The 115,343-nt window shown below is 54.7% G+C and carries 87 protein-coding genes and 1 pseudogene (1 of these 88 running past the window's edge); 64 read left to right on the top strand and 24 right to left on the bottom strand.

Annotated features, from left to right (window positions below):
- Together KK078_RS08400 and KK078_RS08395 are read right to left on the bottom strand one after the other, a co-directional pair.
- Positions 1 to 30 carry the 5' end (the start) of a M23 family metallopeptidase gene (locus tag KK078_RS08400; protein ID WP_254089810.1) on the bottom strand. The gene continues 936 nt to the left of window position 1, outside the view, so the window shows 30 of its 966 coding nt (coding positions 1-30); its start codon is at positions 28 to 30; its stop codon lies beyond the left edge, outside the window.
- Positions 30 to 1,004 carry a M23 family metallopeptidase gene (locus KK078_RS08395; protein WP_254089809.1) on the bottom strand — a complete coding sequence of 325 codons (975 nt, stop codon included), beginning with the start codon at positions 1,002 to 1,004 and terminating at the stop codon, positions 30 to 32. The genes KK078_RS08400 and KK078_RS08395 overlap by 1 nt, the downstream gene beginning before the upstream one ends.
- 180 nt (positions 1,005 to 1,184) lie before the next feature.
- On the opposite strand from KK078_RS08395, the gene alaS reads away from it, so the two are divergent.
- The 4 genes from alaS to KK078_RS08375 are packed head-to-tail and all read left to right on the top strand — an operon-like array spanning position 1,185 to position 7,302.
- Entirely contained in the window at positions 1,185 to 3,800 is a 2,616-nt protein-coding gene (gene alaS / locus KK078_RS08390) for an alanine--tRNA ligase (protein ID WP_254089808.1), read from the top strand.
- Between the two features lie 49 nt (positions 3,801 to 3,849).
- On the top strand, positions 3,850 to 5,310 hold the full coding sequence (gene gatB / locus KK078_RS08385) for an Asp-tRNA(Asn)/Glu-tRNA(Gln) amidotransferase subunit GatB (protein WP_254089807.1): 1,461 nt from the start codon (positions 3,850 to 3,852) through the stop codon (positions 5,308 to 5,310).
- The gene (locus KK078_RS08380; RefSeq protein WP_254089806.1) at positions 5,307 to 6,521 is read left to right on the top strand and encodes a peroxiredoxin family protein; all 1,215 of its coding nucleotides are present in this window, start codon (positions 5,307 to 5,309) and stop codon (positions 6,519 to 6,521) included. Before gatB ends, KK078_RS08380 begins: the two co-directional genes overlap by 4 nt.
- Before the next feature lie 7 nt (positions 6,522 to 6,528).
- Complete coding sequence (locus KK078_RS08375) at positions 6,529 to 7,302, top strand: DUF3298 and DUF4163 domain-containing protein (RefSeq protein WP_254089805.1); 774 nt, start codon at positions 6,529 to 6,531, stop codon at positions 7,300 to 7,302.
- Here KK078_RS08375 and KK078_RS30635 read toward each other — a convergent pair.
- A complete protein-coding gene (locus tag KK078_RS30635) occupies positions 7,283 to 8,806 on the bottom strand; it encodes an FG-GAP-like repeat-containing protein (RefSeq protein ID WP_254089804.1) in 1,524 nt (507 codons plus the stop codon). The two genes, KK078_RS08375 and KK078_RS30635, sit on opposite strands and share 20 nt — an antisense overlap.
- Positions 8,806 to 9,480 (bottom strand): DUF4159 domain-containing protein, encoded by a 675-nt coding sequence (locus KK078_RS08365; RefSeq protein WP_254089803.1) that lies wholly within the window; start codon positions 9,478 to 9,480, stop codon positions 8,806 to 8,808. The genes KK078_RS30635 and KK078_RS08365 overlap by 1 nt, the downstream gene beginning before the upstream one ends.
- A 74-nt stretch (positions 9,481 to 9,554) precedes the next feature.
- On the opposite strand from KK078_RS08365, the gene KK078_RS08360 reads away from it, so the two are divergent.
- The 14 genes from KK078_RS08360 (at position 9,555) to KK078_RS08300 (ending at position 32,335) form a co-directional block, all read left to right on the top strand.
- Positions 9,555 to 10,433, top strand: coding sequence for a hypothetical protein (locus tag KK078_RS08360; RefSeq protein WP_254089802.1), 879 nt, complete (start codon positions 9,555 to 9,557; stop codon positions 10,431 to 10,433).
- 508 nt (positions 10,434 to 10,941) lie between these two features.
- Positions 10,942 to 11,736, top strand: coding sequence for a thymidylate synthase (gene thyA / locus KK078_RS08355; protein WP_254089801.1), 795 nt, complete (start codon positions 10,942 to 10,944; stop codon positions 11,734 to 11,736).
- A 102-nt stretch (positions 11,737 to 11,838) separates the two neighbouring features.
- The gene (locus tag KK078_RS08350; RefSeq protein WP_254089800.1) at positions 11,839 to 12,300 is read left to right on the top strand and encodes a hypothetical protein; all 462 of its coding nucleotides are present in this window, start codon (positions 11,839 to 11,841) and stop codon (positions 12,298 to 12,300) included.
- 99 nt (positions 12,301 to 12,399) lie between these two features.
- Positions 12,400 to 14,904, top strand: coding sequence for a PIG-L family deacetylase (locus KK078_RS08345; RefSeq protein ID WP_254089799.1), 2,505 nt, complete (start codon positions 12,400 to 12,402; stop codon positions 14,902 to 14,904).
- Between the two features lie 12 nt (positions 14,905 to 14,916).
- Complete coding sequence (locus KK078_RS30410) at positions 14,917 to 15,042, top strand: hypothetical protein (RefSeq protein ID WP_262898624.1); 126 nt, start codon at positions 14,917 to 14,919, stop codon at positions 15,040 to 15,042.
- Positions 15,039 to 16,739, top strand: coding sequence for a sodium:solute symporter (locus KK078_RS08340; RefSeq protein ID WP_254089798.1), 1,701 nt, complete (start codon positions 15,039 to 15,041; stop codon positions 16,737 to 16,739). The genes KK078_RS30410 and KK078_RS08340 overlap by 4 nt, the downstream gene beginning before the upstream one ends.
- Positions 16,740 to 17,095: 356 nt before the next feature.
- The gene (locus KK078_RS08335; RefSeq protein WP_254089797.1) at positions 17,096 to 25,054 is read left to right on the top strand and encodes an Ig-like domain-containing protein; all 7,959 of its coding nucleotides are present in this window, start codon (positions 17,096 to 17,098) and stop codon (positions 25,052 to 25,054) included.
- 171 nt (positions 25,055 to 25,225) lie between these two features.
- On the top strand, positions 25,226 to 26,173 hold the full coding sequence (locus tag KK078_RS08330) for an acetyl-CoA carboxylase carboxyltransferase subunit alpha (protein ID WP_254089796.1): 948 nt from the start codon (positions 25,226 to 25,228) through the stop codon (positions 26,171 to 26,173).
- 6 nt (positions 26,174 to 26,179) lie between these two features.
- Positions 26,180 to 27,013: an MBL fold metallo-hydrolase gene (locus KK078_RS08325; protein ID WP_254089795.1), complete on the top strand. Its 834-nt coding sequence runs from the start codon at positions 26,180 to 26,182 to the stop codon at positions 27,011 to 27,013.
- Between the two features lie 12 nt (positions 27,014 to 27,025).
- The gene (locus KK078_RS08320; protein WP_254089794.1) at positions 27,026 to 27,793 is read left to right on the top strand and encodes a patatin-like phospholipase family protein; all 768 of its coding nucleotides are present in this window, start codon (positions 27,026 to 27,028) and stop codon (positions 27,791 to 27,793) included.
- The gene (locus KK078_RS08315) at positions 27,790 to 29,796 is read left to right on the top strand and encodes a urocanate hydratase (RefSeq protein WP_254089793.1); all 2,007 of its coding nucleotides are present in this window, start codon (positions 27,790 to 27,792) and stop codon (positions 29,794 to 29,796) included. Before KK078_RS08320 ends, KK078_RS08315 begins: the two co-directional genes overlap by 4 nt.
- Before the next feature lie 479 nt (positions 29,797 to 30,275).
- A complete protein-coding gene (locus KK078_RS08310; protein ID WP_254089792.1) occupies positions 30,276 to 30,890 on the top strand; it encodes an outer membrane beta-barrel protein in 615 nt (204 codons plus the stop codon).
- 99 nt (positions 30,891 to 30,989) lie between these two features.
- On the top strand, positions 30,990 to 31,568 hold the full coding sequence (locus tag KK078_RS08305) for a porin family protein (protein ID WP_254089791.1): 579 nt from the start codon (positions 30,990 to 30,992) through the stop codon (positions 31,566 to 31,568).
- Positions 31,569 to 31,744: 176 nt separating this feature from the next.
- A complete protein-coding gene (locus KK078_RS08300) occupies positions 31,745 to 32,335 on the top strand; it encodes a porin family protein (RefSeq protein WP_254089790.1) in 591 nt (196 codons plus the stop codon).
- Positions 32,336 to 32,422: 87 nt separating this feature from the next.
- On the opposite strand, the gene tyrS is transcribed toward KK078_RS08300, so the two are convergent.
- From tyrS to KK078_RS08280, 4 genes are all read right to left on the bottom strand, one after another.
- The gene (gene tyrS, locus KK078_RS08295; RefSeq protein WP_254089789.1) at positions 32,423 to 33,712 is read right to left on the bottom strand and encodes a tyrosine--tRNA ligase; all 1,290 of its coding nucleotides are present in this window, start codon (positions 33,710 to 33,712) and stop codon (positions 32,423 to 32,425) included.
- Between the two features lie 89 nt (positions 33,713 to 33,801).
- Positions 33,802 to 35,370, bottom strand: a complete 1,569-nt coding sequence (locus KK078_RS08290) for a SulP family inorganic anion transporter (protein ID WP_254089788.1) — start codon at positions 35,368 to 35,370, stop codon at positions 33,802 to 33,804.
- 37 nt (positions 35,371 to 35,407) lie between these two features.
- Positions 35,408 to 36,055, bottom strand: coding sequence for a carbonic anhydrase (locus tag KK078_RS08285; protein WP_254089787.1), 648 nt, complete (start codon positions 36,053 to 36,055; stop codon positions 35,408 to 35,410).
- 179 nt (positions 36,056 to 36,234) lie between these two features.
- The gene (locus KK078_RS08280) at positions 36,235 to 36,597 is read right to left on the bottom strand and encodes a hypothetical protein (protein WP_254089786.1); all 363 of its coding nucleotides are present in this window, start codon (positions 36,595 to 36,597) and stop codon (positions 36,235 to 36,237) included.
- Between the two features lie 95 nt (positions 36,598 to 36,692).
- Here KK078_RS08280 and KK078_RS08275 point away from each other — a divergent pair, with 95 nt between their 5' ends.
- Positions 36,693 to 37,169 (top strand): nucleoside triphosphate pyrophosphohydrolase family protein, encoded by a 477-nt coding sequence (locus KK078_RS08275; protein ID WP_254089785.1) that lies wholly within the window; start codon positions 36,693 to 36,695, stop codon positions 37,167 to 37,169.
- Here the strand turns inward: KK078_RS08275 and KK078_RS08270 are convergent.
- Together KK078_RS08270 and KK078_RS08265 are read right to left on the bottom strand one after the other, a co-directional pair.
- Entirely contained in the window at positions 37,160 to 37,387 is a 228-nt protein-coding gene (locus KK078_RS08270) for a hypothetical protein (RefSeq protein WP_254089784.1), read from the bottom strand. The two genes, KK078_RS08275 and KK078_RS08270, sit on opposite strands and share 10 nt — an antisense overlap.
- A gap of 12 nt (positions 37,388 to 37,399) precedes the next feature.
- Complete coding sequence (locus KK078_RS08265) at positions 37,400 to 37,642, bottom strand: hypothetical protein (RefSeq protein ID WP_254089783.1); 243 nt, start codon at positions 37,640 to 37,642, stop codon at positions 37,400 to 37,402.
- A gap of 347 nt (positions 37,643 to 37,989) precedes the next feature.
- On the opposite strand from KK078_RS08265, the gene KK078_RS08260 reads away from it, so the two are divergent.
- The 9 genes from KK078_RS08260 (at position 37,990) to KK078_RS08220 (ending at position 50,223) form a co-directional block, all read left to right on the top strand.
- Positions 37,990 to 38,883, top strand: coding sequence for a hypothetical protein (locus KK078_RS08260; RefSeq protein ID WP_254089782.1), 894 nt, complete (start codon positions 37,990 to 37,992; stop codon positions 38,881 to 38,883).
- A gap of 71 nt (positions 38,884 to 38,954) precedes the next feature.
- Positions 38,955 to 40,994, top strand: coding sequence for a carboxy terminal-processing peptidase (locus tag KK078_RS08255; RefSeq protein WP_254089781.1), 2,040 nt, complete (start codon positions 38,955 to 38,957; stop codon positions 40,992 to 40,994).
- 121 nt (positions 40,995 to 41,115) lie between these two features.
- Positions 41,116 to 44,205, top strand: a complete 3,090-nt coding sequence (locus KK078_RS08250) for an ATP-binding cassette domain-containing protein (protein ID WP_254089780.1) — start codon at positions 41,116 to 41,118, stop codon at positions 44,203 to 44,205.
- A 12-nt stretch (positions 44,206 to 44,217) separates the two neighbouring features.
- Complete coding sequence (locus tag KK078_RS08245) at positions 44,218 to 44,661, top strand: hypothetical protein (RefSeq protein WP_254089779.1); 444 nt, start codon at positions 44,218 to 44,220, stop codon at positions 44,659 to 44,661.
- A 265-nt stretch (positions 44,662 to 44,926) separates the two neighbouring features.
- Positions 44,927 to 45,604, top strand: coding sequence for an L-serine ammonia-lyase, iron-sulfur-dependent subunit beta (gene sdaAB / locus KK078_RS08240; RefSeq protein WP_254089778.1), 678 nt, complete (start codon positions 44,927 to 44,929; stop codon positions 45,602 to 45,604).
- Between the two features lie 7 nt (positions 45,605 to 45,611).
- Entirely contained in the window at positions 45,612 to 47,099 is a 1,488-nt protein-coding gene (locus KK078_RS08235; protein WP_254089777.1) for a TolC family protein, read from the top strand.
- Positions 47,100 to 47,112: 13 nt separating this feature from the next.
- Entirely contained in the window at positions 47,113 to 48,483 is a 1,371-nt protein-coding gene (locus tag KK078_RS08230; protein ID WP_254089776.1) for an efflux RND transporter periplasmic adaptor subunit, read from the top strand.
- Between the two features lie 79 nt (positions 48,484 to 48,562).
- Entirely contained in the window at positions 48,563 to 49,102 is a 540-nt protein-coding gene (locus KK078_RS08225; RefSeq protein ID WP_254089775.1) for an inorganic diphosphatase, read from the top strand.
- Positions 49,102 to 50,223, top strand: coding sequence for a glycosyltransferase family 4 protein (locus KK078_RS08220; RefSeq protein ID WP_254089774.1), 1,122 nt, complete (start codon positions 49,102 to 49,104; stop codon positions 50,221 to 50,223). Before KK078_RS08225 ends, KK078_RS08220 begins: the two co-directional genes overlap by 1 nt.
- 172 nt (positions 50,224 to 50,395) lie before the next feature.
- Here KK078_RS08220 and KK078_RS08215 read toward each other — a convergent pair whose 3' ends face one another.
- The 5 genes from KK078_RS08215 to accC are packed head-to-tail and all read right to left on the bottom strand — an operon-like array spanning position 50,396 to position 55,701.
- Positions 50,396 to 51,523, bottom strand: coding sequence for a glycosyltransferase family 4 protein (locus tag KK078_RS08215; RefSeq protein ID WP_254089773.1), 1,128 nt, complete (start codon positions 51,521 to 51,523; stop codon positions 50,396 to 50,398).
- Positions 51,524 to 51,532: 9 nt separating this feature from the next.
- Positions 51,533 to 52,297: a glycosyltransferase family 2 protein gene (locus KK078_RS08210; protein WP_254089772.1), complete on the bottom strand. Its 765-nt coding sequence runs from the start codon at positions 52,295 to 52,297 to the stop codon at positions 51,533 to 51,535.
- A gap of 11 nt (positions 52,298 to 52,308) precedes the next feature.
- Positions 52,309 to 52,881: a Maf family nucleotide pyrophosphatase gene (locus KK078_RS08205; protein WP_254089771.1), complete on the bottom strand. Its 573-nt coding sequence runs from the start codon at positions 52,879 to 52,881 to the stop codon at positions 52,309 to 52,311.
- An 8-nt stretch (positions 52,882 to 52,889) separates the two neighbouring features.
- Positions 52,890 to 54,185 carry a DUF1015 domain-containing protein gene (locus KK078_RS08200; protein WP_254089770.1) on the bottom strand — a complete coding sequence of 432 codons (1,296 nt, stop codon included), beginning with the start codon at positions 54,183 to 54,185 and terminating at the stop codon, positions 52,890 to 52,892.
- Between the two features lie 16 nt (positions 54,186 to 54,201).
- Positions 54,202 to 55,701, bottom strand: coding sequence for an acetyl-CoA carboxylase biotin carboxylase subunit (gene accC, locus KK078_RS08195; RefSeq protein ID WP_254089769.1), 1,500 nt, complete (start codon positions 55,699 to 55,701; stop codon positions 54,202 to 54,204).
- 112 nt (positions 55,702 to 55,813) lie between these two features.
- Here accC and KK078_RS08190 point away from each other — a divergent pair, with 112 nt between their 5' ends.
- Together KK078_RS08190 and KK078_RS08185 are read left to right on the top strand one after the other, a co-directional pair.
- Positions 55,814 to 57,070: an aminotransferase class I/II-fold pyridoxal phosphate-dependent enzyme gene (locus tag KK078_RS08190; protein WP_254089768.1), complete on the top strand. Its 1,257-nt coding sequence runs from the start codon at positions 55,814 to 55,816 to the stop codon at positions 57,068 to 57,070.
- Positions 57,071 to 57,156: 86 nt separating this feature from the next.
- On the top strand, positions 57,157 to 57,333 hold the full coding sequence (locus tag KK078_RS08185; RefSeq protein ID WP_254089767.1) for a histone H1: 177 nt from the start codon (positions 57,157 to 57,159) through the stop codon (positions 57,331 to 57,333).
- An 83-nt stretch (positions 57,334 to 57,416) separates the two neighbouring features.
- Here KK078_RS08185 and bcp read toward each other — a convergent pair whose 3' ends face one another.
- Genes bcp through KK078_RS08170 form a run of 3 tightly spaced genes read right to left on the bottom strand, consistent with a single transcriptional unit; the run spans position 57,417 to position 60,720 of the window.
- On the bottom strand, positions 57,417 to 58,211 hold the full coding sequence (gene bcp, locus KK078_RS08180; RefSeq protein WP_254089766.1) for a thioredoxin-dependent thiol peroxidase: 795 nt from the start codon (positions 58,209 to 58,211) through the stop codon (positions 57,417 to 57,419).
- Between the two features lie 12 nt (positions 58,212 to 58,223).
- Complete coding sequence (locus KK078_RS08175) at positions 58,224 to 60,140, bottom strand: M23 family metallopeptidase (RefSeq protein ID WP_254089765.1); 1,917 nt, start codon at positions 60,138 to 60,140, stop codon at positions 58,224 to 58,226.
- A complete protein-coding gene (locus KK078_RS08170; RefSeq protein ID WP_254089764.1) occupies positions 60,109 to 60,720 on the bottom strand; it encodes a fumarylacetoacetate hydrolase family protein in 612 nt (203 codons plus the stop codon). The genes KK078_RS08175 and KK078_RS08170 overlap by 32 nt, the downstream gene beginning before the upstream one ends.
- A 155-nt stretch (positions 60,721 to 60,875) precedes the next feature.
- Between KK078_RS08170 and KK078_RS08165 the strand changes: the two genes are divergently transcribed.
- Entirely contained in the window at positions 60,876 to 61,676 is an 801-nt protein-coding gene (locus KK078_RS08165) for a M48 family metallopeptidase (protein WP_254089763.1), read from the top strand.
- 98 nt (positions 61,677 to 61,774) lie between these two features.
- Here the strand turns inward: KK078_RS08165 and KK078_RS08160 are convergent, their stop codons facing one another.
- Both KK078_RS08160 and KK078_RS08155 read right to left on the bottom strand, forming a co-directional pair.
- On the bottom strand, positions 61,775 to 62,578 hold the full coding sequence (locus tag KK078_RS08160; RefSeq protein WP_254089762.1) for a 3'-5' exonuclease: 804 nt from the start codon (positions 62,576 to 62,578) through the stop codon (positions 61,775 to 61,777).
- A gap of 49 nt (positions 62,579 to 62,627) precedes the next feature.
- The gene (locus KK078_RS08155) at positions 62,628 to 64,001 is read right to left on the bottom strand and encodes a UDP-N-acetylmuramate--L-alanine ligase (RefSeq protein ID WP_254089761.1); all 1,374 of its coding nucleotides are present in this window, start codon (positions 63,999 to 64,001) and stop codon (positions 62,628 to 62,630) included.
- 199 nt (positions 64,002 to 64,200) lie between these two features.
- Here KK078_RS08155 and dnaB point away from each other — a divergent pair, with 199 nt between their 5' ends.
- The gene (gene dnaB, locus KK078_RS08150; protein ID WP_254089760.1) at positions 64,201 to 65,730 is read left to right on the top strand and encodes a replicative DNA helicase; all 1,530 of its coding nucleotides are present in this window, start codon (positions 64,201 to 64,203) and stop codon (positions 65,728 to 65,730) included.
- A gap of 71 nt (positions 65,731 to 65,801) precedes the next feature.
- Positions 65,802 to 66,599 carry a SprB repeat-containing protein gene (locus tag KK078_RS08145; protein WP_254089759.1) on the top strand — a complete coding sequence of 266 codons (798 nt, stop codon included), beginning with the start codon at positions 65,802 to 65,804 and terminating at the stop codon, positions 66,597 to 66,599.
- A gap of 3 nt (positions 66,600 to 66,602) precedes the next feature.
- Here KK078_RS08145 and KK078_RS08140 read toward each other — a convergent pair whose 3' ends face one another.
- Positions 66,603 to 66,914: a tetratricopeptide repeat protein gene (locus tag KK078_RS08140; protein ID WP_254089758.1), complete on the bottom strand. Its 312-nt coding sequence runs from the start codon at positions 66,912 to 66,914 to the stop codon at positions 66,603 to 66,605.
- A 174-nt stretch (positions 66,915 to 67,088) separates the two neighbouring features.
- On the opposite strand from KK078_RS08140, the gene KK078_RS08135 reads away from it, so the two are divergent.
- From KK078_RS08135 to KK078_RS08065, 15 genes are all read left to right on the top strand, one after another.
- The gene (locus KK078_RS08135) at positions 67,089 to 67,829 is read left to right on the top strand and encodes an electron transfer flavoprotein subunit beta/FixA family protein (RefSeq protein WP_254089757.1); all 741 of its coding nucleotides are present in this window, start codon (positions 67,089 to 67,091) and stop codon (positions 67,827 to 67,829) included.
- Positions 67,830 to 67,862: 33 nt separating this feature from the next.
- Positions 67,863 to 68,816, top strand: a complete 954-nt coding sequence (locus KK078_RS08130; RefSeq protein ID WP_254089756.1) for an electron transfer flavoprotein subunit alpha/FixB family protein — start codon at positions 67,863 to 67,865, stop codon at positions 68,814 to 68,816.
- 79 nt (positions 68,817 to 68,895) lie between these two features.
- Positions 68,896 to 69,492, top strand: a complete 597-nt coding sequence (locus tag KK078_RS08125; RefSeq protein ID WP_254089755.1) for a bifunctional nuclease family protein — start codon at positions 68,896 to 68,898, stop codon at positions 69,490 to 69,492.
- A 181-nt stretch (positions 69,493 to 69,673) separates the two neighbouring features.
- Positions 69,674 to 70,981, top strand: a complete 1,308-nt coding sequence (locus KK078_RS08120) for a NupC/NupG family nucleoside CNT transporter (protein ID WP_254089754.1) — start codon at positions 69,674 to 69,676, stop codon at positions 70,979 to 70,981.
- A 28-nt stretch (positions 70,982 to 71,009) separates the two neighbouring features.
- Positions 71,010 to 71,693 (top strand): TrmH family RNA methyltransferase, encoded by a 684-nt coding sequence (locus KK078_RS08115; protein WP_254089753.1) that lies wholly within the window; start codon positions 71,010 to 71,012, stop codon positions 71,691 to 71,693.
- 12 nt (positions 71,694 to 71,705) lie between these two features.
- A complete protein-coding gene (locus KK078_RS08110; protein ID WP_254089752.1) occupies positions 71,706 to 72,356 on the top strand; it encodes a SanA/YdcF family protein in 651 nt (216 codons plus the stop codon).
- A gap of 86 nt (positions 72,357 to 72,442) precedes the next feature.
- On the top strand, positions 72,443 to 74,938 hold the full coding sequence (locus KK078_RS08105; RefSeq protein ID WP_254089751.1) for a DUF5686 and carboxypeptidase-like regulatory domain-containing protein: 2,496 nt from the start codon (positions 72,443 to 72,445) through the stop codon (positions 74,936 to 74,938).
- 57 nt (positions 74,939 to 74,995) lie between these two features.
- Positions 74,996 to 76,933 carry a threonine--tRNA ligase gene (thrS, locus tag KK078_RS08100; protein WP_254089750.1) on the top strand — a complete coding sequence of 646 codons (1,938 nt, stop codon included), beginning with the start codon at positions 74,996 to 74,998 and terminating at the stop codon, positions 76,931 to 76,933.
- Between the two features lie 114 nt (positions 76,934 to 77,047).
- A complete protein-coding gene (gene infC, locus KK078_RS08095) occupies positions 77,048 to 77,584 on the top strand; it encodes a translation initiation factor IF-3 (protein WP_254089749.1) in 537 nt (178 codons plus the stop codon).
- Between the two features lie 21 nt (positions 77,585 to 77,605).
- Entirely contained in the window at positions 77,606 to 77,800 is a 195-nt protein-coding gene (gene rpmI, locus KK078_RS08090; protein ID WP_254089748.1) for a 50S ribosomal protein L35, read from the top strand.
- An 81-nt stretch (positions 77,801 to 77,881) separates the two neighbouring features.
- Entirely contained in the window at positions 77,882 to 78,226 is a 345-nt protein-coding gene (rplT, locus tag KK078_RS08085; RefSeq protein ID WP_254089747.1) for a 50S ribosomal protein L20, read from the top strand.
- Between the two features lie 198 nt (positions 78,227 to 78,424).
- A complete protein-coding gene (locus KK078_RS08080) occupies positions 78,425 to 81,574 on the top strand; it encodes an nSTAND1 domain-containing NTPase (protein ID WP_254089746.1) in 3,150 nt (1,049 codons plus the stop codon).
- A gap of 12 nt (positions 81,575 to 81,586) precedes the next feature.
- Complete coding sequence (locus tag KK078_RS08075; protein ID WP_254089745.1) at positions 81,587 to 82,738, top strand: porin family protein; 1,152 nt, start codon at positions 81,587 to 81,589, stop codon at positions 82,736 to 82,738.
- A complete protein-coding gene (locus tag KK078_RS08070) occupies positions 82,719 to 84,056 on the top strand; it encodes a hypothetical protein (RefSeq protein ID WP_254089744.1) in 1,338 nt (445 codons plus the stop codon). Before KK078_RS08075 ends, KK078_RS08070 begins: the two co-directional genes overlap by 20 nt.
- A gap of 76 nt (positions 84,057 to 84,132) precedes the next feature.
- Positions 84,133 to 95,079: a PKD-like domain-containing protein gene (locus KK078_RS08065; RefSeq protein WP_254089743.1), complete on the top strand. Its 10,947-nt coding sequence runs from the start codon at positions 84,133 to 84,135 to the stop codon at positions 95,077 to 95,079.
- Between the two features lie 67 nt (positions 95,080 to 95,146).
- On the opposite strand, the gene KK078_RS08060 is transcribed toward KK078_RS08065, so the two are convergent.
- Both KK078_RS08060 and KK078_RS08055 read right to left on the bottom strand, forming a co-directional pair.
- Positions 95,147 to 97,069, bottom strand: coding sequence for a PAS domain-containing hybrid sensor histidine kinase/response regulator (locus KK078_RS08060; protein ID WP_254089742.1), 1,923 nt, complete (start codon positions 97,067 to 97,069; stop codon positions 95,147 to 95,149).
- 1 nt (position 97,070) lies between these two features.
- On the bottom strand, positions 97,071 to 98,432 hold the full coding sequence (locus KK078_RS08055) for a sigma-54-dependent transcriptional regulator (protein WP_254089741.1): 1,362 nt from the start codon (positions 98,430 to 98,432) through the stop codon (positions 97,071 to 97,073).
- A gap of 281 nt (positions 98,433 to 98,713) precedes the next feature.
- Between KK078_RS08055 and KK078_RS08050 the strand changes: the two genes are divergently transcribed.
- The 14 genes from KK078_RS08050 to KK078_RS07985 all read left to right on the top strand — a co-directional run bounded on the left by KK078_RS08050 (position 98,714) and on the right by KK078_RS07985 (position 113,652).
- Entirely contained in the window at positions 98,714 to 99,178 is a 465-nt protein-coding gene (locus tag KK078_RS08050) for a hypothetical protein (protein ID WP_254089740.1), read from the top strand.
- Positions 99,179 to 99,264: 86 nt separating this feature from the next.
- Positions 99,265 to 99,825, top strand: a complete 561-nt coding sequence (locus KK078_RS08045) for a rhomboid family intramembrane serine protease (protein WP_254089739.1) — start codon at positions 99,265 to 99,267, stop codon at positions 99,823 to 99,825.
- Between the two features lie 220 nt (positions 99,826 to 100,045).
- On the top strand, positions 100,046 to 101,068 hold the full coding sequence (holA, locus tag KK078_RS08040; protein ID WP_254089738.1) for a DNA polymerase III subunit delta: 1,023 nt from the start codon (positions 100,046 to 100,048) through the stop codon (positions 101,066 to 101,068).
- Between the two features lie 163 nt (positions 101,069 to 101,231).
- Positions 101,232 to 104,264 (top strand): tetratricopeptide repeat protein, encoded by a 3,033-nt coding sequence (locus tag KK078_RS08035; protein ID WP_254089737.1) that lies wholly within the window; start codon positions 101,232 to 101,234, stop codon positions 104,262 to 104,264.
- Between the two features lie 22 nt (positions 104,265 to 104,286).
- The gene (locus tag KK078_RS08030; protein ID WP_254089736.1) at positions 104,287 to 105,942 is read left to right on the top strand and encodes a TonB-dependent receptor; all 1,656 of its coding nucleotides are present in this window, start codon (positions 104,287 to 104,289) and stop codon (positions 105,940 to 105,942) included.
- Between the two features lie 98 nt (positions 105,943 to 106,040).
- Positions 106,041 to 106,835: a DUF4366 domain-containing protein gene (locus KK078_RS08025; protein WP_254089735.1), complete on the top strand. Its 795-nt coding sequence runs from the start codon at positions 106,041 to 106,043 to the stop codon at positions 106,833 to 106,835.
- 24 nt (positions 106,836 to 106,859) lie between these two features.
- Positions 106,860 to 107,759 carry an energy transducer TonB gene (locus KK078_RS08020; RefSeq protein WP_254089734.1) on the top strand — a complete coding sequence of 300 codons (900 nt, stop codon included), beginning with the start codon at positions 106,860 to 106,862 and terminating at the stop codon, positions 107,757 to 107,759.
- A gap of 8 nt (positions 107,760 to 107,767) precedes the next feature.
- The gene (locus tag KK078_RS08015; RefSeq protein WP_254089733.1) at positions 107,768 to 109,066 is read left to right on the top strand and encodes a bifunctional folylpolyglutamate synthase/dihydrofolate synthase; all 1,299 of its coding nucleotides are present in this window, start codon (positions 107,768 to 107,770) and stop codon (positions 109,064 to 109,066) included.
- A gap of 21 nt (positions 109,067 to 109,087) precedes the next feature.
- Entirely contained in the window at positions 109,088 to 109,741 is a 654-nt protein-coding gene (gene trmB / locus KK078_RS08010; protein ID WP_254089732.1) for a tRNA (guanosine(46)-N7)-methyltransferase TrmB, read from the top strand.
- Positions 109,742 to 109,759: 18 nt separating this feature from the next.
- Positions 109,760 to 110,263, top strand: a complete 504-nt coding sequence (locus KK078_RS08005) for a tetratricopeptide repeat protein (RefSeq protein WP_254089731.1) — start codon at positions 109,760 to 109,762, stop codon at positions 110,261 to 110,263.
- Positions 110,264 to 110,313: 50 nt separating this feature from the next.
- The gene (locus KK078_RS08000) at positions 110,314 to 110,739 is read left to right on the top strand and encodes a PRC-barrel domain-containing protein (protein WP_254089730.1); all 426 of its coding nucleotides are present in this window, start codon (positions 110,314 to 110,316) and stop codon (positions 110,737 to 110,739) included.
- Positions 110,740 to 111,021: 282 nt separating this feature from the next.
- On the top strand, positions 111,022 to 111,882 hold the full coding sequence (locus KK078_RS07995) for a UDP-2,3-diacylglucosamine diphosphatase (RefSeq protein ID WP_254089729.1): 861 nt from the start codon (positions 111,022 to 111,024) through the stop codon (positions 111,880 to 111,882).
- Complete coding sequence (locus KK078_RS07990; RefSeq protein ID WP_254089728.1) at positions 111,879 to 112,868, top strand: glycosyltransferase family protein; 990 nt, start codon at positions 111,879 to 111,881, stop codon at positions 112,866 to 112,868. The genes KK078_RS07995 and KK078_RS07990 overlap by 4 nt, the downstream gene beginning before the upstream one ends.
- A gap of 82 nt (positions 112,869 to 112,950) precedes the next feature.
- Complete coding sequence (locus tag KK078_RS07985) at positions 112,951 to 113,652, top strand: response regulator transcription factor (protein WP_254089727.1); 702 nt, start codon at positions 112,951 to 112,953, stop codon at positions 113,650 to 113,652.
- Positions 113,653 to 113,659: 7 nt separating this feature from the next.
- On the opposite strand, the gene KK078_RS07980 is transcribed toward KK078_RS07985, so the two are convergent.
- Positions 113,660 to 114,226: a beta/alpha barrel domain-containing protein gene (locus KK078_RS07980; RefSeq protein WP_254089726.1), complete on the bottom strand. Its 567-nt coding sequence runs from the start codon at positions 114,224 to 114,226 to the stop codon at positions 113,660 to 113,662.
- Between the two features lie 81 nt (positions 114,227 to 114,307).
- Between KK078_RS07980 and KK078_RS07975 the strand changes: the two genes are divergently transcribed.
- Together KK078_RS07975 and KK078_RS07970 are read left to right on the top strand one after the other, a co-directional pair.
- Entirely contained in the window at positions 114,308 to 115,003 is a 696-nt protein-coding gene (locus KK078_RS07975; RefSeq protein ID WP_254089725.1) for a hypothetical protein, read from the top strand.
- Positions 114,987 to 115,343 (top strand): annotated as a pseudogene (locus KK078_RS07970) (hypothetical protein); the annotation flags it as partial. The gene KK078_RS07975 and the pseudogene KK078_RS07970, both read left to right, overlap by 17 nt.

Raw genomic sequence — 115,343 nt, 5'->3', positions numbered from 1 at the left:
AGCGTTGTATTGATATTGAATGCGTGCCATTAATCGAGCGACTGGTTTTGTTTCTTGCTGCGTTCAAGCAGTTGGTTATGTTGCTTGGTCGTCATGTTCTCGATAAAATATAATACCGGGTCGACGTGCTCGCCATCGCGGATCACCTCGTAATGCAGGTGCGGGGCGATCGAGCCGCCGCTATTGCCAACGGTACCGATGGTGGTGCCCTTGGAAACCTGCTGTCCGGTCTTTACATGAATTTCTTCCAGGTGAGCGTAGCGCGTGGACAGGCCGTTGCCGTGATCGATCACGATCGAGTTGCCATATCCCGCCTGCAGTTCGCTCTTGTTAATGCCGCTGACGTGCCCGCCCGCCGTAGCGCGTACTGCCGTGCCGCGCGGCGCGACCAGATCCACACCGGGGTGTAAGTATAGACCCTTGTGAAAAGGGTTGACGCGTTTGCCAAACCCCGACACCAGCGCGTCCGGATTTGCCTCGTCCAGCGGCTGAATGGAAGGCAGCGAAGTAAGCAAAGCGATATCGTCAGGCGCTACATGAATGCTCTCACCAAAAGCGCGGTTGGTCCCCGCTGACTTGGCCGACAATTCGGCCGAGCGGTCGCTGATCACCTTCAGCAACGAACGGAACCCGGAAGCATCCGCGACAAGAACGTCTTCTTTGTGCACCGACGGCAGCGCCGTACCGGTTTCCGGTGGAGGAGTATTAAAAAGCTTGGTATACAGATCCTTCTCCTGCGAGCGCAGCGTAGCGAGCGTCGCCTCGATCGTCTCCAGGTTCTCCTCCAGCTGCGGTTTGTTTTCCTTTAACGTCTTATTCTCAGCGCGTAAGGAGCGCTCATAGTCGGTCTCGACAAAGCGGTTGTGTAAAAATACGATCGCCGTAAAGAGCAGGGCAGACAACGATAAGATACTGAATACAGCCCCCAGAGCACCTTGCCACGTGACGCGCGCGCGTTCATATTGGCAGGTCTTCGGGTTGTAGATGTACTTCGGATGGTTCATGTGATTCGAGAAGAGGTGCTTATCAGCAGGTCGTGGAACGCCAGAAAAAATTCTCCGATACCTGCTTAATCTCTGTCATCTGCGGTTAATTTTGTGATTTTCCGTTCCGAACTTTGTCGGATCAACGGGCTAATATAGTAAAAAACACATAGTTGCAAGCTTAAAACAACGCATCAGGCAATGGATTCGGGTTCGATCAGACGTAAGTTTCTGGAGTTTTTTGAGAAAAAAGGCCACACAATCGTGCCTTCAGCACCCCTGGTATTGAAGAACGATCCCACACTTTTGTTTACAAATTCGGGCATGGTCCAGTTTAAGGACTACTTCCTGGGCAACGCCCAGCCGAAAAGCCGCCGCGTGGCCGATACCCAGAAGTGTCTGCGCGTCAGCGGTAAGCACAATGACCTGGAAGAAGTGGGCATTGACACCTATCACCACACCATGTTCGAGATGCTCGGCAACTGGTCGTTTGGTGACTACTTTAAAAAGGAGGCTATTGCATGGTCGTGGGAATTGCTGACGGAAGAATACAAGCTTCCCAAAGATCGCCTCTATGTCACTGTGTTTGAAGGTGATGCCAAGGAAAACCTGCCGTTCGACCAGGATGCTTACAATTTTTGGAAAGAACACATAGCCGAAGACCACATCCTGCGCGGCAATAAAAAGGACAACTTCTGGGAAATGGGCGAAACCGGTCCGTGTGGGCCGTGCTCGGAGATCCACGTAGACCTGCGTTCCGAAGAAGAGGTGCAAAAACTGCCTGGTAAAGAGCTCGTTAATCAAAGCCACCCCCAGGTGATCGAAATTTGGAACAACGTGTTCATGGAGTTCAACCGCAAAGCCGACAAGTCCTTGGAGCGGCTGCCGGCACAGCACGTCGACACCGGTATGGGCTTTGAACGCTTGTGCATGGCCATCCAGAAAAAGACATCGAACTACGACACCGACGTGTTCACACCCCTGCTGAGCTTCATTGGCCAGGCCGCGGGCGTAACCTATAAGGATAGCGAGAAGACCGATATCGCCATGCGGGTCATTGCCGACCACGTGCGAGCGGTGGCATTCGCCATTGCTGACGGGCAACTCCCCTCGAATACAGGAGCAGGATATGTCATTCGTCGCATCTTGCGTCGTGCCGTACGTTATGGCTTCACATTCCTGAATTTTAAAGAGCCGTTTATTTATAAACTGGTACCGGTGCTCGGCAACCAGTTAAAAGATGTATTCCCGGAGCTGGAATCGCAAAAAGAATACGTCGGCAAAGTGATCTTCGAAGAAGAGACATCCTTCCTGCGTACATTGGAAAAAGGTCTGAAGCGTCTCGACGCGATCCAGGCCGAGTTGAAAGGTCAGGTCATCTCCGGTCCGCTGGCGTTTGAGCTGTACGATACATTCGGTTTCCCCATCGACCTGACGTCGCTCATCGCACGCGAGCGTGGCCTGTCCGTAGACGAAGACGGTTTCAAAGCTGAGATGGAAAAACAAAAGTCACGTTCCAAAGCCGATGCGGCAAAAGAGACCGGCGACTGGATCACCGTCGGCACGGACGTAAAGCCCGAGTTTATCGGCTACGACAATCTGGAAGCAGACGTGCGCATCGTGCGTTACCGCAAGATCAAACAGAAAAATAAAGAGCTGTTCCAACTGGTGTTTGATCGCACACCGTTCTATGCCGAAAGCGGCGGCCAGGTAGGAGACACCGGCTATATTGAAAGCGTCAACGAGAAAGTATATATACACGACACCCGCAAAGAGAACGAGCTCATCGTGCACTTTGCCGAGACGCTGCCCGAAAACCTGCAGGCATCTTTCCACGCGCAGGTCGACAGGCAAAAGCGTCAGCTGAGCATGGATAACCACTCCGCTACACACTTACTACACGCCGCCCTGCGCCAGGTGCTCGGCAAGCACGTCGAGCAGAAAGGCTCGTTGGTGAACGACCGCATGCTGCGCTTCGACTTCTCGCACTTCGCTGCGATGACCGCGGAAGAAATTCAAAAGGTCGAGCAGATCGTCAACCAGAAGATCCGTGAGAACATCGCGCTGGACGAGCGACGCAACGTACCCATCGACGACGCTAAGAAGCTGGGCGCAATGGCATTGTTCGGCGAGAAGTATGGCGATTTTGTGCGCGTGATCACTTTCGATCCGAAATTCTCCGTCGAGCTTTGTGGCGGTACGCACGTACCCGCTACCGGCCAGATCGGCTTGTGTAAGATCGTATCCGAAAGCTCCGTGGCCGCCGGCGTACGACGCATCGAAGCGATCACAGCCGACGAGGCTGAGCGCTATGTAACCGAGTCGCTCGGGCTGCTCGACCAGGTACGCGAGCTGCTCAAAAATCCCAAAGACCTGTTGGCGTCGGCCAAAGGCCTGTTGGAAGAAAAGCATGCCCTGGAGAAGAAGCTCGAAGCCTTCCAGCAGGAACAGGCCAATCAGTTGAAGGACAAACTGGCGTCGCGTGCGCAGCAGGTCAACGGCTACCACCTCATTCTCGAGAAAGTTTCCGTTCCCAGCGCAGACGCCCTGAAGAATATCGCCTATGGCTTGCGTAACCAGTTCGACGATTTGTTACTGGTATTGGCGGCCGACGTCGAAGGCAAACCCCAGGTAGCCGTCATGCTCGGCGAGAAGCTCGCCGGCACCAATCGTTACCATGCCGGCAACATGGTGAAAGAACTTGCCAGGGAGATCGGCGGTGGGGGCGGCGGACAACCCTTTTTTGCTACCGCTGGCGGAAAGAACCTCGATGGGTTAGATGCCGTGCTGGAAAAAGCGCGTAAATTGATCCAGTAAGAGCCCATACGCGTAAAAAACAACATTGTCAGCTTTGAGAGATTAACACATGAACAATTCCCTTCGCGAAAAATACACCCTGGTGATCGGCCTGGAAGTACACGCCCAGCTGTTGACCAAGAGCAAAATATACAATACCGATTCGACCGAGTTCGGCGCCATGCCCAATACCAACGTGGGCGTGATCACACTGGCCCACCCGGGCACCTTGCCGCGGCTCAACAAGCGTGTGGTGGAATATGCCATGAAGATGGGCCTGGCCTGTCATTCCAGCATCACCCGGTTTAACATCTTTGACCGTAAGAACTACTTCTACCCCGACCTTCCGAAAGGTTACCAGATTACACAAGACAGAACACCCATCTGTAAAGGGGGGCACGTTACCATCACGACCAAAGATAAAGGCGATATGGATGTCCGCCTGAACCGCATCCACATCGAAGAAGATGCCGGCAAGTCCATGCACTTGGCTGCTGAGACGGACACACTCGTAGATTTTAACCGTGCCGGCGTGCCGCTGATCGAGATCGTAAGCGAGCCTGACATGCGTACTTCCGACGAAGCCTATGCATTCCTGACAGAAGTACGGAAGCTGGTGCGTTACCTCGACATCTGCGACGGCAACATGGAAGAAGGTTCGCTGCGCTGTGACGCCAACATTTCGGTGATGCTGAAAGGATCGACGGTGTTTGGTAAAAAGGTAGAAGTAAAAAACATGAACTCTATCCGCAACGTGCAGCGCGCCATTGAGCACGAATACGATCGCCAGATCGGGATGCTGGAGCGCGGCGAGACCATCATATCAGAGACGCGCACGTTCGATGCCGGCGACGGCAAGACCTACGGCATGCGTACAAAGGAAGAGCTGAACGACTATCGCTATTTCCCCGATCCGGATTTGAGCCCTATGAAAGTGTCCGACAGCTGGCTTGCTGAGATTCAGGCATCAATGCCCGCGCTGCCACGCGACCTGTATCAAAAATACGTAACGTCTTATGGATTGCCGGATTACGATGCGCAGGTATTGACCGACAGCAAAGATGTAGCGCTGTATTTTGAGGAAGTGATTAAGCTGACGAAGAACTACAAAGCCGCATCCAACTGGGTAATGGGCCCCATAAAATCTTATCTCAACGAGCTTACCCTGTCGGCCGACGAGTTTCCGTTGTCTCCGAAGATCATAGCGGAGATAATTGCGTTAATAGATGACGGGAAGATCAACTTTGCGACAGCTTCGCAACGCGTGTTCCCCGAACTCTTGAAGAATCCGGGAAAGACAGCGCTGGAGGTAGCCCAACAGCTGAACGTCATCCAGGATAGTAACCAGGATTCGATCCTGCCTATTGTTGAGCAGGTCATCAAAGAGTTTCCGTTGAAAGTAGAAGAATATAAGAACGGCAAGAAAGGTATCATCTCCATGTTTATGGGAGAGGTAATGAAGCGAAGCAAAGGCAAAGCCGACCCGAAAGTAGCGACCCAATTGTTAACCAAGAAACTGGAAGAAATATGAACGTAGCACATCGATACCTCCCGTCACGCAACCCGTTGCGCAGCTTCTGGAGCCGGCTCAATGCCCTCAGCTTTATGATGCTGGTGCTGGGCTTTTCCTGCTCGTCGACAAGCAAAGAGGAATCCGCGGCCGATGAAGCCACCGCCGAAGGCTGGACAGTCGTGGTCAGTGGCAAAGTGGGCTACCCCCAGGCAGGAGGAAAGATCACCATTCAGGAATTGAACGCGTCGGGAGCCCCCGGATGGCAGGACACCATTCAGCTCAAGAGCAACTATACATACTCGAAGACCGTCAAGCTGTCGGCACCCGGGTATTACAAGCTGACATTCTTCGACCGTCAGCAAGTGGACTTCATACTCTTTAAGAGCAACGTACAGATCAACGTAGACGGCAACGATCCGCGGGGCTTTGTGGAGATCAAAGGCTCGCCCGAGATCGACGTCATCCGTCAGGCTCAGAACATCATGGCCGAAGCTGAACGCTCACCGGTCATCGTCAAGCTGAACGAAGACTTTACCGCGGCCGTACAAGCGAAGGATGACGCGAAGATCGCGCAGATCCAAACGACCTATCAGCAGGAAATAGCCAAGACGCACGAGAAGCTGGCAGAATATCTGCGCAGCCAACCCGCGTCGCTGGGCACCATCAACCTGTTGCAGAGCAATGTGCTGGACAAGGATCAGTATATGTCGACCTACGTCGCCGTGGCGGAAAAACTGAAAAAAGAATGGCCGCAGTATACCGTGGCAAAAGACTTTGTCAGCATGGTAGACCGCATGAAGGTATTGTCGATCGGTCAGGTAGCACCCGAAATTGCACTGCCGGACACAACGGGCAAGGTAGTGAAGCTCTCATCCCTCAAAGGTAAATATGTACTCGTAGACTTCTGGGCAAAATGGTGCGGTCCTTGCCGCCAGGAAAACCCCAACGTCGTACGGGCCTTCCATAAATTTAAAGACCAGGGCTTCACCGTCTTCGGCGTGTCGCTGGACCGTAACAAGAAAGACTGGGTTCAGGCCATCAAGCAAGACGGCCTGGCGTGGACACACGTGTCCGACCTGAAGTACTGGCAGTCCGAAGCGGCGAAGACATATAACATCACCGGCATACCGTTCTCGCTGTTGCTCGATCCCGATGGCAAGATCATCGCCAAGAACTTGCGAGGCGCCGCCCTGGACAATAAACTGAACGAGATCTTTGCAAAAAAATAGCACAAGCATGGTCCGTGCGCTGCTGGCGCTGGCGACAGGTGCCATGGTCGTGGCATCGTGTACGATGCGCGAAGAGAAGAAAGAGGAGAAGGTCCCCGTCGCCTATACCATGACAACCTTCCGGCTCGAGTCGGCCGGAGGTTGCGCTACCGACTCGACGGCGTGTGCCTCCTATGAAATAGATTATCCGATGTTTACCGGATTGGACTCGACCGTGAACGCCATCATCTCTAAACGCATTCTTCAAACGGCCGACATGGGCAACCCCGAGCAACGGGGTAAGACCATGCAAGCGGTAGCCCAGGACTTTATTCAGGACTTCGAAAAGTTTATGAAAGAGTTTCCCGATCCATCCGGTGGATGGTACTACGGCGCAACCGTATCGGTCGTGTTGCTGAATGATACCCTGCTAACCCTCGCCACACAGGACGAGTACTTCACCGGCGGAGCGCACGGCGGCGGCGGTAAATATTTCATCAACGTCGACCCGCGCAACGGCCGCGACATAACACTGGATGACTTCCTGAAGCCAGGCTATGAGGCTGCGCTGACAACGCTCGGCGAGCAAGCCTTCCGCCACGCACGCGAAATGGCCGACACCACGTCGTTTCAACAGCAGGCGTTTGACTTCCCCGACAACAAATTCCAGCTGAATAAGAACTACGGATTCACACCAGACGGCATTACATTTTATTACAACAGTTACGAGGTAGCCTCCTATGCCGCCGGTCCCACAGAGATCCACATACCATACACCGCACTCACGGCCTGGCGGAAGTAGTCGCCCGGCTCGTCGAGTTCTTGAGCACCAGCAACGATGTCTTTCCGGAAGCCCATTGTTGGATCAGCGATCGCGGTACACCGGTGTCAAAATCCAGGGCACCGACCAATAGATCCTGATAGCCGTCACGGTTCAGGTCCGTTGTTTCCATCGTGATCCATCGGCCGTCGGCAGCGAGGGGAGTAGTATAGGCCTGAAAGTTGTCCCCCGTATTTTCATAATACACAAATCCCTGCTCAGGATATTTTCGGAAGTCGGGAAAGAATGAAATGGCGGCGATATCGAGGTCGCCATCCCGGTCGAAGTCTTGCGTGCTGGTTTGAAACGCTCCATGGAGCGGTAAGAAGAAAGACTCCGTAAACCGGTTCGTGCCGTCATTCAGAAACAAGCGCACACCGTGATAAGGCTTGAGAATAGGGGAGTAGTCCGCGTTGTCACCATTGCTATAGATGATGTCAGGATGTTGATCGTGGTTAAAATCGACTAACTCGAAGAAGCTGCTGCCATATACCGGCGGAAAGCGAAGCAACGTCGTGACACGAAACGTAAATTGACCGTAATTAAGCAACAAGACAACACGCTCGTCGCCCTGCGTCAGGAGCGCGGCGATGTCAAGCAGACCGTTGTGGTCGAAGTCGTACAGAATGGTTTTTCGGGCCCCCGCACCGGTCGCCAATACATGTTTTTGAAAAGTACCGTCGTCGCGGCCTTCATACGCCAGGAGTGCGCCCGTGTGGTTTCCAAACGCGCAGATCAGGTAGTCCGGGCGCCCGTCCGCATTCAGGTCGGTCTGTTGAAAGTGTACCGGGCGCTGCAGCGAATCGATCAGCCCATGTGCCGTCCCCGTGTCGGGCAGCACCCACACCTGCCCCCGGGTGGCGTCATTGGGATCCATAATGCCCATGGAGAGGAACGTACGTTGGTGGTCGCCGGCGAGCATAGCAGACGGTGGACCGGGCAAGCTCAACGTATCCTGCATCACCAGGTCTTCCGTCAGCGTATATACCTTCGATAAACGCGTGCCGACAAAAAGTTGATGGTGCGAGGTGTCCGCCAGGATCATCGTGATGAGCGGTGGCGTCGGCAGCGAATAACGCGTGGCGTCGAACTGTCGCAGCGGCTGGGTAGCCAGAGCAGGGGGCAGCGTAAGCGAGTCGGGCGCGTGCCGTTGATAGTACGCCTTGATATGATCGAACTCTTCTTCCGACAGCATCGGCTTGTCGGGCAGAATGCGCATCAGCGCGTTGCGTTCGTCCTCATCCAGTTGAACGAGCTGGTTCATGCTCTCGAACCCCATCCGCATCCCCATCGCCGGCATGATCCGCGATGCCCACAACGCTTTGGGTAACAGCTCCGGCGCGGGGTAAGCATGGCAGCTGCCGCAATACTGGCGCGCCAGGCGCTCGTCGCGGTGTTCGGTCGTTTCGCAGGCCAGCGGTAACAAACCGCAGCCGATACTGATCAATGCGGCGGGTAGGAGCCGGGTGATAAAACGCTGGGACACTAGCGGGCGCTGGTAAAACTGTAGGCAATCAGGTTGGCGCCCATCCGCAGGGCCTGTTGCCGCTTTTCTTCCGGATCGTTGTGGATCCTGCGGTCTTCCCAACCGTTGCCCAGATCACACTCGTACGAATAAAACACCACTAAGCGACCTTCGTAGATCAGGCCAAAACCCTGGGCGGGTTTCGCATCGTGCTCGTGGATCTTTGGCAGCCCGCGCGGAAAGTTGAACTTCTGATGATAGATGGCATGATCGAACGGAAGCTCGACCAGCTCGAGTTCCGGAAACACTTTTTTAAGCTCCAGCCGGATAAACTTGTCCAGGCCGTAATTGTCATCGATGTGCAGAAATCCCCCGCCGGCAAGGTACTTGCGCAGGTTGGCGGCGTCGGCTTCTGAAAACACAACGTTGCCGTGCCCGGTCATGTACACGTACGGGTACAAAAAGATATCACGGCTGCCCGCTTCTACCACGTCTTCCTCCGGAGCCAACGCAGTGCCTAATTCCTGGTTGCAGAATTTTATGAGGTTGGGCAGGGCGGTTTTATTGGCATACCAGTCACCGCCACCGGAATATTTCAGTTTGGCAATCTTTACTGCGATCTGTCCGTTACTGATCAACGGCAGCGCCAACAGGAAATACAGAAAAACACGATATCTTACACTTCGTTTTACCATGGTACGCTTTTCGTAGGCACTGATCTCAGGTTACTTTTTGCCTTTCAAGCGTTTAAAATAAGCAACTACGCGATATGACCAAAAGACCCCTCAAGATTCATCAGCTTTTTCTGGTCGGCAGCCTCCTGGTAACCGCCGGCTTGCTGGAAGCGTGTAAAGACGAGATCGTAGGCCGGGCCGACCTGGAAGCCGTACCCGAAGAAGCCCTGACCGAATCCTTCTACCAGGATCTGGACGACCTGAGCAGTGTGGCGTTGAAAGAGCCCTCAGACAAGCAATATGCCGGCGGCCGTACCGCCGTAACCATCACCGTCGACGACGACCGCTTCGATTGCGACGGTGTCGTAGTCACCGTACAGCCCGCCACCGGTTCCACCCCGCAAAACCCCAAAGGGATTATTACCGTCGACTTTGGTACAACCGGCTGCGCCGACCCGCGCGGCGTCCTCCGGCAAGGAAAACTGCATATCGCCTATACCGGTCGCCGCTTCATGCCCGATTCCGAAGTCATTATCACCCCCGAGAACTACTCCGTCAGCGGCGTAAAGATCGAAGGCGTCCGTACATCGGTGAACGTCTCCGCCAGCACGGAGGCCGCGCCCGCGTTCCACGTAACCCTGGCCAATGGCCGCGCCACATTCCCGGACGGCAGCACGATGACCCGCACATCCGACATCACCTGGACCTGGAACCGTGGCGAAAATCCCCTGAATGACGAGCGTGTCGTCTCCGCCGGCAGCACCGCCGGCGGCACTACCCGCACCGGTGTGGCCTACTCCGTATCCGTAGAAGAAGACCTCGTCTACACCCGTACCTGTCTGATCGCCGTAGAAGGCACCAAAGACTACGTAATCGACAACACCAAAGACATCTCCGTAGATTATGGCTACGAAGACTGTAACCAGGTAAGCATTACCGCCAACCGCATCACCAAAGGCGTAAAGGTCTACTAGGGCCGTTGACGATGTAGGAACGACCATCACCCACCTTTACAGCGACCTTATAGCGACCATACAGTGACCTTACAGCGACCTTATAGCGACCATACAGTGACCTTACAGCGACCTTATAGCGATATTCAGCCATAGCAAAGCCATCCATAAGCCAGGGATAAGCCGGGGCAACGTTATGGCAAACCTATAGCGACCCTTTAAAATCAAGCGCTGTGCTGACAATTTCAACGCTCTGACTTTTTGCGCCAGCAAAAAAGCTAAAGGGTAGTAGGGGCGTAGCCCCTACACACGTCAGCGCCTGGCGCGAGTCTGAGCGAAGCGGAGACTTGTGCCTACCATGGGGGCAGTCTCCCGACTGCCCAACGGTACCGTCGTAACCTGCACAACCATACAATCACCCCGGCCACATCACGCCTATGCCCATTCCAACAATACACCGAAATAGAATGTAATCCTTTCCCACCCGCACCCCCGGTCGTATATTGCGCATTCTTGACAGACAATCCCTATGAAGCAATACCTCGACCTGATGCGCGATATCCTCGAGAACGGCGCGAAGAAGACGGACAGAACCGGCACAGGCACATTATCGGTTTTCGGCCGCCAGCTGCGGTTTGATCTTTCCGAGGGATTTCCGCTGGTAACGACCAAAAAGCTTCACCTGCGCTCCATCATACACGAGCTGCTCTGGTTCCTGAAAGGTGACACCAACATCAAGTACCTGAACGACAACAAAGTAACGATCTGGGATGAGTGGGCAGACGAGAACGGCGAGCTTGGCCCCGTCTACGGCAGCCAATGGCGCAGCTGGCCGGCACCCGACGGCCGCCGCATCGACCAGATCTCACAGCTCATGCAGCAGCTCAGGCAAAAACCCGACTCGCGCCGGCACATTGTAAGCGCCTGGAATCCCGCCGAAGTCGACCAAATGGCCCTGCCGCCTTGCCACGCCCTCTTTCAGTTCTACGTGGCCGACGGCAAGCTCTCGTGCCAGCTATACCAACGCAGCGCCGACTTCTTCCTGGGTGTGCCCTTTAATATTGCTTCCTATGCATTGCTCACCGAAATGATCGCCCAGCAATGCGACCTGCAGCCCGGCGACTTTGTCTGGACCGGCGGTGACGTGCATTTGTATACCAACCACCTGGAACAGGCCCGACTGCAGCTCACACGCACCCCGCTACCGCTGCCCAGGCTCAGGATCGCCCGCAAGCCGGCCTCGATCTTCGACTACGTCTTCGAAGATTTCGAGATCGTCGACTACCAGGCACACCCCGCCATCAAAGCACCCGTGGCTGTTTAAACATAGAAACCCGGTACCTTACACCGAATGTAAATCCGGGAAATTCCACGAACCTTTTTGCGCAGATCTCACGTTATAACCGTAATCGAAAACGATTGCGGAATGAAGTGGTTATGCATTGCCTTCCTGATTTTCACACTGCCTGAGGATGTTCCCTACAGAGCCGGCGATGATTTTGAAGCCAGGTTAAAGTTTGAGCTCAAACCACGACACGCAGCACCCCTCGCGCAAAGCTATAGCAGCCTCCGGTCAGACATCCAGCAAGCACCGTCATTATTACCTTTCTTAACAGTCGATTTTAAAGTGCTCCGGCTTTATCCTGGCGAGGTACGCGTGCGGGTGGAGGACGGCATGGGCGAGACCGTAATGTCGCGCAAAGTGACCGAAGGCATGGCACTGCCGCTGACATTGGGATTTACCGACGACCTGAAAGGCCACCCCGACGGCTACGCATATTCCATCTACTTCATGACCCGGGACCGTGAGGTCACCAGCCGGGTAGTGATCTTCTTTGAAGAGAATGGTATTTTCCGGATCAACGGCGAACCCCGGGGCAAAATATAACCGCTTCTATAAATAACATTTCATTAACAACGCTTCCGCGTGGATCGTAGCATCTTGCTTTCGTATTTTTGAGCCTTTGGTCCAATCATATTCCACCGAATGAAGCGACTTATAGTTATCTTTTTCCTTTTACCGGTCTCCGTCTTTTCCCAACAGCAACCCGATGCGTCCCGCATACACCAGCGTTTAAAAAAGCTGGGCGTGCTGACCTCGGTATTGTATATGGCGGCGCACCCCGACGATGAGAACACACGCGTGATCACCTACTTCGCCAACGACCGCCTGGCCACCACGGCATACCTGTCATTAACACGCGGCGACGGCGGCCAGAACCTGATCGGTTCCGAGATACGCGACCAGTTAGGCGTGCTGCGCACGCAGGAATTACTCGCCGCACGCCGCATTGACGGCGGGCAGCAGTTCTTTTCCCGTGCCAACGACTTCGGCTTTTCCAAATCGCCCAAAGAGACCTTCAAGATCTGGGGCGAAGAAGAGATCCTTTCCGACGTCGTGACGATCGTCCGGCAATATCAGCCCGATGTCATCATCACACGTTTCCCGCCCGACGAACGTGCCGGCCACGGTCACCATACCGCATCGGCTATACTTGCCGAGAAAGGGTTTGATGCCGCCGCCCGGGCCGATCAATATCCCGGGCAGGGACCCTGGCAGGTAAAACGTTTATATACCAATACCGGTCGCTGGTGGAATACATCCATCAACGAAAATACACCCGGCGTCATCACGCTGCCGGTAGGAGGGTATAGCCCGCTGCTCGGCATGTCGTACACCGAGATCGCCGCCATCAGTCGCAGCCAGCATCGCAGCCAGGGCTTTGGCTCGGCCGGCACCCGCGGCGATCAGCCGGAGTATCTGGAGTATGTAAAAGGCCAGCGTGCCGAAAAAGATATACTCGAAGGCATCAATACAACCTGGACCCGCCTGCCAGGCGGCGAACGCATTCAGCCATTGGTCGACAAAGCCATCGCAAGCTTCCGGCACGAAGCACCGGCGGAAAGTCTACCCGCATTACTGCAGATCCGCCAGGAGATCCTGAAGCTATCGCCCGGCGTGTGGCGCGACCGCAAGTTGGACGAAGTAGAACAGCTCGTTCAGGATTGCCTCGGGTTATATGTCGACGCGACTGCCAATACCTATCAGTCTGCTACCGGCCAGTCCGTGCGGACCACGCTCGAGCTGGTAAACCGTTCCTCGGCGGCGGTATCGGTCGTACGCATCGTCGCGCGCGGCCTCGGCCTTGACTCGACGTGCTCCATACCGTTGAAGAACAATGCGCAGGTAAATATCAAAACAACGAAGACCGTGAAAACACGCGAGTTCTCGTCGCCCTACTGGTTGTCAGAGCCACACGGCATCGGCCGTTTTACCGTGCAAGACCCGCGGTTGATCGGCCAGGCAGAAAATCCGCCCGCTGTCAGCGTCTCCGTCATGTATACTGTCGGTGGACAGGTGTTCACGATCACGCGTCCATTGAGCTATAAATGGACCGACCCTTCCCGGGGAGAATTGTCGCGGCCGTTCCAGGTGGTGCCGCCCGTGGTGGTCACGCTGAGCAACTCCGTGCTGATCTTTCCCGATACAGTATCGCGTACCGTAAACGTTACGCTGGTAGCGACCGGCAACGGCACCGTGCAGGGCGCCTTACGCCTCGAGGCCCCCGCCGGGTGGAAGATTACCCCCGGCAGCATTCCCTTTAAGCTCGCATTCCGGGGCGAAGAACAGGTAGTATCATTCCGCGTGTCGCCGTCGTCCGTCGAGGAAACGCAAACACTGAAAGCCTTTGCCGTAGTCGACAAAGCCGGCACGTTTGACCGCAGCCTGCAGAGCATCCAATACGATCATATACCGACACAAACACTGCTGCCACGCGCCGAAGCCCGGCTCGTACGCGTGGCGTTAAAGAAGAACGGATCGGTAGTAGGATACATCAAAGGCGCGGGAGATGATATCCCCACCGCGTTGCGCGTCATGGGCTACGATGTACTCGAACTGAAGCACGAAGAGATCACACCCGACAACCTGCGTCGCCTCGATGCGGTAGTATTGGGCATCCGCGCCTGGAATACACAAGAGCGTCTCAAATTCTACATGCCCGTACTCTTACAGTATGTACAACAAGGCGGAGCATTGATCACCCAATATAACACACCGGGAAACATAGATGCCAGCGTGCTCGCACCGTATCCGCTGACGATCTCCCGCGACCGGGTGACCGAAGAAGATGCCGTGGTCACCATCCTCAGACCCGACCACCGCGTCATGCAAACACCGAACAAGATCACCCAGGCCGACTTCGCCGGCTGGGTGCAGGAGCGGGGCCTGTATTTTCCCAATCCCTGGGATCAACGCTATGAGGCGATCCTGTCCATGAATGATACCGGCGAATCGTCCCCGAAGAACGGAAGCCTCCTCGTGGCGCAATATGGCAACGGGTATTTTGTATATACCGGCCTGTCGTTCTTCCGCGAGCTGCCCGAAGGCGTGCCCGGCGCATACCGCCTGTTTGCCAACCTGGTCTCCCTGGGCAAGAAGCCCGCGGCGCCGGTAGCCGGCAAAGGATCCAAACGAAAGAAACAAAAATAATCCGTTACGATCATGAGCCCCACCACGCCGGATAGACCCCCGGTATTTAAACATTGGCGCACCTGGTACTGGCTGGTACTCGGTGTACTCGCCATCCAGATCCTGGTATATTCCTGGCTAACCCGGTTGTTCCTATGAATACGCTCGACTGGTGCATCTTATTCGGCACGCTGCTATCCATCGTGCTCTACGGCACATGGAAGACCCGGGGTAATAAGAACATTGATGGATACCTGAAAGGCGACAACAGCATGCGCTGGTGGATGATGGGCGTATCCATCATGGCCACGCAAGCCAGTGCCATCACGTTCTTGTCCACACCCGGGCAAGCCATCGAAGACGGCATGCGCTTTTTGCAATTCTACTTCGGACTGCCCATCGCCATGGTCATCATTTCCATTACCATGGTGCCCATCTACTACAAGCTTAAAGTATTTACCGCCTACGAATATCTCGAAAGCCGGTTCGACCTGAAGACACGCCTGCTCGCCGCCATCCTGTTCCTGATCTTACGAGGGCTTTCGGCGGGCATTACACTGTTCGCGCCGGCGTTGGTGCTGTCGACCATTCTCGGGTGGCCCACACCGTTCACAACGATGCTGATCGGCGGTTTCGTGATTATCTATGTCACCGCCGGGGGCACAAAAGCCGTCAGCCTGACGCAGCGTCAGCAGATGGCCGTCATCATGGGCGGCATGATCCTCGCAGGCATCCTGGCCTATACCATGCTGCCCAAACAGGTCTCCTTCACCGACACCGTAAAACTGGCAGGCTCGTTGGGACGAATGAACATCATTAATACCGAGTTCAACCTCAACGATCGTTACAACATCTGGTCCGGTCTTATTGCCGGTACCTTTTTGTTCCTCTCGTATTTCGGCACAGACCAATCACAAGTATCGCGGTACCTCACGGGTACCTCCATCACCGAGAGCCGCCTCGGGCTGATCTTCAATGGACTGTTAAAGATCCCGATGCAGTTTATGATCCTCTTCATCGGAGTATTGGTCTTTGTATTTTATCTCTTTAATCAACCCCCCGTATTTCACAACGTCGTGTTGAAAGAGCGGGCCATGCAGACACCGCAGGGGCGGCAGCTGCAAGCCTACGAGCAGCAATACGATGTGCTGTACGCAGAAAAACGTCAATCGGTCGACCGCCTCGTAGAGGCCATTCATCACGACGACGACGCGCAGGTAAACGTGCTCAAAGAAGAAGTCAAAGGGCTCGAAGCCCGCGAACGCGTGCTGCGCGACTCGGTGCGGGCAACGATCGCTACGGCCGTGCCCGGCGCCAAAGTACAGGACCGCGACTATATCTTCCTGAACTTCGTGTTACAACACTTGCCGAACGGCATCATCGGCCTGCTGCTGGCCGTGATCTTTTCAGCAGCCATGTCGTCCATGGCAGGCGAATTGAACGCCCTGGCCTCTACCACGACCGTCGACATCTATAAACGCTCGTTAAAAGCAGAAGCCAGCGCAAAACACTACCTGCGCGCATCGCAGGGTTTCACCGTGTTGTGGGCACTCCTGGCCATGGTCTTTGCCATGCTGGCAACCTTCGCCGAAAACCTTATTCAGTTTGTAAACATTGTAGGCTCCTTATTCTATGGCACCATCCTGGGCATCTTCCTCACAGCATTTTATCTGAAGCGCGTACAGGCAAACGCAGTGTTCTGGGCGGCGATCATTGCCGAAGGCGTGGTGTTGTTCTGCTATTATAGCTTCCGCGAAGAAATAGCCTTTCTATTATATAATGTGATCGGCTGCGGCGTCGTGATCATTCTTTCCCTTATTTTTCAGGTATTCGCAAAACGTACACATTCGGCGTAATAGCCGGTGTGTACGTTGTGTTCTCCACGGCGCTCATTATAAATGTATAGCATACCCAATAAGGCACCTGAAAAATAAGGTTTAGACGTTGCCACTTATAAAATTTTCAAACGCATACGTGTAGAATCCAAAAATAAGTGCCGCGTTGTACGGGATATATAGTTTATTTTTTATTACTTCACACACGTGATTCGATCGTTAGAACAAACCACCAGCTGTTAATTAGATCTTCTTGAATCACAACATACCGGTCTTTTTTTTAAAGATGTGTTAGACTACGTGCGGCGAGATCAGAGAGTCCGAAGAGCCCGGTCTTGAGTAGACTTTATTGTATAACTCTAAATAACCTATCTCTGATGAAGCAAATGTACGCTTTTCATTATCGGTCTGTATGGCTATGCATGATCGTGTTAGGGTTGGTGTTCCTTTCCAACCTCACAGTTGTGGCCCAGCAAGGGGCCGCTGTCGAAGCAGGTATACTCCGTATTAAAGTCACGGAAGACCTGGCGCAGGCGCTCGAACGGGCGCAGATCCGAAAGAGCTCGGCTAACGTAGTGGTTACGGGTATCCAGTCGCTTGACCGGGCCGCCCTGCAGTTCCGGGCAACGAGTATCAAACGCGTATTCCGCCCCGCCGGTAAGTTTGAAGCCAAACACCGTCGTTATGGCCTGCACCGCTGGTATGAAATACAACTGGATAAATCCGTCTCCGTACAAACCGCGATAGCAGCATATCGCGGCGTCGAGAAGATCGAGTACGCGGAAGCCGTACGCAAGAAGCAGATCATTGGCTCCGACAAGCCTGGCTTCGGTCCCGTGCGTGTAAATCCAAACACGTTGGCGCGGGCTACACTTCCCGGTCCTTCCAACGATCCGCTGCTCGGCAGTCAGTGGCACTACAACAACACCGGCCAGGCAGGAGGCACGCCCGGTTCGGACATTAGCCTGTTCGAAGCCTGGGGAATAGAAACCGGCTCCAGCAATGTGATCGTCGCCGTGACCGACGGTGGCGCGCAGGTGAACCACCCCGACCTGGCAGCCAACATGTGGGTAAACGTAGATGAGATCCCCGGCAACGGGGTCGATGACGATAACAACGGTTACGTAGACGACATCAACGGCTACGGCTTTGGCGATGATACCGGCACGATCGCCCCGAGCGACCACGGTACCCATACCAGCGGTACGATCGCCGCCGTGACCAACAACGGTGTCGGCGTAGCCGGCGTGGCCGGTGGTAGCGGTGTCGGCGATGGCGTCCGTGTCATGAGCCTCGCCGCGTTCGGAGCAACCGCCAACGGCGGTTTTGAAGATACCTATGTATACGGTGCGGACAATGGCGCCGTGATCTCACAGAATAGCTGGGGGTACGTTGATCCCGATGCTTTTGATCAGGTCGTCCTCGACGGGATCGACTATTTTATAGCAGAAGCCGGTCGCGACGAAAACGGCAACCAGGTAGGACCGATGAACGGCGGTATCGTGATCTTTGCCGCTGGCAACGACAACCAGAACCAGAACTGGTACCCTGGATTTTATGCGCCCACACTGGCCGTATCCGGCCTGAACAACCAGGATAAAAAAGCATGGTATACAAACTTCGGCGCATGGGTAGACATAGCCGCCCCGGGCGGTGAAACATTTGTCGACAACGACCCCAAGGGCGTGTTGAGCACTGTCTCCGGCGGAGGCTATGCGTTCTTCCAGGGCACATCCATGGCCTGCCCGCACGTATCGGGCGTGGCAGCGTTGCTGATATCCAGGTTCGGCGGCCCCGGCCTTACGCCGCAGGTCGTACGTCAGCGACTTACACAGTTTGTTGACCCCATCGACCAGCTCAACCCCAACTTCGCCGGCCTGCTCGGCTCCGGTCGTCTGAACGCACTGTCTGCCCTGCAGTTCAGTGATGACGTGGCCCCCGAAGCCATCGACGACCTGGCCGTACAGTCAACCGCGATCACCAGCATAACACTAACGTGGACCGCCCCCGCAGACTCGGGCAATCATGCCGCCACGGCATATGACATCCGTTACGCCACAACGCCCATTACCGAGGCGAACTTCGAGGCGGCAACGGCCGTACCCGATCCCCCGACGCCGGCATTGACCGACAGCACCGAGGTCTTTACAGTAACAGGCCTCCAGCCGGGTACACACTATTACTTTGCCATCAAATCAAAAGACTTCTTTGGTAATACATCGCCGCTCTCCAATGTGGCCGAAGGCACAACCAATCTGCCGCCAGAGATACTCGTTGCGCCCACCGCGTTTACAGTAGACCTGCAAACAGCCGGCACAACAGAACGGACACTGGTTGTCTTTAACCAGGGCCAGGGCCCGCTGGATTTTACCATCGCTCTGCCCGATGCTCCCGGATTTGCATCCGCGGCGCCGTTAGCAGGCTCGGTAGCCCCCGGCGATAGCGCATTTGTTATTGTCGGATTCAACGCCGCGAACTTGCTGACCGGCACCTATCAGGAATCCTTACTGGTACAAAGCAACGATCCCGACGAAAGCACGGTCACGGTAGCGCTTACGCTCAATGTTACGAGCAACGGCGCGCCGATCGCAGCCGTGGAACCTGACAGCGTAGACTTCGGCCCCGTATTCGAAACAGGCTCGGCCCAGCGCACGATACAGATCAGCAACGCAGGCTCCGAACCGTTGACGATCTACGCGATCACATCAGACAACCCCGACTTTACCGTGTCGGCGATCGACACCCTGCTCATCGCACCGTTCCGGTCCAGTACGATAACGATAACCTACGAACCCAGTGGCCTCGGAGCGGCAGCCGGTCAGTTGTCTATCCTGACAAATGATTCCGCACACGCCGAGCTGACCGTATGGCTGTTCGGCGAAGGCGTGGAAGCTCCCGGCATCGCCGTATCGCCAACGTCGCTGAGCGAAACGCTCAATACCGATAAGACCTCGACACAAACGCTCACCATTACCAACACCGGTGCCAGCGACCTCATCTTCTCGGTAGAAGTGACCGGCGGAACCCCCGACACCACCCGCACCGTAAAGACCATCACGCTGCCGGCAAAGTCGGCAAGCCGGTCCGCGGCCGCGCAGAAACAGCGCGCCACCACGCCCGGTAAATATTCACAGCAGGTGATCCTGCGGTCGCGGGCCGTACAGCCGCTGGCCGTATCGAAGAGCGTGCTGATCGTTACACCCGACCTGGATGTCACAGACATGGAAACATTGTTTGACAACTTCCCGGGCGTAGAAGCCGATGTATACCCCGCAGCCGACCTGGCGTCGATCACGCTGGCCGACCTGCAAGGCTACGATGTGGTATTCACAACCAACAACACACAGTGGCTGGCGGCCGGTGGGGTAGAGCCCTCGGTCATCGGTGACCTGCTGGCCGACTATGTCGACGGTGGCGGCCACGTGATCGTAAACCAGTTTGCATACTCCTATGACGCCTGGCAGATGACGGGCCGGTTCATTACCGAAAACTACGGACCGTTCACACCGTCAACAACCGACGAAGTACTGGATGTAACGCTGGGAGACATCCCCGCGCCGGGCCATCCGCTGCTCGCCGGCGTCAGCACGCTGAACTATCTCGGCTATGTGCAGAACGTTGGCCTGACACCCGGCGCCACCGCCGTGGCCTACTGGGACAACGGCGATCTGCTGGTGGCAGCCAACGACAACGTCGTAGCCCTCAACATGCTTCCGACCTATGGTGACGGCAGCGGCATCGGCTGGTCGGGCGACCTGCCGACGCTCTATCAGAACGCCATTGCCTACCTCGTAGGCCCGACGTTCGTAGACGTAACGCCCAAACAAGGTATAGTAGCCCCGGGCGCGCAATTCAACCTGCAAGTGGAGTTCGATGCCACCGATCTGGAAGCCGGTGTATATACCGCGTCGATCAACATCCATACAAATGTACCCGGTCAGGAACTCGTAGCCGTACCGGCAACGCTGACATCTACCGGTCCGGAGTTTACCGTAGACCCGACCTCGTTGGAAGAAGAGCTGGAACGTGAGCAGACCGTTACGCGCACGCTCACGTTGAAGAATAACGGCCCCGACAATCATACCTTCCAGGTAAGCGTCTCCGCCCTGAATGCATCGGCCGAAGTGGTCATACAGAAACCCGGACAGCCCGCCGCCGCAGCGGCCAGGGCAGAAGGGCCCGGCAAAGCAGATAAGCTCAGGCAAGCGGCCATCACAAAACAAGCACCCGACCGCACCGGTACACGCGCCCTGACACTGGGCAGTGCCGTAGCCGCCCGTGCCGCCGTAGAATTGTCCGGGCAAGTATATGCGACCGACTTTGAAAGCTTCACGGTAGGCGATATACACAACCAGCAAGGCTGGCGCGCCCAGTTTGCAAACTGGACCGTCGAAGAAGCCAATCCCTTCAGCGGAGCGAAACACTTCCGCGGTCTGGCCGATGGCATGGGACAATCGTTGTCCATCAGCCCGAACGTAGGCATAGGCACCGAAGAGAAATCGACCGTCACTGCGAAAGTAAGCATCGACGGTGCCGGCACCTCGTGGCAGATCATACCGCAGTCGCCCACCGCGGCGCTGGTAAACACCCGCGTCGAGTTTAGCGCCGACGGTGCGATCTACGCCCTGACAACCAGTGGCTACGTGCAAGCGGCCGCGTCATACCCGACCGGATACTTTGACGTGACCATCGAGGTAGACCGCGACTCTGCATACTTCGATCTATACATCAACGATGCGAAGATCTTTACCGGCCAGGGCTTTACCGGCAACGTAGAAGAAGCGGCGATCCTGTCCTTCATGGAAACCGCCGGCCCCGTAATGGATGTAGATGACCTTCGGATCTTCGACGGCGTAAAAGAAGACGCGCCTACGTTTGTCACTGTATCCCCGGTATCGGGCGTAATTCCCGCGGGCGGTACAGCAACCATCAACGTAACGTTCGCATCCGACAACTTGCCCTACGGCGTACACACTGCCAACATCACGATCGCAGCCGGCGAGTCACGCCTGGTAGTACCCGCGACCCTGACGATCGTCGGTGATCCGGCCATCGAGGTCGACCCGACCGTACTGCAAGCAGTCGTAGATTACAGAGAAGACACCACGCAATACATACACATTGCCAATACCGGCGGCAACCCGCTGGAGTATGGCTTGCAGGTGATCGGCGCCGTGGTAGAAGAAGGCAAGATGCCGGCCGCGGTGAAAGCCACCCGGTTTAAAGACCACGCAACAGACAAGCGTATCGCCGACAAAGCCGCGCGCGATAAACAATCGTCACGTGTCGAAACAAAACAACAGCGGAACAACATCACGTTGCTGGCCGGCACAGCCCTGCTGGAAGAGCACTTCGAAGGTGCCAGCTTCCCGCCGTCAGGCTGGACGGTCGTAGACAATGCCGGTACGGATGTAGTCTGGAAGTTCGCCGCCGACTATGGTGAAGGCAACTATGCCGGCACCGGCGAGGCCGCTACCGTCAGCAGCGACGCCGCCGGCTTCGTGGAGTTCGATACAGAGCTGCTCACGCCGGTCATTACCGTGCCCGGCTACAAAGACATTGCCGTACAATACAATGTCAATTATCAGAACCTGCTGAACCTCGATTTCCTCGACCTGGATATACAAGTAGACGGCGGCGCTTGGACCAATATCTTACATTGGAACGAAGACCATGGCGCACTGCTCGACCTCCCGGGTGAGTTTGTAACCGTATTGCTGGAAGAGTACCTGCAAAATGCTTCTACCTTCCGCCTGCGGTGGCACTATTACGATCCGAATACCGATGACTGGGACTGGTATGCGCAGATCGACGACGTTGTCATCTTACGCGACTCCCGTCCCTGGCTGACTGTGGCACCGGCAGCAGGAACCATCCCGGTAGGAGAGTCCGTAGACGTAGCCGCACACTTTGATGGCACCGCCGCAGGACCTGGCTTCTATGTAGCCGGCATCCTGGTAACGAGCAACGCGCCGTCCGATACACTGACAGGCATCGTTGCATCGCTGACCATACGCGAACCGGCCGACATCTCCGTTACACCGGATTCGCTCTCCCAGGAATTGTATGTAGGCGAAAAAGCCACGCAGACATTGACGATCAGCAACAGCGGCGTCAGCACCCTGCGCTACGCCTTTGGCAACACCCCGCTGCCGGCGCGTACACCGGCCGCCGTGAAAGCGATCACCACAGGCAAAGAAACCTTGTCGTCCCTGGCGGCATCCGCTTCCGACCTGCGGGCGTTGTCACCGGGTGGCCCTGCCGTAAAAGCATCGGTCATTCAATACGCCACGGGCTTTGAAGGCTTCAACATCGGTACGCTGAATGGCCAGGATGGCTGGTTTACGCAACGCGACGTGTGGAATGTCGGTACAGGCAACGCCCATGAAGGCACCAACCACATCCACGCAGAGGCTGACGGCAGCGGCCAGGTATTGGCCTTCCCGCCCGAAGTCGCGATCGGCACGGACCCGATCTCGTCGACGTCGGTGCAGTTGAACTTCGACAACAGCATAGGCACGACCTGGGAAGTGATTCCGCAATCGCCCACCGCTGAATTTGTAAACACACGCTTCCGCGTATTGTCCGATGGTAGCGCCTACGCATTGGTAAGCGACGGCGCCGGCAACGGCTCGTTCCAACCCGTGGCCACCACGCTGCCGTCAGGATACTTTGAGCTGCGCATCGACATAGAACGGGCAACCAACAACTTTACCATCTACATCGACGGTACCGAGGTATTCTCCGGCCTGGGCTTCGCCGGCAACATCGAGCAGGTGGTATTGCTCTCGCTTGCCGAGACCACCGGCACAACGTGGGATGTCGACGACATCGCGATCTTCGACGGCCCCGCCGAAGCACCTTGGCTCACAACCTCACCGGCCTCGGGCACCGTGCCGCCGGGCGGCAGCGCCGTCGTAACGGTAACATTTAATGCCGAAGACGTCACCGCCGGTATCTACCGCGACAGCCTGCGGCTGACCAGCAACGACCCCGACAATTCGCCGATCTTTATCCCGGTTGAGCTGACGGTACTCCACAATGTACCGCCGGTACTGGCTCCGATCGATACCGCCGTGGTCGCCACGCTGACCTCGCAAGACGTGACCTTCACCGCCACCGACGAAGACGACTCGGTCGTAACGGTACAGCTGCTCGACGCTCCTTCCTTCGTAACATGGAAAAGCTCGGGTAACGGCACCGCCACCTATACCATCAGTCCGGCCGCCGGACAGGAGGGTGAGTATAGCCTGTGGGTACGGGCGACGGACGCCCGCGGCGCAAGCGACTCGGCCATCTTCCACTTGTCGGTCGTATCATACGGCGTGCAAAGCTTCAGCGTGATCAACACCCGCACCGGTCAGGTAGTAACGACCTTCACCGACAGCCTGTGGTTGGATGCATCGCGGCCGGAGTTTAAGCTCTATGCCCTGCGGGCCAACACCAACCCGGCCACGGTGGGCAGCGTACGCTTCTGGGACAACGATGTCACCAACCAATACAAGTTGGACAACACCGCACCGTATGACCTCTACCCGCTGATCTTCTACCTCGACGGCCAGGAGCACAGCATCAAGGCGCGCGCCTACACACGCAGCGGAGGCCGTGGTTATGCCAGCCCCGTGAAGGAAGTGTTCCTCCACCTGCACAACCCGACCAACGTGACCGACTTCGACGTGGTAAAGAACAACGGTCCCAAAGTATCCAACCTGGTTGACGGTGGCGTGATCGACATCAGCCGACCACGGTTTCAAGGGATCAACATCCGTGCAAACTTCAGCGGTCCGCTGCCGCGCAGTATCGTGTTCCGGTTGAACGGTGCGTTCTTCCGCGTAGACAATGCTGAGCCGTTCGTCATGAATGGCAACTATAATGGCAACGGTATCGACGTACCCTGGCCGGCAACACCAGGCGAGTATACGCTGACGGCAACCGCGTACACCAACTGGAATGGCCTGGGCGTAGAAGGGGAGTCTATTACGGTTCACTTCACCGTCATCAATGGTGTCGCAACGGCCAGCGCTGGTGCGCGGGGTGCATCGCCGGAAAGCGTAGCGATTGTCGAAGAGACAAGCGCCGCGGGCAAATGGTCGGTATACCCGGTACCGGTAGAAGACGTACTGCACATCAGCCTGCCTGCCGAGATCCAGGGGCCTGTTGGACTTTCGATCCTCGATCCGCGTGGAGTGGCACAGTTCCACGAGCAAGGTGCCGCGGACAAGTTCCGTGACTATAGCATCAGCACCGGCAAGCTGGGCCTGACAACAGGAGTATACTTTATACAGATCCAGTATGGTCCCGGAAAACGTGAGATCCGGAAATTCCTGAAACAATAACCGATAACCGCAATAACCGTTAGCTTCAAAAGTGGAAGCCGCTCAACCAGGAGCGCTTCCACTTTTCTTTTTCCCCCGGGATAACCCTTTTCTGATAAATCCGCACTTTTCCGGTGATTCGTTACCGATATTTCACAATCCTTTTAACTTTGTGCCGACAAAAACCACTATATGCTATTGGATTTTGAAAAGCCGATCGCTGCTTTGGAGGCGAAATTGGGGGACATGCAGAGCTTAGCCAGCGACAGCGACAAGGAAGTACAAGCAGCTGTGAAAGCACTCGAAAAAAAGATCATCGACCTGAAGAAAGAAACCTTCGAAAACTTGACAGGTTGGCAACGGGTACAGCTTTCCCGGCATCCGGATCGCCCGTACACCTTGGATTATATCTATGAGATCACATCTGATTTTATCGAAATTCACGGCGACCGCACCGTAGCCGACGACAAGGCCATGGTAGGTGGCTTCGGTACCATTGAGGGACAGGCCTTTATGCTGATCGGTCAGCAAAAAGGCCGGAATACCAAGCAACGCCAGCTGCGTAACTTCGGTATGGCAAATCCCGAAGGCTACCGCAAAGCACTCCGCCTCATGAAAATGGCCGAGAAGTTCAACAAGCCCATCGTCACCTTTATCGATACCCCCGGCGCCTTTCCCGGCCTGGAGGCAGAAGAGCGTGGTCAGGGCGAAGCGATCGCCCGCAACCTCAAAGAGATGTTTGGCCTGAAAGTGCCCGTGATCTGTATCGTCATCGGCGAAGGTGCTTCCGGGGGTGCGCTGGGCATCGGTATCGGCGACCGCGTACTGATGTTGGAAAACTCCTGGTACTCAGTGATTTCTCCCGAAAACTGCTCCACCATTCTGTGGCGCAGCTGGGACTACAAAGAGCAGGCTGCCGAGCTCCTGAAACTCACTGCCAAAGACATGTCGACGCTCAAGCTGGTAGACGGTATCATCCGCGAGCCCCTGGGCGGCGCCCATACCGACGTAAAATGGATGGCCGACGAAGTAAAACGGGTAATCCTCGAAACGACGGCCGAGCTTCAAAAGATCAGCCCCGAAGCACGCGTGGAGCAACGCATTGATAAGTTCTGTTCGATGGGGGTTGTCCGCGAATAGCCAGGCATGAGGCTCCATGTGATCAACACCGGTTTCTTTAAACTCGATGGCGGCGCCATGTTTGGCGTCGTGCCCAAGAGCCTCTGGCAAAAGACCAATCCCGCAGACGAAAACAACCTGTGTACCTGGGCCATGCGTTGCCTGTTGATCGAAGATGGCAACAAGCTGATCCTCATCGACAACGGCATCGGCACCAAGCAGGACGAAAAATTCTTTAGTCACTACCACCTGCACGGCGGCGACTCGCTCATCGGCTCGCTGCAAAAAGCAGGCTTTACAGAAAGCGACGTAACCGATATGTTCCTGACGCACCTGCACTTCGACCACTGCGGTGGCGGCGTGCGGTACGAGAATGCCAGGCTGGAGCTGACGTTCAGGAACGCAACGTATTGGTCGAACGCCGATCACTGGACGTGGGCCACCCGTCCCAATCCGCGCGAAAAAGCAAGCTTCATCCGCGAGAACATCGAGCCGATGCAGCAAAGCGGCCATCTGAAGTTTGTAGAGTCCGCAGCCACTCTTCCGCAGTTCGATATCCTGTTCGTCTCCGGCCATACCGACAAAATGATGATCCCCAGGATCCGGTATAAAGGCAAGACATTGGTGTATATGGCAGACTTGCTTCCGTCCGTCGGCCACATACCGTTGCCCTATGTCATGGGCTATGACACACGGCCGTTGCTGACGATGGAAGAAAAAGACGCGTTCTTAAACGAAGCCGCCGACCACGGCTATATACTTTTTTTAGAGCACGATCCCCTGCACGAATGTTGTACAGTAAAACGTACCGAGAAGGGCGTGCGGGTAGATCAGACATTTTCGCTGGCGGACATCCGCTAAAACAATTTCAGCATGAAGATCGGAGTAGTTCTTTCCGGGGGAGGCGCCAGAGGCATTTCTCACATCGGTGTATTGAAGGCATTGGAAGAAATGGGCGTAGAGGTCAGCTGCGTGGCCGGCACCAGCGCCGGCTCGATCGTGGGCGCGCTCTATGCCTACGGCTATTCGCCCGATAAGATCCTCGAAACCGTGTTGGCGACAAGCTTCTTTCGCTCGATACGGCCGGCCTGGACGATGACCGGGCTCCTGAACCTCGAAGGGCTGAGCACGATACTCCAGAAATTTATACCCGAAAATACCTTCGAAGCATTGAAGCTGCCGCTCGTCATCGCAGCCACCGACATCCGCCGCGGAAGCGCCGACTACTTCCGTTCCGGCGAGCTGATCCCCGCCATCCTCGCATCGTGTTGTGTACCGGCCGTATTCAACCCCGTACACATACAGGGCAAGACCTATGTCGACGGCGGGTTGGTGGATAACATGCCGGCCGCGCAGATCCGCAAGGAATGCGACCTGTTGATCGGCTCGCACTGCAATCACATCGGCACCGAGTTCGACGCAAAGAACTTCCGCAACGTGATCGAGCGCAGCTTGCTGATCGCGATCAACGGCAATACAACCGAAAGCAAAGGACTGTGTGATATACTGATCGAGCCGCCCGAAGTAGGAAAGGTGAGTGGTTTTGAGTTGGGACGGGCGCGCGAGCTGTTTACCATCGGGTACGAGTTTACCCGGGAGCATTTCACGGCAGCCGACTTCCAACAGAAAAAAGCCATATGACCACACGTTCCTTCCAGGAGCAGATACGCGAAGGCATTCCCGCGATACTGCCGCCGGCAAAAGCGTATGACCCCACCGTGAGCCATGCGCCCCGGCGGAAAGATATACTCACACCGGCCGAGAAAAAGCTGGCCGTGCAAAATGCCCTGCGGTATTTTCATCCACGGCACCACGCCGTGCTGGCGCCGGAATTTTACCAGGAGCTGATCACCTACGGACGAATTTACATGTATCGCTTTCGTCCCGACTACGACATGTATGCCCGGCCGCTGCACGAATATCCGGCGCAGTCCCGGCAGGCCGCCGCCATCATGCTCATGATCCAGAATAACCTGGACCCCGCCGTCGCCCAGCATCCGCACGAGCTGATCACCTACGGAGGCAACGGGGCGGTATTTCAGAATTGGGCCCAATACCGGCTCACGATGCAATACCTGTCGACGATCACCGACGAGCAGACGCTGCACATGTACTCCGGCCACCCCATGGGACTGTTCCCCTCGTCGCCCGAAGCACCCCGCGTAGTGATCACCAACGGCATGATGATCCCCAACTACTCCCGGCAGGATGATTGGGAGCGATTTAATGCCCTGGGCGTAACACAATACGGACAGATGACCGCCGGGTCCTATATGTACATCGGCCCGCAGGGCATTGTACACGGCACAACGATCACCATACTCAACGCCGGCCGTATGATCAGCCGGGCAGGAGAGGGGCTGGCCGGTAAGCTGTTTGTCACCTCCGGCCTCGGCGGCATGAGCGGCGCACAACCCAAAGCAGGCAACATCGCCGGATGCATCTCCGTAGTGGCGGAAGTGAACCGTAAGGCGACAGAAAAGCGCCACGCCCAAGGATGGGTAGACGAGATCATAGACAACCTTGACGCCTTATGCGCACGTGTACGCACAGCACAAGCAAAGAAAGAGGTTGTATCGATCGCCTATCAGGGTAATATCGTGGACGTATGGGAGACATTCGATCAGGAACAGCTCTACATCGATCTCGGATCGGATCAGACCTCCTTACACAACCCCTGGGCCGGTGGTTATTATCCCGCGGGCATGAGCTTCGAAGACGCCGGCAGGCTCATGACCGAAGATCCTGCGGCATTCCGCGACAGCGTGCAGGAGTCCTTGCGCCGGCATGCCCGGGCGATTCACAAACATACTACGCGCGGCACCTATTTCTTTGACTACGGCAACGCGTTTCTGCTCGAAGCCTCCCGCGCCGGGGCGGATGTCATGGCCACCGACGGTATCAATTTCCGGTATCCTTCGTATGTACAAGACATAATGGGGCCGCTGTGTTTCGACTACGGCTTTGGCCCTTTTCGCTGGGTATGCACCTCCGGCAAAGACGAAGACCTCGCCACCACCGATCGGCTGGCCGCAGAAGTGCTGGAAGCCATGCTACGCGAAGCGCCGTCCGAAATACACCCACAACTTCACGATAACATCCAGTGGATCAGGCAAGCCCAACAGAATAAACTGGTCGTGGGATCCAGGGCACGTATACTCTACGCCGACGCCGCCGGCCGCATAGCCCTGGCACTGGCCTTCAACAACGCCATTCGTGTAGGACACATCGGCCCGGTAGTGTTAGGGCGCGATCATCACGATGTGTCGGGAACGGACAGTCCCTACCGGGAAACGTCCAATATATACGATGGCTCACGCTTTACCGCCGATATGGCCGTACACAACGTGATCGGCGATTCCTTTCGCGGCGCCACCTGGGTATCCATCCACAACGGTGGCGGCGTGGGATGGGGCGAAGTGATCAACGGCGGCTTTGGCATGCTGCTCGACGGCAGTATAGAGGCAGAACGCCGGCTGCGGTCCATGTTATTCTTTGATGTCAACAATGGTATAGCCCGTCGGGCCTGGGCCGGTAATAAGCATGCAATCACGTCCATCAACCGGATAGATCAACAGGGCAATGCCTTGCAGGTAACGCTCCCGCATGCGGTGGATCCCGAATTGCTCCGCTTGTTGCAATAACGTTTTTTGGCACGGTTTTCGGTGTTAGAGCGTACATCTATACTATAGATTGACGGTCTAACCACTGAGAAAAAAATGAAAAGACTTTTACCGCTTTGCGCCTTGGCGCTGGCCGCCGGTTATGTACAAGCACAGACAAGTGCAGGTTTAACCTCGGAGCATCACTGACTCCTTACCTAGGCTTCCGCTATTGTAGGGGGCAGTAACCGGCGTCCCCATCATTATGGGGGAGGCCATTCACAACGGTGCAGGTGTGGTAAATTTTTGCTATAAATCACCGCGTTGCATAACGGTCGCCCTTGGGGTCATAAGCACACAATATTCTCGATCAACCGACGGCGAGGGGAGACGAATGGACTACGTTTGACACTTCCAGGAGGGAGATCTGAGCTAAATAAGGTACTCAACAGTAACCAATACGAATGGTTTTCGTATAGTTGGGATAATAAATTTATACATCTAAACAACAAAAAACACGTATGAAAAAACTCTTCGCGATTTGCATTTTTGCCGCAGGCATAACAGGCTATGCACAAGCACAGACAACAGCGGGTAACATGTTACTCGGCGGTGGTATCGGGTATAATTCACAAAAACAAGAGACCGGGGGCGACGATGCAACAAACAACACATTTTCGTTCACACCATCCTTCGGCTATTTCGTTGCCGATGATTTCGCCGTTGGTCTTAACCTTGAATTTTCCAGCAGCAACCGGGAGAATTGGGATGATTTCGGCGGCGAATACAAGGTGACTGAATTTTTGTTCGAACCCTTCGCGCGTTATTATATGTTCACACCGAACGAAAAGTTCGCCTTCTTCGCCGAAGGTGCGCTTGGCTTTGGCTCACAGAAAGTTGACCCGGACGGCGGCGACGAGCTGAAAGCGAGCATGTTCCGTTTCCGCGTGTCGCCCGGCTTCGCATACTTCATTAGCGACAAGTGGTCACTCGACTTCCAGTTAAGTGGAATCTCGTACACATCTTACGATCCTAATACCGATTCTGATTTTGATGACGACAAGCAATCAGAGTTCGTGTTCGGTGTTGATTCGTTCAACCCGAGCCTCGGTTTCCGCTATGTCATTGGTAACTAGTGAATTATTACGCAATAAGAAAGCCTCTCCCTCGGGAGAGGTTTTTTAGTGTATAAGGCACTATCTTTGTTGTGGAAAGACTTGTTCAACCAACTGATTATGAAAAAAATCATCATTACTTCATTCTTCCTGCTGGCAACGATGTACACTTTTGCACAGGCACAGCTGGCCATCGGTATTAAGGCCGGTCCTAACTTTGCGAAGCTCGACGGTACAAGCCCACAAGGAACATTTGAGAACCGTACCGGCTATCATTTCGGCGCCTTCGGCTTGATCAAACTGACCAAGATCGGTATCCAACCCGAGATCCTGTTTTCACAACAGGGCAGTAAGATTAAAACGAACACCGGCGATTTTGATGCGAACTTCAGCTACATCAACATTCCCGTCATTGTGAAACTGTATACCATCGCCGGTATAAACCTGCAGGCAGGTCCGCAGTTCGGCTTCTTGTCGCGCGCCGAGATCGAAGATCAGGATGTTAAAGACGCCGTAAAAAGCTCCGACGTGAGCCTCGCGTTGGGTGCCGGTTGGGACCTTCCCTTCGGCTTGACACTGGACGCGCGGTATAACCTCGGCTTAAGCAAGATCGATGACGATGATCCTAACCTGAGCAAGATCAAGAACCAGGTATGGCAAGTCTCCGTGGGCTATAAGCTTATCAAGCTGGGTAAGTAGTCTATAGAAAGTATCGACATGATAGGGCCTTTCCGTTGTACGGAGAGGCTTTTTTTGTGGACTGTGAATTTGTTGTATAAACAGGAATCGTCGATTAAATAGATGTTCAAACGTTTGCATTAATGCCCGGTTCTATGGAAATTCGACTATTATTTTTTAAACCATAAAATTCCTTTATGAAAAAACTATTCTTTACGGTTGCGGCAGTGGCATTTAGCACTGCGACACTTTTTGCTCAGCTCAGCGTAGGTGCAAAGGCAGGTGTGAACTTGTCCAATGTAAACGGTGATGTGGAAGACACGGATATGAAGGTAGGCTTTCACGTGGGTGGTTACGTAAACGTCGCATTCTCGGACGCCTTATCGCTCCAACCGGAATTGTTGTTCAATTCTGTCGGATATAAATATACCGACATGGATGGGCTGGACGAGGCAGATGTTACGACCAACTTAAATTACATCTCAATCCCCGTAAGCTTGATGTATTCTTTCGGTCCGGCCAACATACACGTAGGCCCGCAGTTGGGATTTCTGATGAGTGCCAAAACAAAGTCGGATGTAGATGAGCTCGATGGCGAAGATGTCAAGGACGGCTTGAAAAGCACCGACCTGGGTTTCAACGTCGGCGCTGGTGTGAACTTCGGCAAGTTAAATGCTACGGCACGTTACACGATCGGCCTCAGCAATATTGCTGATGATGACGACTTCGACGTTAAGAACGGTGTGATCCAACTGTCCCTGGGCTACAAGCTCTTCGGTGGCGAGTAGTAACCGCATTGTAGGAGGATTAAAAGGATTAAAATAAAAAGACCGCCTCCCGGGGCGGTCTTTCGTTTTATCAGGAGCGTGTACTTGCTACTGTACAGTAATGAGATAGTAGTTCTTCTTCCCCTTTTGCGCGATCAGGTATTTATTCTGAAGCAGATCGAACGAAGCCTTTTGATTGGGATCCGTCAATTTCACCTTGTTGATGCTCACGCCACCCGCCTGGATCATCTTGCGGGCCTCACCTTTCGATGGGAACACCAGGCTTCCCGTGGCAACCGACAGCAGATCGGTAACCGTAGCCGTGGCGTCGTAGTCCGTACGGCTGATGCTTGTCTGCGGTACACCCTCGAAGAGCGACAGCAACATGCCCTCATCCAGACCCTGTAGATCTTCCGTGGTAGAGTTACCAAACAGTACGTTAGACGCCTGAATGGCTTTTGTATACTCGGCCTCCGAGTGTACCCGGATCGTGATATCCTGCGCCAATGCTTTCTGCAGCTTACGCTCTTGTGGCGCCTGGTCGTGCTCGGCGATCAACGCCTCGATCTCCTGCCGCTCTTTCAGGGTAAAGATGCGAATGAAGTTCTTGGCATCTTCATCCGACACATTCAGCCAGTACTGGTAGAACTTGTAAGGCGAAGTCTTCGCCGGATCGAGCCACACGTTACCGCCTTCACTCTTGCCGAACTTGGTGCCGTCGGCCTTCGTGATGAGCTTGGTCGTCATGGCAAATGCGTTACCATCCGACTTACGACGGATCAGCTCCGTGCCGGTCACGATATTGCCCCACTGATCGGAGCCGCCCATCTGGATCTTGCAATTCTTATTATCGTACAGCCACAGGAAGTCATAGCCCTGCACGAGCTGGTACGTAAACTCGGTAAACGACAATCCGTTCTCGCCCTCCAGGCGTTTCTTCACGGAGTCTTTCGCCATCATGTAGTTGACGGTGATGTGCTTACCCACGTCGCGGATAAAGTCCAGGAAACGGAACTCCTTAAACCAGTCGTAGTTATTGACCATTTCGGCACCGCTGGCGCCGCCGGTAAAGTCCAGGAACTTCTCGAGCTGTTTGCGTACGCAGTCTACGTTATGACGCAGCACGTCCTCCGAAAGGAGATTGCGCTCGGCCGATTTGCCGGAAGGGTCACCCACCATGCCTGTCGCCCCGCCTACCAGGGCCACGGGTTTATGCCCGCACCGCTGAAAGTGCACCAACGTCATGATCTGCACCAGGTGCCCGATGTGGAGGGAGTCGGCCGTGGGGTCAAAGCCGATGTAGCCGGCCGTAACTTCTTTGTTGAGCTGCTCTTCCGTGCCCGGCATCACGTCGTGTACCATGCCGCGCCAGCGAAGCTCTTCTACAAAATTCTTCATCACCAGATTTTGGGGCGAAGATAGGGAAAAGAAAAGAATCCAGGGGCGGCCAGGCAGTCCAACCCCCGAATTCAACTCCAAAGTTTAGGTTAATGGCTCGATAGCGCCACATCCCGGATGCCGATGGTCTCCACCTTGATATTCCGGTTGGGTGCCGTCTGCATCTTAAAGTCCTGGATGATTTCCAGCACATCGTGGTCGATCGCCACCGAGTGAGAACCGTCAATGATCACTTTCGAATTCTCGGGCAGGTCGTCCAGGCTCAGCTGGATACTCGCCTTGTTCAGGAACGTCACCTCTTCCGACAGGCGGATCTTAATGATCTCGCCGTCGTGGTTCTTCTCCTGTGTGTAATGATAGGCGTGCTTGTAGTTCTTCCGCAGGATAAAGAAGATCGCAAAGACCATCCCGATCGCGATACCCTTCAGCAGGTCGGTAGCCAGGATGGCAACAACCGTGATGAAGAAGGGGAGGAACTGCTCCCAACCCAGTTTGTACATGGTACGGTACAGCGATACCTTGGAAAGCTTGTAACCCACCATCAGCAGGATCACCGCCAGCGAGGCCAACGGGATCAGGTTCAGGAACCGCGGTATAAAGATCGCCGACAGCAACAGAATGCCACCGTGCATCATGGCCGACAGCTTGCTCCGCCCACCCGCATTGATGTTGGCCGAGCTCCGTACGATCACCTGCGTGATCGGCAGACCTCCGATCATCGCCGAGATCATGTTACCCACGCCCTGCGCCTTCAGCTCGCGGTTGGTCGGCGTATTGCGCTTATACGGATCGAGCTTGTCGGTCGCATCGACGCACAGGAGTGTTTCGAGGCTGGCCACGATAGCCAGTGTGACCGCCGTAACATATACCTGCGGATTACTCAACGCGCCGAAGTCCGGCAATGTGAAAAAGCTCAGGAACTCGCCGGCAGTAGAGGCCACCGGTAACTGCACCAGGTGGTCGTTCCGAAGGATCCAGGCCGGGTTGATGGCCGCCATCAAGGCATTCAGGGCAATGCCCGTCAGTACGACAAATAGCGCCCCCGGCAGGAACCGGAAGAGTCCGATCTTGCGCATGAACGGCCGCTCAAAAAGGATCAACAACACAAGTGACACAATGCTGATCAGGATCGCGCCCGGACTGTTGTATTGAATGGCATAATAGATTTCGCTAAACGTGTTATGACTATCCGCTTGCGCGAAGGCAAAGTCGCCGACAAAGTCCTTGTCGTAGCCAAGGGCATGCGGGATTTCTTTCAGGATCAGGGTCAGGCCGATGGCCGCCAACATGCCCTTGATAACCGAAGAAGGAAAATAATAGGCAATGATCCCTGCCCGGAGGAAGCCCGCCAGAAGTTGGATCGCACCGGCCAGCACGCCCGCCATGAGCAGCGCTTCAAAGCTGCCCAGGGTCTTGATGGCCCCCAGCACGATCACAACAAGCCCGGCAGCAGGCCCGGAAACACCCAAGGAAGAGCCGCTAAGCCCGCCTACAATAATGCCTCCCACTATACCGGCAATAATGCCTGAAAAAACGAGATCTGTCCGGCCTGTGGAAGCCAACCCTATCCCCAGACAAAGGGGCAAGGCTACCAGGAATACCACCAGGCTGGCGGACATATCGTATTTGAGATTCTGAAAAGAAAATTCTGTCTTCATGTGTCGCAGACGTTCAAAAAAAATCGATTTATACTTCCTAACCTGTTACTACTTGACCATCCATGCGGTAGACGGGGGCATGATAGGTCTGGCCATCCATGGTGATTTCCAGGTCCTTGATCAAGCCCGTCTTCAGCTCGTACACCCAACCGTGTACGTAGGGAAGGTTTCGTTCTTTCCAGGCGTTTTGAATGATAGAGGTCTTTGCTACGTGGTTGACTTGTTCGATTACGTTCAGCTCGACAAGCCGGTTGACGCGGGCCTCCGGGTCTTTGATTTCATTTAATTGGTGGGTATGCATACCGCGCACATCCTTGATATGGCGCAGCCAGTTATCCACCAGGCCGTGTTGCTCTTCGCCCATGGCCGCCTTTACACCGCCGCAACCGTAATGGCCGCAGACGATCACGTGTTTTACTTTCAGGATATTGACCGAATAGTCCAGTACGCTCAGCATGTTCATATCCGAGTGCACCACCATGTTCGCGATGTTGCGATGAACGAAGATGTCGCCGGGTTGTGTGCGGGTGATTTCATTGGCAGGCACACGGCTGTCCGAGCATCCGATCCATAATACCTGTGGGCTTTGGCCTTGCGCCAGGCGTGTAAAGAATTCTGAGTCCGCATCGAGTTTCTCTTGTACCCACTGACGGTTGCCTTCCAATAATGACTTATATATGTCCATACGTTGATCGCTTTAAGAAAAAATAAACTGTTTATGAATACACCAGCCTGCCTTCCGTCTGCCGGCAAGGCGAAGCAAAATGCATAGCCTGCCCAGTACAGTAGACAGTAGGTTAGTACGTTGTAATAGTAAATGAATAGGATATACCGCTGGAAGCAGTACAGGTAAAAATGCCCGGGTTAGGCTTCGGGAGGTTGTATTTCGGTATCGCGTGTACCGGCGAGTGTTTTTTGGCCATGGCTGGCCATATAGGTAAGCTGTTGTGGAACAACAGAATAATCGTCGGGGGAGGTTCTGTGGTCGAGCAGGAGGTCTATTTCGGTAACACCTTTCAGGTCTTCGCTACCGTTGCCTCCAAAGACATCTTTCTCTTCTTCCGAAGCGGCCCCTGCGACAAGCTTGGCGATATTCTCCACCATCTTTTTGTTTTGGGTCAGCTTCAGGGCAGATACCTCCGCCAGAAAGAAGCTCATGTTCAGAAACACAACACCTGTAAACAGGGTTGCTAGCCTACGTACGACCTGGTTTCTGAAAACCTTCATTCCTCAAAAGTACGTGTTTTTTTCAAAATTGTTTTCCTTTCGCTTTATTGGAACATTAAATCGACATTAAAACGATCAGAACCACGCTTTTTACTATGAAACAACCTGATGCCCTGGCGCTTGTAGCAGAATTCCACAATACGTTCAAACACCCCGTGCTGGAGAAACCCGCCATTCCTTCTGAAGACCGCTGCAAACTACGTGTAGCCCTGCTGGCGGAAGAGCTGAAAGAATTGGAAGTGGCCATCCTGGAAAAAGACATTGTGGAAGTAGCCGACGCCTTGTGCGACCTGCAATACGTGTTGGCCGGTGCCATCCTCGAGTTCGGTCTCGGCGACAAATTCAAAACCCTCTTCGAGGAAGTGCAACGCTCGAACATGAGCAAGGCCTGCCGCACGGAAGACGAAGCCAAAGCCACCGTCGAACACTATAAAAAGAAAGACGGTACAGAGTGTTATTATACCGAAGAGAATGGCAAGTGGCTGGTATACCGTAAGTCGGATAACAAAACGATCAAGTCGATTTATTACAGCCCGGCCGACCTGGCAGGCATCGTAGAGTCTTACGTATAAAATTCGAACTGGAACACCATGTCCTGTCCGCTCAATTGCAGCGGGTTGATCGCGAGGATCTGCGACTCGTTGTAGGCCTTGATGAACTCCTGCCGGCTGATGCGCAGCTTGCTGAAACCCGGCTTGATGCGATGGTATTGCATCCGCCCCGAGCCGTTCGCAGTGGCACTATAGATATAGCTGTATTGCAGCGGGATCGGCGATGGAATATACCGCATAGTGCGTCATGGCTAAAGGTCTCTGAAATCAACGTGTGACATATTGTTCTGGCAGGCATTGTATTGGGCCAGCAACGTAAAAGCACCGGACGGCACATATTGAAACCGCGACTCGAGCTCATCGATCTTCAGACAAAGCTCGTGCACATAGAACCGGATCTGATCCAGGTTCCGGCAGGACGTAGGCGTTTCGAAGTTCCGCCGCGTGAACGATTCGAATTCTTGGTCGATCTGGGTACGAAGATGCTCGCTCATGGCGTTGTGCATTATTACACAATACTACGAAAAAATAGCATCTAGGGATACGTTTTGTGTGTAAAAATGCACAATCTTTTCTACACTCATAATCCTCAATGGAGGGGGATAGATCGCTTAAAATGGTGATTAAGTGTTTGATTGTTAATTAATTATGGGTTTGTGGACCGCAGAAATAGCAGGAGAGACGTGCTGCCCTGCGTTTCGTCGAAGTATATCCGTGCACGGGCGTGATGTTTATACCAGCCGTACGCGAACATGACCGCTGCCGAAATAATGACAGACAACAAACGTTTGACTGATAGCAATTCGTTTAAATCAGTATATTTAAAACACTAACGACCCCTATGGAACCTACTTCTAATCCCTTTCTTGATATTTGGCACTACTCGATGATAACGGGTGCGATACTCATGATAGCCGCCGGTATCATGATCTACCTGTTACACAAGCTGCGCGTCTCGACCATCAAGGACTACAAAGCCAAATACGATTACATCAACAAGAAAGAGATCCGGAACTACAAGAAGATGTTCGTGTGCTTTGCTGTGGCAGCCACGATGTTCATCAACCTCTACGGTATGGGCAAGCTCAACACAGTGGAGATCTGGTTCTTTGTACGGTTGTTTATGTCCATCGCCGGTGGCACGCTGGTGGCGTACGTGGCGTTTCTGGTACTGGACTACTACTATCCAACGGTGTTGAACAAAAAGCTGCGCAAGTGGCGGTACATGCCCCGCATCAGCAAAGATGGCAACACCATGCGCCTGCTGAGCGAAGAAGAGGAGGACGTACACCTGGAGGAAGGCATGCAGGCCGAGGAAAATGTGTTCTCAATTGACTACGATGTGTGGATGGATGAGAAATCAGGTGAGGTAAAAGTGGACAAGTATCCCGGTCACCTGCAAGCCCTGCGTTGCAACAGCTGTGGCTTTTATACGATGAAGATCGTGAAAGAAGAGATCACCCGTCACCCCAGCAAGGACGCTGCGGGCGAATTAATTAAGCACTTTCAGTGTTCCTACTGCAAGTCCGTGCGCGCTACAGCCTATAACATCTCCACAAAAGAAGCCGACGACTACCGCAAAGCGGGCATGCACACCTTTAAACGTAATAAGAACATCGACATGGTCCGGATCGAGATCCACTCCAGCATTTCAGGCAAGAAATTTTTTGAATTCCAGAATATGGAGCAGGCCCAAAAGTTTTTAGACGAATATGATGCTGAAAAAGGATCATAAGCCGGGCTTTTTACGTTATAGGAATCGGGGCATGGGATTTGCCTCTATGTAATACCAAAAATGACGGAGTGATGATGAAGAAAATGATTTTTGCAGGGTTGGCGAGCATAGCGTTGTTTGCAACAACCTTAGCCGCAAACGTATCTGACACAACCCGGCTGAAGCCCAAGCCCGTATATGGAAAGGAAGCTAAGGTGATCACCTACATCCTGGACAACAATCACTATCGCAAGCTGTCGCTCAACGATTCCATGTCCTCGGTCATCCTGGATGAATACGTGAAGAGCCTCGATAACAATAAAACCTATTTCACGGCGGCCGATGTGAAAAGCTTCGAGCCCTATCGCTACAAGATCGACGATCTGACGCGGGCCGAAAATGTGAACATAGCGTATGACATCTATGCCGTGTTCCGGAAACGGTTCAACACGCGTATGGACTACATTTTCAATACACTGCTCAAGCAACAATTCACCTACACGGCCGACGAATACTACGAGTCCGATCGTGACAAAGAGCCCTGGGCTAAGAATGAGCAGGAGCTTGACGAAGTGTGGCGTAAGATCGTCAAGAGCCAGGCCCTCAGCCTGAAGCTCGCCGGCAAGACGCCGGAGGACATCGAGCGGATGCTGCGCGAGCGTTACGAGCGCTTCAGCAAATCCATATTGCAATTCAACTCGGAAGACGTGTTCAGCATGTACATGAACAGCATTACCGAGTCATATGATCCCCACACCAACTACTTCTCGCCGCGTGCCGCCGACCTGTTCAAACAGCAGATGAGCCTGTCGCTGGAAGGTATCGGTGCCAAACTGCAGACCGAAAACGACTACACCAAGATCGCCGAGGTTATCCCCGGTGGCCCCGCCGATAAAAGCAAGCTCGTGCACAACAACGACCGTATCATCGGCGTAGCCCAGGGCGACGGCGACATGGTCGACGTGATCGGCTGGCGCATAGACGATGTCGTTAAGCTCATCAAGGGCCCCAAAGGCACTACGGTACGCCTGCAGATCCTGCCGGCCGAAACGGGACTGAACGGCCCACCCAGGATCATTCAGATCGTCCGCGACAAGATCAAGCTCGAAGACCAGCAGGCCAAGAAAAGCGTGATCCACTATCAGAAAGACGGAAAAGACATGAGCCTGGGCGTGATCACCCTGCCGAGCTTCTACATGGACTTTGACGCCTATCAAAAAGGAGATCCCAACTATACCAGCACCACCCGCGACGTACAGCGTCTCATCAAAGAATTGCAATCCGAAAACATCAGCGGCCTGGTACTCGACCTGCGCAACAACGGCGGTGGTTCGCTTACCGAAGCCATCGACCTGACCGGCCTGTTCATCAAAAACGGCCCGGTAGTACAGGTGCGGAACACCATCAATAAGACCGAAGTCATGACCGATAACAACCCGGCCATCGGTTACAACGGCCCGCTGGTTGTGCTCACCAACCGGTTTAGCGCCTCGGCATCCGAGATCTTTGCCGGTGCGATCCAGGACTATCACCGCGGCGTGGTAGTAGGAGAGTCCACCTTTGGAAAGGGCACCGTACAAACCGTGATCGATCTGAACCGTTTTATCAACGACCCCGCCAACCAGGTGGGCGAGCTGAAGCTCACGTTCCAGAAATTCTATCGCGTAACCGGCAGCAGCACCCAGAACAAGGGTGTAACCCCCGACGTATTGTTGCCTACCGCGCTGGACCCCGAACAGTTTGGTGAAAGCGCCAGCCCCAGTGCCATGCCCTGGGACGAGATCAACGGTACACTGTTCCAGAAGACCCCGGTCATCAACGACAAGGTGCTGACCAACCTCAATAAAGCCTACCAGGAGCGTCTGAAGACCGATAAGTCGCTGAGCCAGTTTGTGGTCGAGACCGATGAGATCCGCAAGAGCTATCGCGACACACGGGTGTCGCTGAACGAAGGCGTACGCAAGAAAGAAATGGAAGAGGCCGAACAGAAAAAGGCCACCAACACCAAAATGCAAGGCCATATTCCGAACAAGGAAGTGCCCGAGCCGAAGACCCTCGACGACCTGGATGACGAATATCTCCGCGAAGGCCTGTTTGTCCTGAGTGACCTGATCACCACCAAGATCGGCTGAGCCGGGGCATCCCGATAGAACCAGAAAGAGCGGAATTTCCGCTCTTTTTGTTTTTTGTAAGCCCTCCCAACTGCATGCATTTACATTTTAATTGCTATTTTGGACGACCTAGACTTTTTCTATGAGTGAAGAATTACTCAAGGCGATCATTCAACTTTTTGCCATTGTTGTACGCGAGCGCATTACCGAAGACGAGCGGAACAAGATAAAGGAATTCCTGGGCCTGCACCTTAACCGGGAGGCCACCAACTATTACCTCAAGCTCTTCGATGAGTTCTGCCAGGTAAACCAGATCAACGCCCGGCAGGAGCTTGACAACCTCGATGCCGACACCCAGCAGTTCGTAGACGACTGGTCTAAGATCATGCACATCATCAAGCAGGTGAACCAGGCCCTGACCATGCAGCAGAAGCTGGTGATGGTGGTCAAGATCATTGAGCTGGTCTATATCGACCGCACCGCGATCTCCGATCGTCAGGAAAACCTGATCTTCTACATAGGCCAGGCCCTGAGGATTCCCCAGCCCGACGTCCATGCGCTCCAGCAGTTTATCATCGGCCAGGACATCGACGAGCTGTTGTCCAAGCAGGTATTGGTGATCGACGAAGGCTCCGGTCACTACGATGGTCCCCGCATTATCGAAAAAGACCTGACCGGCCTCATCGCCATTCTCCGGTTGCCCGACGCCGAGACATACTTCATAAAATACCTCGGCATCACCACGCTGTACCTGAATAGCATTCTGCTCAAAAGCCGGAAGATCGACGTCTTTCCCACGGGCAGCACGATCCGCGGCGACAAGGTAGGACCGATCTATTACAGCGATATCATCGGCAAGTTTTTGACCGATGATAGCCGTACCGGCATAACCTTTACCGCCGACCACATCTTCTACCACTTTAAGAGTGGCCGCGCAGGCATTCAAAACCTGAACCTGGCCGAGCAGGGCGGCAAGCTTATCGGCATTATGGGCGCCAGTGGCTCGGGCAAGTCTACCTTGCTGAACGTCCTGAACGGCTCGGAAAAACCGTCCAGTGGCCGGGTGTTGGTCAACGGCATCGACATACACGAAAATCCGGAGAAGGTCAACGGCATCATCGGTTACGTACCGCAGGACGATCTGTTGATCGACGACCTGACGGTATTTCAAAACCTATACTATGCCGCCAAGCTGTGTTTTAATCATTATACCGACAAGCAGATCATCGACCTAGTCATGCGCACGCTCATCAACCTGGGCCTGACCGAGATCCGCGACCTGAAGGTAGGCTCGCCGTTGAATAAGACCATCAGCGGTGGCCAGCGCAAGCGCCTGAACATCGCCCTCGAGCTGCTGCGCGAGCCGACCATCCTGTTCGTGGACGAACCGACGTCGGGCCTGTCGTCGCGCGATTCGGAAAACATCATGGACTTGCTCAAGGAGCTGTCGCTGCGGGGCAAGATGGTGTTTGTGGTCATTCACCAGCCCTCGTCCGACATCTTCAAGATGTTCGACACGCTGATCATCATGGACGTCGGCGGCTTCCAGATCTACTATGGCAACCCGGTAGAGGCCGTGATCTACTTCCGCGACATCATCAATGCCGCCAATAAAATGCAGGGCGCCTGTCCGGAGTGTGGTAACATCAACCCCGAGCAGATCTTCAGCATTATCGAGACCAAGGTCGTGAACGAATACGGCCGCCTGACCAATACCCGCAAGGTATCGCCCGGGCAATGGTATCAATACTTCAAACAAAAGATCAAGATCCCGCGCCTCGAGCACTTACGCAACGAGCTGCCGGTCGTGCAGGAGATCCCCGATTGGTTCAAACAATGGAAGGTATTTATTACCCGCGACATTCTGTCGAAACTGGCCAACCGTCAGTACATGCTCATCAACGTGCTCGAAGCGCCGGTGCTGGCGTTCTTCATTGCGTTCATGGTCAAGTACTACAACGTGCTCGATGGCGAGGCAGACTATAGCTTTTACAACAACTACAACATTCCCGTATACTTCTTTATGAGTGTGGTGGTGGCGTTGTTCCTCGGCCTGACCATGAGCGCCGAGGAGATCTTCCGCGACCGTATCATCCTGAAACGCGAACAGTTTTTGCATTTGAGCCGCAGCAGCTACCTGGTGTCGAAGGTGGCCGTCATGTTTGCGTCGTCGGCGATCCAAACGCTGCTCTTTACCGTCATCGGTAATCTGATCCTGGAAATACCGCTCACCGAGATCCGTTACTGGGTGATCCTGTTCAGTTGCTCGTGTTTTGCCAACATGCTGGGCCTGAATATTTCGGCATCGTTCAACTCAGCGGTAACGATCTATATCCTGATCCCCGTGCTGGTTATTCCGCAACTGTTGCTGAGCGGTGTGGTGATCAGCTTTGATAAGTTCAACCCCCGCGTGGGCAAACCCGTAGGGGTGCCCATCATGGGAGAGACCATGGCGTCGCGCTGGGCATTTGAGGCCTATATGGTAACCCAGTTTAAAGACAATCCCTTTGAACGCCAGTTCTATGAGCTCGATAAGGTTGCGGCAGAATCGGACTACAAACGGGTATACTATATTCCCCAGCTGGAATCCCGGTTGGCCTACTGCCTGAACCACCCCAACAGCTGGCGCGTCAAACGCAACGACAATGTGGAGGCGTCGCTCAACCTGTTGCAAACCGAGATCAAAAACGAGTTGAAGTTTGTAGGCGATGCGCAGCTCCCCGAGGTCGAGCGCCTGGCCGTGGGTAAATTCGACTCGACGGTTTATCGCAAGACCGCCCGGTTCCTGAACGTACTCAAGAAGTACTACGCCCGCAAAATGGACCGCGCGGTAAAAGAGAAGGAGGGATTGATCACAGCCAGTACAAACACGCCCGAGAACGCCCGGGAGTATGAGCGTAACAAAGCCCGGTATGTAAACAAAGCCGTGACCGACGCCGTCAGGAACACGGCATCGCCCGACCGCATTGTGGAGTACGACGGAAAGCTGGTGCAAAAGATCTATCCCATCTACCAGGACGACCACCAGCCCGCCCACCCGCTGGACTTCTCCGCGAATTTGTACCAACCCACCAAGCCGTTCCTGGGCGGCCGGATCGATACATTATATTTTAACCTGGCGGTGATCTGGAGTATGACACTTGTGCTATTTTTGACCTTGTATTTCGACGCCCTGAAAGGACTCATCAAGGTGTTGGAAGGCAACCGCAAGTATAAACGAAGAGATAAATAACCACCGATCCCTATGAAACAGCGTAACCTTTTCTGCATGATGTGTGTGATCGCCACCCTAGCGCTGGCGTGTTCTGGCAAGAAGCAGGAAGCACACGAGCATGACACCGCCGCCGATGAATGGAAGGAAATGGACGACTTCCACATGCTGATGGCCGAAGCGTTCCACCCCTATAAGGACTCCGCCAACCTCGCACCCGCCAAGGAAAAAGCCGAGGCACTGGCGACCGGCGCCGAGCAGTGGAAGAATGCCCCGCTGCCCGAAAAAGTAAATAACGACGAGGTCAAAGCCGCCCTCGGCCAACTGGCCACCGATGCCACCGCCTTTGCCGCCACCGTTAAAGAAGGCGACGACAAGGCCATCGGCGAGTCCCTCAACAAGATCCACGACGAATTCCATCACATCCAGGAAATGTGGTACGGCGGGCACGGCCACGAGCACGAACACCAGCACTAAATCATCAGGGCAATGCCGGGCCAAAACCAGTGTTAAAGCACTGTTGTGGCACTGTTACAGCACTGTTGCAGCACAGATAAAGCACTATAAGGATGGCTGCTTTAACTATGCTTTATCAGTGGTCGGAAGATAGCGCATCTATGCGACCAACGTGGCTTTGACCTGGGGGCGGACCCTACTCCGTGGTAAAAACGTCATGATTAATTCCTTAAAAAATCTGTAACGTCGCCATCTTTTTGGCGACATATTGCGTATTGTAACCCATATGGCAGAAAAAAGCAGTGTTTTTGACATGATTGGGCCGGTTATGATCGGTCCTTCCAGCTCGCACACCGCCGGTGTTGTGCGCATTGCCCGAACAGCTTACAGACTGTTGGGCGGTCGTCCCGACGAAGCCGAGATCACCTTTTACAACTCCTTCGCCCGCACCTACGAGGGCCACGGCAGCGACCGCGCCATTATCGCCGGCTTGCTGGACTTTAAAACCGACGATAAACGCATTAAAGAGGCGCTGGACCTGGCCAGGGAGGCCGGATTGGAATACCGCTTTAAATCCGTCGGTAACGCGTCTACACTGCATCCCAACACCATCAAGCTGGTGCTGCGAAAAGGAGATGAGACCCTGGACGTGATTGGCGAGAGCCGCGGCGGTGGGCTGATCAACATCGCCGAGGTGAACGGCTTCAAGGCCGACTTCGGCGCCAATGCCCATACCGTCATCATCACGGCCGACGACGTCAAAGGAAGCATCGCCTTTATCGCCGACGTACTGGCGCACGACGACTGTAACATCGCCACCATGTCGGTGTCCCGCAAGGGCCGGAACGATATGGCCTGCCTGGTCATCGAAATGGATTCCGGCATCAAGGCTGTAACATTGGCGTACATCCGGAGTCTTAGCTGGGTAAAGCAAGTCATTTATATCCCCGATATTGATTGTTAGAGCAACGATGAGAACAACACTACGCTGGACGCTATTCTTTTTATGTGCGCCATTTCTGCTGCATGCGCAGCAAACACAGCCGGCCGCCGACACGGTGCCATCACCCGGTACGGTCTGGAACCTGAAACAATGTATAGACTATGCGCTGGTCAACAGTCTGCAAGTGGAACGTAGCAGCTACAATGTTGAAAACAGCAAATTAGATTATAATCTGTCCCGGGCAGAAATGTTGCCGTCGATCAATGGTTCCGCGCAGTACGGGTGGAGCTGGGGCCGTTCCCTGGTGCAGAACAACTATACCTATACGACGGGAGAACAACGTTCGGCCAGTGCGTCGCTTAATGCCTCGGTGCCGTTGTACAACGGTTTCCGGATCCAGAATTCTATTCGCCAGTACTCCCATACCTACGATGCAGCGAACCTGGATCTGCAAAAGACGAAAAACGATGTGATCCTGAATGTTGCGTCTTTGTATATCACGGTCGTATTTGATAAGGAGCAATTGGAAAATGCCAAATCGCAGCTGGCGTCCAGTCAGCAGCAATACGAACGTGCCAAAAAGCAGGTGGCCGCAGGCGCACTGCCCCGGTCGAATGAACTCAACCTGGATGCTCAGGTAGCAACCAACGAGGTAAATGTTATTACCCGGGAAAATAATCTTAATTTGTCGCTGCTGCGTCTAAAGCAAGCGTTGCAGATGCCGGCCGGATCGTCACTGGATGTGGAGATTCCGCAGATTGACGTCGAGGACCTGGTGCTCGGGCAGTCGCGCGACCAAATCTTCGATATTGCCCGGGAGACGATGCCCGAGATCAAAAGCGCTGATCTCAAGGTACAGGCTTCCTATTATGGTGTCAAGGCAGCAAAGGGTGATATGATGCCACGACTATCGGCAACGGCGTCTACAAACACCTTTTATTCCAGCAGTGCGGATGGGATGCGGTTTATTTCCGATGGTTCACCAGGAACACTCGTATATGACACGATCGGTAGTGTATACGGCGTGAAAGATCAATACGTATTATCACGTCAGTCCAGACTTGCGTATTCGGGACGGTATGTGGACAGCTATGGTTACCGCGATCAGTTGAAAGATAACGTTGGACGCACAGTGGGGCTTTCGCTGACTATTCCGATCTTGAATGGTTTCCGCTCACGCACGGCCTGGCAGCGCGCCGTCATTTCGCAGAAGATCGCCGAGGTCGATGCGAAAGAAACCTCCAACACCCTGCGCCAAAGTGTAGAGACGGCCTATAACGACGCCGTGGCAGCCGCCAAGACCTATAACTCTTCCCTGCGCCAGGTACAGGCCCGCGACGAAGCCTTCCGCATGACCAAGCAGCGCTTCGAAGCCGGCGCGACCAACTACGTGGAATACCAGGTCGCCGAAAACGACCTGTTCCAGGCCAAGTCCGACCTGGTGCGCGCCAAGTACGATTTTATCTTTAAGAAAAAAGTGCTCGATTTCTATCAGGGCAAGCCCTTAGCATATTAATACACCGACCGCAATGGCAAGACAAAAGCAACAATCCAACAAGCTCATCCTTTGGCTCGTAGTCATCGTGGGCGTTCTCCTGGTATTTGTAATCGTTGGTAAATCGGCCGGTTGGATCGGCAAGCCGAACGAGATCGAGGTCGAGTTCGCCAACGCCAAACGCGCGACCATCATTGAAAAGGTCAGTGCCTCGGGCACGATACAACCCGTAACGGAAGTGAAGCTGGCACCCGAAGTATCGGGCGAGATCCGCGAGCTGCTGATCGAAGAAGGCGACTCGGTAAACCGCGGCGACCTGCTGGTAAAGATCCGTCCCGACACCTGGGTGTCGCAGCTCGAGCGCGCCGAAGCGTCGATGAACCAGCAACGCGCGAACGAAGTATCCTCCGAAGCAGCACTGGCGCGTGCGGAGGCAACCTTCCTGCGCGCCGAACAAGAGTATAAGCGTAACGAAAAGCTGTGGAATGAAAAAGTTATAGCAGAAGCCGACTGGCAGCTGGCCCAGCAGAATTTTAAAGTAGCCGAGAACGATTTGAAGTCGGCGAAGCAATCGCTGCAAGCCGCGAAGTTTGTGGTGCGCAGCAGCGAGGCCTCGGTGCGCGAAGCGCGCGAGAACGTCCGCCTCACCAGCGTGCTGGCACCCATGGATGGAATCGTGTCAAAGCTCAGCGTAAAGAAAGGCGAGCGCGTAGTGGGAACACAAACCATGGCCGGCACCGAAATGCTGCGCATCGCCGACCTGAATGCCATGGAAGTACGCGTAGAGGTAAATGAGAACGACATCGTACGGGTACACATCGGCGACACGGCCATCATCGACGTAGACGCCTATTCAAACCAGGAGAAGGAATTTAAGGGCGTGGTCACACTCATCGCCAACACCGCCAAGGAGAAGACCTCGGCCGACGCTATTACCGAGTTCGAAGTGCGGATCCTGATCCTGAACTCGTCATACAAAGACCTGATCCAGGAAGGGAGGCGCTATCCGTTCCTGCCCGGCATGACGGCCAGCGTAGACATTTTAACACGACGCAAGGCAAACGTACTGTCGGTCCCCCTGGCGGCGGTGACAACGCGCGGCCAGGACGATCAGGAGAAAAAGGACGACGAAAAAGGCCCGTCGCGAAACGACCAGCCGGCAAGCGACAACAATAAGGCCGCGAAGAAGGAGCAGATAAAAACGGTGGTGTTTGTGAACGACAAAGGCACAGCGAAGATGGTTGAGGTGAAAACCGGTATCAGCGATTATGATAACATAGAAATTATTTCAGGTGTCAGCGATAGCACCCAGGTGATCACAGGTCCGTTTTTGGCGGTATCCAAACGTTTGAAAGACGGCGACAAGGTCCGCCAACAGGAAAAGGACGCGGCATCAAAAAAATAAACCTGCGTGGACTCAGAAAAGCCCTGATCGTAATCGGGGCTTTTTTGTTTAATATTGCCGTTAAAATCTAAAAAAGAACATGTCATTACATCCCTGGCACGAGGTTTCGGTTGGTATTCATCCCCCGGACCAAGTCAACGCAATCATCGAGATTCCCAAAGGTTCGCGCGCAAAATACGAGATCGACAAGGAGAGCGGCCTGATCAAGCTTGACCGCGTGATCTACGCATCCATGTACTACCCGCTGAACTATGGTTTTATTCCCCAGACCCTGGGCGAAGACCATGACCCTCTCGACATCGTTGTGTTGACACAGGTAACCGTGGTGCCGGGCTGTCTGATCCCCTGCAAGATCATTGGTGTTATGCAGATGATCGACCAGGGCGAAGCCGACGACAAGATCATTGCCGTAGCCGAGCAAGACCCGAGCGTAAGCCACATTCAGGATGTAAAAGACCTGCCCCAGCACCTGCGTGCCGAGCTGAAACACTTTTTTGAAAGCTACAAGCAGCTGGAAAATAAGAAAGTGGTCGTAGACGAGTTCCTCTCCAAAGAGAAGGCCGAAGCCATTCTGCAGGCCAGCATCAAGCTGTACAACGAGACATTCGCCAAGAAGTAATGCACATAGGCTTCGAGGCAAAGCGGTTCTTTACGAACTTTACCGGACTCGGTAACTATGCACGCTTTGTCGTCGACGCCCTCAGCGGGTTCTATCCCCACGATCACTACACGCTATATTCTCCTAAAACACGGTCGCATCCCGAGATCGACCCGATCGTACGTCGTTCAAACGTACAGGTCGTCGCGCCCACGGGAGGGTACCGGTACCTGAAAGGGCTGTGGCGATCGTGGGGCGTGAGCCGTCACGACACCGTCCGGGCGCTGGATGTATACCACGGCCTGAGCCAGGAGCTACCGGCCGGTCTACCCGCTGGAATAAAAAAGGTAGTGACCGTACACGACCTGATCTATATACGATACCCGCAATTTTATAAACCGGTCGATGTCGCCATCTACAAAGCCAAAGCAAAGGCAGCCTGTACCAGGGCCGATCGCGTGATCGCCATCAGCCAGCAAACAGCCCAGGACATCGTCGACTTTCTGCACATCGATCCGCGGAAGATCGACGTCGTGTACCAGGGCAGTCATCCCATCTTTAAGCAGATCGTTTCGAGAGAAGCGCAGGCACAAGTACGGCAGAAGTATGATCTGCCTGGCCGCTACATCCTGAACGTCGGCACCCTCGAGCCGCGCAAGAATGCGCACCAGCTCGTAAAGGCCATCGCGTTGCTGCCAAAAGATGTGCGTCTGCCCCTGGTGTTGGTGGGGCGGGCGACCGCCTACAAAGAAGAGATCGTGCGCACGGCCCGGGAGAGGGGCATCGAAGATCAACTGATCTTTTTGCACCAGGCCTCGTTTCAGGACTTCCCGGCCATATACCAGCAGGCGGAGGTGTTTGTATACCCCTCGTTGTTTGAAGGATTTGGTATACCGCTGGTAGAAGCGATCGAGTCGGGGGTACCCGTGATCACATCTACGGGGTCCTGTTTCCAGGAAGCCGCCGGCGAGGGAGCCCTGTATGCCGACCCGCACCGGGAAGACGAACTGGCGCAACAGCTGACCCGTACGTTACAAGACGTTACGCTGCGCAGTCAGTTAGTGGAGACAGGCCGCAAGCACATACAGCAGTTCCAGCCCCCCGTCATTGCGCAGCGCCTGCAGGAAGTATACCATAAGTGAGATTGTTTGCTTTGTGCTTGCTGGCGCAAGTCTGAGCCCCGTCTCGGGGCGGTGACTTGTGCCTATACGGTCGGCAGTTTGCAACTGCCGTCAGCTTTCTGCCCGCCAGTCGCAGACTGGCTACAGTATGGGCACAAGTTCCGCACTGCGTGCTTAAACTTGCGCCAGCAAGTTACTGCCCTGCGGTTGCAAGAAGTTTATCGCGGATAATGTCGTGATAGATTGCCAGCGTGCGCCGGGCCATTTGCTCTTTCGAAAATTCCTTTACTTTTTCCTGTGCCCCCCTGACCAGAGATTCACGCAGGGCCGGGTTTGTCAGGATGGCCTCGATGTGTTCCGCCAGCGCCGTGCTGTCGCCCGTACGCGCTAGCAGTCCCGTCTGACCGGAGATGACCATCTCGGGTATACCGCCGGCCTGTGTCGCCACCACGGGCACCTGCGCCAGGAACGCGTCCAGCACGGAGGTGCCCAGACCCTCCTGGATAGAGGGCATCAGGAAAACATCCAGCTCGGGTAACAGGGAGACCAGGTCTTTCCGGAAGCCGGTAAAGGAGATCACATCGCCCAGCTGTTTATCCTGCACGTATTTCTTTAACGCCTCTTCCTCTGAGCCCTTGCCGATGATTACGCCATGTACAGACAGCTTCTTCTGCACGAGCTTGCCGATGGTATCGATAAACGTGGGATAGTCTTTCTCGTATTCCAGCGCGCCGGTGTTGCCAATGACCGCACGCCCCGGCCGGCGAATGCCCTCGCGCGCGAGCAGGTCACCGCGGCGGGCGGGATCGAACTTATGCAGATCGACGCCGCTATATACCGTAACGGCTTTCTCCGGGTGTTTCAGGTAGGCTTGCATAACCTCCTTGATCTTGTCCGACACACAAAGCACCCGCACGATAGCCGGGTGGTTGTATTTCCAGCGCGTGAACCAGGAGCGCTTCGGCATGAACATCACGCGCCGGCTGAGCACGAGCGGCGTCTGGTTCCCCAACACATGCGAGATCACGCCCAGGCCGTGCGACTTGGCGCTGTGCATGTGCACCAGGTCGATCGCATGTGCGCGGCAATAACGCTTAATCGCCAGCGCCGTACGGAGATCAACCGCATTTTTAAACGGCAAGGCGATAACCGGTATATTTTCTCTTCGGCAATGCGCCTCAAACGCCGACCCTTTTCGCGCGGCTACATGATTTTGCACGCCGTGCTTACCCAGCTCTTCCAGCAGGTAGGCAATCTGTTGCTCGCCGCCACGCCAGGTCTTTTCAGAGCTTAGGTGTAATATGGAAAGAGTAGCCGCCATTGTAGTACACTAGCGGGAAGACTGATTCTTACGCAGCTCGTGAAACCGCAGATACCGCAGGTGACGCTCGTAGGCGGAGTTGACGGCAATGACGAAACCATAAAAGCCATCCAGGAAGCCCGCCTGCAGGAAATACTTCTTCATAAACATAAACCAGGGCTTGATCAGTCCGTGCGTAACAAACCGGTAACGCTTGCCCGCGTTGAAATCCTTTTCTGCCGCCAGGGCCGAGTAGGGGATGATCTTGCGAATGTGACTTTCAATGGTCGGGTACGAGTAGTGATATAGGTCGCCGTCCAGCCGCTGCGAGGTATAGGCCCCGTTAAAGACCAGTTCTTCATGGATCAGGCCTGTCCATTGGGTGAGTCCCTGCTTGAACAGGCGCATTTTATACTCGGGGTACCAGCCGCTGTGACGGATCCAGCGCCCGCAGTAGTTTGTCAGGCGATTTACCTCGTATACTTCGGCGCGGGGGGCCGCTTTTACCTGTAAGATCGCTTGTTGCAACGCCGGGGAGAGAGCCTCGTCGGCATCGATCGACAGGATATAGTCGCCCGTGGTCAGGCTGTTGGCGTAGTTCTTGGAATCCGAATAGCCCGTCCAGGCACGCTGCACCGGCGTCAGTCCATGGCGTTCGATGATAGCACAGGTGCTGTCGGTAGAGAGCGAGTCGAGGATCACGAACTCATCGGCTACAGGTTTCAGCGACTCGATACACCGGCCGATGTTTTTCTCCTCGTTAAAGGTAATGATGACTACAGAAAGAGTTGCCATTTTTCTTATTTCTACCACGTTGCCAGGTGCTGATACACCTTGTGAATGGGCAGGCCCATCACGTTAAAGTACGAGCCGGCGATCGTTGAAATTGCCACCAGGCCGATCCAGTCCTGCGCGCCATAAGCGCCCGCCTTGTCATAAGGTTTATAGGTATCTACGTAAAAGTCGATCTCCTGGGGCGACAGCTTGACAAACGTCACGTCGGTAATGTCGTCAAACGTCTCTTCGCGTTCCTGTGAAAGCATGCAGACACCCGTCATCACGCGGTGTGTGCGGCCGGAAAGATCGCGCAGCATCGCGATAGCCTCGGCACGGTCCTGCGGTTTATTCAGAATGCGATCGCCCAGGATCACGACCGTGTCGGCCGTGATGATGATCTCGCGGCCCATGCGGGGGCGGAAATACTCGGCCTTCTTCGCGGCTAGGTAGCGGGCCACCTGGTCGGCCGGCAGCTCTTGCGGAAAGTCTTCCTCTACGTCGGGCTTCTCGACAGTAAAGGTAAAGCCGGCCTCTTTCATCAGGTATTGTCTGCGGGGAGAGCTGGAGGCGAGAATGATCGGTCGCGTAGGGGATGTGGTCATATCGGTGTTTAAAAAGGGGCATAGACCGGCAGGGCAAATTCTGGTTCGCTGATCGAGCTGAACAGGTAGCCGCCGATAACCTTGGGGTAAAAATACGTCGATTTCTGTGGCATCGTATATCCGCTATGGCACACAGCCTTCACTTCGTCGATCGAAACCTCGTTGGTGATAATGGCCAGTTGCGCCTCTTGTTGCAGGACCTTTTTCAGGCAGTCCGCAAAACTGCGGTCAAAGCTGACATTCGTCGCGCTGCGCTGCTCGCGCCCCGGTATCCCCAACGCTTTTTCAATGATAAAGTAGTGCATCACCGTCAGGTCCAACGCCTTGACCACCGGGGGGAAAGGCCACGGCATGGAGTCCAGCGCCCCGGGCTTGAGCCGTACCTTGTAGGCATTGTCGCGGAACATCAGTCCAAACGCCCACCGCTTGCCCGCGATCACTTCCGGCAGGGTGTCGGCGTCGTCCAGCGGGGTAATGGTGAAATCTTGTTCGAGGCGTTGTAGCAGGGTCTCTTCGTCAAAGCCCGGCAGACCGTGGATAAGCCGGTGCGTCGGCAGAATGCGCAGGTCGTCTGCCTCGGTGTTGGTCAGGTACATCAGGTGATAGTTATACCCTTCGCGGCCGGTATGCGCAGGGTTGGCCGCCTGCTGTTTGTGTTTATAGACCAGCGATCCTTCATAGCGGTGGTGGCCGTCGGCCAGGATGACGTTGCCTTGCTGCAAAACCTGGATAAAGCGCTGTACGATGGTATGATCCTGAATGCAGGCCATGACGTCACGCACGCCCTGGTAGTCTTCCGTTTCATAAAGAGGCGTCTGAATGGCCTCGTCCATGTATCGTTCCAGCTCGAAGGTGGAATCTGTATACAGCCCATGGGTTGCGCTGGCGTGCAGCTGTGTGTTTTCGAGCAAATCGATGCGGTCGTTCACCGCTTTGGGAATGGTGTTTTCGTGTCGCAGAATAACCTGCTCGTCCCACTCGTATACCCGGATGTGACACATAAAACCTTTCCGGCAATACTCCCGGGACGAACCCGCCAGGGTAAAATACTGGTAGTATACATAGATGCCGGGCAGGCGGTCTTGCAGCAGGATCCCCTGGTGTTTCCACTGCGCCAGGCGTTTGCCCGCGTCTGCCGGCGTTTCTTTCGGTACCGACAGGTGAATGCTGTTATACGGATGTTGGTAGAGTGCCTTGCGCTGTTTCTCCGACACGACGTCGAACAGGGGAGAGGTCAGCGAGTCGATGGTGCGGGTAAGTTCTTTACTATACCGCCAGGGACGGATCGGCAAAATTTCAGGCATACTGCGTGTGTCGTAATTAAGATCTGTTTTTTCTCCACCGGCTCACGGTCGTGCCCACCGCAGCAAGCGCGCCATCAGCCGCACCGCGGCCATTGCTTTTCAGCAACGTGCCCGCCAGGATGGCGACGATGGCCTCTTCGGTATGCGTATGGTCGGGTTGCAACGCAGCCGGTGTAAAGTATTTCTCCACAAAGCGCGTGTCGAAGTTACCGGAGCGGAAAGCGTCGTGCTTCATCACAAATCCGCAAAAGCCCAGCGTTGTTTCCAGGCCCGTGATCTCGTAGTCCTGAATGGCGCGGATCATTTTCTCGATCGCCGCCTCGCGTGTTTCTGCATGGCAGATCAGCTTGGCGATCATCGGGTCGTAGTAGAAGGGAATGTCCATGCCTTGCTCGAAGCCGTCGTCCACCCGGATGCCGTGGCCCTGCGGGCGTTTATAGGTCTTGAGCTTACCGATGTCGGGCAGGAAGTTGTTCGCCGGGTCTTCGGCGTACACGCGTATCTCGATGGCGTGGCCGTGCATCTGCAGGTCTTCCTGTTTGAACGGTATCTTCTCGCCTTCGGCGATCCGGATCTGCAGCTGTACCAGGTCCAGGCCGGTGATAGCCTCGGTTACCGGGTGCTCTACCTGCAAGCGCGTGTTCATCTCGAGGAAGTAAAAATTCAGCTTGTCGTCGAGGATGAACTCGATCGTGCCCGCGCCATAGTAGCCGCACGCCTTCGCAGCGTTGATGGCAGCTTCGCCCATCAGCTTTCGTTTTTCTGGCGTCAACACTGATGACGGCGCTTCTTCCACCACCTTCTGGTGGCGGCGTTGGATCGAGCACTCGCGCTCAAAGAGATGCACCACGTTGCCATGCTTGTCGCCAAAGATCTGGAACTCGATGTGGCGCGGGCTGGTGACATACTTTTCGATAAAAACAGAGCCGTCGCCAAAGGCAGAGGTCGCCTCGCTGATGGCGCGTTCCATTTGCTCGGCAAAGCTCGCTTCGTTCTCCACCACGCGCATGCCTTTACCACCGCCGCCGGCGCTCGCTTTGATCAGCACCGGGTAGCCGATGGTCGCGGCGATCTCCTTCGCCCTGGCAACGTCAGTGATCGGTTCGGTCGTGCCGGGCACGAGCGGCACATGAAAGGCCGCGACGGCAGCCTTGGCGGCCAGCTTGCTGCCCATCAGTTCGATGGCTTTGGCGGAAGGCCCGATGAAGATCAGGCCGGCGTCTTCTACGCGCTGGGCAAATGTCTCGTTTTCAGACAGGAAACCGTAGCCGGGGTGAATGGCGTCGGCACCCGTTTGCCGGGCGGCATCCAGGATCTTATCGATGCGTAAATAGGATTCGGAAGAAGGGGGCGGGCCGATGCAGACAGCCTCGTCGGCGTAGCGCACATGCAACGACTGCCGGTCGGCTTCACTAAACACCGCAACAGTCTGTAAGCCGGCCTCCCGCGCGGAGCGCATAATGCGAAGGGCGATCTCACCGCGGTTGGCGACTAATATTTTTTTGATCTTTCTCATGGGTTAAAGGGCCTGAATACAATGCTACGATAATTTCTGCACAGGCAAAGCCCGGGTAGGCGTGTAAGAACACGATTTTTCCTTATTTTTGCGGCCAATAACTAATCCCGAAATGGTAGATTTATTTGACAAGCTTAAAATGGAGGCCGGTCCTCTGGCCAAGTATTCGCATCTCCCGGATGACTACTTCTTCTTCCCCAAACTGGAAGGCGAAATAGGCCCTCACATGAAGTTCAATGGCAAGGATGTTTTAAACTGGAGTTTAAATAACTACCTGGGCCTGGCGAACCACCCGGAAGTACGGAAGACCGATGCTGAGGCAGCTGCCCAGTATGGTATGGGCTTGCCCATGGGCGCGCGGATGATGTCGGGGAACTCAGTAAATCACCTGGAGCTCGAACGCCAACTGGCCGAGTTTGAGCAAAAGGAAGACGTTATGCTGCTCAACTTTGGGTATCAGGGTGTGGTGTCGATCATCGACGCGCTGGTAGACCGCAAAGACGTGATCGTGTACGACGCCGAATCACACGCCTGTATCATCGACGGCGTACGCCTGCACATGGGTAAGCGTTTTGTATACACCCATAACGACATGGACAGCCTCGAGAAGCAGCTGCAGCGTGCCACCAAACTGGCCGAGGAGACGGGCGGCGGCATTCTGGTGATCACCGAAGGTGTATTTGGTATGTCTGGCAAGCAAGGCGACCTCAAAGGCGTTGTTGCCCTGAAGAGTAAATATAATTTCCGTTTATTCGTGGACGACGCGCACGGGTTCGGTACCATGGGTAAGACCGGTGCCGGCACCGGCGAGGAGCAAGGTATTCAGGATCAGATCGATCTGTACTTCTCTACCTTTGCCAAGTCGATGGCCAGCATTGGCGCATTCGTGGCAGGCTCTAAGAACGTGATCAAGTACCTGCGCTACAGCGTACGCTCGCAGATCTATGCCAAGAGCCTTCCCATGCCGCTGGTAGTGGGTGCGCTCAAGCGTCTGGAGCTGTTGAAAACCGATCCTTCGATGAAGGACAACCTCTGGAAGATCGTAAACGCCATGCAAAATGGCCTGAAAGAGCGTGGCTTCAACATCGGCACGACGACATCACCGGTAACACCGGTATTGTTCAAAGGCGGGGTAGGCGAGGCGGCCAACATGGCCATGGACCTGCGCGAGAACTATGGTATTTTCTGCTCTGTGGTGATCTATCCTGTTGTGCCTAAGGATGTTATCATGTTCCGGATCATTCCGACGGCGGTGCATACCCTGGAGGATGTGGAGCGGACCCTGAGCGCATTCTCAAAGCTCAAAACCAAGCTCGACAGCGGGTTCTATCGGGAGGAAGCATTAGTTTCGGTAACGAAGGCAATCTAAAAAAAACCGCCTTAGGGGTTGTTTTTCGGCCTTTTTACTTAAATTGGCATTAGAAACTAAATTTTAATCCTAAAACTCCAAAGACAATGCAAAAGTTTCAAGAGCTCAAAGACCTGATCGCTTCCTTAGAAGGTGATATTGACAAGTTTTATAACAAAGGCAATAGCGCTGCTGGTACCCGTGTTAGAAAGGGTATGCAAGACCTCAAAAATCTCGCACAAACCATCCGCTCTGAGGTTCAAGAGATTAAGAATAAGGCTTAAGTTTATTCTGAAAATATAAAGACCGTTTCGGCAGTACATCAGGACATGCCGAAACGGTCTTTCACTTGTTAACCGTTACACGATTATCTCGCCTTCTTCTTTGCTTTCTTAGGCGCTTTTGCCACCTTCTTCGCCGATTTCTTCACGGCTTTTGCCGCTTTGGCCACCTTCTTCGGCGCAGTCTTCACTACTTTCTTCACTGCTTTTTTCGGCGCCGCTTTCTTGGCTACCTTCTTGGCAGCTTTTTTTGCTGTTTTCCTGGCTGCCTTTTTGGGTGCGGCTTTCTTCGCTGCGGCGGGTGCCTTGACGGGAGCCTTCTTTGTTACCTTTTTTGCCGCCACCTTTTTCGCCGGCACGGGCACAGGTGCCGGGGTGGGCGTCGCCGGAATGCTGTCTGTCTTATCGTGCGCTTCACCGTTTGAAGCTATACCCTTCAGGATCTGGCTGGTGTGGTTTTCCGTATCGACTTTGTCGATGACGTCTTCGATCACACCATCTTCATCAATGATGAACGTTACGCGGGCTGTGCCCATGTACGTGCGTCCATACATCTGCTTTTCTACCCAGGTGCCGTATGCGTCGTGCACTTTACGATCGGTGTCGGCAAGCAAGCGGAACGGCAGATTTTCCTGTTCGATAAATTTGCGGTGCGACTGTTCGTCGTCAGAGCTGATGCCCAGCACCTCGTAGCCCTTGTCTTGCAAGCGCTCGTAGTTGTCACGCAGGTTACACGACTCGGCCGTGCAGCCGGGGGTCATATCCTTGGGATAGAAATACAGAACGACTTTCTGGCCCCGGAGGTCAGAAAGCTTTACAGGCACGCCATCCTGGTCGTTCACTTCGAAGTCGGGGGCTTTGTCGCCAATTTTCAATGCCATATGTTATAGGGGTTAGGGGATTGTTTGTTTGAAAGTGCTCTTGTTACCCGCATTGTCGGTGACCACCAGCTCTAAAGTGCCCTTCAGCGGCGCCTTGTCGGGTCGCTCGGACCAGATGGTTGCGATCTTGCTGTCGTAGTGCATCAGCAACCATTGACCATTGATCGTGGCCTGAAAGGACGCAATGCCCGACAGCTCGTCGCGGATCTTGAACCGAACCGTCTGGTTGTTGATCGAGATCGCCCGGATCGTGGGCGGCGCTACGTCGCGCAACAGGGTAAAGTCGCCCAGCTCGCGCGTTGTAAACTGAATGCGGTCGTTGATCCACTCGCCGCCGATAAAAGCGTACGACTTCCCGGAAATGCGATACACCGCCCACCGGTCGTTGGGAAGATACGTGTTGTTGGTCTGGAGCGACACCGTAATGCTCTTGTGCAGCGGAATGACACGCGTACCGATCGTAAATACCTCACTGCCGGCCCGCAGGAAATGCGCCGTACCAAGGTAGGCCGTGTCATACAACGCACCCAACGGAAACTGCAGGTCCATACCGTCGCCGTAATATTTGTATTCGGTCCCCGAGGGAATGGTTGCGGTCAGTCCGGGCAACACGGTCTTGTTGTTGACAACGATCGAATCGGGCAGGCCACGGCGTAAGTCCACCAGGTACACTTTCCGATTGGTGTTGGCATAGTCGGGCTCGGCTTCGGTCACGGTACCACGAATATAGATCGTTGCTTTGCTCGCAAATTCTTTGGCGCCCCGGGCAGTTACTTGCAGTGTGTTGCCGATGACCTCGTAGGCGACGTCGGTTGTCGCCGGCAGCGGCTCGAGGGTTGGCACCTCGCGCGTGACGGGGTTCGGCTGAAGCTTGAACGTGATCACGCTGGTGTTCTCGCGGCTGTCTTTCATACGGATCTGCACCGTAGAGAGCTTGTTGGGATTCACCGCGATCTTGCCGTTGGAAGGGGAGCTGTCGTAGAACTTCAGGGTATTGCCGTCTTCGATATAAAGTTTGTAGAAGCGTGTGCCCTTGGTGCGCATCGTTCTGAAGTCCATCAGCGTATAGATGGCACGTGTTTCGTTCAGGTCGATCTTGTCGATCGCCTGGCTGAAGACCAGCGCGCTGTCGACCCACATCTCCAGGTAATTTACGCCACCGTAGAACGGACTTTGAGGTGCCAGCTTGTCTTTTGCCAGAAGCTCCACGCCGATCAGGCCGCTGGCCAGGATCGGCGTGGTAATGGCATAGCCCTTGCCAACCTTGCTGCCATAAAATTCGAACCGGCCGAACTTGTCGTTGATCCGCGCATTTTTATCCAGCGTCACCAGCGCGATCTTCTCGGGGGCGGGGGGAAGGTTGTCGGCAATCTCTTTGAAGGCGCCCACCTTCAGCGGATCGACGGCATAGTTGTCGGGATCGCGAATATCGAAGTGCACATGGGGCCCGCCCGAAGAGCCGGAGTTACCCGACAGGGCGATCAGCTCACCTTGCCTGACCGGAAACTGACCGGGTTGAAAGAAGAGGTCTATTTCGCCTGACTTGAGTTTATATTGTTCGCTCAACACGTGTTGCGCGACCGCGCCGAGGAATTTTTCGAGGTGTGCGTACAGCGTCGTGTACCCGTCGGGATGGGTAATGTATAACACATTGCCGTAACCGGACGACCCCATGGAAGCACGCGAGATATAACCGCTCTTGGAGGCGACCACGGGGTACCCCGTCATGTTGTTGGTACGAATGTCGATGCCGGAGTGGAAGTGTGTGGTGCGGAGCTCGCCCATGGTGCCCGCCAGGGAGCCGGGCTGGCCCGGGTGCACCGGGTACAGGAACGACTCGCTCTGCGCCCGGGCGTGATACGACAAGGTCACGGCAACAAAGGCCGCCGTGGTAATTTTATTTAATGCTGAACTCCAATAGTTTCTCATTCTCAATATATGCGGATAGCACATTCCCAACCTTCACCGGACCTACACCCTTGGGAGTGCCCGTAAAAATCAAATCTCCTGTGCGCAGTGTAAAAAATTTCGATACGTACGAAATTATAAAATCGAAGTTAAAAAGCATAAGGCTCGTATTGCCTTGTTGTTTTAATTCTCCGTCGATGGTCAGACGGAAGTTAATATTGTTCAGATCAAAATTACCTACCGGAAGAAACGTATCGCTTATCGGCGCTGAACCGTTGAAGCCTTTGGCAATGTCCCACGGCAGACCCTTTTCTTTCGCCTTCTGTTGCAGGTCACGCGCCGTAAAATCTATGCCGATACCAATGGCGTCGTAATACTTGCTCGCGAACTTGGGTTCAACATTCTTGCCTTCCTTGCAAATACGCAGTACGAGCTCGACTTCATAGTGAATGTCCTGGGAAAACTCAGGATAGTAGAAGGGAGCATTGTTTCGGAGAATGGCTGTATCGGGCTTGGTAAAAATGACCGGTTCGTCGGGGCGCTCGTTGTTCAATTCCTTGATGTGTTCGGCATAGTTCCGGCCGATCGCGAAGATTCTCATGGTACGGTTTTAGTTGATAGTCAATACATTTCAGAAAGGGTTGACCCGGGTATGCATACCGGTAACAGCAGCACGGGCGACTAATCTTTCGGCCTCAATTTATGAAACAATCATGGTGGGGATTTGTATTTTTGTCCAAAATAAATTTAACCCTTATGTGGAAAAAAGTAATCGTTTTTGCAGCTGTCCTCAGCGTGCTGTATGCCTGTAGCAAGGTGGCAGTGACCGGCCGGAGCCAGTTGAGCCTGGTTTCGAATAGTGAAATTATACCGATGGCCAATAAAGAGTATACCGAGGTTCTCAAAAAAGGCCCCATCTCTACCAACCAGGAGCAGACGCAGATGGTGAAACGTGTGGGTGCGAGGATTCAAAAGGCAGTGGAACAATATATGCGCGATAAAGGCGCCTCGTCGGAGCTCTCGGGCTTCGCCTGGGAGTTCAACCTGATCGACGATCCCAAGACGGTGAACGCCTGGTGTATGCCGGGGGGAAAGGTAGCCTTTTATACAGGCATCATGCCGATCTGTAAAGACGAAACCGGTGTAGCCGTCGTCATGGGCCACGAAGTGGCGCACGCCATCGCCAACCATGGCCGGGAGCGTATGAGCCAGTCGATGATCGCCCAGTACGGGTTGAGCACACTGGGCGCCGTGCTGGGACAAAACCCGACGGCCGGTAAAGATCTGCTGATGCAGGCGATCGGTGCCGGTACGAACGTGGGCATGCTGAAGTTCAGCCGCGAGCACGAATCCGAGGCCGATCACATCGGGCTGATCTTTATGGCAATGGCCGGCTACGATCCCAACGCTGCCCCTGCGTTCTGGCAACGCATGAGCGGCGCGGGTGGTGGCCAGGAGCCTCCGGAATTCCTGTCGACGCACCCGTCGCACGGTACGCGTGTGAAAGACCTGCAAGGCTGGATCCCCGAAGCCATGAAATATTATAAGAAGCAGTGATGATAGTCGATCCATAAGGATCGACTGCTTTCAAAAAAGAAAAGGCTGATGTTGTCGTGGACAGCATCAGCCTTTTTTATGGTGGCGCTACGGCAGCGTCATTTCCGGAAGTTGCGTAGCTTGATCTCGGTCAGCTTGCGTTTGGTGTCCAGCGAGAAGTCGCCGTTCATCATCCAGTCGTAGTACGCGGGTTCTTCTTTAAATACGGTCATGACAGCCTTGTTCTTATGCTTGCCAAAGTTGAAGACCTCCTGGCCTTTGTCGTTCATGATCATGCGGCCCGCAAGGTCCACCATGTCGGCACTGGTGAGCTTGGCCAGCACTTCCATGTCATTCCGGATCTCACCCAGCGGACGGTTCAGCCCATCCGTTACAGGTTTGCCTTCATAACGTTCAACCTGGGCGAGAAACACTTCCATCGTTGCTTCGGTGTCGGCTTCGGCGGTGTGCGAGTCGATCAGTTCCTTGCCCACATAGAATTTATACGCGGCCGATAGGGTCCGCTTTTCCATGAGGTGGAATATCTTCTGTGCATCGATGATCTTTTTGCGGCTGTAGTCAAACTCAACGCCCGCCCGCAGGAACTCTTCCACGAGTACAGGTACATCGAACTTCAATACATTGAACCCGGCCAGGTCGGCGCCTTCCAGAAACTTCGCGTATTCTTTCGCTACCTCCTTAAAGGTGGGTTTGCCGGCGACATCCTCCTCGCGTATGCCGTGAATAGCCGACGACTCCGGTGGAATGGGGATCGTGGGGTTCAGTACATTGGACTTCCGGTGGATCTCGCCGTTTGGCATCATCTTAATGACTGCGATCTCCAGGATCCGATCCTGGGCAATGTTGATGCCCGTAGTTTCCAGGTCGAAGAAACAAAGCGGGTTGCGAAGATTGAGTTTCATACAAATACAATAACGTTGTCTACAAACGAAGCGATACCGGCTATCAACGCTAGGCTATGATCTTTTCAGCAAGCGTGTGCACATCAATTCCTCCCAGGTTGCCAGAGCTCATAATGAGCAGGTTTTTGTTCTTCCACGACTGTTGCAGCAGGTACTGTTCCAGCTTCGCTGCTTCGGTAAAGACTTGCAGCGTCGGCAACCCAAAGGCCGACCGTATATCGGCTTCCGCAATCGCCTCCAGCCCTTTGGCTTTTGTCTTCTCGGGGTTTACATATACAATCGGAAGCTGGGCGGCCTTCAGGCTGTCCTTGTAGTTAGGAAGAAAATCTTTATTCAGGCTGCTGTACGTATGCAGCTCCAGGCAGGCCACAAGCTCGCGCGACGGGAATATTTCCTTGAGTGCCTTCACGGTTGCTTTCGCTTTGGACGGCGCATGCGCGAAGTCTTTATAGACCGCCGTCGAGCCATTCTCGTGGATCTTTTCCAGACGGCCTTCGGCCCCTTTGAAGCTCGGGATGGCCTGGAAGAATTGCTCGGGTGTAATGCCGATCTTTTTCAGCACCTCTTTGGCGGCGCTCAGATTCTGGAAGTTGTGGTTGCCAAAAAGTTGAATGGGATGACGCTCTTTGGCGTTGGTCAGGAAGCAGTTGCCGTTGGCATCCTGTGTATGCGCGTGGGTTTTATACACCACTTGCACGATCCCTTCGCGCTCCTTCTTGCCGATCATCAAGGCCAGGGAATCCTGTTCCGAATAGATCAGGATGCCACCCTTGGGGGTATTGTCGGCAAAGATGTCGAACTGTTTTACATAGTCCTCCTCCGACGGGAAGGCGTTCACATGGTCCCAGGAGATGCCGCTGATCACGCCGACGTGGTGCTGGTAGCGCAGGAACTTCGGTGTCGGGTCCAGGGCAGAAGAAGGATATTCGTCACCTTCGATCACAATGACCGGAGCCTGGGAAAGCTTCACGGTGTGCTCCAGCCCGGCAATGCGCGCGCCGATAACATAGTCAAAGTCGCGGTGGAAGTATTTCAGCACGTGCAGTACGATGGCCGTAATGGTGGTCTTGCCGTGGCTGCCGGCGATGACGACACGTTGCTTATCGATGGATTGCTCGTATATGTACTCGGGAAAAGACTTAATCGCCAGGCCGAGCTCTTGGGCCCGGAGCAGCTCGGGGTTGTCCGGACGCGCGTGCATTCCAAGGATCACCAGGTCGATTGATGCATCGAGCTTCTCGGGTACCCATCCCTCTTTTTCAGGTAATAAGCCGTGCTTTGCTAAAGTGCCGCGGGAAGGTTCGAATACCTCGTCGTCTGATCCCGTAACATGGTGTCCCGCTTCTTTAAGAGCGACGGCCAGGCTGTGCATCACGCTGCCACCAATCGCGATAAAATGTATCTTCTGCTTTTTCGGGTGCATGTAAAAAACTAAATCCGGTTTTAAAATAAATGAAAATGTTGCTGGCATACAAATTCGCCCCCGAAGCGCCGCGGATTGCACTTTATTCACACGTGTGACGTTATTGTTGGTAACTTGTTAATAAGTTGTGTAGATAGTGACACGCGCGTATCGTACGTTTGTCCCCCCTAAAAAATTAAACACGTACAACAACCACTGTATGGAGCAAGACAGATCGACGTCCCTGAGGTTTGGTAATAGAACTAACAAGTTGGCGCAGAGAGACATCTCGGCTGGCTTGGGCAAATTACCACCTCAGGTACTTGATCTGGAGGAAGCGGTACTCGGCGCCGTGATGCTCGAGAAAAATGCGCTTAACGCTGTGGTTGAGTTCTTAAAGCCCGAGCACTTCTATGTGGAAAAACATAAAGTGATCTTCGAGGCTGTGCTTGAGCTATTTAAGGCTTCCGAGCCGGTCGATATGCGCACCGTGGTAAATCAATTGCGCAAAAGCGGCAAGCTTGAGCAGATCGAGGGCGCCTATTATATCGCCGAGCTGACCTCCAAAGTAAGCTCTGCCGCCAACATCGAGTACCACGCCCGGGTTATCCTCGAGATGGCCATCAAGCGTGAGCTGATCGAAGTAGCGTCGAAGATCCAGAACGATGCGTACGAAGATACGACCGACGTCTTCCAGCTGCTCGACAAGACCGAGAGCGCCATCTTCGAGATCTCGGATGCCAACCTGCGGAAAAATTATGACAGCATGCGAAACCTGATGGCGCAAGCCATTCAGGAACTTCAAATGCTGCGCGAACATAAAGACGGCCTGACCGGTATACCCAGTGGCTTTACCGCCCTCGACCGTCTCACCTCCGGCTGGCAGCGTTCCGACCTCGTTATTATCGCCGCCCGCCCGGGTATGGGTAAGACGGCGTTTGTGGTATCGGCGCTGCGCAATGCCGCCGTTGACTTTAAAATACCCGTAGCGATCTTTTCGCTGGAAATGGCTTCGATCCAGCTCGTGAATCGTCTCATCGCAGCCGAGGCCGAGCTGGAGAGTGAAAAGATCAAGAAAGGCAACCTGGAAGATCACGAGTGGAAGCAGCTGGTACACAAAACGACCAAGCTCACCACCGCGCCGATCTTTATCGACGACACGCCGGCCCTTTCCATCCTGGAGCTTCGTGCCAAGTGCCGCCGTTTGAAAGCGGAGCACGGCGTGCAACTGGTCGTGATCGATTACCTTCAGCTCATGAAAGGCGAGCAGAGCGGTAACCGCGAGCAGGAGATCGCGTCGATCTCCCGGTCCCTGAAAGGTATTGCCAAGGAGCTGAGCGTGCCGGTACTGGCCCTGTCGCAGTTGAGTCGTAGTGTGGAGACCCGCGGCGGCGATAAACGCCCGCAGCTGTCTGACTTGCGTGAATCGGGCTCCATCGAGCAGGACGCCGACATCGTAATGTTTTTGTACCGTCCGGAGTACTATAAGATCACGGTAGACGAAGACGGTATGCCGACACAAGGCACCGGCGAGGTGATCATTGCCAAGCACCGGAACGGTTCGACCGACAATGTGAAGCTGAAATTTATCGGTAAGTATACCAAGTTCGCCGACCTCGACGGCCCGGCGTCGTACGACAACCCGTTTGGGGGAGGCATGGTAACGCGCGAAAGCCGCCTCAATACGTTGGGCGACGACATGCCGTCGATGCCGCCACCGTCAGTCAACGATGACGAGACGCCGTTTTAAGCGGTAATGCCGATGCCACCGCTACCGGTGCATTATGCCGGAAGCATTATTCGCCGTACCTTTGGCGGTATATGCGAAAGCGTTTTTCCTTCTTTTATTTCCTTTTCCTGCTGACAAGCTGCGTATACCACGACCTGGACAAGCCCGTGATCGACTGCGCCCTGGCCGGCCCGTCGCTGACACTGGCGTCTGTGGTTCCGGCAAGTACCTGTGGCGCGCGCGATGGCCGTATACACGTGACTGCGGCAGGCGGAGAGCAGCCCTATACCTACTTATTGAACAACGCCGCACAAGGCTCCGGCGATTTTCAGGATCTGACAGCGGGTATCTACTCCGTGGGCGTTGTCGATGCCAACGGGTGCGATACGCTCATCACCAATGTAACCGTGGAGGCGGAAGATTTCACCTTTACCGCCGATGTGACCAAAGACAGTGTATGCGAAGGTAATAGTGGCGTCATCGTGCTGATGGTAGAAGAGGTGAATCCACCCTATGCCTACCAGTTGGACAACGGCAACTTCAACGAGACCAGTACCTTTATGGCCGTAAGCCATGGCGATCATACCGTTACCATACGCGATGGACAGGATTGCATCGTGTCGTTGCACGTGACGGTGCCGCGCGGCATCACCGGGACCAGCTGGTCTGCAGATATTCTTCCGGTGATAAAGACCTCTTGTGCGATAACCGGCTGTCACAACGGCTCATCGCGTCCCGACCTGCGCGACTATAACAAGGCGAAGTCCTATGCCGGAGAGATCAAGTCCATGACGCAGGACCGGCGCATGCCGTATGACGGTACACCCTTGAAACAGAGCGACATCGACAAGATCGGTTGCTGGGTGGACGACGGCGCCCCGAATAACTAAGCGTTAGTCGAAAAGTACTTCCTGCAGGGCATTCTGTAATTCCTGAAGGCCTTTGGAGTTGCGTTGCGCGCGCGCCTTTTCAACGCCGGCGTTAAAGACCTTGATGGCGTTATCCTTCTGCTCCAACGACTGATAAAGTTTGCCCAGATGATAATAAGTAGCCAGGTAGTCGGGGTGTTCGAGCACGAGTTGTTTGAACAGGCGAAGCGCAATGCTGTGGTCTGTCTTTTGATACTCTAACGCCAACGCATAGATATTGAACGGATCGCCTGGATCGTCCTCTAAAAATTTCCGAAGTTGTTCGAGACGGGTCATATGTAGGTGCCAAGTAACAAACAAAATCCAGGAATAAAACCTTTCCGCCGAAATGTTTCGACGAAGAGAGCGGCATTTTGAAATTTGCGGGTGGTTTAGCGTTGGGAAAGTGGTTTTTTGTATCTTGGCCCTGTTTCTCAAAAAATAGTTTCGAACATCCTGATTTAGAGCAAGATGAAGATTTTAGTCTGTATAACCCATGTTCCGGATACCACATCCAAAATCAACTTTATAGAGAGCAACACAAAATTTGATCCGTCAGGTGTTCAATTTATTATTGGCCCCTATGACGACTACGCCCTGGCGCGTGCGATCGAGTTGAAAGAGGCCCATGCGGGCACTACCGTTACCGTATTGAACGTAGGACCTGCAGATACCGAGCCGACGATCCGCAAGGCGCTGGCCATCGGTGCCGATGATGCCATTCGCGTAAACGCAGAGCCTGCCGATTCGTTCTTCGTCGCTACACAGATTGCCGAAGAGGCCAAGGCTGGAAATTATACACTTATATTAATGGGACGTGAGTCGATCGACTTTAACGGCGGCGTGGTGCACGGCCTGGTGGGAGAGATGCTCGGCATCCCGTCGGTATCACCGGTCATGAAGCTGGAGCTTTCGGGTACCGTCGCCAAGCTTACCCGCGAGATCGAAGGTGGTAAAGAAGAAGTAGAGGTATCGCTGCCGCTCGTCGCCGGATGCCAGGAGCCCATCGCCGAATGGAAGATCCCCAACATGCGCGGTATCATGTCAGCCCGCACAAAACCGCTCAAAGTGGTAGAGCCGAAGACGGCCGACAGCGGCGTGAAGCTTCACAAGTTCGAGTTGCCGCCGCCGAAGGGCGCGGTGAAAATGATCCCGGCCGACAATGTAGCCGAACTGGTCAACCTGCTCAAGAACGAAGCAAAAGTTATTTGATTTCATCCATCACTTGTAAACGCTATATACTGTATGCCAACACTTGTTTTTGTAGAGAGTGCAGAAGGTAAAATAAAGAAGACATCCCTGGAGGCGGTAGCCTATGCGCACGCATTGGGCGCATCGGTAACAGCCATCGCCCTGGGGGCAGTAGACACGGCAGAGCTGGAGTCGCTCGGAAAATATGGAGCGCAGAAGGTGCTGCACGTAGCCGATAGCAAGTTTAACCAGGGCGTGATCCAGGCCTATGCCTCGGTATTAACGCAGGCCCTGGCCGATGAGAAAGCCGACATATTGGTGCTGGCGGATTCCTCGCTGGGAACACCCGTGGCGGCGCGCGTAGCCGCACGCACAGGTTCCAGCCTGGCTTCTAACGTCGTATCACTGCCCGATACCTCCGCGGGCTTCGTCGTAAAGCGTAGTATCTATACGGGTAAAGCCTTTGCCAACGTGGCATTGAACAATGCCAAAAAGGTCATCAGCTTGAAAAAGAATGCTGCCGAAGCAAAAGAAGTGGGCAGTACGGCATCGGTTACACCATACACGGTGTCGGTACCGGACACGGACTTTGCTGTTAAGATACTGTCTTCTGAAAAAGCCACCGGCGAGGTGCTGCTGCCGGAAGCCAACATCGTTGTATCGGGTGGCCGTGGCATGAAAGGCCCGGAACACTGGGGTATGCTGGAAGACCTGGCGAAAGTGTTGCATGCCGCCACCGGTTGCAGCAAGCCCGTGTCTGACATGGGGTGGCGCCCGCACCACGAGCACGTGGGACAGACCGGTGTGAAAGTAGCGCCTCAACTGTACGTCGCGGTGGGTATTTCGGGTGCCATTCAGCACCTGGCAGGTGTCAATTCTTCCAAATACATTGTGGTCATTAATAAAGACGCCGAGGCACCGTTTTTCAAGGCTGCGGATTACGGCATCGTGGGTGACGCTTTTGAGGTCATCCCCAAGCTGACCGAGGCCCTGAAGGCCGCAAAATAATGAGGGTGGAGTAGTGCCTAATCGGCCGATTTACGTAAGTTGTAAGAAGAAACGCAGTACAGGAGAGATTTAAGTAGAAGTGAAAAAAATCAAACTCGAAATATTAGGGCTTTCGTCCAGTCAGTCCCAGGCCGGTTCATTTGCGTTGGTGCTGGGAGAAACAGAAGGCAACCGCCGACTTCCGATCATCATTGGCATGTTTGAAGCGCAAGCCATCGCCATCGAGATCGAGAAGATCATCCCCAACCGCCCGATGACCCACGACCTGTTCAAGGCCTTTGCCAACAACTTCCACTTTACGGTAGAAGAGATCATTATCTCCGATCTGAAGGAAGGTGTATTCTTTGGCAAGATCGTCTGTTCAGACGGTTTGAAAAAAACAGAGGTGGATGCGCGCCCGTCAGATGCTATCGCCATCGGCCTGCGGTTTGATTCTCCCATTTACACCTACGAGAACATTCTGGCCGAGGCAGGCATCGTGCTGACCGACGAGGCAGAAGAAGATAAGCCCGAGCCCAAGATTGAAAAAGCCAAGATCAAAAAAGAGCCCGTGCGCAAAGACGACTTCAAGAACTACACCGTAGACAAGCTCAACGAGTTGTTGAAGGAGGCGATCGACAAGGAAGATTACGAGCGCGCCGCCAAGATCCGCGACGAGCTGAGCAAACGAAACTAGCTGTGCAGCCGAAACACCTTCGCGGTATCAACAACCAGGCGCAGTGCCGGAAAGTGTCTCAAGAACCTATAGTATACACCTAAACTTTTAAGAATTACCGGTTTACAGAAAAGCTTAAGGCTGAAAGAAAACGCGTTCGGCTTTAAGCTTTTTATGTAAACAGAAGTTCTTGCCCAACGTTATGGAGGATTATTTGCGTGCCCTGGGAGGCCTGGTTTTTATCGTAGGCATAGCCTACCTTTTTTCGGCCGATCGGAAGGCCATCAACTGGCGCCTTGTCGGTGCCGGCATTGCGTTGCAAGTTGTATTTGCCCTGCTGATCGCCAAGGTATCCTTTGTACAAAGCGCCTTTGAATACGTCAGCGCCCAGTTCATTACCTTTTTAAGCTTTGCCCAAAAGGGCGCAGAGTTCCTCTACGGCGACCTGTCTAAAAACTCCGACAATGTTCCCGGCGTGCGGCACTCGCTGGGTTTTCTGTTTGCGTTTCAAACATTGCCTACCGTCATTTTCTTTTCGGCCTTTACGGCAGGACTATACCATCTCGGTATTTTGCAGAAGATCGTATACGCCTTTGCCTGGGTCATGACCCGCACCATGCGGATGTCGGGAGCGGAAAGCCTGTCGATTGCCGGCGATGTTTTTATGGGCCAGACCGAGGCGCCGCTGCTGGTGAAACCCTTTATACCCGGCATGACACAGTCGGAGCTGCACTGCCTCATGGTGGGTGGCATGGCGACGATTGCCGGCAGTGTCTTTGGCGCCTATGTATCCTTCCTCGGCGGCAGTGACGCTGCCGAGCAAACCCGTTTTGCAACCTACCTGCTGACCGCCTCGCTCATGAGCGCGCCGGCGGCAGTGGTGATGGCCAAGCTCTTTTTGCCGGAGCGCGGGTCGATCGATCAATCCCTGAAGCTTACCAAAGAAACGACCAGTGTCAACCTGATCGATGCGATCGCTACCGGGGCCGCCGACGGTCTGAAGCTAGCGCTGAATATCGGGGCGATGTTGCTGGCCTTCATTGCCGTGATCTATGCCGTCAACTGGGTATTGGAGGATTTTATAGGTCACTATACCGGCTTGAACGAGCTTATCCAGCAAAGTACCAACGGCACATTTAAGGCCTTTTCGTTACAGTATATACTGGGGCAGGTGTTTCGTATCTTTGCCTTCGCCATCGGCGTGAATTGGGAAGAGAGCCTGGCCATCGGCAGTTTGCTGGGAGAGAAGATGGTGATCAACGAGTTTATTGCCTATTTCGACCTGGGCACCATGAAGGCGGCCGGCACGCTCAGTGACAAGTCCATTCTGATCGCCACCTATGCCTTGTGTGGGTTTGCCAACTTCAGCTCCATTGCCATTCAGATCGGTGGTACGGGCGGCATGGCACCGACACGCCAGGCCGACATCTCGCGGTTAGGCATGCGCGCCATGATTGCCGCGACGCTCGCCACCATGATGACCGCGACGATTGCCGGCGCACTTTTCTAACTGTGTTTTTCCCTTATTCTTATACTTCATGACCGACGCCGACATTCGTGTATTGCACCACCTGGAGCAGTTTGTTTCGGAGCACAAGAAACAAGTCATGGAAAAGGTATTGAACGATCGTACCCGTCACGTAACGGTTATGCTCGAGGATATCTTCCAGTCGCAGAATGCGAGCGCCGTGATCCGCACCGTCGAGTGTATGGGGTTACAGGATGTACACATTGTTGAGAACCTGGCAAAGTACCAGCTCAACGTCAGGGTATTAAAAGGCTCCTACAAGTGGCTGAACCTGGAGCGCTACCGGTCGCAGGAGGAAAACAACACCGAGGTCTGCTTTAAACGGCTGAAGGCGGCCGGCTACCGGATCATGGTGGCTGACCCCGACGAAGACGGTGTATCGATTCACGATGTGGACATCACCGCCGGACGAGTGGCCCTGCTGTTCGGCAACGAGCTGCGCGGTATATCACCCTATGCACGGGAGCATGCCGACCAGCGCATCCGGATCCCGATGTACGGTTTTACCGAGAGCCTGAACATCTCCGTCAGTGTGGCCATGTGTCTGAATGTATTGATTACCAAGCTGCACCAATCGGATTTCAATTTCCGGCTTTCCGAACAAGAAAAGCAGATCATACGGTTGCATTGGTTCCGGAAAATGGTGCGCAAGTCCGATGTCATTGAACGCGAATTTTTACGCACAATTCAGTAGCTTTGTTTACGAATGTCTATTGTAATGCGGTGGCTGAAGAGAATTATTATCGGGTTGTGCTGCCTGTTTTTGGTTTTCCTGGTTGTGTGCAACGTTTGGATTGTCAAAAGTACGGAGAGCCGCGTATATGAAGACCTGCAGAAGCTGCCGGCCCACCGGGTGGCATTGGTATTAGGCACAAGCCACAAGCTTGCAGGGGGCAAAGCCAATCCTTTTTTTGAGAAACGCATGGAGACTGCCGCGGAGCTTTACCGCATGGGCAAGATCGATCACTTTATTCTGAGTGGTGACAACCGCTCGCGGTTTTACAACGAACCGGTGGCCATGCGCAAGGCGCTGATGAAGCTCGGCGTTCCAGAAACCGCCATCACCCTGGACTATGCCGGGCTCCGAACCCTGGATTCGGTCGTACGGTGCCAAAAGATCTTCGGTCAGGACAGGATCACGATCATTACCCAGCCGTTTCACAGCTACCGGGCATTGTTTATTAGCCAATATTACGATATCGATGCTGTGGCTATGGTCGCTGACGAGCCTGACTTCGAGTATTCCTTTAAGGTTCGCCTGCGGGAATACCTGGCCCGTACCAAGGCCGTGCTGGACCTTTACGTGTTGAAAACGGAACCCCGTTTTATGGGCCGCAAAGAGAAGCTGAACCGCTAAACGGTGCCGTTTGTACATGAGCATCCGTCTTCGTATAATTCGCTAATTTTGTTAAACCGCCATTTGTGCGTAATGCGCTGAACTGCATGTTTTTAAAGCGATCTGTTTTTTTTGTCTTGTTAACCTTGTGTACCGCCGGCCTTGTTCGTGCGCAGGAAACCGTTGTAAAAGGAAAAATAACCGATGTCAACACCGGCGATCCCATTCCGTTTGTCAATGTCATCTATGACGGTACCACGATCGGAACGACCACCGACTTTGATGGAAACTTTACGATCAAAACCGCCACTCCCGGCGATACCATCGTGGCGTCCTACATTGGGTATAAGCCCAAAAAGAAGGCCGTCGCCAAAGGCGGCGTGCAAACCGTCAATCTTCAACTGGAGGAAGACGCCACCAGCCTGCAGGAGGTGGTGATCAACGCGGGCGAAAACCCCGCGTATGCCATTCTCCGCGAGGTCGTACGCAACAAAAGCAAGAACGACAAACGCAAGCTGACCGCGTATGAATACGATACCTATACCAAGATCGAGATTGACGTCGATAACATTTCCGAGAAGCTTCGCCAGAAGAAAGTGATGAAGAAGATCAGCCAGGTGCTGGACAGCGTGGAGCGCATCGCGGGTGACGACGGCAAGCCGATCTTGCCGTTGTTTATTTCCGAAAGTGTTTCCAAGCTGTATTATCGGGACGATCCTTCTTTGCGCCGGGAGAATATTCTCAAGACCAAGATCAATGGGGTAGGGGTTGAGGACGGTTCGGTCGTGACCCAGTTCATCGGGTCGTCGTTCCAGGAGTATAACTTTTACCAGAACTGGCTGACCATCGTCACCAAAGAGTTTGTGTCGCCCATTGCCGATGGTTGGCGCCTGTACTATGAATACGACCTGACCGACAGTGTGTATATCGGCGAAGATTATTGTTACCGGCTCGACTTTTTTCCGCGCAGCCCGCAGGAGCTGGCCTTTACCGGCACGATCTGGATCACCAAGAACGAGCACGCGCTGCGGCAGATCGACGCCTCTGTGGGGCGTGCAGCGAACCTGAACTTTATCGAGAAGATCCGCATTCAGCAAGAGCTGGCACCGACGCCGCTGGGCGCATGGATCCCGATAAAGAACCGCGTACTGATCGATGTAGGAGAGGTCACCAACAACTCGGCGGGTATGCTGGCCAAGTTCTATACCAGCAATAAGAACATCGTGGTGAACAAACCCCATGAGCTGAAGTTTTACGAGCGGCCGATCGTCATGGCCGAAGACTCGCGGCTGTACGAAGACGAGGTGTATTGGGATACCCTGCGCCATGAGCCGCTGAGCGAGACCGAGAAGAATGTTTACAAGATGATCGATACCTTGCAAAACATTCCCGTAGTGAAGACCTACACCGATATCATCAAGGTGTTCATCGATGGCTACTATGACGTGGGCAAGGTCGACATTGGCCCGTATCTGGGGCTTGTTGCCTGGAACGACATCGAAGGCGTGCGCGTGCAGGGTGGATTTCGTACCAACATCGATTTCAGCAAGAAGTGGGTCTACGCCGGCCAGTTAGGATATGGATTCGGGGACGCGCGGGTGAAATACATGGCCTCGGTCCAGACCATCCTGTCACGGCAGCGATGGACCACGCTGACGTTCCGCGCGCGGAGCGACTTGCGCCGTTTGGGGGTAGAAGAAGATGACCTGGAAGATAACCCGCTCTTCCTGGTAGCCTCCCGCTGGGGGTACTTCCGGCGCGGCTACTATAGCGACGAATATAAGGTGACCTTTCAGCGCGAGCTGTTCAAGGGCTTTACCCAAAAGTTGATGCTCAAGTACTGGACCTTTGAGCCTACGTTTGACTTCGGCTATTTCGATGACCCCGATGTATCGGTCGCGTTTAACCAGAACTTTCAAGCCACGGAAGTGATCTCCGAAACGCGGTTTGCCCGTGACGAGCTGTTCATACAGAATGACAATGAGCGGGTTAGCCTGGGCACCACCAAGTGGCCGATCATCACGATGCGGTATACCCGGGGGTTCTCAGGGTTGTGGGGGAGCGACTTCTCGTATGACAAGCTGCGGTTGAGTGTAGCCAAACGCATCAAGACCGGCCCGCTGGGAGTGGCCCTCGTCACGATACAAGGTGAATATATCTTCGATACCCTACCGTATCCGTTGCTGGTGTTGCATTTGGGTAACCAGTCGCCGTTGTATTCGGCTGTTACCTATAACCTCATGAATTATGGGGAATTCGTAAGCGATCACTATGCTTCCCTGCAGTACCGCCAATACCTGGAAGGTTTCCTGCTGAACCGTATACCGTTGATTCAAAAGCTGCGGTGGCGGTTGTTGGGTACGGCCAACGTGATCATGGGCGGCTTGCGCAAGTCGAACCAGGAGCTGATCAACACCTCGACGACCGATGAAGAGCTGAGACCCGGTGGTTTCGTAGATCGTCGCCCGTATGTCGAGCTGGGCTACGGCGTGGAGAACATCTTCCGCTTTTTACGGGTTGATTTTGTTCACCGCGTTTCCTACCTTGACAACAAGGATGCGCGTAAATTTGGAGTTTTATTTACAGCTCAGTTCCAATTGTGATTTTGTTGTCTGATGTTTTATTAACGAGCCTGTAAAAATCGCATATTTGCAACCGATATGAGTGATATACGAATTACCCTGCCGGATGGCACAGTAAAGACTTACCCACACGGTACTAACGGTGCGGCCATAGCTTCGTCCATTAGCGAGGGCCTTGCCCGCGTGGCCCTGGCCATCGAAGTGAACGGTGACGTCTGGGACCTGGGGCGTCCAATCGAGCACGATGCAGCTGTAAAGATCCTGACGTGGAACGATGCCAATGGAAAAATGGCATTCTGGCACTCGTCGGCACACTTGCTGGCAGAAGCACTGGAAGCGTTGTATCCCGGTGTGAAATTTGGTACCGGCCCGGCGGTTGCCAATGGCTTCTATTATGATGTGGACCTGGGCGGCATTCCTTTCGGGGAAGAGCAACTGGCCGCCGTCGAGAGCAAGATGAAGGAGCTGGCAAAGAGCAACAGCACGTTCGAGCGTCGCGATGTGCCGAAAGCCGAAGCGCTGGAGTTCTTTACAAAGAAAGGCGATCCTTATAAAATTGAGCTGATCGACGGTCTGCAAGATGGCGCCATCACCTTTTATCAGCAAGGCAACTTTACCGATCTCTGTAAAGGGCCGCACATTCCGGGCACCGGCCTGATCAAGGCGGTGAAGCTGACAAACGTAGCCGGCGCATATTGGCGTAACAATGAGAACAATAAGATGCTGACCCGCATCTACGGTATAACCTTCCCGAAACAAAAGGAGCTGGACGAGTACCTGCACCTGTTGGAGGAAGCCAAGAAACGCGACCACCGGAAGTTAGGACGGGAGCTCGAGCTTTTTGCCTTCTCCGAGCGTGTCGGCATGGGCCTGCCGTTGTGGTTGCCCAAGGGCACGATCCTGCGCGAACGTCTCGAGCAGTTTATGCGCCGGGCACAGATCAAGGCGGGCTATGACCCCGTGGTGACGCCGCACATCGGCAGCAAGTCGCTGTATGTTACCTCTGGTCACTACGAGAAGTACGGCAAAGATTCCTTCCAGCCCATTCGCACCCCGGATGAAGGAGAGGAGTTTTTGCTCAAACCCATGAACTGTCCGCACCATTGCGAGATCTATAAGACCAAACCGCGTTCGTATCGCGACCTGCCGATCCGCCTGGCGGAATTCGGTACGGTATATCGCTACGAGCAAAGCGGTGAGCTGCACGGCCTGACACGTGTGCGCGGCTTTACCCAGGACGATGCGCACATCTTCTGCCGTCCCGAGCAGGTAAAGGAAGAGTTCGTGAAAGTGATCGACCTCGTGCTGCACGTGTTCAAATCGCTGGGATTTGAGAACTACACCGCCCAGGTGTCACTGCGCGACCCGGCGAACAAAGCGAAGTACATCGGTCAGGACCACTTGTGGGATCAGGCGGAGCGCCAGATCCAGGAGGCCGCCGACGAGCGGGGCCTCAAGACGGTAGCTGTTCAAGGCGAAGCGGCCTTCTATGGCCCGAAGCTGGACTTCATGGTAAAAGACGCCCTTGGCCGGAGCTGGCAGCTGGGTACGATCCAGGTAGACTACAATCTGCCGGAGCGTTTTGAGCTGGAATATGTCGGGTCGGACAATCAAAAACATCGCCCGGTGATGCTGCACCGCGCACCTTTTGGGTCGCTGGAGCGTTTCATTGCCGTGCTGATAGAACACTGTGCGGGTAATTTCCCGCTTTGGCTGGCACCCGACCAGATCGCCGTATTGCCCATTTCTGAGCGCTTTAACGACTATGCAAAACTTGTTTACGAAACGCTTAAAGGTCAGGATATCAGAGGGTTATTGGACGATCGGGACGAAAAGATCGGTCGCAAGATCCGGGATGCCGAGACCAAAAAGATCCCCTACATGCTGATCGTTGGCGAGAAGGAAGTCGCCGAGCAGAAGGTGGCCATCCGCCAGCATGGTCAGGGCGAACAAGATAGTGTTTTGCTAAGTGACTTTGTGGACAGGTTCAGGTTGGAGTGTGCTGCTCCAAATTGATATTTTGAAAAACTGAAATAATAGCGATATTTGCACCCTGTTTTTTTTCGGACTTAAACATTTTTGATTATTAACACCAACACAAACAGACCCGGGGGTAGTTTTGGCAGACCTATGCGTAGGGGCCCCCAAAAGCCTGAGGAACCTTATCGTATCAACGAGCGGATTACCGCTCAACGTGTACGCGTGGTAGGAGAAAACATTAAAGTAGATGTTTATCCGATCCAACAGGCCATTCGCCTTGCTCAAGAGCAGAATTTGGATTTGGTGGAGATCTCCCCGAATGCCGATCCGCCGGTATGCAAGGTCGTTGACTACTCTAAATTCAAGTACGAGCAGAAGAAGAAACAGAAAGAGATCAAGGCAAAGACCGTGAAGGTCGTGATCAAAGAGATCCGATTCGGTCCCAATACTGACGATCACGATTTTAACTTCAAGCTGAAGCATGCCATTACCTTCTTACAGGAAGGCGCGAAAGTAAAAGCGACCGTGTTTTTTGCCGGTCGTTCCATTGTTTACAAGGAACGTGGTGAGATCCTTTTGCTGAAGTTTGCGCAGTTACTGGAAGAGTATGGCAAGGTTGAGCAAATGCCGAAGCTGGAAGGTAAACGGATGGGGATGATGCTCATGCCCAAGGCAGGAAAGAAATAACACAGTATTAATTTTTATACAATGCCTAAATTAAAAACAAAATCAGGCGCCAAGAAACGCTTTAAAGTGACTGGCTCTGGTAAGATTAAGCACAAGCGTGCTTACAAAAACCATATCCTGACCAAGAAGGAGACCAAGCAGAAAAGACGCCTGGGCAACAAATCTCTGGTTACAAGTGCGGATATGGCCAATGTAAAAGCCATGCTCGTTCTTTAATTGGTTCAATGTTTAACCCGGATGCTGGCCATAAGAGCTTTCGTTAAGGAAGTCGCCATCAGCCAAAAAATGTAAAGTAAAATGCCAAGATCAGTAAACAATGTAGCTTCCCGCGCAAGACGTAAGCGCATTTTGAAGCTCGCAAAAGGCTTCTTCGGCCGTAAGAAGAATGTTTGGACGGTAGCGAAGAACGCCGTTGAAAAAGGTTTAGGGTATGCGTACCGTGACCGCAAACAGAAGAAGAGAGAATTCCGCGGCGTATGGATTGCCCGTATCAACGCAGGAGCTCGTATCCATGGTCTTTCGTACTCCGAACTCATGGGTAAACTCAAAAAAGGTGGTATCGATCTGAACCGTAAGGTTCTGGCCGACTTAGCCATGAATCACCCGGCGGCTTTTGAAGCCATCGTAAAAAAAGTCAAGTAATTATACTTACCATACATGTGTTATTGAGAAAGGGGCCATTCGGCCCTTTTTTTATTTCCTGGAAATTGCTTTAATTCGGAATCGAATTTTTTCGACTGAGCCCATTTTTTTTTAGATAGACTAGTTTTCCCAGCTGTGAAATACCAGGTCCCTGATCCTTTGTACGAGCTTTTACTGTGTCAGGTGGGATAGCCTCCTATGCCAAATAGACCCTTACATAACGAAGACCCCGATTTTGCCTCGGACCCCGCTGTCGTTTCCGACCTCCGGTTGCGCACCGAGAATCCATTTCCGGGCTTGAGGCCTTTTTCGCTGGAAGATTGTCACCTTTTTTTTGGACGCGAAGGGCAGATCAACGAGATCCTGCAGCAGCTGGCACAAAACCGTTTTGTGACGGTCATGGGGTATTCCGGCAGCGGTAAGTCGTCGCTGATGGCCTGTGGGTTGATCCCCGTGTTGTACGGTGGTTTTGTGACCGACTCAGGACCTGCCTGGCGGGCTGTGATCGCCCGCCCCGGAGCGGCGCCCATCGACGGGCTGGTAGATGCCGTGATCGACTTTATGCTGAAAAGCAAACGCATTACGACCGATGAGGTGATCTTGCATCGCGCGATCGTAAGTTCCTTGCTGCGCAGCGGCCCCGAGGGCCTGCTGGAAATCGTGCGCTACCTGCAAACCGACAAGCAAGAGAACATCTTCTTCCTCGTCGATCAGTTCGAGGAGATATTGCGGCATCGCCACGACCACGGCGAGGTGGCGGAAAACGATGCCCAGCTTTACGTAAACCTGTTTTTGACGGCGGTTAAACAGGATACGGTACCCGTGTATGTTGCCTTTACAATGCGTTCGGAATTCATCGGCGAATGCGCGGCGTTCCCCGGGCTTACGCGGTTGATCAACAGCAGCAGCTACCTGGTGCCGCAGATGACCCGCGAGCAAAAGAAGATGGCCATCGAGGGACCCACGGCCGTTGCCGGCGGGCAGATCTCACAACGTCTGGTGAAACGCTTGCTCAACGACATGGGCAATGACCAGGACCAGCTGCCCATTTTGCAACACGCCTTGATGCGTACCTGGGATTACTGGGCCCTGAACCATGAGCCCGGCGAGCCTCTGGACATACGCCACTATACCGCTATCGGCCGGATCGCGCAGGCGTTGTCGCAACACGCCAACGAAGCGTTTGACGAACTGTCGCTGCGCGACAAGGTCATTGCCGAAGTTTTATTCAAGAACATTACCGAAAAGAACCAGGAGAACCGCGGCATGCGCCGGCCGGCCCGGTTGGGCCTTATCGCCCAGCTGGCCGAGTGTAGTATAGCCGAAGCGATGCATGTGGTGGAGCACTTCCGCAAGCCGGGGCGTTCATTCCTGATGCCCGCTGCGCATATACCGCTGACGGAGAACTCGATGATCGAGCTGTCGCACGAAAGCTTGATCCGTATCTGGAACCGCCTGGAAGTATGGGTGGAAGACGAATTTGAGTCGGCCGCGATGTATAAACGGTTGTCGGAAGCGGCGGCCATGTATCAGATCGGCAAGACCGGTTTGTGGCGTCCGCCCGATCTGCAACTGGCCTTGAACTGGCAGAAGAAACAGAAGCCGACCCGCGAGTGGGGCCAGCGTTACGACGAGGCCTTCGAGCGGGCGATCGTGTTTCTGGATACCAGTCGCATTACTTACGAGGCCGAACTCAAGAACCTGGAGATGATGCAACGCCGGGTGCTGCGGCGCACGCGCGCCACGGCGGTTATCCTGGGTATAGCCTTCATCGTGGCGATCCTCTTCTTCGTATATGCATACCTGCAAAAGCTACAGGCCGATGCCGACCGTCGGTACGCCGAGGTGCAACGCAACGAAGCCCAGGTACAACGCGAGGAAGCACTGAAACAAAAGACCGAAGCCGACAGGCAGAAGCAAGATGCTATTTCGGCGCGCGAGCTGGCCGATAATTATAACAAAGAGCTTCACAGCAGCATTCAGGAGCTCGAGGTAGCCAAACGGGCGGCGGAAGCTGCGCTGGAAAAAGCGCGTATCGAAGAGCAGCGCGCGATCGCTGCCGGTACGGTCGCCAAAGAAAATGCCGAATTGGCCGAGCTGAAAAAGGAGGAGGCCGAGCTGAACTATCAGCTGGCGAATGGCCTGTACATGCTGGCTATCGCGCAGAACCTGGCAACCAAATCCGTACAGGAAGACGACGACAAAGACCTGGCGGGTTTGCAAGCCATGCAAGGGTATATCTTTCACAGCCGCTACCGCGGTAAGTTGTATGACCCCTATATCTACCGTGGGTTATACAGCGCCCTGACAAAACTTTCGGGGGCCAGCTACAACGGCATGAAGATACAAGGGCCGCCGCGGGTGCACCTGCGGTCCCTGGTAGTATCGGAGAAGAACAACTCGTTCTTTACCGCCGGCGCAGACGGCCGGATCTACAAATGCGACTATGACAAGCTTACCAATGCGGTAACCGGCTATGTAACGCCTTATCCCAGCAAGGTGATTGCCATGAGCCAGGACGAAGTGTACCTGGTCAACGGCAGCGACTCGACATTCCTGCAGGTGTATACGCTGAAGGGTGGCGGCCGGGCGCAGGTAATAAAAGGATTCTCGGGCGCTACCAACGATGTCGAGTTTATTCCGGGAAGCAGCGACTTTATCGTATCGAGCGGCGGGAAGACCATCAGCCGGGTGAATGCGCAGACCGGGCAGAACCAGGTGTTGCTCACGCTGCCGTTTGAGCTGAAGGCCATTAACATTCGCGCCGACGGCAGAATGCTGGCCGGCGCTGCCTGGTCGGGACAAGTGGTTCTGATCGATCTGATCAAAAACACGTATACCGTGTTGGCCGACGACGGGGCAACCCGTGTGCTATCGGTGAACTTTAGTCCTTCGGGCAACTACCTGGCCTACGGTGTCGACGACCTGACCAACCGTCGGGGGCTGGTGCGGCTCTACGATTTTGCCACCCGGGAGACACGACAATTCACGGGGCACCGTGCCGGGGTGAACGACGTGGCGTTCAGCCCCGACGAACAGCTCCTGGCCAGCGCCGGTCTGGATAAGCGCTTGCAATTATATGTGCTGAACAATCCCGAAGACCTGCCGGTGGAAATGGAAAACAACAATGGCTTTGTTTGGGATATTGCGTTTGCCAAAGGATCGTCCCTACTCATTGCGGCATGCAGCGAGTCGGAGATACGGGTGTGGCCTACGTCGCCGGCAGACCTGGCGAACCGGATCTGCCCGGTGCTGACCCGGAACATGACCCAGGACGAATGGCAAAAGTACGTGGGCGACCAGATCGCATATGAAAGCACTTGTCCGGGACCTTCCGCCACGCATTAAACAGAACAACGGATGTTACGGTATCAATCATTTTTATGGATCGCGCTGTTCCTCGCAAGCTTCCGGACGGTGGCCCAGGATGAATGCGAGCTGACGTTGAACCGCGCTACCGACGAGTTCAACGCGGGCCATCTGTATGTCATCCCGTCCATTCTCAGCGGCTGCCTGCAAAAGAACCAGAATAAAGAATGGCGCCAGCGGGCGTTCCTGCTGTTGTCGGAAACATACCTGTTGCTGGAAGATCCCTTTAACGCAGAGAACAGCTACCTCGAAGTGCTGCGGGCCGACCCCGAGTTTGTCACCGACGAAAAACGCGATCCGATCGACCTGGTATACCTTAGCTCGAAATTCACCACGACACCCATCTTTACGCTGTTTGCAAAGGCCGGTGCGAACGTGTCGTTTATACACACCATTCTCGACCGACAGGCAACCGACGGACACCAGCAGAATTTGCTCCGGCCCGGAGGCCAGGCCGCGGTAGGTGTGGAGTGGAACTACAACGATCACTTCAGCGCGATGCTGGAAGGCACCTACGTCTTCTCCTCTTATAAACAGCGCATCTCGGGCATCTATGGCCGCGACCTGGCCGACGTCTACGACCGCCAAAGCTGGGCACGCGTGCCGTTGTCGATCAAATATTCGGATGTAGAAGGGAAGTATCGGCCTTACATTTATGCAGGAGTTTCGCTCGACCTGCTGCTGGGTGACCGGGTGACCATTACATATTCCGACCGCAACTATAACCCTACAGCCGACCGCGAGGAGAATATCGACCGTGAAAGCCCCGTGTTGAAATTCAAACCGAAACGTAACCTGTTGAACCGCTCGTGGCACATCGGCGCCGGCGTGAAATATAAAGTGGACCTGGACTATGTTTTTATAGATCTGCGGTATTCGTTCGGGCTCACCAACCTGGTAGATGCACGCAACAGTATTTATGAGTATGACGACTCCAGTCCCCGCACGTCGGAGGGCTTTCAATCCGGTGCCGAGGCCGCCTTGCGGTGGGGGTATGTGGACGACCTCTTCCGGATGGACCATCTGTACTTGTCGGTGGGCTATATCCACCCACTCTACAAACCGCGAAAGTTGAAAAAAGCGCGGTCGAAATCTGTCATGCGCAATCTTAAAAAGCAGGATCATGTCACTACGGAGAAATAGCTACATCTTCCTGGGGCTGCTGGCGGTCCTGTGTGCCTGCGATACCAAACAGGACTTCGAAGGCGGGTTTCAGAACTACTTCGTTAAATATTACGGCGAAGATGGCAACCAGGATGCTGTCGACATGGTGGTGAATGCCGATGGTACGGCATTGCTGCTGGGCAATACCCAGGTGCTGGGCCGGAACAAACGCATGGTGCTGATCAAGGTGGATGCGCGTGGCGAGATGCTCTGGCAAAAGCGATACGGTGCGATGGATGGCAACGACGAAAATGCACAGGACCTGGAGCCCACGGCCGATGGTAACTTTCTGGTCTTGTCCAATACATTGTACGGCACGGACCCGAGTACGAATGACAATGTCTATGACTTCAAGGTGCTTCGCGTTCGCGGCGATGGCTCGGTCATCGACAGCATGTATTTTGGCAGGAACAATGGTAAGTGGAAAACGCTTTTTGCCTATAGTATCACCGCCTTGTCCAACGGTGGTTTCACGGTCACGGGAAACTCGGCGGATGAAAGCATCTATCTCGATCCGGACTCCGACTCGGATCTCGAGGATCTATTTGCATTAGGTTTTAACAGTGACTTTACGCGCGCCTGGACGACGGTAGAGGATGCAATTCCACCCGACGAAGAGGGGCGGGGGCAGTCGTTGGGCGAACATATCGGTTCGGGCATCAAGATATTGGAGAAGTCGCCCGCCGAGTTCTACTGGTTCACCTATTCGGATGGTCTGTGGTCTACGCAAGGGGACACGCAATACGAATCGAACTTCAATACGTGGCGGCTGAATCCAGAGGGCCTCTCCAATGCCGAGGTCATGTTCTCCGGCGATCCCGTGCGGCGGGAGCAGATGGTTGCGGCCATTCAAGTGCCGGCGGCGCTGGGCGGTGGATATTATGAATTTGGCACGTCGGCGATCAATAACGGTATCGTGGTAAACCCGGAGGCATGGGGCGACCTGTATTTTTGCCGGCGAAACAGTACACGCGGGCTGATCGACGAAGGCGTTGTGCGCGGCTTGTCAGGCTCGTTCCTGGCGCATGCCGTGGCGCCGGCGGTATATTCCAACGGTTTTTTGCTATTGGGCCACGAAAAGACTACGTTGGGTTCGACCATACGGCTGGTGCAAGTGGACATGGCGAGCACGCCACGCTGGACGGCGACGTTTGGTGCCTTTGACAAGAACAGCCGGGGCGCGGCGGTAGCCGAGCTGCCGGATGGACGCATTCTTCTCCTGGGAACGATCGAGCTGGAAACCCAGCGGAAAATAGCCTTATTTAAACTGAACGCACAGGGCGAATTGCTGGACTGAGGGGAGGGCTGTGCGGCCGTTATACGAGGTTACATTTTTCGTCGGAAATCGATAAATACTTTAGTATCTGCTTTTTATGCCAATAAGACCCCTCTTAGCAGCACTTATTTTCGGATGGATTGGCCTGTTGATGCCGGCGTGGGATGCGTCGGCCCAGTGTACTTTTACCAATCTCGATCCGTCGTACTGCGTCGATGCTCCGGCCTTTACACTGACGGGGGGAACTTACTATTATGGTCCGGGCGTTACAGGGTCGACGTTCGATCCGGCGGCCGCAGGCGTAGGCACACACACACTGATCGCTACGAACGGCGATGCCAACACGTATACCATTTCCACGGCGGGTACCTTTAATCCGTTGTCGTCGGGGGCAGCCACAACGGTCAACCTGCTGAATGACGAGCAGACAGCCGCCATCCCGATCGGTTTTACATTTAATTTCTTTGGTAACGATCAGACCGCCGTGCGGATCGGTTCAAACGGCCTGATCGGCTTCGGGCCCAGCTCGGTAGCAACGTCCAACAACATTGCCTTAACGACGGTTACCGATCCGGATAACATCATCGCCGCCGCGTGGGACGACCTCGACCCGACGCTGGGCGGTACGATCGATTACTTCCTTACCGGCACCGCGCCGAACCGCGTGTTTGTCGTGCGATACACCAATATCCGGCGGGCCGCCGCCTTAACGCTGGTCACAACGCAGATCCAACTGCACGAGACGACCAACATCATTGAAATACACTCACCCGCTGTCAATTTATCTTCCAGCTCGGCTTCGCAGGGTATTGAAGGCCCGCAGGTGGGCGCGTCGACGGTATCGTATGTTGTGCCGGGCAGGAACGATTCGAACTGGTCGGTGACCAACGACTATGTCGCCTTTGTGCCGGCATGTCTGGACGTCCGTACGGTGACGATATATGCTGAACCCCTGGCAACACCGACGGTTTCGCCGGCCACGGCTTCGATCTGTGCAGGAAATACGGTAGCCGTTACGGTGCAAGGTTCTCAAAGTGGGGTTTCCTATCAGTTGCAAGACGACGCCACGAGTGCCGTGCTCAGCGGATTTGTAGGGGGCACCGGGAGTGACATCGTCATTACCAGCAATGTTATTGCCGCGGGTACCACCCTCAAGGTATATGCACGCAATCCCACGACCAACTGCGATACGTACCTGACGGACAAGGTAACCGTGACAACCCAAACGGCGACCACGGCAAATGCCGGCGCGGATGCGGACGTTTGCGGCCCGGTGGCGACCCTGGCGGGGAACACGCCGGGCGTCGGATCGGGCGTATGGACCAAGGTGAGCGGCCCGGGTACGGTGTCGTTTAATGACGATACACAGGCGAACGCCACGGCGACGGTAAGTGCCTACGGTACCTATATATTCCAATGGGCGGTAACAAATGGTGCCTGCCCGGCTACGGTCGACCATGTCCAGATCCGTTACAGCGACCTGCCGGCCGTTACGAATCCGCCGACGGACGCCGTGGTCTGCGCGGGGCAGAATGCATCGTTTACCGTGGTGGCCACCGGTGCCGGCCTGACGTATCAGTGGCAGGTGGACAACGGTGGTGGCTTTGTGAACCTGGGCGCGGTAACAACGTCGCCGTCGCTGACGGTATCGGCCGTTACGCCAACCATGGACGGCTACCGCTACCGCGCGGTGGTGAAAGGAAATTGTACGCCCGATGCCATTTCGGCGCCGGCGCGGTTGACGGTGCACGAGCTTCCGGAGATCGTGGGACAACCGGCCAGCCAGACGACGTGCCAGCTCAATGCCACACCGGTGAGCTTTACGGTAGCCGCAGGGGTGCCGACGGGGGTGTCGTACCAGTGGCAGATGAGTTCCAACGGTGGCTTGACCTACAGCCCGATCGTAACGGACGGCGGTGGCATCTATAGTGGCTACACGACCGGCATTCTGAGCCTGGTAAATCTGCCGGCCAGCTACAATGGCTATTTGTACCGGGCGGTGATCACCGGCGTATGTGCACCCGGTGTGACGAGCAACGGTGCGCTGCTGACGGTTCAAAGCAGTGCGTCGATCACCGTGCCTCCGACACCGGCTACGGTGTGCGAGGACGGCACGGTGCAGTTTAAAGTGACGGCGACGGGCACCAACCTGACGTATGCCTGGCGGATGAATGGCGCGCCGATTTCGGATAACACGATCTACAGTGGCAGTAACACGGCGACGCTCACGCTGAGCAACGTGCCAGCTTCTTATAATAATAACCAATATTCGGTCGTGGTTTCATCGGCTTGCGCCAATGCGACCAGCACGCCGGTGGCCCTTGCCGTCAATACCCAACCCGTTATAACAAGCCACCCGACGGCTACGCCGCCGGTGATCTGCCAGGGGGCGAATACGACGATCACGGCAGCGGCCAGCGGTACCGGAGTTTCGTATACCTGGCAGGTGAGTACCAACGGTGGTGTATCGTACACAGCCGTGTCGAACGGCGGAGTGTACAGTGGGGCTACGACCTCGTCGCTGGTGTTAACCTCGGTGCCGGTGGGCTATGATGGCTATTTGTACCGGGCGGTGGCGACAGGTACTTGTGCCCCGCCGGCGGTGAGCAACAGCTCGTTGCTGCGGGTGCAGGCAACGGCGGTTATTGCGGCAGAGCCTGTTGCACAGGTGGTCTGCGAAGGCGGCGTCATTCAGTTTTCGGTGGCGGCCACAGGCTCGGGCCTGACGTATCGCTGGCGCCAGAACGGTGTGAACTTATCAAACTCGGCTGTGTTTTCGGGTGTTACGACACCAACACTGACCATTACGGCGCCGACCAGCGCCTATAACGGCAGGATGTATAGCGTGGTCGTTACGGGCGCGTGTAATACCGCAACGAGTATAGATGTGCCGTTGACGATTCGGGAAAACCCCGAAGTGGGGAGTGGCGGTCACCCCGTGGCGCAGACCATTTGCGCAGGTGGAACTGCTACGTTTACGGTTGATCCCGGCGTGACGACGAACCCCATCATACAATGGCAGGTAAGCGCTAACAGCGGTTCGACGTATTCCAATATTACCGACGGCGGGGTGTACAGCGGTGCAACGACGACTACCTTACAGATCACCGGGCCGACAACCACCCTGAACAACCGTGTATACCGCGCCCGCGTCTCGGGCACATGCGGCTCGCCGGTGTTTAGCAATGGCGCTGTGCTGCAGGTGAATGCCAGCCCGGCGATCACCACACAGCCGGTCGCGGTAGCGGTGTGTGAAGATAGTAATGCGCAGTTCCGGGTGGTGGCGACAGGGACGGGACTTACCTATCAGTGGAAAGAGAATGGCGTAGACCTTGTTAACAACAGCAGCTACAGCAATGTGACGACCGCTACACTGACCGTATCGGCGGCACAGAGCGCTCAACATAATAATGTTTATACGGTAGAAGTAACGGGTACGTGCGGTGCCGTGTCGAGCACCGGTGGTACGCTGACCGTGCGGGAGAAACCGGAGGTGACCGCACACCCCGGTAATCAGACGATCTGTGCGGGCGGGGGAGCGACCTTCACGGTCAACGCCGGGGTGACCACCAGTGCCGTGTACCAGTGGCAGGTGAGCACCAACGGTGGCGCCAGCTATACGAACGTAACCAACGGCAGTATTTACAGCGGTGCAGCAACGGCCACACTGACCCTGACGGGAACGCCGGTGTCCTATAACGGTTATTTATACAGAGCCCGTATCACCGGTACATGCTCGCCCAGTATCTTTAGCAATAGCGGTTTGCTGCAGGTGAATACGCTGCCGGCGATCACCGCGCAGCCTCAACCGGCGACGGTATGCGAGGGAAGTACGGCGCAGTTTTCGGTTACCGCGACCGGTACGGGCCTGACCTACCAATGGTATGAAGGCGGTACGCCCGTGACCGATGGCGGCGTCTATAGCGGCGCCAACAGCGCCGTGCTGGTGTTGAATGGTGTTACGAGCAGCTTCGACGGCCGCCAGTATTCGGTAACGATCACCGGTACGTGTGGTACGCCGCTGTCGAGCGGTAACGCTACGCTCTCTATCAATGAAGGTCCGGAGGTGGCCCTGAGCGGCCAGCCGACAGCACAGGTTATTTGCCAGGGGGGCAACACGACCTTTACCGTGGACCCTGGTGTTACGACCAACCCCGCATATCAATGGCAGGTGAGCACCAACGGCGGTACTTCGTACACCGCATTGACCAACGGCGGCGTATACAGCGGCGTGAGCCTGAAAACGCTGACATTGACCAACGTGCCGCTGGCATATCAGGGATATTTATACCGTGTCAGGATCAGCGGCACATGCGCGCCGCCGGCGCTGAGCGATGCTGCGCTGTTAACGGTCCAGGCGAACCCTGTCATTGCACAACAGCCGGTTGCATCGACGATCTGTGAAGACGGCTCGACGCAGTTTACGGTCACCGCGACGGGCGCTGGACTGTCGTATCAATGGAAGCAAGGTAGCACTACCCTGACAGACGGTGGTGTTTTCAGCGGAACCACAACACCGACGTTGATGCTCACGAACGTGCCTGCCGGCATGGACAACAGCCCGTTCAGCGTTGCCGTGACAGGTACCTGCAGTACGGCCACGAGCGCGGTGGTGCTGCTGCGTGTAAACCGCAAGCCGGTCATTACGGCGTCGCCCGTGAACAATACACCTGTGTGCGAGGGGGGAAACACCACATTTACAGTAACGGCGACCGGCACGGGGCTGGCATATGCCTGGCAGGTAAGCACGGACGGTGGACTTCAATACAACCCAGTAGCGAACGGCGGTATTTATACGAATGCAACGACCCCGACCTTGACCCTGACGGGTATTCCGTTATCCTATCAGGGCTACCTGTACCGGGCCGTGGTGTCGGGTACCTGTACGCCGCCCGCGGTGAGCAACAGCGCCCAGCTGCAGCTAAATGCCAACGTGGTCATTACGGCGCAGCCGGTGCCGGCGACGATCTGTGAAGATGGCTCGGTGCAATTCACCGTTACGGCTACCGGTGCGGGGCTTACCTACAAATGGAAGCAGGGCTCCGTGTACCTGAGCGACGGCGGTGTTTATGCCGGCACGACCACGCCGACGCTGACGTTGACGAATGTGCCTTTCGGATTTAATGGAAATCAATATACTGTCGAGATCGGTGGTACCTGTGCTGGCACGACAAGCACGGCCGCGGCGCTGACAGTACAGCATAAGCCTGTTATCGTAGGGCAGCCTTCGAACAGCGTGCCGGTATGCGAAGGGGGGAATGCCTCGTTTACCGTCGTGGCGACGGGCACGACGGCGCCAACCTATAGCTGGGAGGTAAGTACCAACGGTGGCGTGAGCTATACCGCGGTGGCCGACGGTGGTGTTTACAGCGACGCTACAACCGCGGTGCTGAAGCTTACGGGCGCTCCGTATTCCTATCATGGCTATCTGTATCGGGCGATTGTGCGCGGTGCCTGCGAGCCGCCCGCGGTGAGCAACAGCGCCGTGCTGACCATTCAGAATCAGGTGAGCATAACAGCGCACCCGGCAGACGCAGATGTCTGCGAGGACGGCAGCGCACAGTTTACGGTAGCGGCGATCGGCGCAGGCCTGACGTATCGGTGGAAGCAGGGTTCTGCCTATCTGTCGGATGGCGGTGTCTTCAGCGGCACGACGACTGCGACGCTGACCCTCGCAAATATTCCGCTGGCCCTGGACGGTACCGAGTACTCGGTGGAGATCACCGGTACCTGCTCGACGCTGACCAGTGACGCCGCCACGCTGACCCTTCGCACGAAACCGACCGCGTTTGCCGCGGATGCTTCGATCTGTACCGGGCAGACGACCAACCTCGTCATTACGAATCCCAACAATGTTGCCGGTACGACCTATACCTGGACGGTGCAGAGTGTTACGAATGTAACGGGCGCTTCGGCCGGTGGCGGCACGTCGACCATCGCACAACCGCTGTCCGTCACGGACGGTGTCAGTACAGGCCATGTAACGTACCTGATCCAACCGGTAGCGTCCGGATGTGCAGGACCGGGTTTTGCCGTGCACGTAACGGTGACCCCTTTGCCCATCGCGGCAGCTTTGCCTCAATCGATCTGCTCGGGCACGGCTACGAACGTTGCGATTACGAACCCCAACGGTGTGACTGGTACCGGATATACGTGGGTGGTTCAATCTTTCTCGAATGTATCGGGGCAGGCCGCCGGGGATGGATCGGTGATCGGGCAGGTGTTGACTTCGGTCGATGGTGTCAATCCCGGTACTGTAACGTATCGCATCACCCCGCACGTGAATGGCTGTACCGGCAACTTTGTAGATGTTACGGTTACGGTTAACCCGCAGCCGAGCATTACCGATCCGCCGTCTTCCCTGGTGACGGAGATCTGCAGCGGCACGGCGTTGAACTTCTTACCGACCGCTTCCATCACACCGGGTACGACCTTTACCTGGGAGTCAACGGTGGTAGGTTCTTTGAGTGGTGTGACGCCTACCGGCAACGGTGCGATCACGGATACGCCGGTCAATACCGGCAATACCGCGGCCGCTGTTATTTATAAGATTACACCGACGGCGGGCAGCTGTTCGGGAACAGCCGTGAACTATGTGGTCGCTGTTCGCCCGAAGCCGACAGCGTATGCCGACGGTCAGACGATCTGCTCGGGTGAACCCACGTCGGTAGCGATATCGAATCCCAACAATGTGGCGGGTACGACCTATACATGGACCGTGGTGGCGGCGGGTACCAGCAACGTTAGTGGTGCCGCGGCCGGTGCCGGCAACGTGATCCGCCAGGTGCTGACGACCACCGACGGCGTTAATACCGGAACGGTGACGTACCAGATCACGCCTTATTCCGGCGACTGTCCCGGCGTGCCGTTCGACGTAACGGTGACGGTGAAGCCGGTGCCGGCTATCAATAATCCACCGACAGACCTGACCCGTCAGCTGTGTAGCGGCGAGCTGCTGAGCTTTACGCCGACATCGGCCGTGAGCGGCGTAAACTTTACCTGGACGCGCACGTTTACCGGGCCGATCGACCCGGCCAGTGTGCCGGCATCCGGCAGCGGTGCATTGTCGCACATGCCGGTCAATACGGGCAATGCCGTCGGCATCATCACATATGTATTCACGCCGGATGTGGGCGGCTGTACCGGGCCCTCAGCCAACCTGGTGGTGCATGTGAAGCCGTTGCCGTCGGCACAAGCGGACGATGTTACGATCTGTAGCGGTGAACGTGCCCAGATCAGCATCTTGCCGGCACCGAAGAATGTGTCGGGTACGACGTTCACCTGGACCGCTGCGCCGGGGACCAACATTGCGGGTGCCGCAAGCGGTGATGGGTCGGTTATCGACCAGCTGCTGACGACGACCAACGCTTCCGTGGGCCATGTGGTGTATACCATTTACCCGTTGGCGAACGGCTGCACAGGCCCTTCGTCTACCGTGACCGTGACGGTGAACCCGGCGGTGACGGTAAATGCCGGGGCGGATTTCTCGGTATGCGAGGCCGAGGTGATGCCGATGACGGTTCCGCTGACGGGAACCATCGGTGGCGGTGCCTCCGATGGTACCTGGTTTATCAAGACGGGCGATGGCTCAATTTCCGCCAGCACCACGACGACGTTGAAAGAAGTACAGGCCACGTATACGGCCGTGGTTGGCGACGTAGCCCGCGGGTTTGTGAAGTTATACCTCATCACCAACGATCCCGACCTAACCGGGCCGTGTACAACCAAGACCGATACCCTGATGATCTTCTTCAATCACCGCGCACGGATCGTGCCGCTGGTGGACTACGTCGTGTGCGAGCCGAATCGCATCGATCTTTCCGGTATGCTCGCGGGCAGTGCCGTGAACGGTGCGTGGAGCATTGTCAGCGCGGCCGGCTCGCTGTCGGTCAGCAGTGTGACGACGGATATGCGGGTGAATGCTCCGTATACCACGTCCCTTCCCGCCGACATCAACCAGACACTGATCTTCCGCCTGACGGCGAACGACCCCGACGGACCCGGCCCTTGCACCGCGGTGTATGACGAGGTGAATGTATTTGTACAAGAGTCGGCCAAGGTCAACGCCGGTGCGGATTTTGCGATCTGTGAGAACGACGTTGTACACCTCAACGGCACGATGAATGGTTCTGCCGGCCAGACAACGTGGAGCGGCGGTGATGGCGACCCGGTGCGCTATTCCGACGTGCACGACCTCCAGGCCCTCTATACGCCGACGCAAGCCGACAGCATTGCCGGTCACATTTTCTTTACGCTGACCAGCAACGACCCGGATGCGGGCGGCCCGTGTACGGCGGTGTCCGACCAGGTTGCCGTGACGATCAACCGCTTGCCCAAGCCTTCTATTTTCGGCCTGGAGCCGGCCTATGCCGAGAACGACGATATTGAAGTGCTGCAGGGATTTCCGGAAGGGCCCGGCGGGGTGTTTACCGGTCCGGGGATCCAGGCGGGGACCTCGTGGTTCGATCCGCAGCATGCCAACATCGGCATCAATGTCATTACCTATACATTTACCGACGCCAACGGCTGTGTGGGCTCGGTAAGCCAGACGGTCATTGTCAACCCGCTGACGGATATAGACTTTGGTATCCAGGTCGGCGCCGGCCTGACGGACTTCAGCGCAGAGCCTCGCATCTGTACGAACGTCGGCAAAGCACGCCTGGTGGGCGATCCGCCGGCGGGTACGGGTTCGGTACCGACAGGTTTTGCCAGCCCGCTGACGCCGGGGATCCTGGGTTCGGATGCCGCGGGACAATACATCAATACCGATGGCTTATTGGCGGGTGAATATTTTGTAGAATATACCTATACCAACGCCGTGGGCGCGACCAATACGATGCTGAAGCGGATCGTGATCAACGCGTCGCCGCAGGCCGTGATCGGTGCTAACAACTCGTGCGTTACAGATTCTGTGGCGTTTGCCGATCTGTCGACCATTCCCAACAACACCTTTAATGGTACCATCAATGGGTGGGAGTGGGATTTTGACGATGGCGATGTTAAGAAGACGATTCAACATCCGAAATGGAAGTATAGCCGCGAAGGATACTACCATGTGACCCTGACGGTGAAGACGGATCAGAACTGTACGGCGATGACGGAGAAGCAGATCTTCATCGGTACCAAGCCGAAGGTGGACTTCACCTGGACCAAGATCTGTAGCGGCGAGGCGACGAAGTTCCGCAGCCGGTCGGAGATCGCTCTGGGTTCTATCGAGGAATATTCCTGGACCTTTGACGATGGTTATGTATTGCCTTTCGGCGAAGGGGCCGATAACATTCCGGCCGGCACACACGACGGCCACACGCAGGGTACTTATGAAAACCCAAGTCACCAATACCAGGCATTCCAAACGTACCGGGTGAATTTGCGGGTACGCACGGATGTAGGGTGTGAAAAAGATACGACCATCGCCGTATACATTCTCGATTATCATTTGCCTGTATCGGCAGACGGCTATCAGACAGACTTTGAAGACGGTGCCGGGGCCTGGATCAAGGTAGAGACTGGGAATCCTTCCAGTTGGGTATTTGGTACGCCGAATGGTAATAAGATCAACGGGGCTTTCTCGGGCGACAATGCCTGGTGGACGGGGGGTAATCCCGATCCGGCGGCATCGCCTTATTACAGTACCTATTACGGTAACGAAGACTCGTATATTCTCGGCCCGTGCGTGAACCTGAGCGCGCTGGAGCGGCCGATGGCGTCCATCCGGTATTGGTCGGATACCCAGAAGAACTTTGACGGCGCCGTATTGCAATACTCGTCCGACGGTGGACAAACCTGGCGCGTGGTAGGTACCGAAGACCGTTGGGGTATTGATTGGTATAACGGCTCGAACCTGAGCGGCAAGCCGGGCGGACAGGATAACTTTGCCTGGACGGATACCACCGACACGGCCAACGGTTGGCGTAACGGTCGTTATAATCTGAACGCCTTGCCGAAAGACACCGTCGTGTTCCGCATTGCCTTCGGTGCGAATGAAGACAACGAACGGGGCCGGATCCTGAACGGTTTTGCCTTTGATGATATCTATATCGGTGAGAAGGAGCGGAATGTATTGGTGGAACACTTCACCAACAATGCCAGTCAGCCGAGCCTGGCGGCCGATGATTTTATCAACCGGTTGAACCCGAAGGACCACATCAAGCTTCAGTACCATCTCCCGACGCCAGGGTTTGACCAGATCGCCGTTGACAATACCACAGACCCGGCGGTACGGAGTCAGCTCTACGGCGTTTCGCAGCCGCCATTGGCTGTCATGGATGGGATCTTTGGACAGTATTATAACGATGTGGACTTCACGGGGGCATACGACAAGATCACCGATCGGGAGCTGGATAGACGATCGCTGGAGTCGCCGTCGTTCCGCATCGGGATTGTGATCGATCCGACGGCGCCGGCAAACGTATTGCGGGCTACTATCAGCTATACCTTTATCGACGAAGAGCATACCTTTACTCCGCCCATGATCTTACAGGCCGCGCTGGTGGAAGATGGCATCGAGATCGGTACGAGCGGGCGCTATAACCGGAACTCGTTGCGCAAGCTGTTGTTCGGGCCGGAAGGGTTCCTGATCAACGAGCCGCTGGAGGTCGGAAAGGTATATACGCGGACAGTCGAATACCCCATTACGGTGCCGATCGTGAACGGTGACAGCCTGTCATTGCTGGCCTTTGCCCAGGATAAAGCGTCACGCCACATTCTGCAAGCGGAGATCGTGAAGATTGAAGAAACGAAGACGGCGTCGGAGCCGGTCGGCCTGCCCGACGACCCGGCCACAGCGGCCCTGGCCAGGTTGAAGATCTATCCTAACCCGGCGTCGAAGCAGCTCAACCTCTTTACCGGCACGCGGCTGGAAAGGGACTACAGCTGGAAAGTGGTAGACCAACGGGGTGTTACGGTATTGGATGGCATGGTGAATCGCAATCTGGCGGTGCCGCAGGCGTTGGATATCAGCTCGCTGCCGAACGGTATCTATGTGCTGTCGGTGCAAGCCGGTGGCAAGGCAGTGCTTTATACGAAGATCGTGGTGTTGAACTAAGCACCACCCGATAAGGATTATGAAAGGGAAGGCTTAGGACCTTCCCTTTTTTGTGCGGCACCCGGGACTAGGCCAGGAGGATGTCACGGGAGAGCTGTGGCAAGATGACGTTGCAGCGGCCGATGAACGTCTTGGTCATCTGTGTGACCTTGGACAGGTTCGTTTCGGCTTTGCTGTTCTCTTCGATGAAGAGGATGTCGGCGCGCAGGGCATCGATGCCAAGGAGGATGAACGATGGTTTTATCTGGTGGATGAGGCGGGAGAGCCGCACCCATTCCTTTTCCTGAAGACACTTCTGCATTTCGGTCAGCACAGGCGGTATGGTCTGGACAAACGTCGAGACCATCTCACGTATAAAGTCTTCGTTGTTGCCGGAGACATTGCGCAGGTAGGAGAGGTTGTATAGTACGCCCTCGGGTTCCGGCGCCAGCGCAGGGAGCGGTCGCGGGTGGTTGAGGGGTTTTATTTTGAGATCGTCAAACAGTTTGCGATACAGATCTTCGGGCGTAAAAGGCTTCGGCAGATAATCGTTCATGCCGGCGGCAAAACATTTCTCTACATCTTTTACGGTAGCGTTGGCCGTGAGTGCGATGATGGGCAGCTCAGAGGCCAGCTCCATCAGGCGGATCGCCTTGGTGGCTTCGTAGCCATCCATCACAGGCATTTGTACATCCATCAGTACGACGTCGAACGCGTTGTTCTTGATCTTCTCGATGGCCACCAGACCGTTCTCGGCCACGTCGATATAACATTGCCAGTTCTTGAGGATGCTCTTGGCGTATAGCCGGTTGATGTCATTGTCTTCCACCAGCAACACACGCAGCTGTGAGGTGTTGACGGACGGCTGGGGTTTGTCGAGGCGCGGCATCTGCGGCATGATGTCGTTAACCTGGCCAATGGGGTAGGGGATGGTCACGATAAAGGTCGAGCCCTGATGCTCTTTGCTGACGACATGGATCTTGCCATCCTGGAGCTCGACCAGCTGCCGCACGATGGTCAGGCCCAGTCCGGTGCCGCCGTAGCGGCGTGTCACGCTCTCGTCCGCCTGGCTGAAGCTTTCAAAGATGGTGGCCAGTTTTTCTTCGGGTATGCCTACACCGGTGTCCGATACCTCTACGCGCACCCAGCAGACCTTGCGCTGTTCACGCTCGGCCGTACACTGCACGCGGATGGAACCCGTGTGGGTGAACTTTACGGCGTTGCTGATGAGGTTGATCAGGATCTGGTTTAACCGCACGGGGTCGCCCATCAGGATCTTGTTCAGCTTCTCATCGATATCATAGGCGAGCGCGATCTTCTTTTCTTTGGCCTGGTAGGTAAAGGTGCTGATCAGCGACGGCAACAGGTCGGTCAGGTTAAAGGCGATCTTCTCAAAGCGCAGCTTGCCGGACTCGATGGCCGCCAGGTCGAGGATGTCGTTGATGATCACCTTCAGGTTTTCGGCCGAGTGCTTGATGGCGTTCAGGTAGGTTTCGTGCTCGTCGGGGCTGGGGTTCTGGCTCAGCAGGTTTACCATGCCTGCAATGCCGTTGATGGGGGTGCGTATTTCATGGCTGATGTTGGCCAGAAACTGTTCCTTGGCTTTTTGCAGCCGCACAAGCTCGGCTTCGTCCTTCTTGCGTTGGGTAATGTCGCGGCAGTCGAGGATGAAGCCGGGCAGGCCTTCTTTGTGTTTGAGGTTGATGGCGTTGAATTCCAGGAAGCGGTAGGTCTGGTCGCGGCAGAGGAACTGGAACTCCACCTTTTCAGTATAGGCGCGTTTCTGGCTTTCTTTGAATTTCTGTTGCAGCTCGGCCAGGGTAGAGGGGCGGATGAACTCAAAAAAGCTTTTGCCGATGAGGCTCTTCGACCGGTAGCCCAGGGTCTGTGAGGCCGACGCATTGTGGTATCGGATGTTTCCGCTGAAGTCTACTATAAAGATCACATCGGAACCATCTTCTACTACGGCTTTGTAAAACGACCCTTTGTTGACGTACTGCTGAATCTTCATCCTATATACCGCTCGTCTCCATTTCCTTGAGGTATCGATACAGGGATGATTTTCCGATATCGAGCTTATGTGCTACCTCCAGCACATTGTTATCGTATTTATTCAGGTAGTGACGAATGATGCGGTACATAAATTCCTGCATGGTCATTTCCTGGTACAGGAACGACTCCATGCGGGTGGTGCTGTTGAAGCTGATGTCTTGCGGACGGATGTCTTGCTCCTCGGCCATGACGGCCGACAGCTCGATGATCGACTTCAATTCGCGGATGTTACCGGGGAAGGGGTACTGGAGCAGCTTTTCCTGTGCTTCGGGGCTGATCTTGAATTTGCGCAGCTGGTTGTCGTGCGCAAACTGATCGAGGAAGTGTTTGGCGATCAGGATCACATCCTGCCCGCGCTCGCGCAACGGCGGCAGGTGGACGGGCAGGCCCAGCAAGCGATAATACAGGTCTTCGCGGAAGCGGTTGGCTTTTACTTCTTCTGCCAGGTCTTTGTGCGTGGCGACGATGATCCGGACATCCAATTTGATGACCTGGTTGCCGCCGATGCGGGTCACTTCGCGCTCCTGTAATACGCGCAACAATTTAGCCTGCAGGTTCGGGTCCATCTCGCCGATCTCATCCAGAAAGATGGTGCCGCCTTCGGCTTCTTCGAACTTGCCGATGCGACGCGTTACGGCGCCCGTAAAGGCGCCTTTCTCGTGACCGAAGAGCTCGCTCTCGATCAGGTCGCGTGGAATGGCGGCAATGTTGACCGCGACGAACGGTTTGTTCTTGCGCTTGCAGTTGTAGTGGATGGCTTTCGCCACCAGTTCTTTGCCCGTGCCGGTTTCGCCCGAGATGCTGACGGAGATATTGGTTTGGACGGCCTTTTCCAGCAACGCAAAAATGCGTTTGATGGCGGGGCTGGTGCCGATGATGCTCTTTTCAAACTCGTACTTCTCAGAGATCTCTTTTTTGAGGTGGTCGATCTCGCGGATGAGCGAGGTCTTGTTCCGGGCATGGTTGATGGAGTTCAGCAGCCGGTCCTTGGTCTCCTGATCTTTGGGAATGTAGTCATACGCGCCGGATTTGAGCAGTTCCACCGCGGTGTGGATCTTCTCCTGCGCCGAAACGATAATGACATTGATATTGGGGTCATGGCCCCGGATCTGGCTGAGCACCTTTTCGCCCGGCATGTCGGGCAGAGAATAGTCCAGGGTTACGACAGCAGGGTTCTTATACAGGTTGGCCAGGCAATCCTTGCCGGATGTATAGAACTCTACTTCATAATCGGGGTTTAATTCCAGGACGTATTTGAGAAATTTGGTGTAAGCCGGATCGTCTTCGACTACAAAAATTTTTACGGGGTCTTTGTCGTACATGGGCTACGAGTTCAAAAAGTAAATATAACCTGCAATACGGCAACAGCCAAAGACGGTAATTGTAATCACCCCCTGAAAAACCCTGGTTTTTTCGTTTACCCGAGATAAAAAGGCGCTTGATATGTGTCTAATGAACAGTTACCTTTATGGGATACCGCGTCCGATACTGGGCACTGATGCCTGGTGTCGGAACGCGCCTACGGCCTGGAAACGACGTTGTGATGTACTGGCACGGTGATTGGGTTTAGTGGGTACGACTTATGAGTACGTTAACATTCCCTATGATTCCGCAGCTCGATAAACTAACAGATGCTGAAGCTGAGCTGATCTTGCGCGCACCGGTGCTGGTGTGTATCCTGGTGGCCGGCGCCGATGGCCACATTGACCGGAAAGAGATCAAAGAGGCGATTGCCGTGGCCCGTAAACAAAAAGAAAGCGCCTCGGTGCTTTCGGGATTCTTCACCATCATGGCGGAAGACTTCGAAGATAAGATCAAGATCCTGATTCAAAGCTATCCGTACGAGTCTACGCAGCGCACGCCGCTGATCGTGGAAGAGCTGCAGGGCCTGAACCAGCTTTGGCCCAAGCTCGACCGTGTCTTTGCTTCCGCCTATTATACCATGTTGAAGAACCTGGCGAGCCGCATCGCGTCGTCGTCAGGCGGCCTGCTGGGCATGAAGCGTGTAAGTCCGGAAGAGGCTCGTTACGCGGCATTGCCGATGATCGTCGATCCTGGCAAAAGTTAGTGCGTCTTTGTACGCCGGGTGGCTTTCATGTGAGCGTACAATTTCCATCTTTGCACCCCGGGGGATTTGCCCCGCGTGTGACCCTTATGGCTTCAGAACCCTCGTTTTTTGGAAGTTCGGTAGTGCCCATCCGGTTTGTATTCCTGATGTGGCTGGCGTTTTATGTGGAGGTCATCTTTGGCCTGCCCCTGAGCTGGTATGGTATCCAGCCCCGTAGTCTGCATGGCCTGATCGGCATTCTGGCCGGGCCTCTTATTCACGGCGACTTGTTGCACCTGGTCTCGAACACCATCCCGGTGTTGTTTTTGGGCTGGGTGTTGTTCTTCTTTTATCCGCGGATCGGCGGTGTGGTTTTCCTGCGCGCCTATTTCTGGACGAACGTGCTGGTGTGGTTGTTCGCGCGGCCGGCGAATCACATCGGGGCCAGTGGCGTGGTGTATGGGCTGGCGTTCTTTCTGATCTTTTTTGGGATTTTCAGGCGGGATTTTCTGTCGTTGTTTATCAGTGTGATCGTTCTGTTGTTGTATGGCGGGGTGTTTTATGGCGTGCTGCCGAGTGATCCGCGGATTTCGTGGGAGTCTCATTTTGCGGGGGCGCTGGTCGGAATTGTTACCGCGGTTACGTTTGCGAAACAGAAGAAGGTTTGAATCTTTTGATAGGTTTGGGATAACGTTGCTGCGGCTTATCCCTTGCTTATGTATGGCTTTGGTATGGCTGAATATCGCTATAAGGTCGCTATAAGGTCGCTGTATGGTCGCTAAAAGGTCACTGTAACGTGATGGATCAAAACGGTGTTGTGAGAATAAACTTACGTGCGCAAAGATAGCAAAATCCTCATTTTATTTCATATTTGCGGTTTCTACGCGTATGGATGCAGCTGTCAAAAAGATCATGACCGACCTGAAAGGGCGGAAATATGCCCCGGTGTATTTTTTGCAGGGGGAGGAGACCTTTTACATCGATGTCGTGGCCGATTATGTGGAGGGTCACGTGCTGTCGGATGGCGAGCGGGGCTTTAACCAGGTAGTGGTGTATGGCAAGGACGTGACGATGGCGACGATCCTGACGCATGCGCGGCGATTTCCCATGATGTCGGAACGGCAGGTGGTGATTGTAAAAGAGGCACAGGATATTCAGGACCTGGGTAAGGACATCGGCGCGAAGCTGCTGCTGGATTATCTCTCCAAGCCGGTGCCGAGTACGGTGCTGGTATTTTGTCACAAACACAAGAGCCTCGATAAACGCAAAGAGCTTGGGAAGAAGATCGATCAGCTGGCGGTGACGATCAACACCAAGAAGCTATACGACAACCAGTTGCCGGAGTTCGTGTCCGATTATGTCAAGGAGAAGAAGATCGCCATGGACGACCGGGCCATGCAGGCCTTGTGCGAGTTTGTCGGCAACGATCTGAACCGCCTGGCCAACGAGGTTGACAAGCTGGTGATCTCGCTGCCGCCGGGCGAAAGCATTACCGCCGAGCGCGTGATGGCACAGGTGGGGGTGAGTAAAGAATACAACATTTTTGAATTGCAGAAGGCCATCCTGCAACGCGATACGTTACTGGCCAACAAGATCGTTAACTACTTTGAAAGCAATACCAAGAAGAGCCCGATGATACCGGCGGTGGCCTACCTGTTCTCGTTCTTCAGCAAGGCATTGATGGCAAGCCAGGCTTCTGACAAGTCTGATAAAGGTTTGGCTAGTGAACTGAAAGTGAGCCCCTATGCTGTACGTGATTACAGCTTGGCTTTACGTCAATATCCTGTCTCTAAGATCATCGATAACATCTCCAGCATTAAAGATGCCGACCTGAAGTTGAAAGGTGTCAACACGGGTTCTGCCGACGACGGGCAGATCTTCCGGGAGTTGGTATGGCGTCTGATGCATTGATCACACGAAGCAAATCTGCTATATAGTTGCACATTCGTATAGTGTGGCACTATATTTAAGTCCGTGTGGACAGCGTACTCTATTTTTTTAGGCGCTTTTTTGGTTCTTTATTTGCAATAAAATTTTGGCAGCGCTGTTTAATCTTAAATCGTATCCCGAACTCATGCACAGGTATATAGCCCTTTTGTTCTTTGCTTGTATCGCGTCCAGTGTGCTGGCCCAGGATCAGCTCTCGCAGCAGAATGTCGAGAAGCTTTATCATCGCGGCACGGAATTGCTGGAGCATTCGAACTATGGCGCGGCCCGGCAGGTATTCTCTGAATTCCTGGCGCAGGCGCCGCCCCTCGATCCCCGCCGCGGTGAAGCGGAATATTATGTAGCCTTCAGCGCGTTGAACCTGGGGCACCGCGACGGCGAGAAGCTGATCGACGACTTTATCGATCGCTATCCGTCGAGCCCCAAGGCATCGACCGCGTATTATGACCTGGCGGTATCGTTTTACGGCGAAGGTAATTTTACAAAGTCCTCGAACTACTTTAAGAAGGTTAACTTTCCGGCGCTGACGGCCGACCAGCAGGCCGAGGGCCACTTCAAATGGGGCTATAGCTACTTCAACCAGAAGAAGCTCGACGAGGCGTTGGAGCAATTCAACTTTGTAAAACGTCAGAGCAACTCGTACACGGCGGCGTCGAATTATTATGCCGGTTTTATTGAATACTCCAAGGGCCAGTTTGACGAAGCGCTGACAGACCTGAAGAAGGCGGAGACCAGTCCGTCGTATGCCCCCATCGTGCCGACACTGATCGCCAACGTATATTACCGGCAGAAGCGCTACGACACCCTGATCGAGTATGCCAACCAGCTCAAGTCGCGTACCGACCTGACCCATGCCGAAGAGATCTCGATGCTAGTGGCGGAGGCGTATTATTATAAGGGCGACTTTAAGAAGGCCATCGAGGCATATGAAAAGTACTTTACCAACAACGCCAAAGCCGAAAGTGGCCTGCTGTTCCGGGCCGGCTATGCGCACTATGCTACCGGCAATACCGCCCGTGGCATCGAGTTCCTGGAAAAAGCGGCGGCCTCAAAGGACACGGTAAGCTATTATGCGTCGTATTACCTGGGCATTCTGCACCTGAAGCAAGGGAACAAGCCGCTGGCGCTAAACGCCTTTGACTATGCCCGCAAGAACCCCAAGGATGCATCGCTGGCAGAGGAAAGCGCCTTCCAGTTTGCCAAGGTATCGTATGATGCCGGCAAGCAGGACCAGGCGGTTGCCGAGTTTGAGCGGTACTTGAAAAACGCTCCGACAGGAGTGCACGCCAACGAGGCCAAAGAGTTGCTGGCACAGGCCTATATCAATGGCAATAACTTTAACAAGGCGATCGAGTACATCGAGGCGCTGCCTTCGCGCAATAGTTATGTGAACCAGGCGTATCAGAAGGCGGCGTACCTGAAGGGGTCCGAGCTCTTTAATAAAGAAGATTATGCCGGGGCGATCCAGTATTTCACCAAGTCGCTGGAATACCCGAGCGATCCGAAGTATACGGCGCTGGCCAGCTTCTGGATCGCCGAGGCCTACTCGGTCAGTGAGCGCTATACCGAGGCCATTCCGCATTACCAGAAGGTTGTCAACCTGGGTGCCGCGGCCGATGCCGAGGTGGCGTTGAAGACGCGTTACGGTCTGGGCTATGCGTTTTACAATACCAAGGGGTACGACAAGGCGCTGGTAAACTTCCGGGAGTTTGTCAACAAAGGCAGCAAGAACACGCCCAACTATGCCGACGGGATGATCCGCCTGGCAGATTGTTATTATGTAAGCAAACAATACGACGAGGCGTTGAATACCTATAACCGCGCAAAGGCGATGAGCTCGTCGGAGCACGACTATGTATTGTTGCAGGGAGGTATTATGAACGGCATTCAGCGCAAGTATGCCGAGGCCCGCAACCAGTTTACAGAGCTGATCCGGAATTATCCCAAGTCGCAATACCGTGACGAGGCGATCTTTCAGCGTGCGCAGTACGAGATCGAGCAAGGCAACTATACTGCCTCGGTGGATGGCCTGTCGACGCTGATCCGCGAGAGCCCTTCGTCGCCGTACCTGCCACACGCCTATATGCGCCGGGCGGCCTCGTATTCCAACCTGAAGCAGCCGGATAAGGCTATTCAGGACTATGTTACGGTTATTCAGCAGTTCCCGAACCACCCGGCGGCGCAGGAGGCTTTGATGCCGTTGCAAGAGGCGCTGAACCTGGCGGGGCGGTCAGGCGATTTCGAAAACTACCTGGCGCAATTCAAGCGGGCCAACCCGTCGAACACCAGCCTGGAGAGCGTTGAATACGAAGCTGCCAAGAACCTCTATTTCGACCAGCAATACCAGAAGGCGATGGTGAGCCTGCGGAACTTCCTGTCGTCGTATCCGCAGACGTCGCACGCGCAGGAAGCGAATTACTACATGGCGGAGTCGCACTTCCGGTTGCAAGAGTTTGACAAGGCCATGCCGATCTACACCAGCTTGAGCAACGACCGCACCTTTACCATGGGCAGCCGGGTGGTGGCGCGCATGGCCGAGATCAACTTTACGCAGAACCGCTATGCCGAGGCGATTTCGGCATATCATCGCCTGGAGCGCATGGCGGTCAATAAAAAGGAGCAATACAACGCCTGGTCGGGGCTCATGGAGTCATTTTACCTGCAAGCGCAGTATGACTCGGCCGACGTTTATGCGCGTACGATCATCGAGCGGGGTAATATCAATGCCGGTGCGCAGAACAAGGCGTCGTTGTACCTGGGCAAGACGGCCCTGGCGCGCGGGGACTATGATACGGCAAAGGATGAGTTCCTGAATACCCTGAACGCCGCGCGCGACGAATATGGCGCGGAGGCGAAATACCTGCTGGCAAAGGTGTTCTATACGCAAAAGGAATACAAACAATGCTATGAGACGCTGGTGAGCTTGTCTAATGACTTTGCGGCGTACGAGGTATGGGTGGGGAAGGCGTTCCTGCTGATGTCTGACAACTTTGTGGCCCAGAATAATGTCTTCCAGGCGCGGGCCACGCTGCAGTCGCTGATCGACAAGTTCCCCCTGCAGGCCGTCAAGGACGAAGCCAGGACGAAGCTCAAGCAACTGGAGCAGACGGAGGCTGAAAAACAAAAGGCGCTGGATGCCGACACGCTCGAAAACAATTGATGATTTGCTGACCTTGAAAGGAATGATATATCGTACTCTAAAAATATCTGCCCTGATGCTGATGCTGGTGGGCTTATCGTTTGGCGCCCTGGCGCAGGATGAAACCGGCGAGCTGGAGTCCCGGGAAATAGTGATCGAGAAGGTACGGGAGAATACGTTGCGCAAGGCAAACCGGAACTTTGAAAAGATCCCGCCCCGGCCGGCAGAGAATATCAAGGGCCCGATGACGTACGACTTTCAGTCGTTCAGCTTCCAGGCGCCGCAGGTAACGACGCAGATGCGTCCGCTCAAACTCAAGCAGGAGACTTCGCGCGATGTGCATGGCGGTTATCTGCGGTTGGGGTATGGCAATTACTCGTCGCCGTTGCTGGAGGCATACCTCAATACCCGTAAGGATAAGAACAAGCTGCTGGGGGCCTATTTGTACCATCACAGCTCGGGGAAAGGCCCGGTCGACGGCAAGAATTCAGGCAGTGGCACGACGGGCATCTCGCTGGCGGGTAGCTCGTTTAGCGAAGCGATTGCGCTGTCGGGAAATGTCGGCTTCGAGAATCGCACCACCCATTTTTATGGCTATCCGGAAGATGTACCGGTGAGCCGTGATACGCTGAAACAGGCCTATAATATCTTTAAGCTGGCGGGCGCTATTTCCAACGCTAAAAACTCCGACTTTGCCTACAAGCTCGGTGCTGGCTTTAGCTACCTGGCGGACAAGTTCGATGCCCGTGAGACCGAGGTAGGCCTCAACTTCGGGGCCTCGTACGAGATCGATGAGGACTCCAAGCTCGGTCTGAAGGCGGACTATACCGTCATCACCCGCAAGGACGCGCACATCGATGCCAAGCCCCGGAGCCTGTTTGTGGTGAACCCAACCTATAACTTTCCCGCGGCGGAAGATCTCAAGCTCAGCGTCGGATTTGTGGTGGCGTATGAAAACGATTCTATCGATTCGAAAGACCTGCACGTATATCCGGACGTGCGGGCGACATATCCGCTTAGCCCGACCGTGGACGCGGTGGCTTTCCTGACGGGGGGGATTGAAAAAGTGTCGTTGCAGACTTTATCGTATGAGAACCTGTGGGTAGCGCCGGATATCGCGGTTTTCCATACGAACAAAACACTTGACTTTGGTGTAGGCATCAACGCCCGCCTGGGTAACAAAGTAGCGGCGCATGCCGGCTTGTCGCTGTCGACGTTGAAGAACCTGTACTCGTATGTGAATGGGGTGGAAGATCAGGAGAAGTTCTATACGGTGTATGACAAAGGTACCGTTAAACGTACCAACCTCTATGCGGCGTTGAGCTATGCGCAGTCGGAGCAGGTGAAGTTCATGCTGCGCGGTGACTTCTACGGCTATAACGCCGGCGACCTGGACGAGGTGTATCATCGCCCGACGACCAAGCTGACGGCCAATGCTTCATACAATATATACCAGAAGATCATTCTGTCGGCGGACCTGATCGCGCAAGGGGGGATGAAGGCGTACGATGCGACCCAGGATAAGACCGTAAAGCTGGATGGGGCGTTTGACCTGAACGCCAAGGCCGAGTATCTGTTCTCGCCGACGTTCTCAGCGTTCGTTCAGTTGAACAATATCACCTCGAACAAGTACCCGCGCTTCCTGCATTACCCCGTGCGAGGCTTCCAGGCTCTGGCCGGAATCACGTGGAGCTTTTAAGTAAGATCGGTCTGAGTCGTACAGGATTTTTGCGATGGTCAAAATTTCGCTTATTTTTGTCTGAATGACCATTTTCTTACAAATCTAACTACCAGAACATGGCAAGAAGAAAGAAGCTAAGCGACGAACAATCATCCGAAAATACTGACAACATCCATCAGGAATCAGACGACAACTTTGGTCTTCCGGAAGTAGAGTATGAGCCGCTGAACCGGGATACCTCCACACCGAAGGAGGAGCCTGCCGCCAGCACGCATACATCGTACTCTTCCCAGCAGGAAGAGACGATCGAGCCGGAGTATGTCGAGCCGGTATCTGGCCATGATGAGGAAGTATTGGATGAGGATCCCGCTTATGCCCCTGTTCATACGTACGAAGAAGATGAGCCTGCCCCGGTATGGCCGAAGGTACTGATCACGTTGCTGATCCTGGTGGTTGTCGGCGGCGGTGCGTATTGGTACTTTGGTATTGAACGTCCGCGTCAGCAGGCAGCGGAGGCCGCTGCGCAAGCCGAGGCCGATAAGCGGGCGGCGGATAAACGAGCCGCGGATCTGGCGGCCGCACAGGCGGCCCAGCGCGAGGAAGACGAACGTCGTCGTGCCGACTCCCTGGCGAATCTGGCGCCGAAGGAAGGCAGCGTAGAGGCATTGACCGATCGCACCGGCCGTTACTACGTGGTGGTCGCCAGCGCGATCGACGACGATCTGATCATGGACTACGCGCAGAAGCTGAGCAAGAACGGCGTGGTATGCCGCATTATTCCGCCGTTTGGCAAGACCCAGTTCAGCCGTCTGGCGGTAGACGTGAAGGACACCTATGCAGATGCGCAGGCGACTGCCGACGGCATGAAAGGTGGCGACTATGGGAACGAAATTTGGGTGGTGCGTTACTAGCACCATTTTTGCTATACATCGGGTATGACATCGCGAGAGGAACGAAAGAACGAACAGGTGGCCTTTTTGGCCTCGGTTGGCATCCATGCCGTGGCCTTGCTGGCTATGTTCTTTATTGTGGCCTGGCGTACGCCCGATCCACCGTACGGTGGCGAGCCGGGTGTTGAATTGAACTTCGGCCTGGACACCGAAGGGGGAGGCGATGTGCAACCGCAAACGCCGGTAGGTTCTGGCGGCACCCAGGCGGAAGAGCCCAAACGCACAGAAATGCCGGAAGCGACACCGCCACCGGCTGCTCCCAAAGAGCAGGTTGACGAGAAGATGGTGACCTCGGAAGAGGAAGATGCTCCGGCGATCGTCAAAGAAGAAAAGAAGGAGACCAAGCGCCCGGTGGAGACTCCGCAGGTGAAACCTACCGAAACGAAGAAGCCTGAAGCGAAGAAAGAGGAGCAGAAGCCCAAGGAGGAGGTAAATCCGAATGCGGTGTATAATCCCTCCGGACAAACGAACAGCACAAACAAGACTTCCGAAGGCCGTGCCGGCACCCCAGGCAGCCACGGCGATGATAAAGGTAAAACCGGTGACAAAGGAAACCCGGAAGGTTCGCTGGATGCCAAGGCATTATACGGTAAGCAGGGCAATGGTAATGGTGGCGACGGCTCCAGCCTGTCGCTGGATGGCTGGACCTGGGATGAGATCCCCCGCCCGAGCGTACCCAACAACGAAACAGGCCGCATTGTATTTGATATCGTAGTGAACGCTGACGGCGAACTGGAAAAGATCACGATCACTGAAAACAGCCTGAGCCCGGACGCCGCAAAGGCTTGTCGTGCTGCTGTGGAGCGCCTGACATTTTCGCGTACAGGTGCCAATGTGCCGCAGCTCTCGCGTGGTAAAATTACCTTTGTGGTGCGATCCCGGTAACAAGCACCATGTCCACCTTTGTTTCTTACGCTGAGGTATTGGAATATCTATACGCCAACCTCCCGATGTTTCAACGGGTGGGTGCCGCCGCGCTCAAACCCGATCTGAAGAATACGCTTGCTTTATGCGCGGCGCTCGGTAATCCTCAAGAGCGATTCCAGACGATCCACGTGGCGGGTACTAACGGCAAGGGGAGTACTTCTCATACGCTGGCGGCGATCTTACAATCGGCCGGCTATAAAACAGGGCTCTATACTTCTCCGCATTTAAAATCTTTTACCGAACGCATTCGTGTTTCGGGCCTGCCGGTGGAAGAGGCTTTTGTGATCGGTTTCGTCAATCGCATTCGCACGGTGGCGGAGGCTATTCAGCCTTCTTTCTTTGAGCTTACCGTTGCCATGGCCTTTGACTATTTTGCCCAGCAACAAGTTGACGTGGCGGTGATCGAAGTGGGCCTGGGGGGCCGATTGGATTCGACCAACGTCATCAACCCGGTACTTTCGGTCATTACCAATATCGGCTGGGACCACCAGGATATCCTGGGTGACACGTTGCCCAGGATCGCAGCCGAAAAGGCGGGCATCATTAAACCCGGGGTGCCGGTTGTGATCAGCCAGCACCAGCCGGAAACGGACGAAGTATTTATAGCCAAAGCCGAACGGGAGTCTGCGCCGTTGTTGTTTGCACCCGATCGGTACAGTGTGCGTGCGTCCGGCGCGGGTGCTTCGGCGTTGGATGTATACCGCGACGGTGTATGTCTGTTCGAGGGGCTGCCCCTCGATCTGCAAGGTCTTTATCAACAAAAGAATATACTGGGTGTACTCGCCGCCGTGGAAGAGCTGCAACGGCAGGGATGGGCGATCACCACCGGGCACATCCGTGCGGGCACGGGGCACGTGATGCCGTTGACGGGATTAAAGGGACGTTGGCAAATACTGGGGCAGCATCCGCTGATCGTTTGCGACACAGGGCACAATGCCGACGGTATCGCCGAGGTTGTACGTCAAATCCGCCTGCAGGACTATACGCGGTTGTGGATGGTCATAGGGATGGTGAAGGACAAAGACATTCACCACGTACTTCACCTTTTGCCAACGGACGCGAACTATTATTTTTGCCAGGCCAGCATTCCGCGGGCGCTGGACGCCGAGGCATTGGCGGCGCAGGCGCGGGCCGAGGGGCTGCACGGTGCGGTAGTGCGCGACGTGAACGAGGCACTGGCGCAGGCAAAGGCCAACGCCGGCCCCGACGACATGATCTTTGTCGGAGGCAGTACCTTTGTTGTGGCCGACCTGGCGGGCATCTGATCGATCATTAATATTTAGCAAGTGAAACGCAAGCAAGAGAGATTCCGGATCATTGAGGGGCGGGATAATGTCATTGAGCCGACAAAGGCGAATTACAACTCGATAAAAGGGAACTGGCGCGAAGGCCACTTTAAGAATAACAAACCGCTGACGATCGAACTGGCGTGTGGCCGTGGCGAGTATTCGGTGGGGCTGGGCAAACTGTTTCCGGAGCGGAATTTTGTCGGTGTGGATATGAAAGGCGAGCGCATCTGGAAAGGCAGTACACTGGCAGAAGAGCAGGGGCTTTCCAATGTGGCGTTCCTGCGTACGCAGATCGTGCTGATCGAAAATTTCTTTGAAGCCGGTGAAGTAGATGAGATCTGGCTTACGTTTCCTGACCCGCGTCCGCGCAAGCGCGACATCAAGCGACGGCTGACGAGCCCGCGATTCCTGGACATCTACAAGCGTCTGCTGAAGCCGGGGGGCTATTTGCGGTTTAAAACGGATAACACATTACTCTTTGCTTATACATTGGAAGAGCTGCAGCTGCGTACGGATATTCACGATCTGCAGTATACGGACCGTGTGTACGAGTCGCCCTTGCGGCCGGAGTGTTTTGACATCAAAACGCGGTATGAAGAGGCGTTTGCGGCGAAGGGCGAGACGATAAAATACCTGCGGTTCCACTTTTAAAGACATACCCATCTCTATATGCACGAGGAAACAAACTACGAACTGGAAGAGCGTTTTCTGGCGGCCGACCGGTTGATCAGCGAAGGGCAGTTGCGCGAGGCGGCACAGATGCTGGACGATATCCTGGCCGAGGCGCCCGACTTTGGCAAGGCGCACAACCACCTGGGATGGTTATATGAAACCAAGTTCAAAAATTATGATCGTGCCGAAGAGCACTACCGTCTGGCTGTGAAGTTTGCCCCGGGATATGCGGCGGCGTATTACAATTATTGTTACTGCCTGGCGGCCCTGCGCAAACACGACGAGCTGGAGATCATTCTCGGCCTGGCGTTGAAAGTGCCGGGCATCAACTACGCCACGTTGTACAACGAGTACGGCATGATGCGCGAAGTTCAGGGACGTTACGACGATGCCATTCATTACTTTCGGCTGCACATTCAGAACTCCTTCGATTCTAAAACCATCGATTCGGCCGTGGAATCCATCAACCGGTGTGAGCGCAAAAAGAACCTGGTGGTTTGAATGCTGTAGCCGGCACGGTTTTTACCGGCTCGTGACAAAACCTTTTTGTCATGAACAGATACAATCAAGACAACCTTACGGGGCGCAACCACGAAGGGGTGCATCCCAACCTTCCCGTGAAGTACCTGACCGCGTCGTCGGTCATTGGCGATGACGTGTATAATCCTGCAGGTGAAAAGCTGGGGGATATCAAGGACATCATGCTCGATGTTCGTGAGGGCAGGATCCAATACGTAGTGCTGGAGTGCGGCGGGTTCCTGGGCCTGGGCGAGAAGCTGTTTGCCATTCCGTACCGGCTCTTGCAGATCGATCCCAAGAATCAGGCTTTTGTATTGGATCAGGACAAGGAAACGTTGAAAAATGCGCCGGGTTTTGATAAAGACCATTGGCCTGAAACCAACGATCATAGCCTGGAGGATGCGGGCACGTATTGGGGCGGTTTTATGGGCTCTAATACCGGTACGGAACCATATTGATGTGACAGATACACCGGCACGGCCGGAGCTTTACACAACGGTGGCGCGGGTTGCTCAAACCCGCGCTTTTTTTGTTTTTATCCGGGGCCTTTTCGGTGTCGGTAAGATGATCATGGTACGTTGTAATTAACTGATAACCAGTTGATTTATGCGCTGGATAATGATTTTTTAATATTCCGGGCATAGTCAATTAACCTGCCCGTGGTATTTTTATACTGTTAACTTTTCTTTTAGGTTTGAAGACCGGTGTGCGCTGATACGCCGGGTTCATGAAAACGAGGTATGGGCAAAAAAAAGAAGCGTGACGTAGAGCTCGTCATACTGTCCGATATACATTTAGGCACATACGGCTGCCACGCCCAGGAACTTCTACGCTACCTCAAGACTATACGCCCGAAACGTCTGATCCTGAATGGCGACATCATCGATATGTGGCAGTTCAGCAAGCGGTATTGGCCGAAGTCGCATATGCAGGTGATCAAACACATCATGGGGCTGTTGGCCAAGAACACGAAAGTGATCTACCTGACGGGCAACCATGACGAAATGTTGCGCAAGTTTGCAGGGCTTCGGCTTGGGTCGTTTCACATCGGCAACAAGGTGGTATTAAAGCTGGCCGGTAAACGGGCCTGGGTGTTTCATGGCGACGTGTTCGACGTAACGATGCAACACTCCAAGTGGCTGGCCAAGCTGGGGGCCATTGGCTATGATACGTTGATCCTGATCAACACCTTTGTTAACTGGTGTCTTAACCGGGTGGGGCGCGAGAAGATCTCTCTCTCCAAGCGGGTGAAAGACAGCGTGAAGTCTGCCGTAAAGTTCATCAATAAGTTTGAGGAGACGGCCGCGGAGATCGCCATCGACAATGGTTATGATTACGTGGTGTGCGGCCATATTCACCAGCCAGAGATCCGCAAGATCCAGACTGAGAAAGGGGAGGTGATATACCTGAACTCGGGCGACTGGATCGAGAATCTGTCGTGCCTGGAATACGACCCGCGTACGGGCTGGCGCATTTACCGGTATGCGGAAGACAAGGTGGCCCAGAGCGTGAAGTTACCGAAGCGTTTTCGGGGTGACAGGCTCGACAACGACGAAATTTTTCGCGACCTTGTCAATGAATTTTTAACCGTCAAGAAGTGAGAATATTATTTGCCATCCAGGGCACCGGCAACGGACACATTGCTCGCGCGGAAGATGTTGTGCCGATCCTGCAGCAATATGGAGAGCTCGACCTCTTTGTAAGCGGCGCCCAGGCCGATATCAAGCTGGCGTACCCCGTGAAGTATAAATCCAAAGGCCTGAGCTTCTTCTTTGGCAAAAACGGTGGCATCGACTTTCTGAAGACCTTCAAGCAAAACAGCTCGAAGGATGTATACAAGGAGATCAAGAAGTTTCCGATCGAGAAGTATGACCTGGTGATCAACGATTTTGAGCCCATTTCGGCCTGGGCGGCGCGGAAACGCGAAATCCCCTGTGTGGGGTTGAGCCACCAGTCGGCGTTGTTGTCGCCCCGCGTGCCCAAGCCGCGCAAGATGGACCCGGTGGGCGAGTGGGTCCTGCATAACTACGCGCCGGTAGACCACCATGTATCGTTTCACTTTGAACGCTACGACGATAACATCTTTACGCCGGTGATCCGCTCGGCGGTGCGCGAGCAAAAGCCGGTGGAGAAGGAACACTATACGGTATACCTGCCGTCGTATGACGACCGCAAGCTGGTTCCGATCCTGGCCCGCATACCGCAGATCGAGTGGCATATCTTTTCCAAACATGCCCGCAAGCCCTATCATGTCGGCAAGCTTTCGGTATACCCCGTCAGCAAGGATGACTTTGCACGCAGCATGACATCGGCCAAGGGTGTACTGTGCGGCGCAGGCTTTGAGACTCCAGCCGAGGCGTTGTACCTTGGTAAGAAGCTGATGGTGGTGCCGATGAAGTCGCAGCTGGAACAGCACTACAATGCTGCGTCGTTGGAAAAACTGGGGGTGCCGATCCTGAAGAAGGTGAAGAAAAAGAACATCGAAAAGATCGTGGAATGGATCGAGACATCCGACCGCGTAACGGTAGACTACCCGAACACCACAGCCGAAGCTGTAGCCCGCGCGATCGACGCGGCACGCCGCTGACATTTTAAAACTTCATGCCTTCGTAACGTGCCTGTAATGACCGGATAACCTTGTCACGCTATTTTTCCTAAGCGAAAATGATATGCGTGATAAGAATGACAAGAGGAGTTTCCGGATACTGGTGGTAGACGATGACAGGGACATCCTGGAGTTGCTGGAATACAACCTCGAAAAAGAAGGTTTCCACGTAAAGGGTATTGACGAAAGTCAGGATGCCGTAAAGGCTGCATTGGCATTTTCCCCGGATCTGATTATTCTGGACATCATGATGCCACACCCTAACGGCATCGAGATCTGCCGCGAGCTGCGTTCCATCAAGCGCTTTGAAGACATTTATATCTTCTTTCTCTCCGCCAAATCCGAACATTATTACCACGAAGCAGCCCTCGACACGGGGGGTGACGATTACATTGAAAAAGTGATCGGGTTACGGGCATTGACCTACAAAGTGGCAACGGTGCTAAAGCGCAACTTTGTCATCCGCAAGAGCATTCCGGAATTGAAGATCGGCAACCTGAAGATCCACCGGAAGTCGACATCGGTTATGATCAACGACGACGATGAGATCACGCTGAGCCGCCCCGAATTTGAGCTGTTATTCTTTTTTGCGCAGAATCCCCATAAGGTCATATCACAAGAGAACCTGTTGCAGAACATCTGGGGGTCGGAGATCTATTTGTTCGACACATCCATCGATGTGTATATCCAAAGTCTTCGTAAGAAGCTGGGGTTAGACCTCATTCATCGCTTGAGCGATAATCGCTATCGGCTTCTTATCCGGTAAGTTACCGTTAGTCTGTATCGAGCATCTCGAGGATCTCGGCCAGCTCGTTGTATTCGCGCAGGCCGGGGCGGTCTTCCGTGCCGCCCTGGAGTGCGAGGCCTTTCATGCTGCCGCCGTCGAGCAACGACTGCACCAATGATGTTTGCTGCACCATGACCAGCACCGGGTATTTTTCAGCGAGCTTCAGCAGGGCCGGGTCGTCGGGATCGATCAGCACATAGGCCGGATTGCTGCCGGCGGGCATTTGCTCACCCGGCGCCAGGGCCAGGATGTAAGGCAGTGGTGGCTCACCCGATAGGATCGACAGTTCGTGCAGGCTTAATTCCACCATGTCTGGGCGGTAGTCTTCCTGGATGCCCGACCACATCGCGGCATCGGACATGCCGTAGAGCTCGGCTACGATCTGCGGGCCTGTCACCCAACCGCGTATTTCCTGGTATTGTTTTGGTGTAATGTGATTGTCACGACCGGGTACCACCCTGAATCCCAACAGGTCGGCGCCCATGCCGGCGCAATACCGCGCGTCGCTCAGGTTGGTGATGCTTCCTACTTTTACGAATGTTCTTAATGCCATAGCTTTAATGCCCGGGAAAAAATAACTTTGAACGGCTTACGTTCAGATTCGAGCGCGGATTTAAATAAAAATGACTAATCAGTGAAATTTTTTGCCGGTTTTCTGTCCTCGATGGTGTTTCTGGCGCTGATGTCGTGCGATTCCGGCGACGATGCCGGTGTTCCCGACAAGGGGTACCGCTACTTTCCGCTGACCGTCGGCCACTACCAGCTCTACGACGTCGTGGAGATCACCTACACGCTGCGCGACCCCGACACGGCGCGGTACACGCTGCAGGTGAAAACGGTGGACGTCTTTGTCGATGCTGCCGGCGATTCGACGTATGTGCTGTACCGCAGCAAGCGCCTGCCGGGCGAGGCTGCCTGGACGTATCTCGACACGTGGTCGGCGCGACGTACCGCGGACGCGCTGATCGTGCAGGAGGAGAACACGCCGTATGTCAAGTTGCGCTTTCCGCCCTACGATGGGCAGGTATGGAATGGCAATTTGTACAATAGCGGTGAGGCCGAAGATTACCGGTTGGATTCGTTGGGGCAGGGGCAGATCCGGGGGGGGCAACACTTTGACGATTGCCTGACGGTGTTGCAGCGTGACAACAAGGATTTTATTGTTTTTCTGGACCAGCAAAAGGAGGTCTATGCGGCCGGGATCGGCCTGATATACAAGGAGACGACGCAACTGAGCTACTGTACGCAGCCGTCGTGCCTGGCGCAACAACTGGTTGAACAGGGCATTATTTATAAACAGTGGCTGAAAGAATATGGCAAAACGGAATAGCCTGATAGCGATTTGGTTTCTTATGGTGCTGGCTGTACCGTTGCACGCCCAGGTGAACCGGTATGTTGTTGTGTTTAAGGATAAGCAGGGGAGTCCCTATTCCATTTCGTCGCCTTTACAATTTCTTTCTCGACCGGCGGTCGACCGCCGCGTTCGGCAGGGCATTGCGGTTGAAGAACGCGACCTGCCCGTATTGGAAACGAACGTGTCGGCGGTGCGCGGCGTGGGGGCCGATGTGTTTTTTCGGTCGCGATGGATGAACGCCGTGTTGGTACAATGTGATGCCGCATTGGTGCCGGCATTGCGCACCCATGCGGCAGTCTCTTATACACATAATACG

This window comes from Dawidia soli, from assembly GCF_018598185.1.
GTDB classification, from domain to species: domain Bacteria; phylum Bacteroidota; class Bacteroidia; order Cytophagales; family Cyclobacteriaceae; genus Ohtaekwangia; species Ohtaekwangia soli.
The sequence above is the reverse complement of the archived record's forward strand: the minus strand, read 5'-3'. Positions and strand labels throughout refer to the sequence as shown.

What these genes read in the sequence shown, in the direction of transcription:
- KK078_RS08395 (WP_254089809.1), bottom strand. Translation starts at nt 1,004, where the DNA reads ATGAACCATCCGAAGTACATCTACAACCCGAAGACCTGCCAATATGAA.
- alaS (WP_254089808.1), top strand. Translation starts at nt 1,185, where the DNA reads ATGGATTCGGGTTCGATCAGACGTAAGTTTCTGGAGTTTTTTGAGAAA.
- gatB (WP_254089807.1), top strand. Translation starts at nt 3,850, where the DNA reads ATGAACAATTCCCTTCGCGAAAAATACACCCTGGTGATCGGCCTGGAA.
- KK078_RS08380 (WP_254089806.1), top strand. Translation starts at nt 5,307, where the DNA reads ATGAACGTAGCACATCGATACCTCCCGTCACGCAACCCGTTGCGCAGC.
- KK078_RS08375 (WP_254089805.1), top strand. Translation starts at nt 6,529, where the DNA reads ATGGTCCGTGCGCTGCTGGCGCTGGCGACAGGTGCCATGGTCGTGGCA.
- KK078_RS08365 (WP_254089803.1), bottom strand. Translation starts at nt 9,480, where the DNA reads ATGGTAAAACGAAGTGTAAGATATCGTGTTTTTCTGTATTTCCTGTTG.
- KK078_RS08360 (WP_254089802.1), top strand. Translation starts at nt 9,555, where the DNA reads ATGACCAAAAGACCCCTCAAGATTCATCAGCTTTTTCTGGTCGGCAGC.
- thyA (WP_254089801.1), top strand. Translation starts at nt 10,942, where the DNA reads ATGAAGCAATACCTCGACCTGATGCGCGATATCCTCGAGAACGGCGCG.
- KK078_RS08350 (WP_254089800.1), top strand. Translation starts at nt 11,839, where the DNA reads ATGAAGTGGTTATGCATTGCCTTCCTGATTTTCACACTGCCTGAGGAT.
- KK078_RS08345 (WP_254089799.1), top strand. Translation starts at nt 12,400, where the DNA reads ATGAAGCGACTTATAGTTATCTTTTTCCTTTTACCGGTCTCCGTCTTT.
- KK078_RS30410 (WP_262898624.1), top strand. Translation starts at nt 14,917, where the DNA reads ATGAGCCCCACCACGCCGGATAGACCCCCGGTATTTAAACATTGGCGC.
- KK078_RS08340 (WP_254089798.1), top strand. Translation starts at nt 15,039, where the DNA reads ATGAATACGCTCGACTGGTGCATCTTATTCGGCACGCTGCTATCCATC.
- KK078_RS08335 (WP_254089797.1), top strand. Translation starts at nt 17,096, where the DNA reads ATGAAGCAAATGTACGCTTTTCATTATCGGTCTGTATGGCTATGCATG.
- KK078_RS08330 (WP_254089796.1), top strand. Translation starts at nt 25,226, where the DNA reads ATGCTATTGGATTTTGAAAAGCCGATCGCTGCTTTGGAGGCGAAATTG.
- KK078_RS08325 (WP_254089795.1), top strand. Translation starts at nt 26,180, where the DNA reads ATGAGGCTCCATGTGATCAACACCGGTTTCTTTAAACTCGATGGCGGC.
- KK078_RS08320 (WP_254089794.1), top strand. Translation starts at nt 27,026, where the DNA reads ATGAAGATCGGAGTAGTTCTTTCCGGGGGAGGCGCCAGAGGCATTTCT.
- KK078_RS08315 (WP_254089793.1), top strand. Translation starts at nt 27,790, where the DNA reads ATGACCACACGTTCCTTCCAGGAGCAGATACGCGAAGGCATTCCCGCG.
- KK078_RS08310 (WP_254089792.1), top strand. Translation starts at nt 30,276, where the DNA reads ATGAAAAAACTCTTCGCGATTTGCATTTTTGCCGCAGGCATAACAGGC.
- KK078_RS08305 (WP_254089791.1), top strand. Translation starts at nt 30,990, where the DNA reads ATGAAAAAAATCATCATTACTTCATTCTTCCTGCTGGCAACGATGTAC.
- KK078_RS08300 (WP_254089790.1), top strand. Translation starts at nt 31,745, where the DNA reads ATGAAAAAACTATTCTTTACGGTTGCGGCAGTGGCATTTAGCACTGCG.
- tyrS (WP_254089789.1), bottom strand. Translation starts at nt 33,712, where the DNA reads ATGAAGAATTTTGTAGAAGAGCTTCGCTGGCGCGGCATGGTACACGAC.
- KK078_RS08290 (WP_254089788.1), bottom strand. Translation starts at nt 35,370, where the DNA reads ATGAAGACAGAATTTTCTTTTCAGAATCTCAAATACGATATGTCCGCC.
- KK078_RS08285 (WP_254089787.1), bottom strand. Translation starts at nt 36,055, where the DNA reads ATGGACATATATAAGTCATTATTGGAAGGCAACCGTCAGTGGGTACAA.
- KK078_RS08280 (WP_254089786.1), bottom strand. Translation starts at nt 36,597, where the DNA reads ATGAAGGTTTTCAGAAACCAGGTCGTACGTAGGCTAGCAACCCTGTTT.
- KK078_RS08275 (WP_254089785.1), top strand. Translation starts at nt 36,693, where the DNA reads ATGAAACAACCTGATGCCCTGGCGCTTGTAGCAGAATTCCACAATACG.
- KK078_RS08270 (WP_254089784.1), bottom strand. Translation starts at nt 37,387, where the DNA reads ATGCGGTATATTCCATCGCCGATCCCGCTGCAATACAGCTATATCTAT.
- KK078_RS08265 (WP_254089783.1), bottom strand. Translation starts at nt 37,642, where the DNA reads ATGAGCGAGCATCTTCGTACCCAGATCGACCAAGAATTCGAATCGTTC.
- KK078_RS08260 (WP_254089782.1), top strand. Translation starts at nt 37,990, where the DNA reads ATGGAACCTACTTCTAATCCCTTTCTTGATATTTGGCACTACTCGATG.
- KK078_RS08255 (WP_254089781.1), top strand. Translation starts at nt 38,955, where the DNA reads ATGATGAAGAAAATGATTTTTGCAGGGTTGGCGAGCATAGCGTTGTTT.
- KK078_RS08250 (WP_254089780.1), top strand. Translation starts at nt 41,116, where the DNA reads ATGAGTGAAGAATTACTCAAGGCGATCATTCAACTTTTTGCCATTGTT.
- KK078_RS08245 (WP_254089779.1), top strand. Translation starts at nt 44,218, where the DNA reads ATGAAACAGCGTAACCTTTTCTGCATGATGTGTGTGATCGCCACCCTA.
- sdaAB (WP_254089778.1), top strand. Translation starts at nt 44,927, where the DNA reads ATGGCAGAAAAAAGCAGTGTTTTTGACATGATTGGGCCGGTTATGATC.
- KK078_RS08235 (WP_254089777.1), top strand. Translation starts at nt 45,612, where the DNA reads ATGAGAACAACACTACGCTGGACGCTATTCTTTTTATGTGCGCCATTT.
- KK078_RS08230 (WP_254089776.1), top strand. Translation starts at nt 47,113, where the DNA reads ATGGCAAGACAAAAGCAACAATCCAACAAGCTCATCCTTTGGCTCGTA.
- KK078_RS08225 (WP_254089775.1), top strand. Translation starts at nt 48,563, where the DNA reads ATGTCATTACATCCCTGGCACGAGGTTTCGGTTGGTATTCATCCCCCG.
- KK078_RS08220 (WP_254089774.1), top strand. Translation starts at nt 49,102, where the DNA reads ATGCACATAGGCTTCGAGGCAAAGCGGTTCTTTACGAACTTTACCGGA.
- KK078_RS08215 (WP_254089773.1), bottom strand. Translation starts at nt 51,523, where the DNA reads ATGGCGGCTACTCTTTCCATATTACACCTAAGCTCTGAAAAGACCTGG.
- KK078_RS08210 (WP_254089772.1), bottom strand. Translation starts at nt 52,297, where the DNA reads ATGGCAACTCTTTCTGTAGTCATCATTACCTTTAACGAGGAGAAAAAC.
- KK078_RS08205 (WP_254089771.1), bottom strand. Translation starts at nt 52,881, where the DNA reads ATGACCACATCCCCTACGCGACCGATCATTCTCGCCTCCAGCTCTCCC.
- KK078_RS08200 (WP_254089770.1), bottom strand. Translation starts at nt 54,185, where the DNA reads ATGCCTGAAATTTTGCCGATCCGTCCCTGGCGGTATAGTAAAGAACTT.
- accC (WP_254089769.1), bottom strand. Translation starts at nt 55,701, where the DNA reads ATGAGAAAGATCAAAAAAATATTAGTCGCCAACCGCGGTGAGATCGCC.
- KK078_RS08190 (WP_254089768.1), top strand. Translation starts at nt 55,814, where the DNA reads ATGGTAGATTTATTTGACAAGCTTAAAATGGAGGCCGGTCCTCTGGCC.
- KK078_RS08185 (WP_254089767.1), top strand. Translation starts at nt 57,157, where the DNA reads ATGCAAAAGTTTCAAGAGCTCAAAGACCTGATCGCTTCCTTAGAAGGT.
- bcp (WP_254089766.1), bottom strand. Translation starts at nt 58,211, where the DNA reads ATGGCATTGAAAATTGGCGACAAAGCCCCCGACTTCGAAGTGAACGAC.
- KK078_RS08175 (WP_254089765.1), bottom strand. Translation starts at nt 60,140, where the DNA reads ATGAGAAACTATTGGAGTTCAGCATTAAATAAAATTACCACGGCGGCC.
- KK078_RS08170 (WP_254089764.1), bottom strand. Translation starts at nt 60,720, where the DNA reads ATGAGAATCTTCGCGATCGGCCGGAACTATGCCGAACACATCAAGGAA.
- KK078_RS08165 (WP_254089763.1), top strand. Translation starts at nt 60,876, where the DNA reads ATGTGGAAAAAAGTAATCGTTTTTGCAGCTGTCCTCAGCGTGCTGTAT.
- KK078_RS08160 (WP_254089762.1), bottom strand. Translation starts at nt 62,578, where the DNA reads ATGAAACTCAATCTTCGCAACCCGCTTTGTTTCTTCGACCTGGAAACT.
- KK078_RS08155 (WP_254089761.1), bottom strand. Translation starts at nt 64,001, where the DNA reads ATGCACCCGAAAAAGCAGAAGATACATTTTATCGCGATTGGTGGCAGC.
- dnaB (WP_254089760.1), top strand. Translation starts at nt 64,201, where the DNA reads ATGGAGCAAGACAGATCGACGTCCCTGAGGTTTGGTAATAGAACTAAC.
- KK078_RS08145 (WP_254089759.1), top strand. Translation starts at nt 65,802, where the DNA reads ATGCGAAAGCGTTTTTCCTTCTTTTATTTCCTTTTCCTGCTGACAAGC.
- KK078_RS08140 (WP_254089758.1), bottom strand. Translation starts at nt 66,914, where the DNA reads ATGACCCGTCTCGAACAACTTCGGAAATTTTTAGAGGACGATCCAGGC.
- KK078_RS08135 (WP_254089757.1), top strand. Translation starts at nt 67,089, where the DNA reads ATGAAGATTTTAGTCTGTATAACCCATGTTCCGGATACCACATCCAAA.
- KK078_RS08130 (WP_254089756.1), top strand. Translation starts at nt 67,863, where the DNA reads ATGCCAACACTTGTTTTTGTAGAGAGTGCAGAAGGTAAAATAAAGAAG.
- KK078_RS08120 (WP_254089754.1), top strand. Translation starts at nt 69,674, where the DNA reads ATGGAGGATTATTTGCGTGCCCTGGGAGGCCTGGTTTTTATCGTAGGC.
- KK078_RS08115 (WP_254089753.1), top strand. Translation starts at nt 71,010, where the DNA reads ATGACCGACGCCGACATTCGTGTATTGCACCACCTGGAGCAGTTTGTT.
- KK078_RS08110 (WP_254089752.1), top strand. Translation starts at nt 71,706, where the DNA reads ATGTCTATTGTAATGCGGTGGCTGAAGAGAATTATTATCGGGTTGTGC.
- KK078_RS08105 (WP_254089751.1), top strand. Translation starts at nt 72,443, where the DNA reads ATGTTTTTAAAGCGATCTGTTTTTTTTGTCTTGTTAACCTTGTGTACC.
- thrS (WP_254089750.1), top strand. Translation starts at nt 74,996, where the DNA reads ATGAGTGATATACGAATTACCCTGCCGGATGGCACAGTAAAGACTTAC.
- infC (WP_254089749.1), top strand. Translation starts at nt 77,048, where the DNA reads ATGCGTAGGGGCCCCCAAAAGCCTGAGGAACCTTATCGTATCAACGAG.
- rpmI (WP_254089748.1), top strand. Translation starts at nt 77,606, where the DNA reads ATGCCTAAATTAAAAACAAAATCAGGCGCCAAGAAACGCTTTAAAGTG.
- rplT (WP_254089747.1), top strand. Translation starts at nt 77,882, where the DNA reads ATGCCAAGATCAGTAAACAATGTAGCTTCCCGCGCAAGACGTAAGCGC.
- KK078_RS08080 (WP_254089746.1), top strand. Translation starts at nt 78,425, where the DNA reads ATGCCAAATAGACCCTTACATAACGAAGACCCCGATTTTGCCTCGGAC.
- KK078_RS08075 (WP_254089745.1), top strand. Translation starts at nt 81,587, where the DNA reads ATGTTACGGTATCAATCATTTTTATGGATCGCGCTGTTCCTCGCAAGC.
- KK078_RS08070 (WP_254089744.1), top strand. Translation starts at nt 82,719, where the DNA reads ATGTCACTACGGAGAAATAGCTACATCTTCCTGGGGCTGCTGGCGGTC.
- KK078_RS08065 (WP_254089743.1), top strand. Translation starts at nt 84,133, where the DNA reads ATGCCAATAAGACCCCTCTTAGCAGCACTTATTTTCGGATGGATTGGC.
- KK078_RS08060 (WP_254089742.1), bottom strand. Translation starts at nt 97,069, where the DNA reads ATGAAGATTCAGCAGTACGTCAACAAAGGGTCGTTTTACAAAGCCGTA.
- KK078_RS08055 (WP_254089741.1), bottom strand. Translation starts at nt 98,432, where the DNA reads ATGTACGACAAAGACCCCGTAAAAATTTTTGTAGTCGAAGACGATCCG.
- KK078_RS08050 (WP_254089740.1), top strand. Translation starts at nt 98,714, where the DNA reads ATGATTCCGCAGCTCGATAAACTAACAGATGCTGAAGCTGAGCTGATC.
- KK078_RS08045 (WP_254089739.1), top strand. Translation starts at nt 99,265, where the DNA reads ATGGCTTCAGAACCCTCGTTTTTTGGAAGTTCGGTAGTGCCCATCCGG.
- holA (WP_254089738.1), top strand. Translation starts at nt 100,046, where the DNA reads ATGGATGCAGCTGTCAAAAAGATCATGACCGACCTGAAAGGGCGGAAA.
- KK078_RS08035 (WP_254089737.1), top strand. Translation starts at nt 101,232, where the DNA reads ATGCACAGGTATATAGCCCTTTTGTTCTTTGCTTGTATCGCGTCCAGT.
- KK078_RS08030 (WP_254089736.1), top strand. Translation starts at nt 104,287, where the DNA reads ATGATATATCGTACTCTAAAAATATCTGCCCTGATGCTGATGCTGGTG.
- KK078_RS08025 (WP_254089735.1), top strand. Translation starts at nt 106,041, where the DNA reads ATGGCAAGAAGAAAGAAGCTAAGCGACGAACAATCATCCGAAAATACT.
- KK078_RS08020 (WP_254089734.1), top strand. Translation starts at nt 106,860, where the DNA reads ATGACATCGCGAGAGGAACGAAAGAACGAACAGGTGGCCTTTTTGGCC.
- KK078_RS08015 (WP_254089733.1), top strand. Translation starts at nt 107,768, where the DNA reads ATGTCCACCTTTGTTTCTTACGCTGAGGTATTGGAATATCTATACGCC.
- KK078_RS08005 (WP_254089731.1), top strand. Translation starts at nt 109,760, where the DNA reads ATGCACGAGGAAACAAACTACGAACTGGAAGAGCGTTTTCTGGCGGCC.
- KK078_RS08000 (WP_254089730.1), top strand. Translation starts at nt 110,314, where the DNA reads ATGAACAGATACAATCAAGACAACCTTACGGGGCGCAACCACGAAGGG.
- KK078_RS07995 (WP_254089729.1), top strand. Translation starts at nt 111,022, where the DNA reads ATGGGCAAAAAAAAGAAGCGTGACGTAGAGCTCGTCATACTGTCCGAT.
- KK078_RS07985 (WP_254089727.1), top strand. Translation starts at nt 112,951, where the DNA reads ATGCGTGATAAGAATGACAAGAGGAGTTTCCGGATACTGGTGGTAGAC.
- KK078_RS07980 (WP_254089726.1), bottom strand. Translation starts at nt 114,226, where the DNA reads ATGGCATTAAGAACATTCGTAAAAGTAGGAAGCATCACCAACCTGAGC.